Genomic DNA, 115,343 nt, shown 5'->3' with positions numbered 1-115,343 from the left:
TGGTGTTCACCTGTTGGGCGTCCCGATCCATGAGGTCGGCCTGCCGTTTGTTCTCCTCTATCACTTCGGAGACCCGCTCCACCGAATCGAGGAACTTCCCGATGAGGACCTGAAAGCTCTCCATGAGCGACGAGAGGCTCCCCATCTGCTCCTGTATCTCGCCGGAGAGTTCCTCCATGGAGGCTGCGGTGAGGCCCACCTGCTCCTGTATCTGGGCAACGATCTGCGCGATCCTTGAACTCTCCACCCCCGACTGCTGGGCGAGTTTTCTCACCTCTTCCGCCACCACGGCGAAGCCCTTCCCCGCTTCCCCCGCATGTGCGGCCTCGATGGCTGCATTGAGGGCGAGCAGGTTCGTACGCACCGCCACGTTCTCTATGGAAGCCACCACCTCTCCTATGGTCTGCGAGAACCCGCCCAGTTCCTCCATCCTCCCCACCACTTCGCTCATCTTCTCCCGCACGTGGGTGAGTCTGTCCACCTGGTGGCCGAGGGTGCGCACCGCATCCCGCAGGTCCCCGCGCAGGGCGCTGGAGGCATCCACCGCCTCCACCTGTCTGTCCACGCCCTCCCTCACACGCTGGATGGACCCCATGAGGTGCGAGACCGCCTCGGCACCCTTCTGCACCGTGGATTGCTGCGACTCCACGCTCTCGGCGACCTCGGTGATGGCGCTCTGGATCTCCCTCATGGCGAGATCCGACTCCTCCGTTCCCTGGGCGAGCACCGTGCTGAGACCGAAGAGATCCTGTGCGGTCTCGGAGATACCGTAGAGCAGTCCTCGAACCGTGAGGGGCTCGGTGTTGTACGTGGCGATGGGGAGCCCCTCATGCGCCAGGTGGTTGAGGAAGGGAAAGATCCTGCGGTCCTTCACGGTGACCGCGAGGGCGTCGGGAGAGGTCTCGGCGATCTTTTCCTTGATGTAGGGGATGAGTTCGTATGCGGAGAGCATCTTCCCTCCCCTCACCCGGTGGGCGGGAGGACACGCCCACTCCACCTCTGCGTTGTAACCGGAGAGGACCCCGGCCACCTGGGAGACCCCCTGTTTGATCTGCTCGAAGACCTCGTACCGCTCGTCTCCTATGAACAGGATTTTCACCGGTCTGTCCGACGGCCCCAGGGGCTCGGCCCTCCGTGCGAGACGTTCCTTTGAGATCCTCACCCCCTTGCCGGGTTCCCAGAAGTCTCTGAAGTTCTCCTTCGTCACCCGGTCCACCGTGGTGGGGATGTGCGAAGAGGCGGGCCTCCAGGAATGGACCACGTAGTTGAAGAGGTGCACCGCCGTATTGTAGCCCTGGAAGAAGAGATCCTGGTCCATGGCCACGTCGAGGGTCCCGTCTTCGAAATAGGGGATGAGGGCATCCCGGAGTTCGTGTACCACCAGATAGAGATCCTTCCTCCCCGACTCCTTCACGGCCCTGCACACACCCTCGGGCGACGTCTCGTCTGCGCAATAGACGGCCGCCACGTCGGGATGAGCGCGAAGCACCTCCCGAACCGACCTCACGGCATCCTCCACCGTACCTCCGGTGAAGAACGGACCGAGGATCTCGAGATCGGGGAACCTCAGGCCCGAGATGTTCCGGAACCCCTGGACCCTGAGCATGTTTCCCACATGGCGGGGAGAACGGGCGAAGAGGGCCACCTTGCCTCTCCCGCCGAGTCTGCCGCCGATGTCCTCTGCGCAGGTAATACCCTCCAGGAACAGATCGCTCCCCACATAGAAGACCCGGTGGAGCGGCTCTCCGGTGATCCTGTTGACCTCCCGGACCACCCTGAAGAGGCGGGTCTGGATCGGCCTGAGAGGCCCGGGCGTGGCCTTGAGATTTCCGTCCCTCGACAGTCGGATCGATGTCTCGAGGTTCCCCTGAGAGATCTCCTCCAGGGCATCCTCCACCACCGAGAGAAGACGCATCGTGTTCCCTACCCCTTTCCCCATCCTCCCCTTGAGCAGGAAGAAGGCCATCCCCCCTCCAACCACGATACCGGCAACGAGCAGCCCTACTTGCAGCATTCCCTTCTCCTTACTAAAGTCACAATTCTTATAGTAGCAGAAAGGGGGACAAGATGCAAACAAATCCTTCCCTGTTCCCGCTTAATGGCGAATTCCCCCTCTTCCTCGCCCCCATGGCGGAGCTCACCCATTCCGGATTCAGGACCCTCATCCATACATGGGGGGGCTGCAGTGTCTACGCCACGGAGATGATAAGCGCTCCCGGGCTCCTCTCGAAGGGACCCTACGAACGTTTCTATCTCGACTTCTCTCCGGACCCGTCGCGTACCATCGTCCAGCTCGTGGGGTACGACATGGACTCCCTCGTACAGGCGGCCGGGATCCTCGCGGAGCACCCGATCCTGGGGGTGGATATCAACATGGGATGCGCCGCCCCCGAGATACGCAAGCGGGGAGGCGGAGCGGGATGGCTCCTCAGAGGAGAAGAGGCCGTACGCCTCGTGGGGGAAGTCCGAAGGCTCCTCCCCCCTCACCTCTCCCTCTCCGTGAAGATCCGCATCCCGGAGTCCCTCCCTCTCGAGGAATTCATCCTCTTCCTTCAGAGGCTCGCGAAGCAGGGCCTTTCCTTCATCACCGTACACCCCAAGGGACTCAAGGAGAAACACGACCGACCCGCGCGCTGGGACCTCATCCCTCCTCTCCTCGAGGAGATCCCGATACCCGTGGTGGGAAACGGGAACATCACCTCCCTCGATGTGTACCGGAAGAAGAGGGAGGAGCTACCGAGGCTCGCAGGCATCATGATCGGACGGAAGGCCGTGGAGGCCCCGTGGTTCTTCGCCTACCTCAGGTCGCGGGAACGAGGAGGGGGAGGACCGTTCACCGTGAATCTCGAGGAGACCGCCCGTTCCTTCCTGGAGCTTCTCTCCCGCCACCAACCCCCCGAGTTCCACCTCTCCAGGGCGAGGAGATTCTTCAGGTACTACACGAGGAACCTCTTCTTCGGGCACACGCTCCTCTCCGAGCTCCTCAAGGCCGATTCCCTCACGGAGATGGAACGCCTGCTATCCGCGTACTTCGAACGGCATCCGGAAGAGATCGTCCACGAAGAGAAGTGACAGGCGGCACGTCACTCCCAGGAGATTTCGTACTCCCTCTCCTCCCCTGCGAGAAGGGGGAAAAAGGGAATCGTGAAGACCGCGGCATCCTGTCCCTCTCGAACGCCCCCCTTCACCGCTGCCACAGGGGCATCTGCACTCACCCTGAGCACGAGTGCGGCTCCGTCCAACATGAGATTCACCTCGTGCGGCGTGGCATACTCCTCGAAGACCCAGTGGAAGTAGGCCCGCATGTCCTCAGGCGAAAGCGCGGGAGGCGGGAGGAGCCGCTCGGCGGTCTCCTCGTCTCCCAGTACGAGCGAGAAGATCCAGACGAACAGATCCCTGTCCGCCTTGATCTTCAACCCCCTGTCCATGGCCGACCCCGCCACCTCATCCCTCTCCAGAGAGGCGAGGAACCTGCGCACCTCCTCCACTTCGAAGGAGAAGGAGAGCACCCCTTCCCCTTCGGGATCGAGCGAGACGAACCGAAACCCCGGATACCGTGCGGCCGTGGACTGCAGACGTGCGAGGTCGAAGAGGGGGGCCTCCTCCACCTGGAGGTCCTTCCAGTAGGCGAGGAGTATGGGATCCACCACCACCCTCCCCACCCCCCGCGCCCCCTGGCCCCCCAGCACCAGATCCACCTCCACCCTGCACCCTCCGAGGGCGAGCATCCCCCCGAGCATCACGAGACCCAGCACCTTCTTCACACCGCCACCTCCTTCCCCTGATCATAGCCCATCCTCTCGGTCCCGCTCAACCGTCCCTTCGAACTCCACCCAGAAGACCGCCCCACCCCCCTCCGCATCCTCCACCCCCACCCTCGCCCCGTGCAGCCGTGCCACCTCCCGCACCAGCGCGAGCCCGAGCCCCATTCCTCCCTCCCTCGAGAGCGACACGAACTCCTGGAATATCCGCTCCCTGTCGGTCTCCTTCACCCCCGGCCCCTCGTCGGCCACCGCGAATCGCACCCTGCCGTCCCGCTCCTCCAGCATCACCCGCACCAGGGTGTCGGGATACGTGTACTTCACCGCGTTGCCCACCAGGTTGTCCATGAGCTCCTCGAGGAGCAGGGGGTCGCCCCGCACCGTCCAGGGGCGCCCCCGGTCGAACCCATAGGCCACGCCCACCCCCTTCGCCCTCGCCCGATCCTTCCATCGCTGGACCACCTGGAGGAGGAGCACCGAAAGGTCCACCGGCGCTCCTCTCTCCAGATCCACGAGACGCCGCACCCGCGCATACCCCAGAAACCCCTTCACCAGACCCAGGATCCGACCCGCCGCCTCCTCTATCCCCGAGAGATACCGCTCCAGCCCCGCCGGAACCCCTTCCCTGAGCAGGGCTGCCGCCTGGAGGATGCTCGAGGCGGGAACCTTCACGTCGTGAGCCACCAGGTTGAAGAGCCGTTCCTTGAGTCTCAGGAGCTCCTGGAGTTCTTCGTTCTCCTCCACCGCCCGTTTGAGCCGGATGAGGTTCCGCACCCGGGCGAAGAGCTCGTCCTCCTGCGGCGGTTTCACGATGTAGTCGTTCCCGCCGGCCTCGAGGGCCCGTGCCACCTCGGACGGCTGAGCCAGGGCCGTGAGGAAGAGAACGGGTAACCTGAACATGGGATACCGCTCCCTGATGAGCTCGCACACCTCCACCCCGCTCAAGCCCGGCATCACGATATCGAGGAGCACGAGATCGAACTCCCCGAGTTCCTCCACCCGACGGACCGCCTCTCCCCCCGAAGGCACCCCTTCCACCTCGAACCCCCGCCGCTCGAAGAGCTTCACGAGGAACGAGAGCGTGAGGATATCGTCCTCCACCACCATTATGCGTCCCTCTGACACCGCAAGGCTCCTTGTCGAGACAGTATACTATCACCATTCTAGTACACCCCATGATCCCTTTCCAGTTTTCCATCCCCATTTCCCACACGCACTTGCGTCCCCCGGTCCAACCTGGTATAACCACATCATGAAAGGCGTCATCGTCGCGGCCGGCTACGGCACCCGTTTCCTTCCCGCCACCAAGACCGTGCCCAAGGAGCTCCTCCCTCTCGTCGACATCCCCTCCCTCCAGTTCATCATAGACGAGTTCACCGCATCCGGGGTCGACGAGATCCTCGTCATCTCCTCGCGCAGGAAAAAGGCCCTCGAAGACTACCTGGACAGGGAAATCGAGCTCGAGCTCGCTCTGGAACGGGCAGGGAAGCCGGGCCTCCTCGACCGCATCGCCCCACCCCGAGCCCACGTCTTCATCGTGCGCCAGCAGGAGATGAGGGGCACGGGTCACGCCCTGCTCTGTGCCAGACCCTTCATCGGTGACGAGCCCTTCGTGGTGGCCTACCCCGACGACCTCCACTTCGGGAACCCACCCCTCACCGCCCAGCTCATCAAGACCTACCGGGAGACGGGCTGCTGTGTCCTTGCGAGCATACACGACCCTCCCGACCTCTCCCGGTACGGCGTGCTCAAACTTGCATCAGACGGTCTTCACGTGGAAGACATGGTGGAGAAACCCGCACCCGGCACGGAACCGAGTCGCGAGATCTCCATCGGAAGGTACCTCTTCACGCCCGACGTGTTCCCCCTCCTCGAAGAGGGATGGAAGACGCACACCGGAGGTGAATACTACCACCTCTACGCCCTGCGGCGCCTCATGGCCCAGGGAAAGGTCGTTCACAAACGCGTGGAAGGGAAACGAATCGACACCGGGGAACCGTCCGGCTACCTCGAGGCGATCCTCGACTACGCCCTCACCCGGGACGACCTTCGGGAACCCTTGAGACGGTGGATCTCACGGCACGTCGGATTCCTCGACAAGACCTGACCAGGGATCCGGGGCCCTCTTCTCTCCCCTCCTGTAGGCCTCGACGCACGAGAGGAAACGCTCCGCCTCCTCCATCCTCCCCCGCTTGCGAGCCCCCCGGGCGTGCACCTCGCACTTCCGTAGGAGCTCCTCCCGGGCCACCCCCCTGTGTTCGGGGAGGAACACGTCCTCATCCACGAGGGGCTTGAGGGCCATGATCCTGAAGACCTCGATGTGCCCGTACTTCTCCGAAAGCTGTTCCCAGTCTCCCGCCCGCTTCACCACCACAGGCTCGTCGAGGTAGGCCACGGGATACCTGTCGGTGAGCCTGAGCCAGAACTCGTAGTCCTCGGCGATCTCCAGGTCTTCCCGGAAACCGCCCAGGTCCTCGAAGACGCGTCGTTCCATCAGGACCGTGGAAGGGCCGATGATGCACTTCCTCACGGCCCAGGGGAATACATCCCCCTCCCGTCTGTGCACCTGCCCGGCCTGGGAGACGATCCGTCCCTTCCTCATCCACACCTCGCGGGCATGGACGAGAGGGATACCCTCACCCGCGCGCCCTTCCCAGACCGCCATCTGACGTGAGAGCTTCTCGGGTTCCCACAGGTCGTCGGAGTCGAGAAAGGCGACGAGATCCCCCCTCGCATGTTCCACCCCCACGTTCCTCACCTTCCCCGGCCGGCCGCAGTGCGCCATCCTCACCACTCGGGCCCCCCGGCGCTCCCCCACCTCGGCGCTCCCGTCCTCGGACCCGTCGTCGACCACGATCACCTCCAGATCGCGCCAGGTCTGGCGTACCACGGAGGCGAGGGCCTCCTCCAGCAAGGAAGCCCTGTTATGGACCGGGATGACCACGCTCACCAGAGGCATCGTCCCCGCTCCCCTCGAGCACGTACTCGCCCAGCATGCCGGAGAGACGTTCCACGTACTCGGACGTACCCCGGGCAAGCCGTTCGATCTCCGAGGCGCCCTGGAGTATCTCGCGCGCCCCTCCTTCTATCTCGGTGAGCCCTCGAAGGACGTCCTCCGAGAGGCTGTACACCGATTGGATGGAGCCCCGCAGTACGTCGGCACCACGCGAGACGTCCTTCATCCGCTCGTCGATGAGGCGGGCGTCCCGGGACACCTCCTGGCTTCCCCCGAGGACCTGTGCACCCCCCTTCGCCATCTCCGTGACGTTCGCCACCACCTCGTTGAGGGCGAGCACGGACTCGTCGATCTCCTTCACCACCGAGTCGAAGACCTGCACGCTCTCACGACTCGTGCGAGTGGCGGTGTCCACCTTCTCGTGCATCTCTCTGAGGGTGGCGGTGATCCTCGAGGCGTGCCCCGCCGTGGCCTCGGCCAGTTTCCTGATCTCCTCCGCGACCACCGCGAAACCGCGCCCCGCGTCGCCTGCGTGGGCGCTCTCGATGGCGGCGTTGAGAGAGAGAAGGTTGGTCTGGGCTGCCACGGTGTTGATGATCCCGATGATCTCCATGACGTTGGAGATGGCCGTCCCTATCTCCTCGACCGCATCGTTCGCCGAGGAGAGGAAGGCCCCTCCGCGGTGCACCATCTCTCTCACCTGGTCGAAACGGGCCACCCGCTCCTCGAGGAGTCGGGTGACGCTCTGGATCGAGGCGTTCACTTCCTCGATGGAACTCGTGATGGTCTCCACGTTCTCACGCTGGTGGGAGACCACCTGCGAGAGGTCGGCGATGGCCCGGTGGATCTTCTCGACCTCCTCCACCGCCGGACCGGCCTGTTCGTCGAGCACGCGACGGAAGGCGGTGCTCAGGGAATCGAGGTTCCGATTGATCTCGGTCACCGCGGCCACGGTCTGGCTCGAGGTATGCGCAAAGGCGAGTCGGAGCTCGTTCAGATGGGCCACCGTCGCCCGAACCGAGGAGAAGAAACCCTGCAGGGCATCCAGCACGGTGTTGATGTAGGAGGCCATTTCGGCGAACTCGTCCCTTCCCCTGAGGTCGGCCCGGACCGTGAGGTCCCTGTTGTTCACCTGGTTGAGCACGTGCTCCACCCGGCGGATGCGGCGGGAGAGGACCACCAGGATCCGGGCGATGAGCAGACTCACGAGAAGAAGGACGAATCCTATGGACACGATCACCGAGATCTGGGTCTGTCGTACGAGGAGCGCCACCTTGTCCTGCACTTCTTTCGAGAGGTTCTGCAGCTCGGCCCCCAATTGGTTGTCGAGGGTCCTGAGGTTGTCCTGGAGTTCGGTGATGATGTCGTGGAGCTCGGCAACCCGGGCATCCTGCCCCTCTTCGAGGATGAGACGGGCGTAGAGCACGTAGAGCCCCCGCTTGTACTGGGCGGGGAGGGAGGGATCTTTCGAGAGCGTGCGCACCGTCTCCTTGGTGGGGCGCATCCGCTCCACGGTGTTCTTCCAGAGCCCGTACGAGCCCTCGACCTTGCTCCGTAGGGATTCGTCCATGAGGGCCTTTCCAGGATGACCGGTGAGGAGCGAAAGCTCCCGCTCGAACGAGTTCTCCGCGAGATCCCAGAGTGACATGAGTTGTACGAGCGTGGTGCTTCCCGCCTCCTGGCTCATCGTCATTCTCACGGCGTTGCTGTACTGGTAGAACTGGCCGACGGCCCGTTCCATCTGGATACCGAACCCGGAGGCGTCCTCGAGACGCCGCATCCCCGCCCGGAAGATGAAGATGGAAAGGATGCTCCCCGCGAGGAGCGCCCCGATGATGAAGAGGAGCGTGGTACGTAATCGCATCTTCCGTCACCTCACCAAGTGGTCGAATTCTCTCGTCATTGGATCAACCTCAATGGAAGCCTCCCTTGCGATCGGGTCATATCCTTCCGTCGAAGCGAACACATAAAGAATACTATATTCTACAGGAAAATTCACGCACTGCAGGAAACCCGCCCACATTCCTCACGGCGATCCGCGTTCCACCCTCATCCTCGCGAGCGCCACCTCCCCCTTTCTGATCTCCGCAGCTCCATCGCCGACCCATATTGCGCACGCATCCCCCTCGTGGGCCTCGCCCACGAAGTTCACGTGGAATTCTCTCCATGCTTCAGGCCGCTCCCCTTCACGCACCAACCCCGTCGTACACCAACCGATGTAGCGGGTGTTGTTCACGTGGCCGTTGGGGTCCACATCCACATATCCTGCGATCACCATCGCTGCTTCCTTGAGGCCTTCCTCTGCTCCCAGTTTGCGTGGCGCCTCCTCGACCGCAGCCTCTTCCAGAAGCCCCATTCTCACCAGCCGTTCAGGGCGGACCGGTCTACGGGAAGCGGCATCCAGGAGCAGCCAGCGGCTCGTGGCCCTCACACACACGCGACCCTCTCCATCCTCCACCAGGTAGTCCCTGCAGGCGAAGATCCCCTCAGAGGGGCGCGGCCAGGTCGTCACCACCACCTCTTCCCCCCACCGGGGGACTCGCTCGTAACGCACGAGGAGGCGCGAAAGAACCCACGCCCACCCGTGCTCCACCACGGCGCGGTAACCGAACCCGAGCTCTTCCGCACTCTTCCACGCGGTCTCCTGGAAGTAACCTGCGAGGGCGTCAGGTCTGAGGAACCCCTTTCCGCAGGATTCGTACGAACGCACCACGAACCGCTCCGCATACTTCATGGCTGTGCCTCGTCGGTTTGTTTTTTCAGGAAAAAACCGATATCCTTATATGAGGAGGATACCATGCTACGAGAGGGAGAGAAAGCCCCCGACTTCGCCCTTCCCGACGACAATGGGGAGGTGCGGCGTCTCTCCGATTTTACCGGCAAGAAGAAGGTGATCTACTTCTATCCCAAAGACAACACCCCGGGCTGCACCGAGGAGGCGTGCGGCTTCAGGGACACGTACGAGACCATTCTCGCCACAGGGGCCATCGTCATAGGGATAAGCCCCGATTCGGTACGCTCCCACGCCTCGTTCAAGACCAAGTACGACCTTCCTTTCTTCCTCCTGAGCGATCCGGAGAAAAAGGTGATCCGGGCCTACGAAGCCCTCACGACCCGAAAGGTGAAGGGCGAGGAGAAAGCACGAGTGCGACGGTGTACGTATATCATCGACGAGCACGACGTGATCAGGGCGGTGTTCCCCGACGTGCGGCCCGAGGAGCACGCGCGCGAGGTGTTGGAGATCCTCTCCCGGATGGAGTAGAATGAATAGGGTGAGACATGCTCCGGTGTCACAACTTTCCCTCCTGATGTGGGCAGCCCTGCTCGTGGGGCTGAGTTCCTGTTCGCTCCAGGACTACCTCGCTCCCTATGAGGGGGTCAACCTCTTGGAGAGTATCCCCTTCTCTGAGTGGGCCGCCGATGATGGCACAGGGACCTATATGCGGTGGGAGGAAGAGCCCACGGTCCAGTACGAAGGGGAGAACGCCTACAGGCTCCGCACCTGCAACCTCCTGTCCAACGGCGACTTCGAGGATGTTCCCTCGGGGGTCTCGCCGTGGTCGAACGGCGGCAGCGTCGGGCTCACGAGAGAGGACACCACCCCCCTCAACGGCACGGGGTCCCTCAAAGTGGACATATCGGATCCCTCGACCGACTATGCATACATCGATGCAACGGCTGTGCTTTCCGACGCCTTTGCAGAAGGAAGCTACCTCTTGCGTTTTCTCTATCAGGTTCCAGGCTCAAACTTCCCCGTGGAGTACAACGACACGGTGGACTCGCCCCGACGCTTCACGACCTTCGTGTCCTCCTCCGGGATCACGAACTCCTTCCCCGATGCCGGGGATCCCGACAACCAGGACAACCTCTTCCAGCGGGATCCTTCGTTCACCTCCCACCGTATACTCATAGGGAGCTTGTCCCAGAACTCGAACGCCGCCACCATCCTCATAGACGACTTCAAGATCCTCAGGTTCGACGATCCACCCATCCGGGCCCGCCTCTCCCTCAGGGCCTCGGGGGACACCCCGCTCGACCTCGTCTCCGGCACCTACCGCCTCTCGTTCATGGTCCGGCAGGACCCGGAGGCCGGCACCGACAACGTCTTCCCCGCCTCCAGGATCGCGGTGCGCATCAACACCCTCTACGACCCCCAGACCGGCACCTTCATCGACAACGGGTATATCCACGCCGTCCCCGCCGAGCCGAGCTGGGATACAGGCTGGGTCGAGGTCTCGGTGGAGGAGCACCTCACCATATCTCCCACAGACCCGGACGACCCGGTGCTCCAGATCTGCATCTCGGCCTCGGACCCCTCCTCCCCCCTCACCATGGACGCGGGCAGCATCCTCGTCGCCCGCCCACGACTCGAGCTGGTGCGGGACTAGGGAAGTCGCTCTCCCCGGGCGGCCCTCACTTCACCACCATCACCTTGCGGTACTCGTCGATGCCGGGCCCCACCACCCGGATGAAGTAGAGACCCCGTGCCACCACCCGGCCGCTCCCGTTTCGACCGTCCCACGCCACGGTATACGCACCCGGTCCCTGGACTCCCCGCTGCAGGGTTCGCACGAGCGACCCGTCCAGGGCGAAGACCTGGATGGTGACCATGCCGGCCCGCGAGAGCCGGTAGTTCACCACCGTCACCTCGCCCTGTGTGGGGTTGATCACGTTGTTGAGGATGGTCACCCCTGCCCGCTGTTCCTTGAGGCCTGAGAGGCCGAACGACCAGGGCGCGATGGTGCGAGGGTCGTCCTCGTCGGTGAGCCGGGCACAGTAGAGGTTGTCGATATAGAAGAGGAACTCGACCGTGCCTCCTTCCCTCATCTCGGGATCGGTTCCCGGGATGAGGAAAGTGCGGAGCGCCCCCTGGGAGGAGAAGGGCGAGACGGTCCTCGCCTCGGTGTTGGCGGTGTTCTTGAGCCCGGGAAGGCTCACCGGCCACCACATATCAGGGAACGTGGTACGGTTGTACTCGTCGGTGGTCATGTAGTACGAGGCATCGGGATCCACGTCGTAGACCAGGAGCATGGCATCCCCGGAGATCGACGGGGCGAGTATCCTGGCCTGCAGGGTGATATCCCTGGGGAGAAGAGCCCCCGACCCGTCGAAGCCCCTGAGGGACGAGCCCCCCACCTCGTCGGCGTGCACCCCGTCGGTGGCCCAGAGCGGCGATACCACACCCAAACCCACGTTCGTGATCCGGAAGATATCGGCCGGATCCATGGCATTGCCGGAGGGATCGTAGACCGCGTTGGCATTGGCCCGCACTGTACCCTGCACCACGTCGTCGGCGGTGAGCGGCTGAGCGAGGAGGAGGTACGCCTCCCATGCCCCGGTGGTGTTTGCCGGCCACCGCGTGAGGATCTGCAGACCTGTCACCGTGAGGACCCCAGTAGCACCCGTGACGGTGAAATCGGCCGCGTCTATCTCCACGGAGGCCGCGGTGTCTCCGAACACGGGCTCCGAGAACCTGAGGTACACCTTGTCGTCCCCGGCCCGCGCGAGCGAGAACACGATCCTGGGAGGCACCCTTTCTATGATCGGCACCTCTGGATCGATGTCCTCGAGGAGATTACCCGCGAGATCGGTGAGATAGGCCTTGGTGTGATCGTACCGTACCGAGATGTCGGTGAGAAGACCCCATGGCGCAGAGGAGGAGAGCGAGAGGGAGAAGTAGGGGTCGTCAGAAATGCTGATACTGCCGCCGAACAGGCTGTTGTCCACTCCCGTACCGTACGCCTGGTTGTACGTGGAGACGAAACTCCCCCCGCCGGTCTCGCCCACCATGAAGGCCTCCAGCTCGTTGAGGGAATCTCCCGGGTAGTTGAGGAGGATGTCCCGTATACCGCCCTGGCTGTCGGGGTGATCCGTAGAGGAGTCCCAGGGAGCCGAACCGTCGTCGAGGAAGTGGAAGTCTATCCTGTCGATCCGCCCGTTCCAGTCGGAATCTATGGTGACGCCCTCGTACCTCCCCGCTGCCAGGGTGTACGGCGCGAGTGCGGGCGGGTCCACGTCCCAGTCCAGGTCGAAAGAGCCGGTACTCGAGAGGACAAAGGTAGGGAGCACGCTCGTATCGAGGGGATTATTTGCGGGAGAATTATCCTCTATTTGTCCACCGAGATCGTAGACCTCATCGATCGTGCCGCCTGCGGGGTCGGGGACGTTGCGGTGCCAGCCGGGCCAGCCTGTGCCGTCGTGGTAGCCCGAGAGGAAGATCACCACCTCGTGGTCGGGGCTGGTGATGAGGCCCGGGAGGGTGCGGTAGAGGGCGTTCGAGCTGTTCCCACCCGGCGTACCCGGCCGCACCCCACGCTCCATGGAGACAGGGGCACCGAAATCGATACTGAAGTATCCCTCGACGACGAGATGCGTGCCACCGTCGTCCTCTATATCGCCGCCCTTGTTGGTGATGCTGTCTTCACTGCGCTCATTGGCCGCACCTGTCCCAAGAGTCCCTATCGTCACCTGCTCCGAGTAGTAGAGGTGGAAGAAGTTGTGGCCGTGGTAATCAGTATTTGCCGCGGCTGCAGGATCCGCCCTGCCGTACTCCACCTTGTAGAGCACGGGCGGGGCCTTGTCCACGGCCGAGGTGTCGGGGCCCCCCCCGTTTATGCCATAAGGACCTATGGGGTTCTTCCCGGCATCGAAGAGCGCCCCCTTCTCGATGTAGAGACGAGGAACGAGGGTGCGGTGGGTGCCACCCGTATCGGTGGAGTCGGCATCTCCGGGATCAGCTCCCGTGGCGTCGGTGTTCCAGGCCTCGTTCGGCCCTGTCGCCTTGAGGTAGAACTCATCCGTGTCACCTGGAGGAAGGGGGATGGTGCAGGCTGCATCCTGGTACACCTCGTCGAAGGTGTAGGTGCCGCTCCCGTCGTGGAAGCGTATGAGCCCGGCCTGCACCGCAGCGGTGATCTCGCCGTTGCTGTTCTCGAGATCCTCCGAGAAGGTCACGTGGAGCACGTTGTCACTCAATGTTTCCACCGTCGCTCCAATGGCAGGCGGGGTGAAGTCCCACCCCGAGTTGTTTCCCCCGTCGGTATTCCCGTTCCCCGTCGAGGCGGAGACCACACCGGGTCCGGCGTTGCTGTAAGCGACCGTGCAGTTGTAGGCCACCGCATACGTGCCCGATCCTGTGCCGTAGGCTCCGCCCGGCACCGGATAGGCGATCCTCTGCGAGGCGGAGTTGTCGGGTATGTCGAGGGTCCAGGCCGAGGAGGCGCTAAGATCCACCCCGTTCGCGTAGAAATTCTGTCCCACGTCGATGGTGCTTCCGCCCAGGGAGGCGGCGTCGAAGGTCCCGTCGTAGGAGCCCGGGTCGTAGACGGCCGCAAGGCCCGCCATGTCAGGATAGCGGAAGTTGGTGTCCACAGGGGTGGTCTCGGGGTCGTCCTCACCGTAGGCCGGGCCGAAGAGCACCACATCGCCCGTGGTGGTCTCTATGGTGTTCCCGTTGAGGAACACGGTCCCGTTGTAGAGCACGAAGTTCCCTGCCCGGACGTTCCCCGAGATGGTGATGTCCCCCGCAATGTCGAGGATGAGGTAGGCCGGCTCGTTCGTAGCCCCCACATCGCCCGAGAAGGTGAGATTCCCCCCTCCTACGAGGATGAGGTTGTGCGCACCCGATCCAGAGTCCTCCACAGTAGTCCCAAACGTGATGTTTCCCGTACCGGGTTCTATCCATACATCTGTTGCAGCCGAAGTAAGCCGTACAGGAGGAGCGATGGAGAGATCGGCATCACTGGTATAGACGGATCCGCCAAGATCGACCTGTGCTCCCGAGACAATGGTAAGCGCGCCTAATGGAGTGGTACCTCCTATGTCGCCGGAGAAGACAATATTCCCCGTACCCCCCTGCACCGTGAGGGCCCATGTGCCGTCCACCGTGGAGGAAAACACCACATCTCCACTCCCCCCACTCGTGTCCACCACCACATCCGCCCCCAGCACCACAGGCCCACCCATCACCACATCCCCCGTCGCCACCACATCCCCACCAACTGCTATGCTCCCTCCACTTGCATCCAATCCCGCAAGCGCCGTCACTCCCCCCACCGCCCCTCCAAAACTCACCGCACCACCTGCTCTCACCGTCAGCACATACCCCCCGTCCACCGTGGAGGAAAACACCACATCTCCACTCCCCCCACTCGTGTCCACCACCACATCCGCCCCCAACACCACAGGCCCACCCATCACCACATCACCCGTCGCCACCACATCCCCACCAACCACAATGCTCCCCCCACTTGCATCCAATCCCGCAAGCGCCGTCACTCCCCCCACCACCCCTCCAAAACTCACCGCACCACCCGCACTCACCGTCAGCACATACCCCCCGTCCACCGTCCCGCCCAGGGTCACCCCCCCCGTCCCGGCATCCACCGTGGTGTCGGCCGCGAGCGTGACCGGGGTGTCGGCGTCGCCCAGAGAGACGTCCCCCCCGGCTCCGGCCGTGGAGACCGTGCCCCCCAGCTGGACGGAGGAGCAGGCCGTGGCGGTGAGGATACCTGCCGCCTGGAACGAATCGGCCGCCGCATTCCCCAGGCCCAGGCTCCCCGTGTGGGGGAAGGTGATCCCCCCGGGGAAAGAGGTGGTCTGCCCCCCCGCACCCGCATTGAAGGCCAGGTCGTACCCGGCTGCTGCAAGAGAGGCGCTCGTATTCACCGTGAGGTCACCTTCAAAGGTGACACTTCCTGCACTCACCACCTGGAGGGTGTCCGTGGTCACCGCATCCGTGAACCGCACCACTCCACCCGTGTTCGCCACCCGAAGCGTGGCAGGCTGTGCCCCGCCCAGGGTCACGTCCTGAGATCCGGCACCGTCGAGTACGCATGTCGCACCGGTGAGGGTGAGCGTGCCGGTGACCGAGAGATCACCGCCCACGGTGAGCGTGATCCCCAAAGCATCGAACATCCCTCCCACCGTAACAGTGCCCGCCACATCCACATCGAACCCCGCCGCATCCAGCGTGGTGCCTGGGGGCACCGAAAGGCCCCCCGCGAGCGAGAGGGAAGAGCCCAGGCCCACCGAGGCGGTCCCCGAGAGGACGAGGTTCCCCAGAGCTTGCGAGGAGGTGAGGCTCGTCGACGGGCCCGACATGGTGAGGGTGCACCGGGCCGAAGGATCCGAGAAGGTCCCGCTTATCGAGACATCCCCGGAGGCGGTGATGGTGTTCACCCCCGTACTCGTGAAACTCCCCGTGCTCGTGAAGTCTCCTGTGGTGATGTCGCCCGCGCTCTGGATCGTGCCACCAGAGGAGACCGTGCCGGCACTGACCGATCCACCACCCTGCACCTCCAGGCTCCCCGTCACCGTGAGAAGGCCGCTCACCGTGAGCGTTCCTGAAACCGTCACCGCACCGTCGTCCTGGAGGCCCCCGTTCACCGCGAGGCTCGAGCCTGCATCCAGGGTGAGGCTCCCGCCAGTCGTCACCACCACCTGGGCCACGGTGTGACTCTCGCCCGAGACGAGCTGGGGGTAGTACGTGCACCCGGCCGGAAGGGTGATCTCAGCGGTTCCGTCATCAGGAGGGGCCACTCCTCCCTGCCAGTTGTTGCCGTCGGTCCAGGAGGTGCTCGTATCCCCGTCCCAGACATAGGAGCTCCCCTGGAGCACGATCACCTTGTCGTCCACACTCACCCAGGTCGTCCCCCCGTCCACCGAGAGCTCCAGGTACCCCGAAGAAGGCGAGAGGGTCGCGCTGTCCAGGGCGAGGCCCGAGATGGTCACAGACTCCCCTGCCGAAAAATCGACCAGCACAGGAATGAACACCACCGTGTTCCCGGACTCATAGGTAGGGGTCACCGGATTCGCCACCCTCCCGTTGGAGACCGCAGTCCCGCTCGTAGTAAGGCTTACCACCGCGGCATCGAACTGGGCCGAGAGCCCTCCCCCGAGCCGTATCCGTATCCCATTCGCTGCGGTCACCTGCCCCCCGCTCACATCGGTGACCGTCACATCGGCGAGGGCATAGGGGCCTGTACCGATGGGTATGGTGGTGTTCGCGGCACTCGAGATCACCGGCGGGAGCGAGGCCGCCACATCCACCGTCGCCGTGGCATACGATGAGGTGCCGAACGAATCCGAACCACCGGTACCGTCCCAGTAGACCGTCACCGTGACGGTCTCCGCACTCCCATCGGTCACGGTGAAGGTGGCGATCCCGTCGGATGAGGTGGTAAGGAGCTCGGTCTGGGGTGTACCGTTGTTGTCGGGTGAAATGGTCGCGCTCCCCGAGACCGTGACGTAGAGGTTCCGCACGTAGGGCACCGGGCTACCGGAGGCATCGACGATCTGGAGGGTGAGCGACGCCGTCTGCCCTGTCTGGACGGTCTGAGCGTCTGGCGAGATCACCACGTGGTCGGGGGCCGGGGGGGTATAAGGCGCCGAGTAGGCCCTCAAGGGCACGTCGGTGTCGTCGGCCGTGGTGTCGTTGAGGGTGAACCAGAAGAGCGAGGTGTTGATAGCGGGCTCCCCTCCATTCCCCTCCGTGATCTGGAGATGCCAGGTCCCGTTCGTCTCCGAGCCTATGGTGTACGAGGTGGTCGCCACATCATCGGGCCAGGTAGCGCCATCCCCGGAGGGAGTAGGCGCGGTGAGGGGATTCCCGCTCTTGTCCCACGCGGCCAGGGTATCGGCCCCCCCGTCCATGTCCCAGTTCTTGTAGTCGATGGTATCGGTGGGGCCTGCGCTGTCCGGCACAAAGGGGTAAAGGTCCCAGAGCCTACCCACGTTGTCGAGCAGGGCCAGGGTCCACACATAGGCAAAGGCCCTGATACTCGAATCCCCCGTGGGGGTGCCGGAATTGGAATACGACACATCACACCTGAAGCCGTTCTTGTTTCCATTCGGAGCTTTCGCCACGATCTTGAAGTAGTACCTGTTGCCGATGTGTTCCCCCTGGGAGGGGAGCACACCGTCGAAGTAGACCCATCCGGTCTCGTTCGTGGCCTGGATGGTGGAGAGCACGGTCCCGGCGAGCACCTCGGTATCGTTCGCGAAGTTGAGCATCCTCGACTGGGTGAGGGCCCCCGCCCCACCCACCAGGAAGAACTCCCACGTCCCCCCCGTCCCCTGGTCGGGCGCTGCACCGCTTAGGCCCGGATGCTCCACCGCGAAGTAGAGCGTGCTCGTGATGGTATCCGGCACCTCGTAGAAGAGCACCATGTAGGGGTCCTCATCCCCATTCTGGGGAGTACCCGTGACCTGCAAATAGTTCCCGCTCTGGGCCGGGATGGCGCTCTGGCCGAAGAGCGTCCCACTGCCGAACCCCATCAGCAGGAGGAGACAGAAAAGCCCTTTTCGGCGGAATCCATCGAGGAACGCACGTAGTACTCTCACCAGTACCAGTATAGCCCACCCTCCACCCCTATTTCCAATCCCCTTGCACGATCAAGCCAAATGAAGTACAACGTATATAAACCGGTTTCAGGAGGCAGTACTCCATGCCGTCTTCGCGTTCCCTACGATCCACCCTCAGACAGATCCGTAGCGAGCTGGCATCCCAGCTCTTCGACCACATTCTCCCCTTCTGGCTCGCCCAGCAGGACCCGCACCACGGCGGCTTCTACGGAAGCATCACCACCACACCCGACCCCGGCGCCCCCAAAGGCCTGGTCATGACCGCCCGTCACCTCTGGACCTTCTCACAGGCCTTCCTCTCCCGTCCGAATCCCGCCTACCTGGAGGCCGCGGGGAACGCCTATCGGTTCCTCACCCATGCCTTCTACGATGCCACACACCGGGGCTTCTTCTGGAGCGTGCACCCCGATGGAGCCCCCCTCTCCAGGGTGAAAAAACTCTACGGCAACGCCTTCGCGATATACGCCCTCTCTCTCTACTACGAGGCCACAGGAGACCAGGATGCCCTCAGGATTGCCCGGGAGACCTTCGACCTGGTAGAGACCCGCGGCCGCGACAGGACACACGGCGGCTACTACGAGGCCTTCACCGAGGACTGGTCCACCCCCCTCCCGGAGCCTCTCGGAGAGGGCGAGACCCCTGCGCCCAAGACCATGAACACCCACCTCCACATCCTCGAGGCGTACAGCGCCTTCTCACGTATCGATCGCGAGCCCACGGTAAGGGAGGCCATGGAGCACCTCATCCGGATCTTCCGCACCCACATCGCCTCCTCCGAGCACCTCGGCCTCTACTTCACCGAAGACTGGAGTCCCATGGGAGGGGGCATCTCCTTCGGCCACGACATAGAGGCCACGTGGCTCCTTGCCGAGGCGGTCGAACTCCTCTACGGCCATCCTCTCCCCGACTGGTTCCTCTCGTGGATACGCCCCATGGTGGAAGAGACCGCACAGGCCCTCGAGGCCCACGGGGGAAGCCTTCCCAACGAACAGCGGGAAGACGGTTCCTTCGACCGGGCGCGCGTCTGGTGGGTCCAGGCCGAGGCCTTCGTGGGATTCCTCAACGCCTACCAGGTCTTCGGTGAGGCACGCTACCTCGAACATGCGCTCACGGTGTGGCGGTTCATCATGGACCACCTGGTCGACAGAGAAGGGGGAGAGTGGTTCTGGGCCGTCACGCCCGAGGGAACCCCTCTGGCGGGGTACGAAAAAGGAGGCATGTGGAAGGCGAGCTATCACAACAGCAGGGCATGCCTCGAAGGCATGCGCCGCATCGATGCCATCCTCGAGGAGGAACGAACATGATCGAGCTTTCCTTTGCACAGCGGAAGGCCCTCGTGGAGGAGGAATACGAGAGGCTTGTCTCTCGTCGGAACGAACCGATCCTCCCCGGAAACGGGATCTTCGTACGCTACCGGTATCCTATCCTCACCGGGGACCACGTGCCCCCCACGTGGCGCTACGACTACAACCCTGAGACCAACCCTTATTTCATGGAAAGGCTGGGGATAAACGCGGTCTTCAACGCAGGGGCCATCAAGTTCGACGACACCTACTACCTCATGTGCCGGGTTGAAGGACACGATCGGAAGAGCTTCTTCGCCCTCGCCGAGAGCTCCGACGGCATACACTTCACCTTCACCACACCCGTGCTCATCCCCGACGTGCCGGGTGAGACCAACCTCTACGACATGCGGCTCACCCTTCACGAGGACGGCTGGATCTACGGCATCTTCTGCGCCGAACGGAAGGACCCCGATGCCCCACCCACCGACACCTCCTCGGCAGTAGCCAGGGCCGGCATCGCGAGGAGCAAGGACCTCGTCCACTGGGAACGTCTTCCCGATCTGGTAACCCCCTCACCGCAACAGCGCAACGTGGTGCTCCACCCCGAATTCGTGAATGGGAAGTACCTCCTCTACACCAGGCCTCAGGAGGGTTTCATCGACACAGGATCGGGCGCCGGTATCTGCTACGGCTTCTGCGATTCCATGGAACACCCGGTGGTGAACGAGGAGCATCTCCTCGATTCCAAGGTGTACCACACCATCAAGGAGGTGAAGAACGGCGCGGGGGCCCCACCGGTAAAGACTCCCGCAGGCTGGCTCCACGTGGCCCATGGGGTGCGAGGCACGGCCGCCGGGCTCCGTTACGTGCTCTACGCCTTCCTCACCGATCGTGAAGACCCCACCAAGGTGATCGCCCGTCCGGGAGGCTTTCTCATCGCCCCGGAAGGGGAAGAGCGGGTGGGCGACGTCTCCAACGTCGTCTTCTCGAACGGGATGATCGCGGACGAGGACGGCAGGCTCCTCATCTACTACGCCTCCTCCGACACGAGGCTCCACGTGGCCGAGACCACCATCGAACGCATGGTGGACTACTGTCTCCACACACCGGAGGACGGCCTTCGTACCCACGAGTGCACCACGCAGCGCCTCTCGCTCATCGCCCACAACCGTCGCCTTCTCCGGTCCTCCCACTGATCTTCTCTGCTGTTGTACTTTTCTCACCTTGCGATATACAATGATGGCATCGGGTATCCCCGATGCCGGTATGCACACACGTATCCCTCGAGGTGGAGGTTTCTGGTGAAGATCACCATAAACGAGATCGCACGTCTCGCCAACGTCTCCAAGTCCACGGTATCGAAGGTCCTCAACGATTATCCCGGCATCAACCAGAAGACCCGGGAGCGGGTCCTCAGGGTGGTGGAGGAGATGCAGTACGAACCCAACACCATTGCCCGGGCCCTCTCTTCCAAACGCACAGGAAACATCGGACTCCTCATCCCCCACACCCCCGAGTACTCGGTGAGCGGGGCCTACTGGTCCACGTTCATATCCTGCATCACCGTAGCACTCACCGAACACGACTATCACCTGTTGCTCCTCCTCCCCCACGAGGAAGGGAGGCTCGAGAGTATCTTCAAGGCCGTGATCAAGCGAGGCATCGTCGACGGACTCATCATCGGGTCCGAGTTCCTCGACAAGTACTGGCTCGGCGAGCTCCTCCACCACAGGATCCCATTCGTGATGCTCGGACGGAACCCGGAGTTCGTCCACTACGCGGTGGATATCGACAACAGAAAAGCCGCCTATGAGGCGACATCCCACCTCATCCGGCGGGAATACACGAGGATCGCCCTCGTGGCGGGTCCCGAATCCTACTTCTACAACCTCCAGCGGGCCGAGGGTTACCAGGAGGCCCTTCGCCGCCACGGGATGACGTACCACCGGACCCTCTACCTTCCCTATGAGAACTACCCCCTCGTCCACGAACGCCTCGCCGCCCTCTTTTCCGAATCCCCTCCCCCGGACGCCCTCATCGTGGCGGCGGGCGGCGACTTCATGCTCGAGGTGCTCCAGGCCCTCAAAGAGACGGGACATCACCCGCCTGAGGTTGGTTTTCTCACCTTTGACGACTACCGTTACCTCGATCATACCTCACCGCCCATCACCGCAGTGGCCCAGCCCATGGGCAAGATGAGCCGGAAGGCGGTGGAGATGCTCATGGCTCTCCTCAAAAAGAAAGAGCCCCCCGCAAAGGAGGAGCTCTTCCCCGCAACCCTGGTGGAACGGGAGTCCACCAGGGGACCACGGTAAGAGGTTGGAGCCTGAAGAGAACGAGTTCCTCAGGCTCCCATGCGTATGAAGAAGCTCTCCGTTTACCTCACACGTTCTCCATGGATCTCCATCTCCCAGAGGGAGAAGCCCCACTCCGTACCACGCTTTATCCCGTGCATGCGCACGTAGGAGACTTCCACTGGCTCGAATGAAAGCTCATCCACATCGCCGTCTCCTCCACGCACCTGAACGATGGGGAACCATGCATCCCCATCGAGAGAACCGAGTATGTCATAGTCCTTCCCGTAGGCCACCTCCCAGTGGAGCACGACTCTCTCGATCCTGAACCTCCCCTGGAGATCGATCTGGATGTACTCATCGTCATCGTAGAGGCTCGACCACCGGGTCTTGAGGGTACCGTCGTTCACGTACTCTGGAAGGTTGGGCTCCTCCACGCTGCTCGCCTCCACGGGCTTGAAGAGCGCGATATTCCCTCTGTCCGGATCCAGGGCGTGTACCGTGAAGTAGAGCCCCGACTCGTTCATACCCGAGTCTTTCGTCACAATGAGGATATCGGAGCTCGCAACCCTCGCCTCCTTGAGACGCACGAGGGCCTTCCCCTCCTTCGTGAGCGAGACCTCCACCAGGGCCGGATCGCCCACCTTCCTCACCTCATAGGAAAGGTCGTCGCCGTCCTCCTGGTCCTCGAAGACCTCTTTGAGATCGAGCTCCTTCGCCACCCCCACCTCATTGACCGAGAGGATGAGATGGGATATGGGATTCACCACTTTGGGACTCAGATCAAGCCCCTCTCTGTTGAGTCGCACGTACTCCGGATACCTCATGGCCACCGCCGAGATTCCCGGGGCGGCGTCGTAGATGTTCCCGAACCCGTCGTGTCCGGTCCAGGTCCACGAGAGGGCGCCCGCATACCCGTTCTCGACGAGCCAGAGGTACGCCTCCTCGGTGGTGAGGCTGGTCTTGGGCCGGAACCCGAACCCTATCTCCCTGATCCCCTTGGCCGGGAACTCCGCCACCACTATGGGCTTGTCCAGCTTCCAGTACGAGGCAGGGTGGTGGAACGGCGAGGCGCTCTCGTCCATGTGCTGGGGATAGAAGTGCACGCTGTAGAAGTCGAGGGTCCCCTCCGGATCGCCCCCTGCTGCGATGAGCCTGTCGTCCCGATAGTAATTGATCATCCCTCCCACGTCGGTCTGGTAGGCCATGCCGCTCCCGCAGGTGACGAGGGCATCCGGATCCTCCCGGTGGATGGCGCCGGCTGCCAGGTTGATGAACCGCTGAATGTACTGCATCTCGGTCCGCCTCGGCGTCCATCCCCCTCCGGGGAGCATACCCTCCGGCTCGTTGAAGACCTCCCAGGCGATCACTCCGGGATGTCGCTTCACCATCCGCACCATGGGGACGAGGGCGTTCTCGATGTAGGAACGCGTCACCGCTTCGTCTTCGATGAGCCTGAGGTTCCGCGCCTGATTCACCCCCGACTGCGGCTGGAGCATGTCGAAGGACCAGAGACAGAGGATGAGCCCCACCCCTCTCGAGAAGGAGATGTCGAGGGCCCGCTTGAGGTTGATGAGGGCCTCCTCCGGCATTCCCACCACCATGCCGTTCTCGTCGAAGAGGGGCGTCTTGCTCCCGTTCACATGGAGCCACCACCTGAGGACGTTCCCCCCTGCGCTCGCCACATCCTCGACGGCCTGGGTGAAACGGGCCTCGTCGAACTGTGTAAGATCGTTGGCGAAGTTCACCCATGCGAGGTTCATCCCGTTGAGGAAGATTTGCTTCCCGTTATGGGGTATGAGCGCGCGTGGATCGACCCCGCCCTCAGACACCCCGCTCCCCGTCACACACCCTGCGAGGAGGAGCAATGCACCAAGAAGCAGCAGATATATCCTTCTCATGGTTCCCTCCTGTAGAGGTGCGGGCGATCGAGGCCCGCACCCACTTCATTTCTTTTCCAGCCGCACGTTGTCCACCAGGACCGAGCTCTCGAGGCCCTCCGGCCCCCAGAACTTGAAGGCCACCCGGCGTACGCTCTGGATGTCGGCCACCTGTGCGGTGAACTGCCAGTTGGAGGCCGCACACTTCCAGTTCGAGCCGGTGAGATCGAAGTAGACGTCCCGGTTCTCACCCGGCGCGAGTACCACGGTCGCCGATTCGTGCCACACCCAGTCGGCACCCGTACAGAGCACGAGGGCCACCTCGAGATCCTTGTCGGACTTGTTCACGAAGTCCACCACGAGGTTCTTGTAGGGGCTGAAATCGTTCATCTCCGGCTCTTCGGTGTAGAAGGTGGCCCCGTTCTTCCCGTTCATCCGGAACACACCCTCGAGCGATGCCGTGCCGTGGGTGGCCTCCTGCCGGTTCCACCGCGTCTCGAGCGAGGAGTCGTCATCGTTCCAGGCATTCGCCACCGCGAACCAGAAGGGCTTGGTCTCGAAGTCCTCCCAGACCACCATGGACTGCTGGGCCTGGGCCATACCGGCATCCTGGGCCGGCTGAGGCGCACTCGTGCACCCCGCCACCAGGAGCACCAGAACGCCTGCGATCATCATTATGCGTTGCATACCGACCTCCTGATAAAGGTTATTTGAGCTCACCTATGTTGATCCCACGCTCGAAGTAGCGCTGTCCGACCCCGAAGATGAGGAGCGTGGGGATGAGCGCGATCACCACCGCCGCGAGCTGCACGGTGTACTGCACCTCGGTGGGACTCTCGAAGAACATGATCCCGAGGGGAAGGGTGTAGAGCTCCTTCTTGTTGAGGTAGATGAGCGGCCCCAGGAAATCCTTCCAGCTCCAGAGGAAGCAGTAGAGCCCGGCCACGAAGAGGGCCGGCTTCACCTGTGGGAGCAGGATCGACCGCCAGATCCTGAAGGTCCCGGCGCCGTCGATGAAGGCCGCTTCGTCCATCTCCCGGGGAATCCCCACCATGAGTTGCCTGATGAGGAAGATGCTCCAGGCCCCGCCGAAGAGGTTGGGAACGATGAGAGGGTTGTAGCTGTTGGTCCATCCGATGGCCCGGTAGAAGATGAAGAGCGGGATCATGGTGACCTCTGTGGGAAGGAGCATGGTGCTCAGGAGCACGATGAACAGCGGCCCGCGCAGCCTGAAGTCGAACCGGGCGAACCCATAGGCCACGAACGCCGAGGAGGTCACCTGGAGCACGGTCTGCACCGCCCCGAGCCAGAAGCTGTTGAAGATATACCTGAGGAGGGGGACATAGGTGAAGGCCTTCACGTAGTTCTCCCAGTGGAGAGGCGAGGGGAACCAGATGATCCTGAAGTCCGTGGAAAAGTACTGTCCCATGTCCTTGAGGGACGAAGCGAAGAGCCATGCAAAGGGAATGAGCACGAGCACGGCGAGGATGCCCAGGAAGAGGAACCCTCCCCACCTGAGGAGGATGCGCTCGTTCCGCAAGAATCCATACGAGGAGACCTGCATCACACACCTCCTTCCTGACTCGATCCTCTCATGTACCTGATGATCACCACGGTGAGGGCGAAACCCACCAGGAAGACCACCCATCCTATGGCCGCGGCCGACCCCATCTCCCAGTACCGGAAGGCCTTGGTGTAGAGGTAGAAGACGAGGAAGGCGAGGGAATTGTCCTTCCCCATCATCACCGACCGGGAGCCGCCTATGTTGGCAAGGGCGGCGGGGAGGTCGAAGATCCTCAGTCCGTAGATGAGCCCGCTTATGAGCTGGAAGAGGAGCACCGGAGAGAGGAGGGGCACCGTGATCCTGAAGAGCCGCGTCCACCACCCGGCCCCGTCTATGGCCGCCGCCTCATAGTAGGATCGGGGGAGGTTGGTGATCCCTGCCAGGAAGATGATCATGCTGGCTCCCACGGTCCAGAAGTTCACGATGACCACGGTCCAGATGGCGAGTCCGGGATCCCCCAGCCACTCGACCTGACCGAGCCCCAGCTTCTTGAGGACGAGGTTGATGAGCCCGTAGTTCTCAGTGCCGAAGATGGGTGCCATCATGAGCCCGAGGGCCACCGGCATCACGAGGGAAGGGAGGAAGAAGAGCACCCGGAAGAACCCCCGTCCGGGGACTGCAGGCTCGCTTATGAGGGCCGCCATGAACAGGGAGAGGAGAAGCCCTCCTCCCACGCCGAAGACCATGAAGAGGAGATTGTTCCTGAGGGCCAGGAAGAAGATCTCGTCCTCGAGGAGCCCCCTGAAGTTCTCCCAGCCCACGAAACTGGGGGTACCCAACAGGTCCCATTTCGTGAGACTTATGTAGAAAGAGTAGGCTATGGGGAACACCTGGAGGAAGAGGAACCCTATCACCCAGGGGAGGATGTAGAGGTAACCCATCCTGTTCCGCCTGGTGAGAAGCCTCGATACCGTATCTGTACGTCTCATGCAGTCCACTCCTTGAAGAGGCGGGGAGAGGGGCTCCTCTCCCCGCGAGATCTCCTTCAGCCGTAGATCTTCTTTATGATCTTGTTGCCCTCTTCCTCGATGATCCGCACCGCCTCCTCGGCGGAGATCCTGTCCTGGAAGAAGTCGGTCATCGTGGCCTCGAGGAGACTGCCAAACTCGTCCGTGGGCAGCATGGGCCCGGTGATCACGTAGGGCAGGTCGGAGAAGAAGGCCTTCATGTAGTCGGGAGCGGTCTTCTTGACGACCTCGAGGTACTTCGCGTTCGCCGGCAGGTCGCCGGTCTTGGCGAACTCGGGCTGGCCCTCACCGCACATCCACTTCACGAAGGTCCAGGCGGCATCGACCTTCTGGCTCCCCCGGTAGATGCTGAGGAAGTTCACATATCCCCTCGTGGCCCGCTGCTTGCCTGCGGGATAGGGGAGCGGTGCGGTCCCGAAGTCGATCCCCGCATCCCTGAGAGGCGGCAGTCCCCACCCGCCGGTGTGCATGAAGGCCACCTTGCCGGTCGCCACGGCCGAATCCGGGGTGCCCCACGGCCCCGCCCATTCGGTGCTGTAGGGAGGTTCGAGCTCTTCCTGGAAAGCCCGCTTCGCGAGCTTGAGGGCGGCGATCCCTTCCGGAGAGTTGAGCATCACCCGAGTGGGCCTGATGTCGTCATCGAGGATCTTGCCCCCCATCTGGGCCACGAGGGCCTGCCACATCTCCAGCCAGTGGAAGTGCACCGCGGCCTGCACGATCTCACCCTGGGCGTTCTTCTTGGTGAGCACCTTGTAGGTCCTGATGAACTCATCCCAGGTCATGGGCTTCTCGGGATCGGGATACGGCACACCCGCCTCATCGAGCAGCTTCTTGTTGTAGATGAGGGCCCGTACACCCACACCGATGGGCATCCCGTAGATCTTGCCCTGGTAGACCACCGCGGCCCTGGTGCCGGGCTGCATCTCGTCGAGCAACTCCTTGGCACCGGGAAGGTCGTCGAGCGCGAGGAAGGCCCCCTTGGTCACGTACGGCGACGAGCTCTGGTGCGACATGGAGAGCACGTCGGCCGCATCACCGCTCACCACGGTGGTGCGCACCTTCTCCCAGTACGCGCCCCAGGGGAGGAACTCGGTCTCCACCTTGATCTCCGGGTGGGCCTTCATGAAGGTGTCGACCAGGGCCTGGAAGTCCTTGGCCTCCTGGGTGCCCGCCCACCGGGTGTACCGGATGGTCACCTGGCCCCCTGCACCGCCTCCCTGCTCCTGCTGGGCCCCCGCCCAGAGGAAGGAAGCGGCCATGAGGAACAGCACGCTCAACAGCACACATCGTTTCATGGCTTCTCTCCTTTATGTATGGTGTGCCCGGGGCTACGCCCCGAGATCGGTCGCCTTGATGAACTCGATGAGCTCGTCCACATACGCGAAGGCGAGCGCCACCACGGTGTCCGCCCCGCCGTAGTAGACGGCGAGCCTCCCGGTCTCCCCGTCGCAGAGCACCGCGCAGGGGAAGACCACGTTCGGCACATCGCCCACACACTCGTAGTACGCACGAGGCGAGAGCAGGTAGTGTGCGCTCCGGTAGCGCACCTTCCAGGGTTCGTCAAGGTCGAGGAGGGCGGCCCCCATGCTGTAGACGAACCCGTTGCACGAGGTGAGCACCCCGTGGTAGAGGAGGAGCCAGCCCTCGCTCGTCTCGATGGGAGCGGGCCCCGCCCCTATCTTGGTGTGCTGCCAGAGGCTCTCCACCCCGCGGGGACCCATCACATGGCGGTGCCTCCCCCAGTACTTGAGATCAGGGGATTCGCTGTAGAAGATGTCGCCGAAGGCGGTGTGGCCTGCGTCGCTCGGCCTGTGGAGGAGGGCGTAGTTGTCGCCTATCTTCCGGGGGAAGAGCACGCCGTTGCGGTTGTAGGGCATGAAGGGGCTCTCCATCTGGACAAAGGTCTCAAAGTCGTCGGTGTAGCCCAGCCCTATCCCCGGACCGTGGTACCCGTTGCACCACGTGATGTAGTACCGGGAGCCCAGCCGTACCACGCGGGGGTCGTACTTGAACTCGCTTTGGGGGAGATCGCGGTGTTCGGGGGTGAAGCGAATGGGCTTGTCGTCGATCTCCCAGTGGATGCCGTCCTCGCTGAACCCGCGTCTGAGATCCATGCGGCGGGCCGTATCGTCCACCCTGAAGACGCCCGCGAACCCTTCCTTGAAGGGTACCACCGCGCTGTTGAAGATGCTGTTCGCCCCCTTCGCATGGTCCCTGGTGACGATGGGATTACCCGAATATCGCCAGACCACCTCCCGGGAGCCAGGGGGACGATCCTCCCAGGGGATGTGGGGGAGGGGATCTGCGACAACGGTGTATCTCGTACTCATCGCTGCTCCTTCTGAAACCGGTTTCTCATTCGAACAAAAAAATACTCGTATCTGGTCCCATGATAACATATTCTGATCTCCTGTCAAGCAAAAAAACGATACCTCTTATTCCCAGAGGCATCGCTACTCCTGATTCGGAAGATCGACACCATGTCTTTTTTTCTTATTTTACCTTGTATTATATTCAATGAGGACATTTCCCTCCGGGGCTCGGTAGAGGAGCATGGCGGAGGAGAGAAACCGGTATTCATCCCCCCTTCTCTCGAGCGGATACCGGACTCCTCCACCCGAAACCGGGCGGAGACCCCGAATCCCTCCTCGTCCATCACGTAGAGGGTATGCCACCCGGCAGGAGGGGCTATGGCGATCTGGTGGGGCGCCCGGGTGACGGCCACGAGTTCCCCGTCGAGGTGCCAGTACAGCACGGCCTGCTCCCTGGTGTGCACCGCCTCGCACACCATCGCCTCCCTCCTCTCGTCGAGATCGACAGGTATGTAGACGACAGCCCCGTCCGATGGATAGGCGAGGGTGAGTGCCGGCCGCGAACTGGAGAGCGGCGGAGGCGGCTCCCTGTAGACGTGACCCGATCGCTTGTAGTACCAGGCCTCGAGGGGAGGGAGCACGAACCACTCTTCGTGGCGCATCTTGCCCACAGGATAGGTGCTGCTGTCCACCTGGTGTTCGCCTTCTGCATCCAGGTGGAGGAGCCTGTGGTACGTACAGAGAGAGGCCCTTCGTGAGGCGTACGGGAGCATCTCCACACGCACCTCCGGGCAATGGGGACCTGCACGCATCCCTGAGGTGGCACAGACGGCGACCGGGACCATCCGATCCACGGGCCGTTCGAACCAGACGTCTGGAAGCGGCAGCTCTCTCAACACGTCGAAGAGGAGGGGCCCCGCCACCCTCGCTCCGAGGAGATGGGGATTGCCCCTGCCGTCGGCGTTGCCCACCCACACGGCCACCAGATACTCCGGGGTGATCCCCACGGCCCACGCATCCCGCTGCCCCCAACTCGTGCCGGTCTTCCAGGCCACCCGACGTCCTTCCACGAAGTGCTCCCACCCCGACTCGTTCTCCGGCCGTACCAGGTGGGTCATGGCCTCGATCACGTACCACACGGCCGCAGGATCCAGGATCTGGGTGGGAGAACGGGCCCTCAACGCTTCCTCCTCCCCAAGAAGGTACCGGTGCCTCACGAAGGCCCTGTCCCCTTCCCCCAGGGCGATCCTCCCGAGTCCACCGTAGAGCTCGGCGAGGTCCCAGAGGGAGAGGTCGATCCCTCCAAGGATGAGGGAGAGGCCGTAGTGCTCCGGAGGATGGGGAAACCGGAGGCCGAGACGTTCGAGCATCCCGTAGAAGATGCGGTACCCATACCGGGCGAGGAGGATGGTGAACGGCACGTTGAGCGACTCGATGAGGGCCTGATCCGCGGGCACCACTCCGTAGTACGTACGGTGGAAGTTGCGGGGCGAGAACCCGCCGTAGGACACCGGGACGTCGGAGACCAACTGGTGGGGAAGGAGCAGGCCCTCGGTCATCATGAGCCCGTAGAGGAAGGGTTTGAGGGTACTCCCGGGGCTCCGCAGGGCCGAGACGCAATCCACCTCCGGGCCGTACTCGGGATCGGGCTCAGGCGTGTTGCCCACATAGGCCCTCACCTCGCCGGAGGGAAGGTGCACCACGAGCACGGCCGCATTGTGGATCCCCCGGGGGGCAAGCCGGTGGTGGTGCAGGGTCACCACGCGTGCCGCCTTGCGCTGGAACGAGAGGTCCACCGTGGTGAGGAGGCTCTCTCCGGCATGTCCCTCGGAGAGGGCCCGGAGGAGGAGGTGCGGGGCCTCGGAGGGAAAGGGGTGGAGGCCCGACGGAAGGGGTTCGGCGAGGGAGACCTGGAGGAGGGGGGGAGGGATGTGCCCGGCCTCGGAGAGCCGCAGGAGGAGCTGATTCCGTCGCGTCCGCACCTCCTCGCGACCCTGGGGAGTGAAGGCGTCTGCGGGGTCGCGGGGAAGCACGGCGAGAAAGGCGGCCTCCGCCCATGAGAGGTCTCCAAGCTCGTGGCCGAAATACCGCCAGCACGCCGCCTCTATGCCCACGATGTTACCGCCGAAGGGCGCGTGCGCGGCATATAGCCTGAGGATCTCCGCCTTGGTATACCGCCACTCGAGACGGAGCGCGTACCAGATCTCTATCACCTTGTCCGGAAGCGTACGGGTATCGGGCTTCCGAATGAGGCGGGCGAGCTGCATGGTGATGGTACTCCCTCCGCTCACGACGCGACCTTCCCTCAGGTTGAGCCATGCGGCCCGCACGAGTGCCAGCGGGTCGACTCCACCGTGAAGGAAGAACCGCCTGTCCTCGTAGGCGAGCACCGCCTGGACATAGCTCTCGGGCAGACGATCCGGCGGGGGGAACCGCCACTGATGGTCGTCGGCGATACGCACGTGGAGGAGCCTCCCCTCCCTGTCCCTGAGGACCGTGCAGTAGGGATCGGAGAAGAGGGGCTCCGGGAGCGGGATGAGCACGAGGAGGAAGACGAGGAGCACCGCCCCTCCCAGGATGAGCCCCGTGCTTCGCCGCAGGGTCCGTTCATCCGCCGCAGGGAGCTCGGCGCGGAGCGCCTCCCCCCACCTCCTCACCCTATCGAGCGGCCTTGACCACATCCACGAACCGCGAGGCCGTCTCGGCCTGGATCTCCGCCTCATACATCAGCTCGCAATGCACCCCCGGCAGGAAGTAGCGGCCCTCGTAGGCGGCGTTCGCGAGAAAGACGAAGGTCTTCTCCGCCCCGGGACCGAGATCGAAGAAGGTGTGCACCCTGTCGTCCCTGTAGTCCTGGTAGTCGCCGGTGGAAGTCCCCTCGGCCACGGGGAGACCGAAGAGCCTCCTGTTGATGAGCTCCCACCCTGCCGGCATCGTGACCGTGAGCGCCACATCGCGATACACCCTGGAGGTGTCGGGGTTCTTCACCGTCACCTTGACGATCACATCGGTGCCCTGAGGGAGGCTTCCCACATCGAGGGGACGCCCCTCCGTGTCCAGGAAAGACGCACGCACCTCGAGATCCCGGAAGAACCCCTCCCTCTCCTCTGCAGGAGGATACCCCGAAGAGATCACCCGGACGTAGAGCGATCCCTCCTCCCCGTTCTTCACCTCCAGAGATCCATCCTCACCCTGCAAGGGAATCGATGCCACGACCTTCTCGCTCACCACATCCATACCCTCTCCGTTCCACAACACCTCCACCCGCGAGAGCTTCCCCGAGGCACCGAAGGACTCCACGTACCCCGCGATCGCCGCGAGCGAGTACGCGATCGTCTGGGTGCTGAGCCACCTTCCCGTTCCCATATCCTTTGCGATCTCCTCGAGCACCTTGAAGGCCTCCACCCCATCCCCCAAGAGCACGAGCGCCTCGAGGGCCATGGCCCGATCCCGCAGAGGGGTCCCGTACGTCTCCCAGTCATAGTACCGTCCCCGCACATCGAGGTAGCCGGAAGCCCGTTCCACCAGCGACCTGGCCATATCCATCTGTCTGAGGGTCGCGTATGCCGCGGCGAGACGCCACGCCGTTCGGTTGGAGAGCCTCTCCCGCTGGGCGAGCCTGTTCATCGCCCCGGTGTGCGGAGAGCCGGCCGCCGCGAGGGTGAAGAGCCTGTAGGCCTGGATGAACTCCCTGGTCTCACCCTCTTCGTTCCAGGCCCCTGCGGCCTTCTTCTGGTAGGAGAGCCAGTCCTGCCACATCTCCTCGGGCACGTGGTAGCCCTTCCTCCTTGCCTCGATGAGGAAGTGCCCCACGTAGGAAGAGATCCATGGGTGCGGATCCCCACCGGGCCAGAACGCAAATCCGCCCTCACTCGTCTGGAACGAGGCGAGACGCAAGATGGCCCCGTTCACGTTCTCCTGGATCTCGCGCTGCCGCTCCTCCGTGAGGTCCACGAGCTCCGGCAAGTGGAGCTGGGCAAAGGCCCGAGAGGTGGTCTGCTCGGCACACCCATAGGGATAGCGTATGAGATAGGAGACCCTCTGCTCCAGGTTGAGGGAGGGGAGACGGGAGAGCTCGAGTACATGAGAGGTCGTCCCCGGGATACCCACACGTTCAAGGGAGAACGAGTGGGCACCTCCCTTCTCGAGGAGGGCCTTCTGCACCACGGTACGAAGCGGTGAGGGCGGCACCACATCCATTTCCACCGTGCTCCTCATGGAGAAGCGCCCGGAGGTCACGACGGCATCCACCCGGCCGACCCCCAGGCGATCCGCCCTGAGAGGGTACGAGACGAGATACTCACCCGGCTCGGTCGCATCCACCACCTTCCGCCCCTCCCCTTCGAGCGCGAGGGTGCCTTCCGTCTCCACGCGAACCTCCACCTTCCCCACCGCCTCCTCGTCCACCATGATCTGGAGGGGCATGGAGAACCGATCGCCCATCTTCGCAACCCTCGGGAGGGTGGAGAGCACCATGAGCGGGGCCTTCACCGGCACCGCCTTCCCGGCCGCACCATACGCCCCTTCGTACGCCGAGACCACCATCACCCTCACCGACCCCACGTACTGGGGCATCCTGAGCGTGTGGCGGCGCGTGGCCCCTCCTTCCAGGAAGAACGGGCCTTCCACCATGACCACCGGAGGGAACCGGTTCGCCCGTTGCTTGGGCACCTCCTCCATCCCCTCTCCGCCACCGGGACGCAGAATCCTCCCCCGCTTGAGGAGCTCCGAGGCCACCACCTCCCCATACACGTCCCACAACCTCAGGAGAAGGGCCTCCTTCCCGTAGAAGTAGGAGTGGGGATCGGGAGTCTCGAAGTTCGTGAGATCGAGGAGCCCCTCATCCACGAGGGCGAGGGAGTAGACCATGGGCTTGCCCGACCGTTCGGAGATCACGATCGTGGCATCCTGCTCGGGAAGGAAGTAGTCGTCGCACGCGATCTGTGGTTCGAGCACGGTCTGGGGATCCACCACCGAGACGTACTGCACGCCGTAGAGCCTGAGCGGCCTGTCGTTCGATACCTGTCCGTAGGGCTGCACGAGGAAGACATGGATGTACACCGTGGGGGCCATCTCCTTGGTCACCGTGAACGACACCTCGGTCTTCTCCCCCGACCCTTTCAGTTCCATGGTCTTCAGCACCCTGCTCCCCGAGGAGAGAAAGACATAGAGGTGGGCCTCTGGTGAAGAGGGGATGCTGAAACGAACCTCTTCCCCCACCGTGTAGCTCTGCTCCTCGGGTTCGAAGAAGAGAAGGGCAGGACCCACCTCGGAGGGGACCTCCTCCCCCCAGCTCCACCACACGTACACGATCTTCCCCGCACGGTGTCCGGAGACGGGATCCTCCGCGAGGATGAGGTACCTCCCCCACCTGGGAAACGACATCTTCACGTAGCCCCTCCCGTCCTTCCCTGTGGAGACCTTCCAATCCTTGATCCTCTGTGCATGGTAGCGTGAGAGGAAGTTCCCCCTCTCGTCCGACGTCCGCTCCCACCACCACTGCCAGTCGAGGCGGTAGAGGAGCACGTGGATGCCGTCCCTCGAGACAGGAGTCCCATCCTCGCTCACCGAGGCCACCTGGAGGGCATACTCCTTGTTCGCCTCGTACTCCCTCCACTTGTTCTCCGTCTCCCCCTGCACGTCCACCCCCACGTACGATGTATACGGCGAGACCCTCACCGAGGTGGTGTTGATGCTGAAATCCCCTCCCTCCTCATAGGCCCGACTCACGAAGAGCGCCCGGAGCATGCCCGGCGCCTCGAGATCTCCCTTCAGCCCCATCTCGAAGGAAGCCTTTCCCTCGGCGTCCACCCGGCCGTCGAACACCGCCTCCTTCTGCGCGTGGAAATCGACGGTGGGATCATCGAAGCTGAAATTGGGAAACCCCTCGAACCTGGTGGTCACGGAGGAGAGGATCCGCTCCACCTGGAGTCTCAAGCCCTTCCCGGGGGCACCGTGGAGCCAAGAAACCTGGGCCGAGACTGGCACGACCCCCTTGCCAAGGGAGAGGGTCTGCGAGGGAAAGGTGAGGACCGTCCTGAGCCTGTTGGGCTTCACGGTCTCCACCCTGATGGACTTGTAGAACCTCCTCCCGCCCACCTCCACCTCCACCGACCATACCCCGGTGGGATCTTCGGGCCTCGTCGAGAGGTCGAACCGGTACATCCTCCCCTCGTGCTCCCTGACGACGAGACGCTTCCTCACCTTAGCCTCGGGATCCTTGAAGACACACACCACCGGATAGTCGTCGGGAAGGGTCTTCTCCCTGTCCTCGAGGATGAAGAAGAGCGGGATAACATCTCCAGGACGCCACACACCGCGTTCGGCATAGATGAATCCTTTGAGTCCCTCGGAAGAGGAGATCCCATCCACCTCGAAGGCGGAGACGTCCAACGCGGTATCACCCCTGAGGATCAGGTACCCCACCTCTTCCCCGATCCTTCCCACCAGGAGGTAGGGAGACGACGAGCAGGGGATCCGCACCACCCCCGTCTCGTCGGTCTTCCCCGTGCCGCACGGCTCACCCTGAAAGTCGTAGGCCTCCACCTCCACGTTCTGAAGCGGCAACCCTGTTCGAATATCGGTCACGAACGCAACGACTTCCTCCTTGGACCGCAAGGCCACGAAACCGATGTTCGAGACGAACACGAATGCGGATTTCTCCCTCCTTCGTCCGTAGTAAGCCCTCTGGTAGGGATCTTCCCTGCGGCGCCAGTCGTACTCCAGGTAATCGGGCATGCCTTCACGGTACTCCCCCTTGGTGGGACCCCCGTACTCAGGAACCATGAGGGGATCATCCATCTGGGCAACCTCTTCCTCGGTAAACCCCACGAAGTGGGAAGGTCTGAAATTGACCGCCACCCGATACACCGCCCCGGGTGTGAGCTCCACCAAGCGCGTGAGAGGAAGCCTGAAGGTGGCCCACTCGAAGGGATCGAACGAAGGATCATCGTCCAACCTCACCGTAGTACAGGCAACCACCTTGCCCACATAGGCGAGAGGATCTTCCCACCACTCTTCCTTGTCCCGGAACCCCGCATGCGTGTGGAAGAAGTGTACGATGTTGCCGGGATGCACCTCCACCACGGTCACGTCCACGGCCCTGAGGCCCCTCGCCTTGAAGGGGAAGTAGGCCTCCTCCACCCCTGGTACGATACCGCCCGGGGAGAGGAGTTCCACCTCGGGCGCGGGAACCTGAAAGACCACCTCTTGCACGTAGACCCTGCCCAGCGCGCTTCCCAGACTCGAACGGAGATCCTTCGAGATCCGTACGGTGTATTTTCCCGCCTGGACCTGAGGGAAGTAGATCGAGAGGATGTTGTCCTGACGGACGAGACGGAGAGGCTCAGCCCCTTCGATCCGGACGAACCCTTCGAGGGATTGATCCGGATCGAGGGGGAGGGAGAAGACCACATCCACCCTCCTCGCATTCCGATCCACCCTGGAGGAGAGGACCTTGAACTCGCTCTCGTTCGGTATCTCCACCACCTTCTCCACCGAGCCCTCTCCCCCCAGCACGGAGAGGTCCACCTTCAACCGTGCCCGTGCCCCCGTCTCCCCCCTGGGTATCCCCGTGATCCTGAAACGGTGCTCCTTACCCTCGTGCTCCCACTCGATCCTCCTGAACGAGACTCCCTGCACGGAAAAACTCTTCTCGAGGACATCATCGGCGACGACATCCGACGAGTCGAGCCTCCCGGTGATATCCACCTCTTTGATATCTCCTCCCGCCCTCAGCACCACCTCCTCGAATGATGCATCGAGGGGTACGATCGAAAACGAGAACTCGAACGCTTCCGGCACCTCCTCGTCCTTGGGGAAAAGCCGGGCGAAGTTCACCTTGCACCGGTAGGTCTCGCCCGATTCCCAGTCGCCCTCCGGTTCGAACCGGAGCGTGAACTCGTCCACCTTCCTGAGCGAGCCCTTAACCGCAGGGGAAATGGAGAGAATTCCATCCTTCACCACCGCGCCGTGTTCCACCCCCGGGAGGATCTCCTGAGAGAATTCCACGGTGATGGAACTCTTTCTGGAGATCTCCCCTGTGGTATAGGCGGAGATCCAACGGGATGCCGCCACCACGGCACGTTCCTTTTTCTCTCCTCCACAGGCAGCAAGTGCCGACAGCAAGACGAAGAGCCACATGCCAAGGATCCAGGGGATCGACCGCTTGTCTCTCACACCTTCCTCCTTTTTCGAAAAGAACTCCTCTTTTCAGTCTAGTGCCCCTCAGGAACGGCGTCAATTCCCTTTTTTCGGCCATTGACCGAATAACGACTCTCCTTTATCTTTGCTCACATATTCCCCGAAGGAGTACATGTGATGACGCAGCCTGCCATCCTCTCCACCGGATCCTACGCTCCCCCCCGGCGGCTCACGAACGAAGAACTCGCCACCATGGTGGACACCTCCGACGAGTGGATCCACTCCCACACCGGGATCAGGGCCAGACACATCGCCGCAGATCACGAGGCAGCCTCCGATCTCGGCACCATCGCTGCATCCCGGGCCCTTGAGAGCGCAGGCATCGCTCCCGAAGAGGTGGACATGGTCCTCGTGGCCACCTCCACCCCCGACTACCTGAGCTATCCGGCCACCGCCTGTATCATCCAGGACAACCTCTCCTGCACACGGGCCGCGGCCATGGACATCACCGCCGCGTGCACCGGCTTCGTCTACGGCCTTGAGACCGCTGCCTGCTACATCAAGGCCGGGCGGGCACGCTACGTCCTCGTGATAGGGACCGAGGTGAACAGCAGGATCCTCAACTGGAACGACCGCAACACCTGTGTCCTCTTCGGCGATGCCGCCGGGGCCGTACTCGTAGGTCCCTCTCCTGATGGAAAGAGTCGCGTGATTGACAGCGTGCTCCGCTCCCTCGGAAACGACGCCCTCGCCCTCCTGAGACCCAAGGGAGGATCCCGCCACCCCCTCACCTTCACCCCTGAGGAAGAAAAGGACTTCTATGTACAGATGAACGGCAAAAAGGTCTACCTGTTCGCAGTGAGCGCCATGGGCAAGATCATCGAGAAACTCTTACGACGGAACGGTCTCACGATCGACGACATCGCCTACATCGTCCCCCATCAGGCCAACGTCCGCATCATCCAGTCCTGCTCCCAGCGCCTGGGTATACCCATGGAAAAGTTCTACCTCAACCTGGAGGAGTACGCGAACACCTCCGCGGCCTCCATCCCCCTCGCCCTCGACGAGATGAACAGGAAAAGGCTCCTCTCACGGGGGGATCGCATCCTCACCGTGGGATTCGGTGCCGGGCTCACCTACGGAGGCAACCTCATCACCTGGTGATCCCAAGCCTCCCCCGCACCCATCCCGCCACCTCCTCCCACTCCCCCCCCATCCCCCACTCCCCCCGCCACACCCCACCCCCCGGCACCCCCAGCACACACTCCACCCGTCTCCCCGGCCATACCCTGCTCGCGATGAGCCCGTACAGGAAGAGCTGGGCCCGGTAGCGCTCCACATCCGGCTCCTCCTCGGTCTTCCACTCGTAGATCCGCACCACCCCATCCCCCACCCACACCGCATCCATCACCCCATGCACCACCCACCCCTCCCACTCCGCCGCACACTCCACCTCCCACCCCGCACCATTCCCCAGCACCTCCCTCCCCACCTCACTCCCCGCCCACCTCCGCACCAGCGCGGTCGCCTCCTCACACGCCCTGTCCACCTCTCCCCACTCACCATCCCCCCCCCACGCCAGCGCCTCCCCCCTCAACGCCTCCCTCACCCGCCCCTCGTCCCCCAACCGCGCCCACAACACCATCCCCCGGTGCACCAGGCTCCCGAACACCGCCCCCTTCCCCGTCGCCTCCCCCCTCCGCTCCGCCTCCCACTCCCCCGCGAGCACGCTCACACTCACCGCACCCGGCCTCACCCTCCCCACCCCCTCGTCCACCTCCTCATACCACCGCGCCGCCTCCTCCCATCGCCCCCCCCGACTCCCCGAACCGATCCGCTTCCGCAGATCCTCCTCGGTGATCCCCGGAATCCTCTCCGGATCGCGCCACTCCACCCCTTCGATTCCCTCCCGATCGGCCCGGAACCGCACCTCAGGCTCCTCCTCCGTCATCTCGAAGAGAAGCGACATGAACGAAAGGACCGTTTTCTTCGACCCGTCCTCCGACCCATTCCCCTTCTTCTTCCCCACCGCACCCCTCCACTCACCGGTGACGAGAAGATGACATTCGGCCCTCGTGAGAGCCACATAGAGGAGCCGAAGCATCTCCTCTCCTTCCCTCCTCTTCACCTCCTCTGCGGCCCGCCTGTAGAGGGGGTTCTCCTTCTTCCCCCCATCATCCCCCTCGAACCCGAAGACAGGCGCCCCCTCCACCATGAAGTACGGCATCTTCCCCTCCCCTTCCCGGCGGCTCTCGGCCCCACACGAGGCGAGCACCACCACGGGAAACTCGAGTCCCTTCGCGGCATGGATCGTCATGATCCGCACCGCATCTCCTCCCCCCCCCTCCTCCACATCCACGCGGCCGTAACGACCGAGCTGCTCTTTCACCTCGTCGAGACACCTCGCAAGCGGCCTCTCCTCCCACCTCCGCACGAACGCGACGAGCTCGTCGTAGAACCTGAGAAAGGGGTGGAGATGTTCTTGGCCGAGGAGGACCATACGATACCCGCAGTCGACCCACAGGTACCTGAGGAGACGCTCGTGCACCACCCTGTCCCTGTGCGAAGCCAACCAGTGGTATATCTCCCGCGCCCGCTCATACCGTTCGGCCTCATCCCCCAGCACACCTCTTGCCTCCTCCGGAGGAAGGGAAAAACACCCCTCCTCCCGCTCGATGAGCCTGAGGATACCGGCATCCGAGAGCCCCACGAGCGGTCCCCTCAACACCGCGGCATACGAGAGGAGATCGTGCGGGTACACCGCGATGAAGAGCCAGGAAAAAAGATCGTTCGCAGGCCCTTCGAGGAAGAGATTCCTGCTGTAGGAGGCCGTGTAGGGTATCCCGTGCGCCCTGAAGGCCCGCTCGAAGGCGAGCTGGTTGGTCCCCGTACGCATGAGCACCGCGACATCCCCGTACCGCACCGGCCGCACCCCCTCCCCATCCCTCACCATGAGGGCTCCTTCCTCCACCCACCTCCGGATCCGACCGGCCACCCACCACGCCTCCGCAGTCCCCGCATCCACGAGATCCCGTCCCTCCGCCCTCGCTTCCTCCTCCCCTTTCACGTACACGCCGGCCTCGATCCGGGGCGTGAAACCCGCACCTTCCCTCCCCGCCTCGGCAGGGAGAAACTCGATCCCCCCCCTCATCTCCTCCGGAAAGGCCCCTGCCATCCTGTTCACGGCCTCGAGGAGACCCGGCTCCGACCTGTAGTTGTGCGGAAGCCTTATCACCTCGCCATGGGAGGACTTGTTTGCCCTCTCTTTGAGATCGAGGAACACGCCCACATCCGCCCCCCTGAAGAGATAGATCGACTGCTTCTCGTCCCCCACCACGAAGAGCTTGCCCGGCTCGAGATCCTCGAACGAAGGAACCCCGTCGGCACACCGCCCCTTGCGTTCCGCGAGCAGGTAGAGGAGATCCCTCTGAAGGCCGTTGTTGTCCTGGAACTCGTCCACCAGGATGGCGTCGAACCGGCCCTTGTAGAACTCCCGCACCCCCTTCTCCTCCTTGAGCAGCGTGAGGACCAGGTGCATCACATCCCCGAAGGTGAGCAGGTTCCGCTCCTTCTTGAACCGCTCCACCTCCCTGTGCCACTCCGCGAGCACCCCAAAGAGCGAGGAGGTCTCCTCCCTCCGCTCCAGGAGCGCGACGAGATCCTTGGAGAGAGTGCCGAGCGAAGACGAAGGAGGTTTCTTCCCCACTCCAAGCTCTTGCTTGAGAGTGTCTATCGTATCGCCCAATTCTTTCACACTGACACGGTCTCCGACTTTGGAGACCACCTCATCCAGGGCACTACGCCATTCTCTCACCACCTCTGGAACCGGAGCCCGCCCGCCCCCCTCATCCCACCGGGACCTCACCCGGGCCCACGCCTCCTCCACATCCTCCCACATCGTGCCGGCATCTATGAGCTTCCCGATACTCTCACTCACCTTCCTCTTCTCGCGTTTCCTCTCCGCTTCGAGAATGGCGGCCTCACCTGCGCACTCCCGCACGAGATCCCCACACCTCTCCATCCCCTCATCCACCGAAGTGAAGACTTCCTCCAGCTTCTCCTGGTACCACTCCTCCCACTCCTCCGGATCCGGGGTAGCCCCTACTATGGCGTGGTTCCTCCCGTAGTGGCATAGGAAGTCGTTCACCACCCGATCGAGCCCCCAGGAGTGGATAAGCCGGCTCACCCCGGAAAGCCCCTTCTTCGAACCGAGGAACGAGAGGGCCCTGCTCTCGAGTCCCTCCAGATCCTCCGCCGCACACATCCCGAAATCCGGTCGTATCCCAAACCCAAGGGCATGGGGCCGCAAGACGAGGGCGCAGAAGCTGTCGAGCGTGGAGATGTGCGCGTTCTCGAAATCTTCCAACAGCCCGGGACTCGAACGGGCGAGCCCACGGATCCCCCGGGAAATCCGCTCGTGCATCTCCGCCGCAGCCTTTCGCGTGAAGGTGAGGGCGAGTATCCGGGAAGGCTGCATCCCGTTCTTCACCAGCCTGAGGTACCGCTCGGTGAGGACCCGGGTCTTCCCCGAGCCCGCTCCCGCGATCACCACCGCGGTCTTCTCCGTCTCCACTGCTCGTCTCTGATCCTCGTTCAGGTTCATTCCGCCTCCCTCACGGTATACCGAACCCTACATACCCGACGGAACGGGCATCCCCCTCCTCCTGTGGTACAGACATTGCGGTCCTCCGCATAGGAGATCTCTCCCCCCTCCATCCTTTGCCCGATTTCCACAAGCGTTCGCTCGAGGCGCTCGAAGAGGCCCTCAAGTCCCTCGTCATCCCGATACACTTGCGTATTTTTGTTTCCCCTGTTACCCAGCCGCTTCCTCAGGGAAAGCAAGTCGTCCTTTTCCACTGCCACATAGAGGGCATCCTCCACGAGCCTGTCCTCCTGCTTCTTGAGGAGCAGGGCGTAGAGGAGAAGCTGCATCTCGAACCGTCGCCCCGCTTCGAGTTTGTCCGAATGGGGGAAGGAGGGGACGTTCGTATACTTGAAATCGAAGAGCACCGGGTTGCCCGCACCGTCCTCCACGAGGAGGTCGAGCCTCCCCCTCAAGGCAAGCCCCTCCGCGATCGGCGATCGTTCCCACCCTTCGATCCGCCCCACCTTGGCGCCCGTACCTGGAAAGAGCCCCTTGAGCCGTTCGATCACGCCCTCGAGCCGTGCAGTGACCCGATCCGCGACGATCTCGATGAACTCCTCAACCACCGCCCCGTGGGCATCGAGGACCTCCTTCACTCTGGCCCGGAAGTCCCCGGGAAGCCTCACCTCGGAGAGGAGCCTCCCCACATAGGGAGAGAAGACCTCCTCCAGCAACGCGTGGTACACGATCCCGAGGCTTCGACGATCCACGAACCCGGGACGGAACGAAGCCTCCTCCAGGCCTCCCACCCGCTCATACCACGCCCTGAGCCCGCACTCGTAGAAACCCTGCACCACCGTAGGGGAGAGGAGGAGTTCATTCCCCCTCCGCATCCCGTGCCGCTCCAGAAGTTCCCTCGCCACCCCTCCGAGAGGCTCCGCCCCTTTCCCCCACCATCCCCGCACCTCAGCCGCCCGCCGGAATCCATCCACCATCGCCTGCACCGGCCGCACCTCCACCACCTCCCCTCTCCACACCCTCTGCTCCACCGCAAGGGGGTGGTCCTCGACCATCCCCCGCTCCTCCACGGTCCCCTCCAGGAGGAACACCGAAGGCACCTCGTGGGTCATATCCCCCTGCACCCGGTGCATGCTCATCCTCGCCCCGCTCCTCAGGTACGCGTACACGAACGACTCCGTGAAGCGACGGGTGGAGACCCCGAGCCGCCCCCGCTCGTCTTCGGGCAGGAACTCCACAGGGATCGAGGCCACCTCCACCCCCTCTGCCGAGGCCCCCAACACCCACCGCCGCCCGCCCACCGCCCCTGCACTCACGCGGTAGGGATACACCGGCACACCCTCACCTCCCCCGGGCACATACGGAACCGCCTTCAGGGCCTCGATCCACACCTCCCACGGCCTCTTCACCCTTACGCCGGTCCTGCCCTCGAGCAAGGACAGCTGGACGAGGAGCCCCCTCGCAAACCCCCACGCCCGTCGCTCCGCATCGTCCGCCCACTCTTCCAACCACCTCCGCACCCACGAGTCCAGGGCCTCCCGAAGCGCACCGAACGATTCCGTCTCCATCACACCTCGCGCGTCCCTGAGGAATTCACCCACCCTCCCCACCCGCTCCCACGCCTCACAGTTCCACACCTTCCCCTCCACCGCCTCCCTCACCGCCTCACCCCACCCCTCCCTCCAGGGCACGTCTCCGGCGAGGAACAGGTCCCGCACCGAGTCGAAGTCCCATCCCGCCCTCCGGGCCTCGTCCAGGAGGAAGAGTACGCGCACCCCCGACACCTCCCGCAAGGCCCTCCCCACCTCCGGCGAAAGGGGGATACCGAGGAGATCGGCCTCCTCCGAAAGGAGCCCCACGAGCCCCCTGTCCGCAACCACGAGATCCACCTCCTCCCCCTCCTTGAGCGCCTCCCTCACCTCCATGAGCGCAGCCCGCACCTCGCTCACCGCATCCGGATAGCAGACGAGGACCGGGGCATCCTCCGGAACACACGCACGCAGCGAGAGCCCCAGCCAGGAAGCCCCCAGGTCCTCCCAGGGGACCCCCACCGCGGTGTAGAGCTCGGGATACACCACCGCCACCCGCGCTTCGGGCGCCCTCCCCTCCCTCGCCGCCCGCTTCACCTCGTCCTCGGCCTCGTAGAGCCCTGCCTCCTCGAGCACCTTCCTGTATCCCTCCGCGAGCCAGGAGAGTGCCCGATCCCAAGGGGCATCGCCCCGCCCACCGAGATCCAGGAGGAGGACCTCCGGAAGCACGGAGGCGAGGAACCCCTCGAGCCCCCCCCGCTCCCACACCTCGCCGAAGACCGGCCCGAGATACGACGAAGCCTCTTCCCGGGAGAGGAGCACCCCTGCTGCCCACACCCTGTGGAGAGGACCTGCAGGGAGCCTCCCCTGACCGACGAACCGATCCCTCACGAAACGGTCCCACGTGTAGAGCCGTCCCGCATCGATCCCCCCCCAGCGGCGGGCGAACGTCACCAGGAACGAACGCCGCACCACCTCCGAGGGAAAGACCACGCACCACCCCTCATCGAGAAGACGACCCACCCGTTCGGACACCTCCTCGGGTCGGTCGCACACCTCTACCTTCATCGAAGACTCCTTTCGAGCACATCATGGTCCACGTCCTTCACGAGGCCCGTGTACGTAGACTCTACACGAAAGGATGTGCAGAATCTGCACATCCCGGCATGACCGTCCCCCTCTTCACTCCCCCGTGAGCCCCTCCACCAGCTCCGTCCCATGCTCCCTGAAAAAGACCCGTACATCCTCCACGAGGCCCCTCACCACATCCAGGGCGGCACGATCCTCGGTCGGCCCCTGACCATGCGTGCCCGCCTCCCTGTTCCGCTCCAGCACCTTCTCGTAGAGGAGGGCGCCATCTTCGATGCGCACGAGCCGGACATCCGCCCTCCCCTCGGCTACGTAGAGCTTGTAGGTTCTCCCCCCCAGCTCCAGAGGGAAGACCCCCGTCGACTCCACGAGCACCAGCAGGGCATAGGCGGTATCCTCCGTCTGCTTCACCTGCTCCAGGGCATCCCGCTCCCCCCGGAAGGCCTGAATGAAGAGCCCGGATGAGAGGTCACCCTCGTACAACTGCACCACATAGGGAATACCCGCGAGCGCCTCCTTCAGGACCTCGGCGATCGTTCCCTCCTCTTCCCCCGGCCGCACCAAGGGAAGGAGCACCACCTTCCGGGACGGCGCTCGATAGACGAAACGCACCACGAGCCGGTCGAAGGCCAGGCGGGAATCTCCTTCCTCGACCACCACCCGGGCCTCCACGATCTGTTCCTCCTTGGGATCGTCGAACGAGAGGATCACCGTCCCTGCCTGCCCGTATTCATTCGTGCGTACCACACGCTGTGAAACCCTCCCCCCGCCGCTCACGAAGGAGAACACGACCGGCACGTCCGGCACCACCACCTTGCCGCCCGAACCGGTGTAGGAGAGGATCACCTCGGGTTGGAGCTCGACCCTGAGCGTGGAAGCCGTCCGCTGCGTGAGCCCCTCCTCCAACCACGGGGTCGAGGGCTCGAGCACGAGCTGGTCTTCCAGCCTCTCGAGTCTCTCCCTCACACGGGCCGCAAGATCCCTCCTTCCCTCGGCCTCGGCCCGGGACAAGACCCTCGCCATGAGCGAAAGCCCCTCGGAGAACGCCCCCTCGTCGAGCAGGGAAGAAGCACGGCCCATCATCGCCTCGATCTCGTCCTCCGCAGAGACCGTAGGAGGAGCGGTCGACTCCGTCCTCTCTGCAGGTGGGGTCGTACAGCCCGTCACTACCAATAAGACCGCCACGCACACATGGTACCACCGTTTCATCGTCACCTCCTTGCCTTGAAGATCCGGCATTCACGAGCCTAGCCTTGACACCATATCCTCGTGTTGCTCCCGGATCCACTCGTCGATCCTGTAGGCCGGGAGCGTGAACAACACCTCCGAGGCCGCGGTCTCCCGGGGGAACAGGAGGGAGAGTTCCTCCCACGCCCGCACCGCAGGAGCACGCACCGCGCGGTAGAGGTGAATGGGTCCTACGATCGATAAGAACAATCCCCCGAAGGCACATCCCCACTCTGCGAATGTATGGTTGTTCGCCTTCCGTATGCGGTCCTCTATCTCGCGATGGAGACGGGCGGCCTCCTCGGGTGTATCCGCCGCAAGATAGTCGGGATAGCGTTCATAGGCTTCCGCGAGCAACTGCGCGCTGTCGTCGGTATAGAACAGGTAGACCGCAACGATGTCGAGCGAGACCCCCAACGCCGTCTCGAGTATCGGCAGCACGAGGTCTCGCCCTCTCACCCCTTCGCGGAGGTACCGCTCGTCCATCCTGCTCATGTGGAACCAGAGCCTCTCGTACCAGATCCTCCACGGATCCCTCACGAAGACCAGGAGAGGTCTGAGGGAAGAATACCGGGCCATCGCCTCCCCGAACCGGGACTCCCGGAAGAGTCGGAACACGTGGTACACCTGGGAGAGGAGGGCCTCCTCTGCACAGACTGCGAGCGCATCCTCCACCGCCGGATCGGACCTCACCTCCTCCGGAAGAGCCCCCTCGAGGGCCCTGATCCGCTGGAAAAAGAAGGGATCGGGGTCCAGCACCCGGCCTTCCACCTCCCTGCGAAGATCCCCCACTTGGACGAGAGACCTGAAGGCCTTCACCCTCTCCCTGTAGCCTGCCATCGAAGGGGCGAAGGAGACGTCGCCGAAGAGGGCCTCCCACTCGGCGAGGAGGGCCTCAAGCCGATCCCTCCGACCCTCGAGGGCGGCACCTTTTATCCGATCCTCGAGGCCCTGGATACGCCGTTCCTCCTCGGGGAGAAGACGCGGAATGCTCACGATGATCTTCCCCGTATCCGAGGCAGCCACGTCCACCGTGCCGCTCTGGATCTCCACGATCCGGCCGAAACGCCTCTGGCGCACCGTCCACGAGTGCGTGCCGGTGACCAGGGGAGCGAGGACCTTGAGACGGTCTCCGAGATCCACGCCGTCCACCTCAAGCTGGAAACGACCGGGCTCCCCCAGGTTCTGGACCACGAGCCGGCCCAGAGACACCTCCCGTCCCAGAAGGATCGTGAGCACCTGTCCCATGGGAGCGACGAGGGCCTCGAAGAGGGCCGCTCCTCGGGAGATCCTCACCGAAGGACCTCCGATGGCCGTACCTCCCTTCGTGTCGTACACGAGGATGCTCAGGCGGTAGCCATCGGCCCCCTCGCTGAACGAGAGTCTGAGGAGGCGCTCCAGCCTGTACTCACGCCCCACCTCCCGTACATCCCTCTCCGCATCGTCGACCTCCACTACTACCGGTTCGGTCTCCTCGAGTATCGCGAGATTACACACGAGGGCACGGAGAAAGGTCTCCTTCACTGCCCGGGCCTGCACTTCCCCTCCGGAGAGATCGTAGGGGACCACTCCTACCCTCACTGGCGCAGCGCAAAGGGTTGCCGCAACGAGGATCGAAAGAACGAGGGGAAACACCTTCCTCATGTATCACTCCCGTACAAAGAGCGTCCCCGGAGTCACTCCATCGGTATCGGCGTAGAACACGAGGTACTTCTCGCCCGTGGACACAGCCGCAGCCTCCACTCCCGTGGTGTAAGTGTACACCGGGTAGGGGCTTCCCACCTTGTCCGAGGTGAAGGAGAGGTCCTTGCGCGCCATCCTGAGCACGCCCGCCTCCTCGTAGAGGAGTCCCCATCCGTCCGGCTCACCCCACAGCCCATAGACACCGGTCGCAAAAGGGAGATCCCATCCCTTCGTCCATTCGGCTTGATCCTCTGTCACCGAGATCCCCTGGAGGTCGCTTCCGTCCGTGGACAGGAGGAGGTACGCCCCCGCCCCCTCACTGAACGCCACGGGAAGCGCCCCTATGCCGGACAACGTCGCACCGAAGCCCCCTCCGCTTCCTAACTCCAGCGTATCCTGGGAGAGGGAGAAGGAGATACCGTAGATCACCGTGGCAGTGACCCCATCGTCGTCCCACACCACGAGCAGCCCGCCGCCCGTGCCATCACCTGCCGCGGAGAGGCTCACCACAGTCCCGCTCCCGGGTCCCAGATCCAGGTCCTGCACCACCACCGCAGGATCGCTCGAGCTGTCCAGGAGGACCAGGTGGATATCCCCCGTCCCGTCCACGTACCCTACCACCCACCTCTCCTGGTCCACCCACACCGGCTCGCTCACCGCAGCCAGCCCGGCCACCCCCCATCCCGAAGACTGGAAGGCCGCGTCCACCTGGAGGTTTCCGTCCGAAACCTCCACCACCCCCACCCACACCTCCCCCCCGTCCTCCACCACCAACGCACACGAGCCGTCCCCACCCCCCATCCTCACACCCGCAGGCGACGTCCCTGCATAGATCGACGTCCCCCCTGCGAGAGACGTTCCCTCTCCGGAGACCGCACACGCACGCACCTCCGCAGCATCAACCCACGCCACCACGGCCTCCCCTCCGGTCCACGCAGCGGCGAGAGGTGTGGAGATGGAGACCCCAAGATCCTGAGGTATGCTGTCCTCGTTGAGCAACTCTATGGCGAAGGTGTCGGCGTTCTTTCCATAAGGGTCGAGAGGGTTGCTGAACTCGGGAAGGAGGAATCCACACGAAGAGAGCAACAGGAACGTCGGGAACACGCACCACGGTACACGCTTCACAGGAAAAACATACACCAAAAGGAGGGAGAGTTCAAACCCTTCTTTTCTTCGGCTCTTTCTGCTACTACTATAGCCACGCCGAACGTACAGGAGGTATCGTGCGCAGATTCGTCTCCGTCCTCTGGTTCATCCTCGTCGTCTTCCCCGCGTTCCCCCAAGAGGCCCCCCGCTACCGCCTCACCCCCACCACCCTCTTCACCTCACTCGACGGAGGCGCCGCCTGGCAGGAACACCCCCTCCCCGCCCACCTCTATCCCCTCACCACCCTCACCTGGGACCGCACCGACCCCCACACCCTCATCCTCGCCACCCAGCACGAGCTCCTCCTCACACGGGATGCAGGTCTCACCTGGAAGACCCTCGACCTCCGCGGCCCCCTCAACGCCTCCACCCACATCCGCGCCCTCGCGCTCACTGGGTCATCCACCCTCCTCGCAGGCACCTCCTTCGACGGCCTCTTCCGAAGCCGCGACGGCGGACTCACCTGGGAGGAAGTACCCCTCCCGGAGGAACTTCCCTTCTACCTGGGAGGCGGATTCCACGAGGAAGTGGCGGGCATCGCCCCCCTCGAGGACGGCATCGCCATCCTCCTCGGATTCGGGAAGGGAGCCTATCTCCTCCCCTCGGGCCCCCCGTCACCCCGCCCCATCCCCAATCCCGTCCCCATCGAACGGCGGTTCCCCGAGTGGGGTCTCGACCTCCAGAAGATCCTCATCCAGGGCGAGGTCCTCATCCTTCCCGATGAGACCCTCATCACCCCCGTCGTGCGGACCGAGGGAAAAGACCCGCAGCGCACACGACGCACGGAAAAGGCCTCGGGCAAGCACGCCATCTATCTCCGGTCCCCTCTCGCCACCCCCGAACACCTCCCCCGCTACATCGAGCTCCTCGAGAGACACGGCTTCAACGCCGTGGTCATAGACTTCAAGGACGAGAACGGCTCCCTTCGCTACGAGAGCTCCATCCCCCTCGCGCGTGCCATGGGTGCGGTGCGCCCCCTCTTCGACGCCCGCACGCTCATCGAGACCCTCCACGCCCACGGCATCTACGTGATCGCACGGCTCCCCGTGTTCAAGGACAAGGCCCTCGCCCTCTACGACGGCGGCACCTATGCCTTCCTCGACAGGAAGACAGGAAAACCCTGGGGCGTGTTCCGCACCTACACCGACGAGAAGACGGGCGAGACGAGAACCGAGCAGGTGGAGTTCTGGGTCGATCCATACAACGAGGAGGTACGCGCGTACAACGCCGCCATCGCCGAGGAGGTGGCCTCCCTCGGAGTGGACGAAATCCAGTTCGACTACATCAGGTTTCCCTCCGACGGGGACACCTCCACCCTCACCTCCCGCTACAAACGGCCGCAGGAGACACCCACCGACGCCTTGATCGCCTTTCTCTCCGAGGTGAGGGAAAGGATCTCCGTACCCATCAGCCTCGACGTCTTCGGATTCAACGCCACCAGCAGGATGAGCTACCTCGGACAGGACATCACCCGACTCTGGCCCTACATCGACGTGCTCTGCCCCATGTACTACCCCTCCCACTACAGCAGGGCCTTCCTCCCACACCTCTCCTACCTCGAAAGGGCGAGGTGGATCTACCGGGAGAGCACCCTCAGGGCCCGCGAGATGACCGAGGGCCAGATCCTCATCAGGCCCTACGTCCAGACATTCCTCATCGGAGGGGAGCGGAACTTCGAGGAGGAGACCTACTACACCTACTTCAGGCTCCAGATCCAGGGACTCATCGAGGCGCAGGCCGGCGGGTTCACCTGCTGGAACGCCTCGGGCAACTACTACATGATCCCCCCCGACTTCACCCTCCGGCCTCCTGAATCCGCATCGGCCGCCCGACTCGACTAGTCCACGAGGAAGACCCGGTTCTTCCCCTCCGCTTTCGCCCTGTACATGGCCTGGTCGGCCCGACGGACGAAGTCCTCTATCGCATCCCCCTCGCGGTACTCCACCACCCCCACACTCGCCGTCACCTTCACCTTCTCCTCCCCACGGAACGAGCACTCCTCTATGCGCCTCCTCACACGCTCGGCCGCGACCCTCCCCTCCTCGGCACCGGTCTCGGGAAGGATGATCACGAACTCCTCACCCCCGTACCTGTAGGCCGAGTCGTTCTCCCTGAGCGACTCCCTGAGCACCCGTGCCACCTTACGCAGCACCCTGTCTCCTGCGAGGTGTCCGTAGGTGTCGTTGAACCGCTTGAAATCGTCGAGATCGATGAACAGGAGTGAAAGCGGCCTCCCGTAGCGACGACTCCGCGCGATCTCCTCCTCCAGCCTCCGGTAGAAGTAGCGGGCGTTGTAGAGCCCGGTGAGGTCGTCGGTGATGGAAAGCTCGATCAGCCTCCGCTGTTTCTCGGAGAGCTCCGAGATCGTCATCCGATACATCCTGATGAGGAGCATCACACCGATGGTGACTCCCGTGAGAGCCACCACGTAGAAGCCATTGAGCACCGCGACGACCACGGGTCCTGTCCAGAAAACCGCGGCGAGGAGCTCCCCCCACACCGCCACCACGAGGGCCCAGATCCCCAGGAAGAGGGTGAGCATATACCGGAGCTGCACGAACTCCTTCCTGAGGAGTACGAACCACGTGAGGGCGATGACGAGCATCGCCACCCTGAAGAACATCCACACATCCCAGTACGGCACTTCAAACGGGAAACTCACCCAGAAGACCAGGGCCTCCGCAACCATGGTCGCCACGAGCACCACGACCGCATGGTATGTTCGCAGTCTCATCTCTCCTCCTCGTCGTATGGACACCCTCGCCCCTGGTCAGTATAGTGCACTCCATGCCTCTTTTCATGGTCACAGGACTCGCCGTGAGCCTCGCGATCGACGCGTGTGCGGCCGCAGCCTCCCTCGCCTGTTCTCATCCCGGCCTCAAGAAGCGGATCCTCCTTCTCATTTCCCTCTCGTTCGGGATCTTTCAGTCTGGCATGACCTTCCTGGGCATCTTCACCGCTTCCTCCTTCATGCACCTCATCCAGCAGTGGGACCACTGGATCGCCTTCCTCCTCCTCGCCGTCACGGGGAGCAAGATGATCCGCGAAGGACTCCTCTACCGGGAGGAAGGGGCGTGCAGGGACGCCGACCCTCCGAGTCCGTGGAAGGTGCTCTCGCTCTCGGTGGCCACCAGCCTCGACGCCCTCGCCGTGGGACTCACCCTGGGCTTCCTCTCCCGCGCCTTCCTCCTTCCCGTACTGCTCATCGGCCTCGTCACCCTCGGGCTGAGCTTCCTCTCCGGGCTCGCAGGCAAGTTCCTCGCCACCTTCATCGAACGCTATGCAGAGATGGCCGGCGGACTCGTCCTGTGGGCCGTAGGGATCCGTATCCTCCTCACCCACCTCCTCTAGCCGTACGCAGGGCCTCGTAGGCGACCGCGTTCCTCCCGAAGAGGAGGAACGAGATCCGGTAGGCTCCATAGGCGAAGAACGGAGCGGCATACACATCGATGGTGTAGTGCATGTGCATGAGCAGGACGCAGGCCGCCTCGAGGAACGCGGAGCCGAGGAATGCCCAGGAGAGGGGACGGGACGAGCGTCTCACAAGGAGGAATGAGAGAAACATGAACGCCGTGTGCCCCGAGAAGAACAGGTCGTTCTCTATGGGATCGAAGGTGTCGAAGATCGCATCGGCGGGTGCCGTGAGGGCGGTGGTGGGAAGCCCGGCGAACTTGAGAGCGTAGAGCAGGGAATAGACCTTGAGGTAGAAAGGCAGCCGTTCGGGACAGGTGAGCACCACGTGGAGTACGAGGAGCGTACCCATGAGCACGATGTACGTGGAGACGAAGAAATCGAGGTTGTAGGGGCCTACGAGCTCGAGGATCCTGTCGGGGATGGGGTTGGGAGGCAGGGCGGCGAGATACTCCCGGAGCCACTCCAGGTACACCACCCGTACGAGAAAGAAGAGCAGGCTCCCTGAGGCGAGGAGATCCCCCAGATACCTTTTCGAGGACAGGAGAGGGTGGACACGACTCCACCACCCGAGGAGGAATGAACGCCCATGATCCTGTACCGACATTCGGCCGCCCCCCTTTCCACGATCCACAGTCATCCGGCCCTTCCTCCCGTCGCGAGACTCCTCCCCCCTGTCATCACCCGGAGGATCCGCTCCGCCCCTTCCCGTATCTCCTCACCCGCGGGACTGTACTTGAAGGCGAAGAACACCCCCAGTCCGGCGTGCAGGGCATCGTGGAGCACGTTGCTCAGGAGCTTCACATAGGCGGCCTTGTGCGGCTCCCCTCCTGACACTCGGAACAGGAATCGCTGGAACCCCCATCGTTGGACGAGCCTCGAGATCTGCTCCATGAAGGGAGGAAAGAGTCTGCCCACGAGATCGACGTACTTCTCGTGGTAGAGGGCGTCCTTCGAGACGAGATACCTGATCTGAGCCGCCCTGTCCCGCCGGATACGCCCGCCCTCCTTCTTCACCGGGACGAAACCCCCGATCAGCCGGTCCACAGAGGGGTTGCCCGCCAACATGTGGAGCGCAAGGGAAGCCAGGAGCATCCCCCCCAGGTTTCTCAGGAACCCATCCTTCATCCCGTAGGGGAGGAGGAGGGTGAGCACATCCCTCACATGTTCGTAGAGTAGCCGATCCGGAACCTTCCGACCCTCCACCCGTGCATCGAGGAGCCCCCTCACCCGGCAGAGTGCCTTCCACAGCGACGTCCTTGCGAGCATCTCCGCGAACCGCACGAGCTCGGCTTTCCCCTCGACGAGCCGTTCCATCTCCTCCACCCCGAGAAGCCTCTCCATGCTCGAAAGGAAGGAGCGCGTCGCATCCCCGGCACCCAGATCGGGGTGTTCGTGAAGCCACTTCGTCCACAGCGACGTCACATGGGAGGGGAGGGAGAGACGCACAGCCCACAGATCCAGGAGTCTGCGGGAGAGCACCTCGAGGGTCTCCCCCAGACGAGCATCGAGCACCACATCGAGCGATGGTTCGGCCTTGAGGAGGTCGAGCGTGGCGTCGTACGGCACACGGGCCACGGTGAGGATACGCTCCCGCTCGGAGGGCGAGAGACGCATCTCCTCTGGAGCGAAGCGGTTGTAGGTCCCCACCACATCGTCCGGGAGGAAACCATCCCAGACCGACGGACTGTACCGGTTGAACCAGAGCATGGCCTTCGCAGAAGACTGCACATCGAAGAGCGCCCTCAGGTAGCCCCCGGTGGAGACATGGGAGGTAGGCTCCGAGGTGGTCACCACCAGGACGTGTGAGAGACAAGGGAGGAAGGTGAGGCTCTCCTCCTGCGAGATACCCGGCGGGAAATCCACGATCACCACGTCATAGCGGGCTTCGACCTCGTGCCACAACGAACGGAAGACCAGGTCGGCGAGCCTGTCCGGCGCAGGCCTGGAGGAGGAAGGCGGAAAGAGGAGATGAAACCTCGGAAGATACCGGTAGGACGCATCATCCAGTCCACTCCCGCCATTCGGATACCGTACCCCCGAGAGTTCGGTGAGGGGTATGTCCAGAACCACATGGAGATTGGCGAGAGGATCGAGATCGAGGAGGGCCACCCTGAGCCCCCTTCTCGCGTACCAGAGCCCCAGGTTCACGGCTGTGGTCGTCTTCCCCACCCCGCCCTTTCCCGAGGCCACACCCAGGACATACGTACCCATCGAGTGGAGTATACGAGACCTCCCCTCCCCGTGCAATAATCACCTGAAGATGAGACGCATACGCTCCTCCAACACCTTGAACCGGATCGGCTTGGCGATGTAGGCATCACAGCCCGTGCGCACGGCCGACTCCACCACATTCCTCTGCGTATCCCCGCTTATCACCAGTTTCTTCGAGAACCATCCCCCGCCGATCTCCTGCTCCCTCCGGATGAAAGACGCGAGAAGCGAGAGCCCATCCTCATCGGGCAGGTGCAGATCGACGCTGATGCAGTCGTAGGGAAGCCCCTCTTCGATGGCCCTCTCGAAGAGGACCCGCGCCTTCTGTCCAGACGGGGCACTGTCCACCGCGCCATAGCGAGAGAAGAAAGCGGAAAGTTTCTCCCGGGAGAGAAACTCGTCCTCAACCACCAGCACCCTCATAGTATCAAGTGTGGAACACCTCTCCCGGGAGCGCAAGTCTTTTTCCTACACCTCGAGGAGCTCCCCCGCCTTCTTCAGCCAGTCGATGATCTCGATCTGCTGGGGACATTTCGTCTCACACTCGCCGCACGCCACACAGTCCGAAGCTCGATGTCCCTCGGGGATCCATCGGTAGGCCCCACGCGCGTTCCCCACATTCCCGAAGATCTCCGCATCGTTGTAGATCTTGAAGATCCGAGGGATCTCCACATCGTGGGGACAGGGCTGGCAGTAGTTGCATGAGGTGCACGGGATCACCTTGGAGGACTCGAGCACCTCCCTCACTCGCACGATCACCTCCAGGTCTCCGGAGGAGAGATTCCCCGGCGCGCCCCCCTCGGTGGAGGCGATTCTCACGTTCTCCTCCACCTGCTCGAGGGTACTCATCCCGCTGAGTACGAGTGAGATCTTCGGATTATTCCAGAGCCACCTGAGGGCCCACTCCACAGGAGACCACGATCTCCCGCTCTGCGCCCACACCGGCTCCAGTCTGGGAATCCTCCCCGCGAGATATCCACCGAGGAGGGGCTCCATCACGACCACCCCCAGCCCCCGCTCGGCCGCATAGTTGAGACCCTCGGTGCCTGCCTGCTCGTGCTCATTCATGTAGTTGTACTGGATCTGACAGAAATCCCACCCTTCTCCCAAAGCGTCCACGTATCTCTTGAACTCGGAAATCTCGTCATGGAAGGAAAACCCGATAAAACGGATCGCCCCCTCCTCTTTCTTCCTCTGGAGCCACTCGAGGGCACCCGAAGCTTCCACCCTCTTCCAGTTCTCCTTGTTGAGGGAGTGAAGGAGATAGAAATCCACGTAGTCTGTCCTGAGCCTCCTCCGCTGTTCGTCGAAGATCCTGTCGAGATCGGCCCCTGTCTTCACCTCCCACATGGGCATCTTGGTGGCAAGGAAGACCCGATCCCTCAGCCCATGTCGCTCCAGAACATTCCCCACGAAAGGCTCACTCCTTCCTCCGTGATAGGGCCAGGCCGTATCGAGGTAGTTCACCCCGTGCTCGATCGCATAGAGGAGCATCCTCTCGGCCTGCGCCTCATCGATCCGGCTGCTGTCCCCTCCCTTCGTGGGGAAACGCATACAGCCGAACCCAAGCGCAGAGACCTCGACACCGGTGCGTCCCATCGTCCGATAATACATAAACCCTCCTCTATGTAGTAAAAATCAAATCCGCTTCGATAATGATAGCACGGGAACCTACTTCTCGACACCCCTGGTCCACCCCGTCTCGACGTCGAGCAGGAGTCCGTCCTCATAGGAGTGCCCCCGCTTCTTGAAGACCACCAACTCCCCGAGAAAGAAGTTGATCACGCCGGACACCGTGAGGGCACCCAGGTTACACCACACCACGTCCCAGTGAAAGAGGCGCTCGAGGAGGAGCAGGAGGACCATCTTCACCCCGAAACCGAAGAGCACGGAGAGGTTGTAAGGGAGGAGCCTGCGAAAGAAGTCCGCCGCCCCCCGGTGGCGTATCCGCTTCCGCCATATCCAGAAATAGGAGATCGTGTAGTTATGGAGCATCGCCACCTCGAACGAGAGGGCAGGGGCGACGAGGTACTTCCCTACATAGGAAGAGAAGAGAAAGGAACTCGCCAGCCACAGCACGAAGGTGTCCACCCCCGTTCCCACCAACCTGCTCGCGAAGAACTTGAGGAATCGCACGAACATGAAAAGACCTCCTATGAACGGGGAGGATCGATCTTCTCATACTCCCTGCGTGCCGTGAGGAAGAAAAAGAAATAGAGGAAGAAAAGGACGAGAGCCACCACCAGGGCGAAGAGATCGAAGTACTTCATGGTGACGCCCAGGATCCTCACCGATGGATTGTCGGTAGGGATAAAGTAGAAGAGACCATTGAGTAGGATGATAACCAACCTGAGTTCGGTAGGTCCGAATCCGCCGTAGGAAATCTTGAAGACCTCGCGGAGATAGGTGTTGATGTACGTGAAGATACTCAAGAGATAGTATCCGATGAGGATGAGGAGCACCACCGAGAGAGAAACGAAGGGAGAGATCCCCGCCCCGATACCGATCACCAGCGCGGTGAACGCATCCACATTGTGATCGATGAAGAACCCGTAGGTGGGTCGCTGGATCTTCCGCACCCTCGCGAGGGTACCGTCGAGGCTGTCCCCGAACCAGTTGATCACGAAGCCCAGAGAAGAAACCCAGAGGAAGCCCTTCCCCCAGTTGGTGAACACGTAGCCGGCTCCTGCCACAAGGGCCCCGAAAAAGCCGAACCACGTGAGGTGATCGGGAACCACCCACCGCGGGAGACGAGCCGCGATCCACTCCAGTACCTTTCGTTCCGGTCCGCTGAGAAAGGACTCTTGAATCCGTCTCGCATCCTTCCGTTCCATGAGAAGATACTACGCCATTCTCCCCGATTCGACAAGGAGAAGGGGGCTGGTCTTCACGTGAGTTCGGACAGTACGGTGTTCCACAGAGGGGCGCACCCCTCTTTTTTGTTGCATACCGCAATACTACAACCATTGCCCAATCGAACAAAAACCCGTACCATTTTCTGCTATGAAAGACTGGCGCGTCATCCTCGAACCCCTCGCCGCAGAGGCCCCCATCCCTCCCGACCCCTCCTCGCTCCCCTCCCGCCCCCTCACCCCCACAGAACGCGCCGCGCTCGAAGCCCAGGGCAACCGGGCCGAGGACTGGGAGGCGATACGCGTCCATCCCTCGTTCACGCCCCGCGGCATCTGGTACTCCACCTTCAGAGGATCCTGCTACCTGGGCCTCTTCGAGCCCTCTGACAACGACCTCTTCCCCGAGGGAATCTACCACTCGGTGATCCGACACACCGTGGTCTGCTCCCACGCGAGGATCCACCACTGCCCTCTCCTCTCAAACCTCTACATCGACGTGGGGGCCGAGGTGATCCACACCACCAGCCACACCCCAGGCCCCTTCCATGCCGGCGTACTTCCCACCATCTCCCCCGGCATAGAGACCGGCGGGCGCGAGATCACCCCATGCGACGTCCTCACCCCGGACCTCGCCATCGCCCTCACCACCCGCCCCCTCCCCGACAGCCTCGAAGAGGCCTACGCGAACTTCCTCACGCACTACCGGGGTACCACCCTCTTTCCCTTCTCCTACATAGGCCCCAAGGCCCACGTGGCCCACTGCAGTACCCTCTCCTCTGTGTACACAGGCCCCCATGCAGCCGTCACAGGGAGCAGCCTCACATACGTGACCATACACTCCTCCGAGGAGGCACCGAGCATCGTGGGCGACCACACCATACTCCAGGAGGCGATTCTCCAGGAGGGCGTCCACGTGACCACCGGCGCCCTGGTGCGCCGTAGCCTCCTCATGGAGGCTACGGGCGTCGAGGATCACGGTAAGGTCGAGACCAGTATCATCCTCCCCAACACCCACATCGCCAAAGGCGAGGTCACCGCGAGCCTGGTCGGTCCCTTCGTGGGCTTCCACCATCAGTCCCTCCTCATCGCCGCATGGTGGCCCGAGGGGAAGGGGAACATCGCCTACGGCGCCAACGTGGGATCCAACCACACCTCACGCCAACCCGACCAGGAAATCTGGCCCGGAGAGGGGATGTTCTTCGGCCTGGGTTGCAGCATCAAGTTCCCCGCCCACTTCAGGGACGCTCCCTACACCACCATCGCCACCGCGGTGATGACCATGCCCCAGCGCATGGAATACCCCTTCTCCCTCATCACCCAACCCATCTCCTACCCCAGCGAGGTGCCCACGGCCTACAACCAGCTCATGCCCGGCTGGATGCTCACCGGCAACGCCTACAGCCTCTTCCGGAGCGAGGAGAAGTTCCGCACCCGGAACAAGGCGAGACGCTACCGCCCCGAGTTCGAGATCTTCCGCCCACGGATCCTCTTCCTCATGGACAGGGCACTCGACCGACTCTCCTCCATAGGAAGCCCCCGACCGTTCTATCTCCCCGAGCACCTTCCCGGGATCGGCAAGAACTACGTCACCGAAGAAGACAGGCTCGGTGCCTTGGAGGGCTACCGCCTCTTCCTCGAGTACGGCATCCTCCGCATCCTCCTCGGTCTCTCCTCGTGTGATGACGCCACCTGGCACAACGACATCCAGCCCCTCGTAGAGAAGTACCAGCTTCCCGAACAACGAGAAGAGCAGATCCCCCGATACCTCGAACTCCTCGATGCGGTGTGGGAGCGCATCGAAGGATCGAGACACAAAGACTCCATACGCGGAAGACGCATCATCGACGACTACACACACACCCATCCTGAAGAGGATAAGGTACTCTCGCATATCAGGACGCGGTTCGACGAGGAACGGAATCGCCTCACTCACTAGGAAAAGGAGCGTGTCGTGGAACCTCGGGATGTCCTCGCCTCACTCGACCGGGCTGGCCACCGACCCCGACTCGCCGGGTATTCCGCCCTCGACCGCTACTTCAAGGTGAAGGGAACCCCCACCCACCTGTGGATCCAGAGCACCGCCGAACTCGTCGACCTCGCCCGCCTCTTCGAAGGACTCGAATACCCCGGCCTGGAGGGAGTGGAGGCGGCCCTCACCCTGGAAGACACCCGCATCTACTTCGTCACCCCCCACACCCCCCCTCCCCACCCCCTCCTCGCCCTCACCCACGACCCCTCGCGCGACGCCTTCCAGGCTCCCGACGCCCTCTACCCGCTCCTCCGCTCCCCCGCCCTCGCCCTCCCCACCCCCTTCACCCTCAGCCACGCCCTCACCTGCGCCGTGCTCCTCTCCCGCTACCCCTACACCCCACCCCCCACCCTCCCCACCCTCATCCCGTCCCCCCATCCCCCCACCGAAACCCAGGCCGCAACCCTCTCCCTCATCCTCACCGGCCGGACACCCTGGCACGGCCTGGCCCTCCTCTCCCGCACCGAAGCCCTGCCCCGACTCTGGCCCCCGCTCGCACGACTCCGCGACGTCCATCACGTCAAGGACTACCATCCAGAAGGAAGCGTGTGGGAGCACACCCTCGAGGCCCTCAAGCACCGCAAACGCCCCGATCTTCTCCTCTCCCTCGCCATCCTCCTCCACGACATAGGCAAACCAGACGCCGTACCACACGGCACCAACCGCTTCCACCTCCACGCCAACATCGGCGCCCGGATCGCCCGCACCTTCCTCCGGGACCTCGACTTCCCCTCCTCCCTCCAGGACGACGTGGCCTTCCTCGTGCGCTACCACATGCTCCCCGGCGCCCTCCCCCGCATCCCTCCCCGGAGCATCGCCGAGATCCTCTCCTCACCCCTCTTCCCCATGCTCCTCGAACTCTACCGGTGCGACCTCTCCTCCACCTTCCGCGGCCCCCAACCCTACTACCAGGCCTGCAGGGCCTACCGCTCCTTCCTCAAGGCACGACGCAACCCCTTCAGGGACCCCCGGCTGAGACGCCTCATCAAGCTGTACGTGGAATGACCTACCCCCACAGATCGAGGAGGAAGGCCTTGAGCGCCTCCAGGGTGTTGGGGATCTTCACGGCCCGCTTCTCCTTCGCGAGCACCTCCTCGAGCTGGGGAGGGAGGGGAGGCCTGATCCCCAGCGCGTCCTCGACCACCTCGAGGAACTTGCCCGGATGCGCCGTGGCGAGCGTCACCACCGGCGCCACCCCCCTCTCCCGTTCCAGGAGACGCTCCGATGCCTTCACCCCCACCGCCGTGTGAGGATCGAGGAAGACCTCACGCTCCCGCCAGTACCGGGCGATGGTATCGAGCGTCTCCTCGTCGGTCACCCGCTCACCCCGTATCACCGCGGCCATCCGGCGGTGATCCCCCTCGAAGAGGGCGAGGAGCCGCTCGAAATTGCTCGGATTGCCCACATCCATGGCATTCGAGAGCGTCCTCACCGACGACCGCGGCGTGAACACCCCGGTGGAAAGGTACTCCGGCACCACGTCGTTCACGTTGGTGGCCGCGAGAAACCCTCTCACCGGCATCCCCCACCACCACGCATACACCCCGGCGGTGAGATTGCCGAAGTTCCCGCTCGGGACACAGAAGAAAGGCCTATCCCCTCGCGCCTTCAGCTGAGCATAGGCCCACACGTAGTAGAACGACTGCGGAACGAGCCTCCCCAGGTTGATGGAATTGGCGCTCGTGAGAGGACACCGCTCCCTGAGCTCCCGATCGAGGAAGGCCTCCTTCACCATCCGCTGGCAATCGTCGAACGAGCCGGCCACCTCGAGGGCATGGACGTTCCCCCCCAGTGTGGTGAGCTGCTTCTCCTGAAGCGGACTCACCCTCCCCGAAGGGTAGAGGATCACCACATCGATGTGCCGCCGCCCGTGGAAGGCCTGTGCCACCGCACTCCCCGTATCCCCCGACGTGGCCGTGAGGATCACGGCCCGCCCCTCCCTCCGGGAGAGGAAGACCTCCATGCAGCTCGCGAGAAAGCTCGCGCCGAAGTCCTTGAAGGCGCACGAAGGCCCATGGAAGAGCTCGAGGAGGAGGATCGAACCGGTGAGCTCCCTCAGCACAGGAGAGAAGGGAAAGGCCCGTTCCACGAGCCGGCCCGCCTCCTCCTCTGAGAACTCATCGCCGAAGAGGAGGCGAACCATCTCGTACGAAACGTCGACGAAGCCCTTCTCGGGACCGAGACGCTCGTAGAGGGAGGCGAGGTCCAGACGCTCCACCGGATGGTAGAGCCCTCCGTCCGGAGCAAGCCCCCGGAACACCGCCTCTTCGAACGAGACCACGTCCTTGGGATTCCTCGTGCTCACGAAACGCATGGCCCCTCCTATCTCCCGAAGAAGGCCCTGTGGATCACCCGGACCGCCTCCTGTCCCCGCTCCTCGTCCACCACGAACGAGAGATTGCGCTCCGAAGACCCTTGGGCGATGGCGTGTACATTGATTCCCCTCTCACCCACGGCCTGGAAAAGGCGGCCGGCGAGCCCGGGCGTACCCCGCATATTCTCTCCCACGATGGCGATGATCTCAAGATCCCTGATGCACTCGAAGTCCGAGATGATCCTCGCCCTACGCTCCGGCTCGAGTGAGCGCTCCAAGGCATCGAGGGCCCTGTCCACCTCCTCCTTCCTGCAGACCACACAGATACTGTGCTCCGAGGAGGCCTGCGAGATCATGATGATGTTCACCTTGGCCTCGGCGAGGGCGGAGAACACGCGCGCCGCGATCCCGGGCACCCCCATCATCCCGCTGCCCTCTATGTTGATGAGGGCCACACCAGGAATCGAGGCGATGCCCGTGATGGGCCAAGGATGCGGTTTGGGATGCTTCACGATACGCGTACCCGGAAACCCGGGATTCATCGTGTTCTTTATCACGATGGGGATGTCCCGCTCCACCGCAGGGATCATGGTGTAGGGATGTATCACCTTGGCCCCGAAATAGGAGAGCTCCATCGCCTCCTGGAACGAAACCTCCTCGAGGACGAAGGCTTCAGGAACCACCCGGGGATCGGCACTCAGGACTCCGTCGACGTCGGTCCAGATCTCCACCTCCTCGGCACCCACTCCGGCCCCCACGATGGCCGCACTGTAGTCAGAGCCGTTCCTTCCCAGAGTGGTCGTCACCCCCTCTCTGGTTGCGCCGATGAATCCCGTCACCACATAGATCGCATCCCCGGCGAGCCTCTCACGGATCCTCCCATAGGTCTCCTCGAACTGCACCACCGCGCTCCCGAACGAGTCGTCCGTGAGCACCACCTCCCTCGCGTCCACGTACTCCGCCCTCTCACCCAGCGAGAGAAGGTAGCGGGTCACGAGGGTGCAGTTGAGACGTTCGCCGAAGCTCGCCACCAGGTCGAGACTCCGCCTGGAACACTCGCGCACGAGCTCGATGCCGTGAAGGATGCTCGAGAGATCCTCGAGCAGTGCGGAGACGGCATCCCACGCCGCCCCGGCCTGTGTCCCATCCCCCATGAGAGAGGAGAGTGTCTCCTTCTGCCTGGAGGTGAGCGAAGAGAGGTCCTCACGGTACGAGGGATCCCCCGATTCGGCCTTGCGGGCCATGGAGAGGAGGAGGTCGGTGACCCCCTTCATGGCCGAGAGCACGACCGCCACCGGCTCCCTCTCCCGAGCCTTCCTCACCAGCTCCACCACGTGGGCGATCTTCGGCCCATCGGCGACAGAGCTCCCTCCGAACTTCATCACCTTCATCTTTCCGGGTCCTCCATCCTGTGCTACAATGATCAGGCTCAATCATTGCAGAGATGAGGGGTTTTAGCAATACACAAACGGTATACTTATGCATTATCGCGGTAGAACGGCCCTGAAAACGAAAAAATATGCAATCCTCGCGTGTGCACTGCTCTGGGCCTCCTGTCGTACGCCGGCACCGTCCCCTCCCATCGCCCCCCCACCCTCCCCCGCCCTCCCCACTCCCGCGGAAAAACCCCTCCCCTCCCTCCCCCCCGATCTCTTCCCCGTACACGGCAAGGACGGCCGGCCGGTGGCGGCCTTCCGGTCCGACACCGGGGAGGCCCTCATCCTGTGCACTCCCGGCGCCCCATACCGCTGGGAAGAGCTCTCCGACATCAACCGTATCTACCAGACCGAAGATCTGCCCGACCTCGCGATCGCGTGGGTCACGGAACAGGGCCTGGAGCGCCTCCCCCTCGGCCGGTATCCCGTGCTCAAGGAGGCACGCTCCCTCACCCTCGCCTCCCCCCGCAGAGGGATAGCGCTCCTTCTCACCTGCCTCAAACCCCAGAAGATCGTGCATCTCCTCGTCTCCTCCGGCGGGAACGGCCTGCCGTCGATCGACACCTTCTTCACCAGGCCCTCCATGACCACCTCCTTCCAGGACCTCGACACAGACGGCACCATCGACGTGCTGGTCAGGGAGACCGTACGCGAGGAGGGCGTGGGCCGGGAGACCTATCTCTCCTGGTACACCTGGAACGGGATCCGATTCTCGCTCGAACGGTCGCTCGGCATCGTACGCAGCCTGAAGGCATTCTTCTCGAAGGCCGGAAGGCTCATCCGCAACGGACCCGAACCCTTCCTCTCCTACGCCTGCGTGGAGGAAGCGGAGACACTGGAGGACGTCTTCGTCATAGAAGAAGGGAACACCTTCAGGCTCCACGGGATCCGAGGGATCACCTTCCCCGAGATCTCGGAGAACCCCTTTCCGGACGGAGGAATGCCGGGGGAGAAGATCCTGGTCCCGGTCCGCATCGAGACCGGGGAAGGATCCTTCGTCGCCACCGCCTTTCTCGGACTCAAGGCCTTCCCCTTCCAGGACCCCCCCTTCGAGTTTCTCATTGACAGACCCCCCACCAATCCGTAGAGTGAGGCACCATGAGATACCGAATCGAAGGCGGCTTCCCGCTCAAAGGCACCATCCTCGCCAAGGGGAACAAGAACGCAGCACTCCCCTGTATCGCCGCCTGTCTCCTCACCGACGAAGAGGTGGTCCTCGAGAACGTGCCCGACATCCAGGACGTGAGGGTGATGCTCGACATCGTCCAGTACCTCGGCGTCCAGGTCACGCGCCTTCGTAAAGACTCCTACAGGCTCAAGACCACCGATATCGTCACCTCAGAAATCCCTCAAGAGAAGGCGAAGCTCATCCGGGCCTCCATCCTCTTCGCAGGCCCCCTCCTGGCCCGTACCGGGAAGGCAGTACTCTCACCCCCCGGCGGAGACGTGATCGGTCGAAGGAGGCTCGACACCCATTTCCTCGCCCTCTCCGCCCTGGGCGCCCGGGTGGAGATCGACGGCGTCTTCAGGCTCACGGCCCACAGACTGGTGGGGGACGAGATCTTCCTGGACGAGGCCTCGGTGACGGCCACCGAAAACGCCATCATGGCCGCCGTGCTCGCCGAAGGCACCACCGTGATACGGAACGCGGCGTCCGAGCCCCACGTACAGGACCTCTGCCACATGCTGAACCAGATGGGAGCGCAGATCTCGGGGATCGGTTCGAACGTCCTCACCATCGAAGGAGTGGAGCGCCTCTCGGGTACCACCTTCGCCATAGGGTCCGACTACATGGAAGTGGGTTCGTTCATCGGACTCGCGGCCGTCACCAGGGGCGATGTGGTCATAGAGAATGCAGACCCCCAGCACCTCAGGATGACCAAACTCGCCTTCGGGAAGCTCGGGATCTACTGGGAACAAGAGGGGCGCACCATCCACGTGCCGGCCGGGCAATCCCTCAAGGTGGTGCCCGATCTGGGAGGGGCCATTCCCAAGATAGACGATGCCCCGTGGCCCGGATTCCCGGCCGACCTCACGAGCATCATGACCGTGGTGGCCACCCAGGCCGAGGGAACCATCCTCATCCACGAGAAGATGTTCGAGTCACGCATGTTCTTCGTGGACAAACTCATCGAGATGGGCGCACGCATCATACTCTGCGACCCCCACCGCGCCGTGGTCTCAGGACCTTCACGGCTTCGGGGCTCCGAACTCACCTCGCCCGACGTACGGGCAGGGATGGCCATGGTGATCGCCGCCCTCTGTGCGGAAGGTGAGAGCCTCATCCACAACGTCTACCAGATAGAACGGGGATACGAGGATCTCGTGGAACGACTCCAGCATCTCGGGGCCCGCATCAGGAAAGAGTCGTAGTCACCGCTCGATTCCGTAGTACGAACAGTACCATGCCACGAACCGCCGGATCCCTTCCGAAAGCGGGGTGGAGGGATGGTAACCCACGGCCTCCTCGAGCGATTCCGTACTCGCATGGGTGGCCACCACGTCCCCGGGTTGCATCTCACGATAGACGATCCTGGCCTCCCGACCCAGCGCCTCCTCGATGGCTCTGATGAAGTCCATGAGGCCCACGGGCGAACCGTGGCCTATATTGTAGACCCAGAAGGGAGCCGACGATCTGTCGGGCCGGGGATCACTCGGATCCCAGTCCCGCCTCTCAGGGAGAGGATGCTCCGCCACCCGCGCGACTCCCTCCACCACGTCTTCCACATAGGTGAAGTCCCGCTCCATACGACCGTGGTTGAAGACCTCTATGGGCTCGCCTTTGAGGATGCGCTCGGTGAAAGAGAAGTAGGCCATGTCGGGACGTCCCCAGGGCCCGTAGACGGTGAAGAACCTGAGCCCTATGGTGGGAAGGCCGTAGATGTGGCTGTAGACGTGTGCAAAGAGCTCGTTCGAGCGCTTGGTGGCCGCGTACAAGCTCACCGGATGATCGACCCCATCCCGCTCGGAGAACGGGACCTTCTCGTTGAGCCCGTAGACGCTCGACGTACTGGCGTACACCAGTCTCTCCACTCCGCAGCGCCTCGAAGCCTCGAGCACGACCCAGAACCCTTCGATGTTGCTCTGCAGGTAGACCTCCGGATGGGTGAGGGAATACCGGACCCCTGCCTGGGCCGCGAGGTGGATGACACGTTCCACCCCGTGACGCCGGAGGAGGGTCTCCAGGAAGCCGCTGTCCCGAATGTCTCCGAAGTAGAAGGTGTAGCCATCGCGGATCCTCGAGGATATCCCTTCCCCCCGCTCGCCTACCACGATTCCGTGCTCCGCAAGACGCGCCTTCTTGAGCCCCACGTCATAATAGGGGGAGAGGTTGTCGATCCCCACCACCTCGTGTCCCTTCCGCAGGAGGAGATCCACGAGATGGAACCCCACGAAACCGGCACTCCCTGTCACCAGAAACCTCATATCGCTTCGTCCTCCCTCTGTCGGTACACCCTGTCACTGCATCGCCCTCACCAGGAGGAGGAGGCTGAGGCCCAGGAGCACGGCGCTCCCCACGACGAGGACGGCGACCGCCGCCCCGCTCCCACCCAGCGCCATGGCCGCCGCGATGAGACGGGCGCCTCCCTTCTCCATCATATCCGCAACCCACCACACCGCCGCAGCCACGAGAGATCCCCCCACCACGAGCAATCCCCACGATCGCCTCGCAGCCCTGTAGCGTCCCCTCCATGCAAGGGCGAGCACGAGAAACGATCCTATCAGAAAGAGCAGCGCCCTGTATATCCGTATATAGATGAGGGTCGTGATCTCCCCTCGGGGAAGGAGCACCCGATCGGGAAACCACACGAGCTGGAAGAGTTCGGAGAGGGTCCTCCCCTCCCACCCTGTGCCACCCAGGAGCAGGATCTGATCCACATCGAGCCCCACCGGCACGAGGAACACAGGGTCGTACGGGACCTCGCCCTCCTCCTCGGGAAGGAAGCGCACCGACCGATCGCTCCGCCCCACACAGTGGAGCACGAGGACACCCTGCTCGATCTTTGCGTAGGGCGCCCGGAGGCGGTAGAGCAGGGCACCCTCCCCTCCCACACCGGTCACCTCCACCCCGAAACCGTAGGTCCCCTCGGCCACCCGGATCACCCTCTCGAGATAGAAGAAGTCGATCCTGTCATCCCCCCTCCTCGCGAAGAAGACACGGGGAATCCCCCCCACGTCGGACAGATTCGCTATCTCCTCGTAATAGAAGGCGTAGGATTCCACCCTCTCCCTGGCCTCCTCGTAGTACCGCACCACATCGGCGTCACGGGGCCGTTCCTCCTTGAGGCGCATGAAGGCATAGTAGGCACCGAGATAGTCTCCTCCCATGAGACGCTCGTACGCCTGCCGCTTGGCGGCGAAGAAGTCCTTGTCCTTCCTGGAGGAGGCCGTCTCTTCCTCCCGCAGGATGGCCTCCCACGCCTTCGCCTGAAGCCTTCTCGCCTCCACCAGGGAGGGCTCGATCGTATGGGCGAGCCGCGCATAGTAGTAGGCCGTATACGCGTCCTCCTTCTGGAAGGCCTCTTCCGCCAGACGAAGGGCCTCCCCCGCCGAGAGGTTGCGTGGTACGGCGGGGAAACCCTCCTCCTCCCCCGCCTCCTCCACCATGGGCCGTCCCCGCTCGAGGGTACGAAGCTCCTCACGGTACGCCTCATCCGAGGGGATCAGCCTCGTGTAACTCCTGAGTGCCTGCAGCATCGTCGCCTCGTCCCCTCGTTCCTTCGCACCTTCGTAGAGGTCGAGAAACTCCTCGGCGAGCCGGGTCCTGTACTCCAGATGTCGTGCATTCCGTATCACGAGCGGCTTGACCCCCTCCTGGAGGAGGAGATAGACCCCCGCCTCCACCACCACGAAGATGAGGAGGCCCTGGAGGATCCTGAAGCGATCCTTCACATCCTGCTGGATGAGCAGGTATCGGGAAGAGAAAAAGCCCACGACCAGGACCACCGAGAGGAGATGAAAGAAGAGGAAATGTCTCAACCATCCGGCGACACCCTCATACAACCGCCACGGAACGGCGAGCAGGGGATGTACAGGAGCCTCACCCTTCCCCATGACATACACCCATCCCATCACGAGGACGAAAGAGATCAGATAGCAGACGAAGAGCCCCCTCACGATACGCCCTGCAGGACTCACCATGCCACCTCCTCCCGGAGGCGTGCATAGGGCAGGAGGAAGAGGAGGAAGAGGAGGGCGCATAGTCCGATGAAGGCGGGGATGCCGAGAACCACGTAGTCAAAGGACAGGGGAATCCGCGACACGACTTCGACGAAGAGCGGCTCTTCGGTGAAGCGCTTCACCCCCCACATGAAGAGCCCGGGGGTCATACCCATACCGACGGCGAGGATCGTGTTGAAGAAAGGCCAGCGGGTGAATCTCACCCAGGTCCACATACCGATCGAGAAGAGGAACCATGAGCCGAGGAAGAGAAGAGACCGTGGTGCCCCCATGGAAAAGGCCTGGTCCCACACCTCTTCCATGGTCAACGTCACCTCTTCCCACACGGAAGCCCAGCCGGGGATCGGAGCGAGGACCGAGGCGTCGTACCTTCGGGAAAGGTCGATCGATTCCGTCTCTCCCAGGACATACCGCCCGGTCTCCTCGTCGAACCACCCTTCCTGGAAGAGGCGGACGACCGGCTCGCGTTCGAACCACACATCCACCACCCCGGCATCGAACCTTCCCGAGGCATACACGAAGAGGTACCGATCCTCCGCCGTTCTCACGAGTGCCTGCGAAGAGACCGGCGAGGTGTAGCGCCACTCAAGGGCGGCCACCCCTTCCTTCAGGGGAGGAACGGCGAAGGCATACCAGAGGTAGAGATATCCCGTCATGAGCAGGGCGAGCTCCAGGATGGAGAGGAAGAGAACGCCCGGACGAACGAACACCCTCGAGAGGCTTATGATGAGCGCCAGTACTCCTGCCGAAGGCCCCAGGGCCCTCAGGGCCTTCAGGAAGAAAGGAAGCACTGTGGTCTTTCCATCCACCGTGACATACACGCCGTCGGCGAGACCCCAGGAGGCCATCCCCCAGGAAAGCACTCCCAGAAGGAGTATCACGAGGAGCCACACCACATAGTACACAGGGAGGAAAAGAGAATCCCTCATGCCTGATTCCTTCATCGATCCTCGTCGATCAGCATGTAGCCCTTTCTGATCACGGAAACGAGCACACCCTCCAGATCGAGTTCGGCCAGTTTCTTCCTCAACAGGGAGACGTGCATATCCACGGCCCGGGACGATCCGTTCCTCATGCCCACGGCATGGGAGAGCGCCTCCCTCCCGAGGGGTTTCCCCCTGTGCCGCACCAGGAGGGAGAAGAGATGCCCTTGAACGGGAGTGAGACGCACCTCCTTCCCCTCCCGTCTGAGGACTCCATTGTGGTACTCACAGACCTTTCCTCGCAACACCACCCGCTGGGGAAGAAAACGTCGGGCCCGTACCAGAAGCTCTCCGACGCTCCAGGGTTCCTTCAAGTAGTCTCCGCACCCGAGGGCGAACGCCTGGGCAACATAGTCGGCCGGACCATAGGGGATCCACACCGGTCCCCCTTCTCCGGTCTCGAGGGATATGGAAAGAAAATCCTTCCAGGGGAGGGAGACCACCTGGCAGCACTTCGCCTCTTCGACATCTTCCAGTATGACGATGTCCTCCTTCTGGGGATGGGGGAAGTCCTTGTAGTCCAGCCAGAAGTAGTACCTCACATCAGCGTCGGGGAGGAACACGCCAATGGGTATCTCACGACCCCGAGGAATCATGCGGAAGCCCCAGTCGTTTCTTGAGATCCTCGAGGAGGACGTCCGCCTTGTCCTCCGGTTTCTCGAGCTTCCTTATCTGTTCCTCAAGCGACAGGGTCGTATCTTCCACCTCGAGGGCCTCGGTGGCTTCGGCCTCGGCCTCCAGCTCCTCGACTCTCTTCTCGAGTTCCTCGAACGCGGCAAAGGCAGAGGTATCAGAGAGCCCCTTTATGGTCTCCTGCAGACGTTTCTGGGCCTGGACCCGTTTCGCTCGTGCGATGAGGATGTTCCTCTTCCTCCTCGCGTCCTCAATCCTGTCCTGGAGGTCTCGGAGCGAGGCCTTCAGCTTCTCCACCGTGGCGTGCTGCTCCTCATGGCTCTTTCGGTACTGCTCGAGCACCTCGAGAAGCTCAGCCTTCTTCACCAGAGCCTGCTTCGCCAGATCCTCCCTGCCGGCCTTGAGGGCGGTCACGGCCTTCTGCTCCCAGTCGTCGACCTGAGCTGCGTATTCGGACACCCTCTTCTCCAGCCTCTTCTCATCCGCGAGGGCCTGGGCAACCGAGCGCTTCGCCTCGAGGAGCTGCTTGTTCATGTCGAGGAGGAGTTGATCGAGAAGCTTCTCGGGATCCTCGATACGCTTGAGAAGGGCATTGAATTGAGCCTTCACGGCCCTCACGAGGCGCTGAAAGAAGCCCATACCCTTCCTCCCTATCCCAGGAAGACCTGGCCGTTGTTGTCTATGGCGAGGATCGTCTTACACTCCGAACAACGAAAGCGCCCAGGACGCGTGGCCTTCAACTTCTTCGAACAGATGGGACACTTGAAGATCTTGGGGAAGATCTCGGTTTGTACCTTCTGCCCCCCTTCGGAGAAGTGGGCGACCGCCTCTTCGAGATTGTCCTTTATGGTGAAGAACTGGGAGAATCCGAGGAGCTGGAAGACTTCGTACACCTTCGGCTGGATTTCGAGGAGCACGATGTCTCCCCCCCTGGGCTTCACGGCCTTGAGGAACGCGGTGAACGACCCTATACCGGTACTGGAGACATAGTTGAGCCCGCCGCAGTGGAAGATGAGACGGATGTATCCTTGTTCGATCGCCCTGGTGACCTTCTTCTGGAAAAAATTCGAATTATACGTATCTATGTAGCCCGTAAGAAACAGGATGAGACACCCAGGCACCGAGTCGACCTTCTGAAGACGTATCTTGAGGCTTTCATCCTTCTCCTCGTCGAATCCTGGGATGATGTCGTTATTTGCCATTCCCGAACCTCGCTTTTTGCTTCATGTGACTATACCTACATAATATAAGTCTATGTATGGTTTGTCAAATCCGCATCCCCTCCGAGGATCACAATCTAAGTCCCTTATCGGCAGAAATCACCGCCCCATTTACAAGAGGAGTAGGCATTTTCACCAGATAGCGGACGAGGTCCACCACCTCTTCCGACGAGGCGATACGCGCCTCTGGGACCTTTCGCCAGCGTTCCCGCTCCTCCCGAGAGGTGTACTCGGTGAACACGACACCGGGACAGATCACATTGCAGGCCACGTTCGAACTCCCGTAGACCACCGCCACCGACTTCGCGAGCACTCCGAGCCCTGCCTTCGCTGCCGCATACGGCGTGATGGAGGTATACCCCCTCAGTGCGTCGCTCCCTGGCCCCCCGAAAAGGACGATACGGCCATGTCCCCGCTCCGCCATCAGTCCCGCCACCATGCCCACCACGGCCCCGGGTAGTACGAGGTTTCCCCGGACCATCCGTTCCCACACCTCCAGGGATGCCTGCCCGAGGCCCACGTACTCCACCGGTCCGGCACACCACACCACGATGTCGAACGGGAGGCGGGATGCCACCTCCCTGAGGAATACCTCCCGCTGGTCAAAGGGACACAGGAATCCGTCCACCTGTTCGGCAGTGCGCGCACACAAGGCACGCGTCTCCTCGAGCCGTGCCTCGTCGTGTCCTCCATGGACGACGACGGACGCACCCTCCTCTGCGAGCATGAGACTCACCCCTCGCCCGATCCCTCCGGATCCTCCGACCACCAGAGCCCTCTTTCCGCCGAGGTCTTTCCGATCCTTCCGCACGCTTGACCTCCTCACGCCACTATCCTATCATGACATAGAGAGCGGGTGAACGACATGAAGCGACTGTTCCTCCTGTACATGATGCTCGGAACCTTCCTGTGGGCATACGACCCTGTCGGGGGTGTGCTCTTCGACCTCACCCTCGAAGAGCTCATCGAGACCCTTCCCGAGGGAAAAGAGGAGATATCAGGGTTCTACCTCGTCCTCGATGGTATCATAGGCTCCGTGAAGGTCCTACATCCCGAGGAAGGAGAGTCCTTCACCGCCCAGATGGAACTCGTCTCGGGCGCATGGCTCTCGGAGGAGGAGGTGGCCCTCTACCGCGCGGACGTCATCCTCAGGGGTGCGGAGTTCCGATCGAGGATACCCCTCTCGAGGAGGGATCCCATCCTCCCCGAGAGCCTCATCGAGAGGAGGAGGGTCATCGTCCTGTGCAGGCTCATCGACGTGGACTCCTCCCCGGACGGGACCCCTGTCCCGGTGCTCCTCGCGAAAGCGGTGAGGGTGATCAGATGACTACTCGAATCTCACCAGATCGGGGGTGATCATCTCGAGCCCCCTGAACCTCGCCTCGAGCACGGCCCGCGTGAGCACGTTTTTCAGTTCCCTCACGTTACCCGGCCAGTCGTACGAGAGAAGGCGGTCCATGGCCCCGGACGAGATCCTGGGCGAGCATCCGTACTGGTCCGCGAGCATCCGGGTGAAATACGAGGCGAGAAGGGGGATATCCTCCTTGCGATCGGTGAGGGGGGGAATCGAGATCTTCAGCACATTGATCCGGTAGAAGAGGTCCGCCCGGAACCGCCCCCGCTTCACCTCCCCCGCCAGATCCCTGTGGGTGGCGCACACCACACGCACATCCACCCGGATCGAGCGATGTCCGCCCACCCTCACGACTCGCCCCTCCTCCAGGACACGGAGGAACTTCACCTGCAGGTCCGCCGGAAGCTCTCCCACCTCGTCGAGGAAGAGCGTCCCGTTGTCAGCCTGCTCAAAAAGACCCGGCCGCCTCCGCGCATCGGTGTAGGCCCCCTCCTCGGTACCGAAGAGTTCTGCTTCGATGAGAGAGGGAGGAAGTGCACCACAATTGACCGCCACAAAAGGCATCTCCCTCCTGGGAGAGAGATCGTGGAGGATCCGGGCCACGAGTTCCTTGCCCGTCCCCGTCGCGCCCTGGATGAGCACGGTCTCCTTCACCCGGGCCACCAAGGGCACATATTCCCGGATCTTCACGATCGACTCGCTCTTGCCCACCAGACGCTCGAGCGGAGACCTGTCCCCCACGCCCGAAGAGGAGTAGCCTTTGCACCGAAGTGCCCGCTGAAGTGCACGATGAAGGGCTTCCCTTTCAGGAGGGAAAGGGAGATAGTCCACGGCACCCAGGTCCATCCCCCTCACCACCGTGTGGGGGGACGGGTCGGGAGAGCAGAGGACGAGGGGAATATGGGGGCAGACATCCACCAGTGTTCTCGCGATCCCCTGCCATTCATCTCCCGCACCATGGACAAGGATCACCGCATCCGGTCTCTCATCACCGAGCCGCACCTTCACTGCGGTCTCATCCAGCAGAACCATGGAGACATCTTCCGGAAGGAGGAGCCTGAAAAAGTCCTCGCTCCCTCCCTTCATATCTATAAGCGCTACTTTAATCATCTCGCGACTTGTTTAAACCGAACACCTTGTACACCATCACCAGAAAACCGAACCAAAGATAATAGAACACCTTCAGGATCCGGAGGGGGTTGAGGACGAATCCCTTCAGCGGGGGAATGCGCCCGTAGAACTCCTCAGGAGACACCCTCTTCCTTCTCCCCGCGAAGACCTGCATCGTCTCGGGATGTACGATCACCATGGCAGGGGGAAGTTCCGCCCTGTGTTGCGACACCCACTCATCCCCACCGCGAATACCGCTCCCTATCAGGATGAGGGCCGGCGTGGCCTTCTTCACCGCGGTGAGGATCGTGTCCTCCACATCCTTTGGGAAGTTGCCGTGGTAACGTCCCACCACACGAAGACCGGGGAACGTCTCCCGGATATTCCGCTCGATGGTGAGGATATCCTGTGGGCTCTCTCCAAGGAGGTACACCCGTTCTCCCTTCTCCTCCAGGAAACGCAGCAGCCGGACGATGAAGGAAAAAGGAAGGTACCTCACAGGGGCCTCCTGGTGGAGCCGTCGAGCCGCCCACACGAGCGAACGATCAAGAGGCAGGACGAGAGATGCTTCTTCCAGTATCCGTCGCTTCCGCTTCGAACAGCGGGCACGCATGCAATCCGAACGCCGTGCGAACACGATATGGTGGAGCCGCCCATCGAGGAGGAAGTGATGGAACACCCGCTCGAGATCCGCATCCTCCACACGATCCACGGGGATGCCCAGGATACGGATCCTCTTCTTCCAAGGTATGTTCGTCGCAGCTGTCATGATCCCCCCAATTCCCCCAAAGCATCAGCGACCGATGATCTGGACGAACACCTTCCGGGTGCGCGGCCCGTCGAACTCACAGAAATAGATTCCCTGCCAGGTACCCAGGGTGAGGGCTCCTCCTTCCACAGGGATCGTCACCGAAGGACCGACGAGCGACGTTTTGATATGAGCCGCGGAGTTTCCCTCGGCGTGAGCATAACCGTCCTGGAAAGGCACGATCCTGCCTGTCTCCATGAGGAAGTCCCGTATCACAGAAGGATCCGCCGCCTCGTTTATCGTTATTCCCGCCGTAGTGTGAGGCGAATAGACCACACAGATCCCCTCCTCGACACCCGAGCGGGCGACGATCTCCTGGACCTCCCGCGTGATGAGCACTACCTGAACCCTCTCTCCGGTACGCACTGAGATCCGTTCCATCAGGTCTCGCCTCCCATCAGCCCGAGGAGGATGCGCATCCCCTCCTGCATCACCCTGTCGTAGTCCGGATCATAGAGTGGAGGATGCGTCGAACGCCTCACCACCTCGGCATGGATGAGACGTCTCAGGATCTCGGGATCGTATTCCGGTCGTTCCGACGCCAGCCGGGAGATGAAACTCCGGATCGCCTCCTCGGAGGGGACCACGTCATGAGACACCACGAACTCCGTGATCCTCCCGGAAGAGAGGAGTTCTCCGTAGAGGGCCATCTGGTCCTCGGTGAAGGTCTCCTCCTCCACCGTCACATCCGGCTCGATCCCATGCTTGTCGATCACCACCCCACTGGGCGTATAGTAACGGGCAACCGTGAGACGGAAACCTCCTCTGGGAAGCAACTGCACCTGCTGAACGGACCCTTTTCCGTAGGTCGTCTCTCCGACCAGCGTTCCCCTCCCCCTGTCCTTGAGCACGCCGGAGAGGATTTCGGCCGCCGAGGCCGTCCCCCTGTTCACCAAGACCACCACAGGGATATCCTCGTCCACCAAAAGATCTCCGGTGGCATAATAGGTGCGTGTAGCCTCGGAAGTCCGCCCCTCCTCCCTGAGCATGATCCCTTCTCTGAAGAAGAAATCCGTGATCTCGAGGACCGAATCGAGGAGCCCTCCTGGATTGGAGCGTACATCGATGAGGAGTCCCCGATACCCCTGTTCCTTGAACGCGGAGATGGCCTCCTCAACCTTCTCCGGAGTGTGCGGAGTGAACTGGATGATCCTGAGGATACCCACCTTGTGCTCGGGAAGGAACTCGTAGCGCACCGTGGGCACCTGGATGATCGCACGGGTGAGGGTCACATCGAACACATAGTCGCCCCCCCTCTTGATGGTGATGGTCACCTGCGTGCCGGGCTCACCCCTCAGGCGGGAGAGGACCTCGTCGATGGAGAGATCCATCGTGGACTCCCCTTCTATCCCTATGATCTTGTCCCCGGCCAGGATGCCCGCGCGGTAGGCCGGAGTGCCTTCGATGGGAGCGACCACATCCACATAGCCCGCATCCCCGCCGTTCGAGGTCTCTTTGGCGATATAGAGGCCTATACCTCCGAACTCCCCTCGGGTGGTGTCGGAGAGATCGCGGAGCTCTTCCTCTGAAAGATACTCGGAGTATGGATCATCCAGGCTCTCGAAGAGCCCTTCCAGAGCTCCTTCCAGAAGAACCTCAGGATCAGGCTCTTCCACATAGTGATCCTGTACATAGGAAAAGACCGTCTCGAAGAGAGAGAGGAGTTGATCCGTCGAACGGTCGAGAGCAAAGAGCCCGTCCGCCCATACAAGGGACATCAGGAACCCGAAGAGGAGGAGGAATCCTCCCCACCATATCCCCCGCAGTCGGACATCCCCTTTTTTCATCATCACCACCTTGAGCGCCTGTGTGAAGTCTATTCTCAGAAATACCTCCCGTTTTGTCAACTCGAGGAATCCTCACTTGACCCACATACCACCCCCTTTTAGACTAGAAGGTGATGATGCGAAAAATTTTCTTTCTCTTTGCCGCGTTGTGGGAAATGATCCGTTTCGCCTTTCTCTTTCTGATCCTCCAAGCCCCGGTGCGCATCGAAGCGGGGAGGGCGTTGATCCTCCTCTGGCTCAGCGGCCCGGCCCTCCTCCTCGCCCTCCAGGCCTTCGCCTCCCTCTTCGAACGCCCCGCGCAGGGCGCGAGACGACTCCACCTCTCAGGGAAACTCCTGCAGGTCCTCATGGGCCTCGCCCTCTTCCTCTCCACTCTCCTCTCCAGCCCCGTGATCCCCCCGCTCTTCGTCATCGCCACCACCGGCATAGACGCTCTCATCTTTCTGGGGCTTCTCCTCGATCGGTCTTCCGTCCCTCCGCCTCACGGAACCACCCCCCTACAGGAAAAGGATGAGCCATGCACATCTTCCCCATAGCCAGTGGTAAAGGAGGTGTGGGAAAATCTCTCATCGCGACAAACCTCGCCATCGCCCTCGCCCAGGCGGGCAAAGAGGTGGTCCTGGTGGACCTCGATCTGGGAGGATCGAACCTGCACCTCATGCTGGGCATCCCCGCCCCCCGCGGCATCGGTAGCTTCCTCACCACGCCGGGCCTCTCCTTCCAGGACATCGTACGTCCCACCCAATACGAACGGCTGAGATTCGTTCCCGGGGATGCCGAGATCCCTGGCGTCGCGAACCTCACCGCCGGACAGAAGAAGAAGATCCTCTCACACCTCAGGAAGCTTCATGCGGACTACCTCATCATCGATCTGGGGGCGGGAACACACATCAACACCCTGGACTTCTTCCTGATGTCCAACAACGGCATCATCGTGACCACCCCCACGCCGACCGCCACGGTGAATGCCTATCTTTTCCTCAAAAACGTGATCTTCAGACTCCTCTATCTCTCCTGCAAGAGAGGAAGCGAAGGCTACCACTATCTCAAGAGGCTCGAGAAAGAGGGAAAGGCCTTCCAGGAACTCTACCTCCCGAAACTCGCCGAACTCATCAAGGAAGTGGATCCGGAAAGCTACGAACAATTCACCCGGTCCCTCTCCTCATTCCACCCACGACTCATCCTCAACATGCTCGAGCAACCCCAGGACACCGTGAGGGCCCAACGCCTCAGACGATCCTGCCAGCAATACCTGGGCATCGACATCGAACACCTTGGCATCATCTACAGAGACGACCTCCAGGACATCGCCCTCTCCTCCAAACTTCCCATACTCGTCTACAAACCGGATTCGGTCCTTTCCCAGGCCGTCTATCGCATCGCCGACAAACTCCTCCAGATAGGTGAAGAGGAGACATCGCTCCTCGACATCGAGGAGATAGACGAATCCTTCCAGGAAGCCGATGTGGAAGCCCAGATCGACTTCGAGAACAAGATGGAATACGTGGAAGAGCTTCTCCACACCGGAACCCTCACCATGGGAGACCTGGTGGAGACCGTGAAGATGCAGCAGCTGGAGATCAACAGACTGAGGAAGGAGAACCAATTCCTCAAAGCCCAGCTCGTAAAGGCGATGCAGAACGGATTCCTCCCTGAAACCCGAGGGGAATAGACCTGCGTATGACCACACAGAAGCTGACCGTCACAGGCAAGGCGCAGATCACGATAGACGAACAGAGACTCAGGGTCTCTCTCGTCTTCACCAAGGGGGAAGACGGGGATCCCCTCTGGAACGTCGCAACCCTCAAAGAAGTCCTCGAACAGCACGGACTCGAGGGAAAGGTACCCGAACAACGCCTCCGGGAGGCCCTCAGGAGAATCGCCCAGAGCAACGATCACATCGTCACACTCACCCTCCTGGAAGGCATCCCTCCGGAAAAACCCGTGCCCGAGACCGTCACCTGGGCGAAAGATCTTTCCGTCCCCTCCGAGATGGAGAAAGACATCGAAAAGGTCCTCGCCAAGGCACCCCCTCCCGAGATCTACAGGGAACTGCAGGAGACGGTAAAAGAAGAAAAGGAAGTCCTGAAAAAGGCGGCACTCCCCTTCCTGCCCCCCAAAAAGGAGAAGATCACCGTCACGCACAAGAAGACGAGGAGGGAAAAGGTCTATGTGGACCCCACCGTGCGCTCTACCTTCTACGTGGAAGAGGGGAAGAAACTGGGGGTCGTATCTCCCGCGGTCCCGGGCCTCCCGGGACAGGACATCTTCGGAGAGGAGATCCCGCCCACAGTACTCGCCGATCCCTCGTTCTATCCCGGTGAAGGCATCCGGAGGGAGAGGAACGAACTGATCGCCCTCACCACGGGGATACTCCGGGTGGGGAGGAACTGGGCGGACATCATCCCCTTCCGGCCCCACAGGTGGGAGGTGGAACTGTCTCCGGACAAGGCCTCCTGTTTCCTCTCCCTTTACCCCGGCACCGAAGACGCTCAGTTTCCCGATGTCTCACTCATCATCCAGAAAGCCGTGTCCCTGGGGTATCCCGAGGAGCGCCTCCTCTCCCCGGAGGAGATCCAGGAAATGATCCGCCTCGCGATCGTTCGCAGGTCGCCGCTGGAACGGGTCCCCATCTCCGAAGACCGGGATGCCTCCTTCTCCATAGACATATCGGAGGACAAGCTCCTCGCCACCCTCACCATACGGAAAGGTACGGGAAAGGGGAAACCTCTCAACCTCAAGGAGGTGGGGAAGGCCATCAAGGAGAGCGGACTCAAACCCCTCGATTACAAAAAGATAGGAGAAGATATCCTCGCCTTCTACCACAGCCCTGAGCTCGAGCTCAAGGACTACGTCCTGGTGAAGGGAACTCCCCCCCAGAAGGGGGCGGACCGCACCCTCGAACCCTCGGTGCACTACCTCCCCGATGAGGAAGCGAAGGCGATCAAGGAGAAGACCGCCGCCGTGGTCGAGGCATACAAGGGCATCCCTTCCATCGTGGAGTTCTCCCTCCAGGAGGTGGAAAAGCTGGCCTATGTGGAAAAGGACCAGCCCATCTTCCTCATCAGCCCCGCAACCCCGGGACAACCCGGAACCGACGTCTTCGGGAACCAGATACCGGGACTCCCGGGAGACACCCCTCCCCTCGTGATCCACGAGAACATCGAAGAAAAGGGCAACCTCCTCATCGCCACCATCCAGGGGATCATGGAACAGGGGGAAAAGGACGGAGTCCTCCACCTCAGGGTCCGCCCCCATCGCGACGCCCGCATCCTGGTGGAGACGAGCCCGGACGACATGGAGGCCTACCTCACCCTGGAAGAGGGAGTGGGCACGGGGCGAAAGCTCACCTTCGAGGACATCCTGAAGGCGATCCGTGAAGAAGGGGTGGTAAAGGGAGTGGACGAAGGTCTCGTGAAGGAGGCCCTGCAGCGCGCTCAGGAAGAGGGGGAGGTGAGAAGGGTGGTCGTCGCACGGGGGAAGGAACCGGTGGCAGGAGGACAGAGGAGGATAGAGTTCCTCGTCCCCCTCCCGTCGGGGAAGCCGTTCAAGGAAGGCCCCTCGGGGCAGGTCAACTTCAAGGAGCAGGACCGCTACACCGTGGTGGACGAGGGGCAGCCCATCGCGAGGATCTTTCCCCCGGCCCAGCTCCCGGAAGAGGGATGGGACCTGAGGGGGAGAGTCCGCAAGCCACTGCAAACCAGACCGTCCGAGATCACGACAGGGGAGGGAGTGAGGGAAGAACCCCAGGAAGACGGCACCACGCTCCTCCTCTCCACTCAACGCGGGGTGCTCTCGTATGTGGGGGGCAGGATCGACATCCTCTCGCGTCAGGTGATAAAAGGCGATGTCGACCTCTCCACCGGAAATCTGCGGCTCACCGGCGACATCACGGTCAAGGGATCCGTGAGGAGTGGGTTCTATGTGATCACCACCGGATCGATCCTGGTGGAAGAGGGCGTGGAAGCGGCCCTTCTCTCGGCAGGGAAAAGCGTGATCATCAAACAGGGCATAAAGGGGGGAGGCAAGGCGGTGGTGAGGGCCAAGGAGGACATAAGCGCCCGGTTCGCAGAACACACCCGTCTCCTCGCCGTAGGCGACATCCACCTCGGCACGGCCTGCTACAGGAGTCTGGTGAAATGCAACGGCAGACTCCTGGTGGGACCCGAGAAGGGAGTCCTCCTGGGAGGGAAGGTGAAGAGCAGGCTGGGGGTGGAGGTGGGAACCCTCGGCTCCGAGAAAGGCCTGCGTACAGAGGTTTCCTTCGGACAGGACTACCTCATCGAAGACCAGATCGAGATAGAGGAGCAGGAGATCACCAAGCTCAAGCAACAGATCGTACAGCTCGACAATGAGATACAACGACTCGCCCGAAACGGTAATCCGGGGAAACGCCAGGAACTCCACGCACGCAAATTCCGACTCCTCAAAGTCATGGAGAAACGTTCCTTCCGCCTTTTCACGCTCAGGGAACGGTTCGAGCAGCACTTCGACTCCTCCATCATCGTCCATGGCACCATTCACCCCGGCGTGGTGATAGAATCGCACGGAAGGATTCACGAAATCAGGAGTCCCCAGAAAGCCGTCCGTATCACCTTCGACCCTCAATCGGGCCGTATTGAAATCAAACCCCTTGCCTCTTCATAATCGAGGAAGGAAAGGAGATCCCATGGCTTACGTCTTCTATCCCTCCTGGCTGAGTCCCGAGATCATCCCCGGTCTGCCTTTCAGATGGTACAGCCTCATGTACCTCGTAGCCTTTGCCGTGGCCTATGTGCTCATGGCCTACCAGGTGCGAGAACGCAGACTACCGGTCACCACGGACGAGCTTCTCAATTTCTTCTTCTGGGGAATCGTGGGACTCCTCCTCGGCGCCCGAATATTCGCCGCACTGGTCTACGATCCCAGCGGCACGTACCTGAGGAATCCCCTCCTCATCTTCTGGCCGTTCGATGAACACGGTCGTTTCGTGGGTCTGAGAGGCATGAGTTACCACGGCGGGCTCATCGGGGGAACACTCGGAGTGCTCCTCTATTGCCTACGACACAAAAAAGACGTGCTCGAATGGGGGGACATGCTCACGGCCTCCATCCCCTTGGGTTACACCTTCGGAAGGCTCGGTAACTTCATCAACGGTGAGCTCTACGGCAGGGTGAGCGCCCTCCCGTGGGCCATGATCTTTCCCGAAGCAGAACGCTTCCCGGCGAAGGAATCATGGGTCCAGGAGTTCGCCCAGAGGACGGGCTTTCCCCTCCCTTCAAGCAACGTGCTCGTGAACCTCCCACGCCATCCTTCCCAGCTCTACGAGGCTCTCTTCGAAGGGATCGTGCTCTGGGCGCTCCTCTGGTTTCTCGTGCGTCCGCGGCGTCCGTTCAAGGGGGCCGTGCTCGCCTGGTACCTCATAGGATACGGCGGCTTCCGGTTCGTGCTGGAGTACTTCAGACAACCGGATGCCGGGATAGGATTCCCCATCATGCTCGAGCCCTCCAAGGCGAACCCACACCTTCTCCTCTCTCTTTTCAATTTCACCACCGGACAGATCCTTTCCTTCTTCATGATCCTCGCAGGGGTGATCCTCCTCCTCGTCCTTCCACGCATAACGGGTCGAACAAGCCGGAAGGGAACGGCGTCTCACACCGAGTAGAGGCGCTTCGCCTTTCTCAGACGCTTCCTGGAAGCCCGGATCTCATCACCGTAGAGCTCGAAGACCCTTTCGAGGCGCTTCCTCAAGGTGTGGAGACCGAATTCCGCCCGCGCCACCTGGAATGTCTCCTCCACCCGAACCTTCCTCTCCTCGGGATGCGTGAGCACGTGGTGGATCTCCTCCAATGTCTGATCAGGAATGATGAGCCTCCCGTCTTCATCATATCGATCACGAACCTCGATGAGGCGCATCCCCGGAAGCTTGATGTCGGTCTTGTAGACCAGATAGGTGGTGGTGACCACCGGCACCCGGGCCGCGACAGCCTCGAGGAGCGCGTTCCCGAAACCTTCCCAGAGAGGAAGGTAGGTGACGAGGTCGGCATTCACCAGCACGTCCCGGTTGGTATAGAGCTTTCTCCCCTCCGCATCACGCCCCCGCACCGCACTCACCCTCTCCGCGATGAGATGGAGGGGGATCCCCTCCCTCTCGGCGAGGGCTTTTATCTGATCCACGTAATCCACGTCGGGTTCATCCCCCTGATACAGAGAGATGATGTAGTGCACCCTCCCCCTCAGATCGGGATAGGCCCGGAGGAGTGCCGCGATGAGACGGATCGAATCCTCGATACGCTTCCTGCGAACGATGCGAGTGGGCTGTACGACGAGGACATCCCGCTCGGAGAATCCCAGCTCCTGTCTGAAATCACTGTTGTAGTCATCGAGGACCACCGGATGATCGAAGTCCTCGCAGTTGGGTACCACATGGGGGGAAACCCTCTTGATGGAGGTGAGGATGTGGGCCGCATAGGAGGAAATCACCACGTGCTCGAGCCCTATATCCGAAGGAGGCATGATCCTGTTGAGAAAGGTCTCTATCCGGTTGTTGCTGAACCTGCTGCGCTCCCACCAGAAGTCGTGATGGTGGAAGATCGTAGCCACCCGCTTTTCGGTGGCCACATGGTGGACCGCCACGCCTCCCAGGAGGGTCATGGGCATGGCGTTGGTGTTCTCAGCGATGAGCACATCCAGATCGAAGTCCTTCACCTTCTCGAAGAGGTGTTCACCCACCTCGAGCCCCTCCCTGATGCACTCCTCCACGTAACCCTTGAGCTTCTCCTCGGTCAGGTATACCGGCACCTTGTTGAGATACGGGAAAAAGATACGCTCGTAGTGCCGCTGAGAGGGAGAGTCGAACCTGATCTCGGGAAACACCACCTGGTGTTCTTCGGGGATGAGCGTGAGAGGGGCGCGATACTTTCCCGCGATCGTCACGACCTCATGTCCCATGTCTTGGAGCACATTGATCCACTTTTCCACCTCCAAGGATACCCCATCTACATCACCCAGTTTTCCGCTCACGAACCCTATCCGAAACGAGTCCATGCGACTCTCCTTTTCTGGAAAAAACGATCTTAGTTTTTTATACTAGAAAAAACCCCGTTGATGAAGTGAGGTCATGAGTACTCTCATCGTCTACTATTCGCACACGGGAACCACACACGAGATCGTGGAAATACTCAGGAGCAATCTCTCATGCGACATCGAGCGGATCTCGCTCCGGCATCCACTCCCCCCACGGGGATGGAGGCTCTACCTCCTCGGAGGGTATCAGTCCATCTTCAGGAGACGACCGCCACTCAACCCTCTCGGCAAGGATCCTTCCCTCTACGACACGGTGATACTGGGATTCCCGGTGTGGGCCGGGCATCTCCCTTCCCCCATGAGGAGTCTCCTCTCCTCCGGTACGATCCACCACAGGCGGTGCGCCATCTTCTGTTCGTACGCCGGGAACCCCGGCAAGGCGCTTGAGGAAGGGGTGCGTCTCCTCGAGCACCATGAGAACCGGGTGGTGAGCATCGCCGGCTTCAGAGAGGAGATGCCGTCGGAAGATCGGGAACAGGCCATCCTCTCCTGGGCGGAGACCTTCCGATGAGAGGCCTCCGTCTCACCTCCTCTTCGCTCAGGGCAAGCCTCATATTCCCTGTGCTCAAGACCCTCGGTCGAGGAATCGGATGGTTCTTCCATCTCTCCGGTGAGGGCCTCGAGAATCTCTCGGCACTCGATCCCCCGTTCCTCATCCTCGCGAACCATGCCTCCAATCTCGACCCCGTGTTCGTCAACCTCTTCGCTCCCTCCCTCATCCGCTTCGTGGCCTCCGACTCCCTCATCCGCACCCCACTCTCCCACATGCTCTTCGCCCTCATGGACATCATCCCCATCACCAAGCAGGTAGCCGACACGGGAACGCTGCGCGGCATCTTCCAGGCACGACGAGACCGTCGCATCATCTCCCTCTTCCCGGAGGGGCACGCCACCTGGGACGGGACGACCCTCCCCCTCACGCCCGGCACCGCCCGCCTCGTCCAGGCCCTCCGCGTCCCCGTGATCACGGCCACCATCCGAGGTGCGTTCCTCGCCGCGGGGAGGTGGCGCCGACGCGCCGTCCGGGGACCCGTCTCCGTGCAATTCCACACTCCCCTTTCCCCGGACGACCTCACCACCCTTTCTCCCCCTGCCGTGGAGGACCTCCTCGCCTCCCGCCTCGCCCACGACGAATGGGAGGCCCAGAAGCAGGAGCCCCTCCCCCTCTTGGGTCCACGGGCCGAGTACCTCGAGCGCACCCTCTTCCTCTGCCCCTCCTGCCTTTCGCACGGGACCCTCCGCTCCTCGCTCCACACCCTCTCGTGCACCGTCTGCGGTCTCGCAATCCAGGTCGATCCCTTCGGATTCCTCCACGGCCCCATCCCCTTCACCACCATGAAGGAATGGAACACATGGCAGCGAGGGACATACCCCTCCCTTCTCTCGTCCCTCCCGGAGCACTCCCCCATCCTCTCCGCACCCGCATCCCTTCTCACCGGCCCTCTCCGCACCCGCCCCCGCCTCCTCTCCTCCGGGACCCTCTCCCTCCACCGGACACACCTTCGACTCACCACCCCCTCGGGGAACCATACGTTTCCCCTCGATCGCATACGCGGGCTCAACATCCAGAAGCACGAACGCCTCGAATTCCTCCTGGGCCCGACCCTCCACCGCATAGCCTTCCATGACCCCCGCACTTCGGCGTACCTTTGGTACTTCTCACTACACCTTCTCAAGGAGCACCCATGAACATGGATTGGACCCTCCCCATGGACTTCGCAGTCCTCTCCCTCCTCCTCCTGACCGCCACCTTGCTCAAGCGAAAGGTCCCCCTCCTGAGGAAGCTCCTCTTCCCCAACGCCCTCATCGCCGGCTTCATCGGCCTCCTCCTGGGCAGGGACCTCCTCGCTCTCATCGAGATCCCGGAGGCACGCCTCGGGACCTACGTCTACCACCTCATGGCCATCGGATTCATCGCCCTCGCCCTCAAGGAACGCACACAGCGTGACATGCCCACCATCGTACGCACCGGCGCCTTCATCGTCTCCGGCTACCTCCTCCAGGGCATCATCGGCCTGGGCCTCACCCTCCTCCTCCTTCCCTTCATCCCCCACCTCTTTCCCGCGTTCGGCCTCCTCCTCCCCCTGGGATTCGGACAAGGTCCCGGCCAGGCCTACTCCATAGGCTCCCGCTGGGAAGCCCTTGGCTTCCCGCACGGCGGGAACATCGGCCTCTCCGTCGCCACCATCGGTTTCCTCTGGGCCTGTCTCGGCGGGATCGTGGTCCTCAACATCCTCTTCGGAAAGAAAGCCCGCAAGGCCGCACCCGACGACGAGGAAAGCCCCCACCTTCCGGGCGAGGTGGTCGAATACGACGCACCGGGCGACATCCCCCTCACCGAATCCATCGACCGCCTCAGCATACAGGGCGCCCTCATCGGCTTCGTCTATCTCGCCACCTACCTTACCCTCAAGGGCGTCGAACTCCTGCTCGAAGGCACAGGAACCTTCGGGCAGACCTTCTCCCAGCTCCTCTGGGGCTTCCACTTCATCGTCGGTTCCCTCTACGCCATAGGACTCCGCCTCCTCTTCAACCTCTTCAAACGGAAGGGCCTCATGCATCGCACCTACCCCAACACCTATCTCCTCTCCCGCATCTCCGCAGGGGCCTTCGACTACATGATCACCGCCTCCATCGTCGCCATCTCCCTCGACGTCTTCACCGCCAACCTCCTCCCCATCCTCCTCATCACCACCACAGGAGGACTCGCCACCGTGCTCTTCAGCCTGTTTGTGGGACGACGCATCTACCACCACCACTGGAAGGAGAACGCCACCGCGGTCTACGGCAACATCACCGGCACCATCTCGACCGGCCTCGCCCTCATCCGGGAAGTGGATCCCCTCTTCTCCTCCCACGCCGCCGAGAACCTCGTCTTCGGAAGCGGCGTGGGCCTCGTCATGGGCCTCCCCCTCCTCCTCGTCCTCAACCTTCCGGTCTACGGCTACCTCACGGGGACCCCCTCGCTCTACTGGATCACCATGGCCATACTCGTCCTCTATTTCGCAGGACTCCTCGCCTTCACCTTCCGGAACGCAGCCCGCACCCGTCGCACCCCTTGAGCAAGGCATCCCTTCCGACTCATAATCGAAGGAGGGAGGAATCATGAACCCCGAGCCGCAGCCCTCCACCGAGGAGAGAGGGCTCTCCCTCCTTCATCTCAAGGATCTCGACATGCTCCTCGAGACCATACTGCGGCACGCCCGGACCATCACCGGCGCCGACGCCGGGTCCATCTATCTGAGAGAAGGAAACGCCCTGAAGATCGCCTACTCCCAGAACGAAACCCTGGAAAAGAACCTCCCTCCCGGCCGCAAGCTCATCTACGAGATATTCGCCCTCCCCATCAGTGCGAAGAGCATCGCAGGATACGTGGCGCTCACCCGGGAACCCCTCATCATAGAGGACGTCTACCAGCTCTCTCCCGAGGCCCCCTACCGGTTCGAAGCCACCATGGACAAGGTGGCCGGCTACAGAACCGTCTCCACGCTCACCATCCCCCTCCTCACCCCGCAACGTGACCTCCTGGGCGTCCTCCAGCTCATCAACGCCAAGGACACCGCGGGCAGGATCCGAACCTTCACCCGGGTGGATCTCGAGGCGGTCTCAGAGCTCTGTCTCGCCGCCTCTTACTCACTCCAGCAGGCCCGCATGATGCGACAGATCATCCTCAGGATGATCCGCATGGCCCAGATGAGGGATCCGCACGAGACGGGTGCCCACGTCAACCGCGTGGCCGCCTATGCCGTCGAACTCTACGAAGCGTGGGCCATCTCTCACTCCTTCCCCCTCCAGGAAGTGATCCACACCCGTGACATTCTGAGGATGAGCGCCATGCTCCACGATGCAGGCAAGGTAGCGGTACCCGACAGCATCCTCAAGAAACCCGGTCCCCTCACATCCGAGGAACGGAGCGTGATGGAGACACACACGTGGAGAGGTGGAGAACTCTTCATCGATCGAGCCTCGGAGTTCGACCAGGCTGCTTTCGAGATCGCGCTCACGCACCATGAGCGCTGGGACGGGACCGGGTATCCAGGGGTCCTCGACCCCGCCACCGGAGAACTCAGACTCGAGACCCGGCGGGCACTCGCGGGAGAGGAGATCCCCCTCCTCGGGAGGATCGTGGCCATCGCCGACACCTACGACGCCCTCACCTGCCGGCGCTGCTACAAGGAGGCCTGGGAAGAGGAGAAGGCCCTCGAAGAAATCCAACGTCTCGCGGGCACAGCCTTCGACCCCTCGCTCGTGGAGACCTTCCTCTCCATCCATCCCAACATCCAACAGATCAGGAAGCGTTACCCCGACCCCGTGAGGGAGGCCTCATGAAACGTCCCGCGACCCGCACCTTCGGGATCCTCACGAGTGGGGGCGACTGCCCCGGACTCAACGCCGCCATTCGAGGCGTCACCAAGGCAGCCTACTGGCGGTACGGCATGAGCATCATCGGCATCTCCCACGGATACCGCGGACTCATAGAGGGGGACGCACGGCTCCTTCATCCTCGGGACTTCGACGGCATCCTCACGAGGGGCGGGACCATCCTCGGGACTTCCCGGGAGAAACCCTTCAAACCCGATCCTGGAGAGAAGGATTCCGAAGCGGGGAGCCGGAAAGTGGAAGCCATCATCGAGAACTACCACAAACTCCACCTCGACTGTCTGGTGGTCCTGGGAGGCAACGGCACGCACAAGACCGCCCACCTCCTCCAACAGGCGGGTCTCAACGTCATCGGACTTCCCAAGACCATCGACAACGACATCTGGGGCACCGACGTCACCTTCGGCTTCCACAGTGCCGTCGACATCGCCACCGAGGCCATCGATCGCCTTCACTCCACGGCCCACGCGCACAATCGGGTCATGGTGATCGAAGTCATGGGCCACAAGGCAGGATGGCTCGCCCTCTATGCAGGGATCGCAGGGGGCGGGGATATCATCCTCATCCCCGAGATCCCCTACGACCTGGCTCACATCGTCCACCACCTCCAGACCCGACAGCAACGAGGAAAGGAATTCTCCATCGTCGTGGTCGCGGAAGGGGCCCTCTCGCGCGAAGAGTCGCTCATGTCAAAAGAAGAGAGGAAAAAGAGGCGCAAGAAGAACCGCTTCCCCACCAAGGGCTACGAGGTGGCCCACCTCATCCAGGAAGCCACCGGTATGGAGACCCGCGTCACCGTGCTCGGCTATCTCCAGCGCGGAGGGACGCCTTCACCCTACGATCGGCTTCTCGCCACCAGGTTCGGGACCGCGGCCGCGGAACTCCTCTATCGAGGCGACTACGGGAAGATGGTGGCCCTGCGGGACGGAGAGGTGGTCGCCATCCCGCTCGGAGAGGTGGCGGAAAAACTGAAGACCGTCCCCCCCGACCATCCCCTCATCGACACGGCCCGTGCGGTGGGCACCTGTTTCGGCGACGGCGTGTAGTATTTTTTGAAGCCCTCCGTATACAAAAAGATACACAAGGGCCCCTCCGATCCATCCCTCTGCGCAACGACCCGACAATTACTTGTTTAAAAAAAAGATAACATCTCCAGCCTCTCTCCCTTCCATGGCACGATTATTGCAGATTCTTCCCCGAGGAGAGAAGATGATCAACCAGTACGTACTCGATCGGCCGGTACAACAGGAAGTATTGAGGAAGTCCCTTCACATGTCCATCGCCCTCTCTCCCGGAGTGGCGAACATCCTCGGTGCCCTTCCTACCATCATCCTCCTGGCCCTCGGGGTGACGGTCTACACCCTTGCGGAGGCCCTCCGCATCTCCGGAAGGAGAGTAGGTCTCATCTCCCTCATCACCGAGTGGGCCTCGCGGGAGAGGGACAGGGACCGCTTCGTCCTTGGTCCGGTGACCCTCGGACTCGGCGCCATGCTGGCCCTCCTCCTCTATCCTGCACCAGCGGCTACCATCGCCATCTATGCCCTGGCCTTCGGTGACGGATTCGCAAGCCTCATGGGACGGAGCCTCGGAGGTCCCAGGATCCCCGGCACCGGCGGCAAGACCATAACCGGAGCCTTCGCGTGCTTCCTCGCCGTGTATGCGGCAGCCTTTCCCCTCACCCGCCATCCCGGGGAAGCAGCGGCCATCGCGCTGAGCGCCACGCTCCTGGAACTCGTCCCGGTGGACGATCTCGACAACATACTCCTTCCCGTGGGAACCGGGCTCATCGCGAGCATCTTCTTCTCGTCCTAGAGACGAGGCGCGCCTGTCACCGTGACCCTGTAGTGCTCCCTCCCGTAGAGGACCATCCCCGTGATGAGAAAGAAGAGGCCGAGGAGCAGTCCTCCTTCCTCGAACCACCCGTAGAAGACCACCGTATACCCGGCCACCATGGAAAACGCCCCCGTCGTCCCCTGGAGGAGGGGCCGCGGGGCATGGACGAGATATGCGGTCAAAAAACCCGCGAGCGTGCCCATCGTGAGCATGCCGACGAGGAGACCGTACGACGGGAGGTCGAGAGGGGGGAAGAGGCCCGCGTACGCGAGAAAGTGTGTATTGGAGAGGGGAAGCGTCCAGGCGAGAAGGGCGCCGGCAAGTCCGATACCCAGGGAAAGCCGTCCCACCCTGGGATACGGAAACCCAAGGGCATAGAGGGATGCCGCGCCCAGGCTCGCAAGGGCGAAGAAGTAGCTCCAGTAGAGGATCCTCACCGCGAAGACCTGGAGGAAAAGGGGCCCTCCCGTCCGATGGGCATACCAGGCGAGCGCCTTCACTCCCCCCATCCCCACCGAGAAAAGGAACAGGAGGAAAAAATAGATCTCGGGGGAAACCGAACGTGCGAAGAGATACCGCACCACCTGCAGTCCGATGAATCCGCTCAACGAGAGCAGGAGCGCCGAGAGGAGGATCGGCAGGGCCTCATCCCCGCCGGGAACACCTTCGAGCCCCCGTACCCGTACGGCGATCGAAACAGAGACCAGGAACACCGCCGCGAGGGCGATCTGGGCTCCTGTGATCACGATATTCCTCTGCTGAAGCGTCATCGAAAAGATGATATACTTTTTGTCACGAAAACACTATAGTAACAGGAAGAGGGTTCGATACTCTAAAAAGGGAGGCCCATGACGATGAAACGCGCCCTTCTTGCGCTCGTGCTCTCACTCATCCCCCTCACGCTCTCGGCGGGGGACGCCGCCGCCTTCCTCAACCTGGGATTCTCACCCGACGGTCGGTACTTCCTCTTCGGCGTACACGGCGTGGAGGAAGAGACATCCCATCCCTACGCCGAACTCTATCTCGTGGACGTACCTCGGAACGAGTTCGTCCCGGCGGGAATCCAGCGGAAAACCTTCGCCGTCTCGCTCCTTCCGGGGCAGGAAAGCATCGGAGCCCTCCTCGCCCTGCTCTACGACGCCCTCCCCCTCGTGGGAAAACACCGGATCGATCACCTCCGTCAGGGGAGGCTCCTCTACATACTGCTCGACGGGGAGCGACCGAAGGAATACCTCGAGTTCAGGGACTTCTACACCTCCACCCTCTATCGGGTGACCCTCATTCAGACGGAGAGGGGGAGTAAGGAGACATCGGAAGCCGCGTTCCACCTCCAGGTCGTCATCACGGGAAGAGATGGGACACACAGAACCTATCTCGTAGGAAGGCCCAACTACTATCGCAAGGGGGTCCAGGAGTACAGGATCCGCCAGGTCATCCTCGCCCCCGACGATGCCTCCCTCGTCTTCGTGATTGAGAAGACGATCTACGCTCCCACCGGGCCCTCCATCCGGTACATGGTGGAAACCATTACACCATAATCCATTTCTTGACATAGACTTCATCCTCACAGTACAATCCTTCCGCACCGCACGTTCAGATTCCCTATCAGAGAAGAGAGGAACGATGGCTGAACAGATTACCCCGAGAGAGGTGAGCTATTCCGACTGGTTCGTCGACATTGTGCTCAAAGCCCAACTCGCGGACTACAGTCCGGTGAAAGGGTGTATGGTCATCCGACCGCGGGGATATGCGATCTGGGAGAAGATCCAGTCACACCTCGACCGCATGTTCAAGGAGACAGGACATCAGAACGCCTACTTTCCCCTCCTCATCCCCGAGAGTTTCCTCCACAAGGAAGCCGAGCATGTGGAAGGGTTCTCCCCTGAACTCGCAGTGGTCACCCATGGAGGCGGCGAGGCATTGGAAGAACCTCTGGTGGTTCGTCCTACTTCGGAGACCATCATATGGAGCATGTACAAGAAGTGGATACAGTCGTACCGGGACCTTCCGCTCCTCATCAACCAGTGGGCCAACGTGGTGAGATGGGAGAAACGGACGAGGCTCTTCCTCCGCACCACCGAATTCCTCTGGCAGGAGGGGCACACCGCCCACGCCACCAGGGAAGAGGCCGAGGAAGAGGCACTCAGGATGCTCCACGTCTACCGGAAATTCGCCGAGGAATACCTCGCCCTGCCGGTCTTCTACGGGAGGAAAACCGAATCCGAGAAGTTCGCAGGAGCGGTCACCACCTACTCCATCGAGGCCATGATGCAGGACAAGAAGGCCCTCCAGGCAGGCACGAGCCACTTTCTGGGCCAGAACTTCGCCAAGGCATTCGACGTGACATTCCAGACCCAAGCGGGCTCCCTCGACTATGTCTGGGCCACCTCCTGGGGGGTCTCCACCCGACTCATCGGGGCGGTGATCATGGCACACTCGGATAACAGGGGTCTCGTGCTTCCTCCCCGTATCGCCCCCACCCAGGCGGTCATCATCCCCATCTATACCAAGAAAACCGTGGATCAGGTGGCCGACTACGCAAAGCGGGTCTTCGCCCGGCTGACCGAGGCGGGGCTTTCGGTGGAGATGGATCTCGACGACCAGAACTCCCCGGGGTGGAAGTTCGCCGAATGGGAACTGAGAGGAGTCCCCATCAGGGTGGAGGTGGGCCCGCGAGACATGGAACAGGAGAAGGCCGTGCTCGTACGCAGGGATACCGGAGAGAAGAGGGCGGTCTCCGTCTCCCGGCTTCCCGAGGAGATCCCCGTGCTCCTCGAGGAAATCCAGAAGACCCTCTTCCGGCGGGCAAAGGACTTCAGGGACGAACACACCCACTATGTGGAAGATTACGACTCCTTCAAGCGGATCATCGAGGACGGCGGGTTCGTCTTCGCTCCTTGGTCAGGATCTCCCGAAGTCGAGGCCAGGATAAAGGAAGAGACAAAGGCCACCATCCGGGTCCTGGAATTCGGGAATGAAGAGAAGGCCTCGGGGAAGAATGATATCCTCACGGGAGAACCGGCGCGACACATCGCCCTTTTTGCAAAGAGCTACTGAACGTGTTATCATATATGTCATGAGGTCTACGAGGGGCATACTACTCGCCGTTGTACTCCTGGCAGGAGGGGGTCCCCTCTCCTCGCTCACCCTTCAATCCTTCGAGGTCACCGACACCATAGGCATCCGTTTTTCCTCGGTGGACGATGCCGCCCCCCCTCAGGTGACCCACCTCCTGAAGGGGGCGGTGCATCTCCCCCTTGGAGAAGACCTCTTCCTCATCCCGGGGATCTCCCTCTGGTTCGGAGAGTACCTCTTCACAGGAGAAACCGCAGCGCCCGCCGAAATGGAAGCACCCGACGCGAGCCTCCTCATGATACCGGGGCTCAGTCTCGAGCTCTCCTACGGCCTCCCGTTGACGAGAGAGCTCTCCGCAGGAATACGGGGCGGTATCCTTCTCCAGTTTCCGTTCGCCGTCAAAGGGTACGGGGAGGACCCGTCCGGGAGCATCATGGGATACTACTACGGCGGGATCCGCCTCCTCTACCTCAGAATCGCCCCTGAGCTCGTCTGGAGACTCTCCTCATTCGGGCTCATTGCAGGACCCGACATCGAACTCCCCCTCTTCCATGCCTGGGATGGAGAACCTCTCGTCCACCACCTCCTCGTGGGACTCCGACTGGGACTTCGCTTCTATATGTGACGCTCCGGCGGTATCGGCTCCCGCTCACCCATGAGACCTGCCACGGTCTCACCCAGAAAGCTCACGCAAAGGACATCCAGAAGGGTGCCCATGCTCACGAGGAGAGGAAAGACAGGCCGGAAGATCAGATAGGCCTCGTCCAATCCCCTGCCATACAGGCGAGAGAGCATCACGAGCCCAACCATCACCGCAGACCCGGGGAGTGCACCGAACAGAGGGAGGAAGAGGAGGCCCATCCCCGCGAGCCAGAGATAATCGAGGGGAGAAAGCCCCAGACTGGAATAGGACGAGAGGAGCACCGTGAACGAGATGAGCACCACCCCCGCACTTCCCGCCCTCGCGAACAGGATGCCCACCGGATAGGCAAGAGCTCCCACCTTCCGGGGAACCCCCCCGTTCTCCTTTCCGAGTCTGATGAGGAAACCCAGAGGAAAGTAGCCGTCACCGGGGAAAAGCCCCAGGAAAAGTGCAGGAAGGTGGTGGAGGGACCATCTTCCGGTACCTCGACGGATCCACACTACGCTCACCAGCACGAGCAAGAGAAACAGGATTCCCCCGAAGATCCCTATCATTCCCAGGAGATTGCCGTAGAGGCTGAGATCGGTCTCCCCCCTCAACGAATAGAGGAAGTGTGCGACCACGCCGACGAAACCGAAGGGAAGGATCTCCACCACGAAGGCATTCACGAGATAGAACACCCTGTTGGCGGCATCCACCACATCCACGAACGGATCCGTGAGATACGAGTCGAGGGGGATGATGCTCCCCAAGGAAAACCCCACCAGCACCACCGGGAGGAGGAAGGAGCCGGAGGAGAGAAAGATCTCAAAGAAGTTCATGGGAACGAGGGAAAGGAGGAGACTCCGTATATCGGGAATCTCCACCGGCTCCACTTCTTCAACGAGTATGGGGATCCGCTCCAGGGGGAGGAACCCCGAGGAAAGGAGGGCGAGGAACACGACCCCTATATCCACCGCACACACTACGAGGAAGAGGCGACCCAGGATCTCTCCGATACGCCCCTCCCGTTTCAGCTCATAGGTTCCGATGATCACCCCCGTGGCCACGAGGGGAAGGAGGAAGAGCCTCCCCAGTCCCACCACCACATCACGTACGAACGAGAGGATCTCCCCTGTCGTATCGTCGAGGGGAAGGAGCAGACCGAGCACGCCGCCGAGAAGGACGGCAAGCAGGATCTTGAGCCAGATCTTCATAGGTCCTCCTACTTGGAAAACCAGAGTCGGCGTCGTTCCCTGATCTCCCGCCACCGATAGAGGGATTTCCCATCCCCTTCCAGTATCGAATCGACGAGAGGATCCAGGGCCGCCTTCTCCCGTCTGAGTCCCCGTGCAGGTATCCCCATACGCCTACAAACTTCGAGAAGGGAAAGAAACCCTGCCTCGAGGAGGGGAGCGAGAGGAGAAGAACCTTCGCCGTCGGCATCGAGCACGAGGACCACTTCGCTCTTCCTCGTGAGTTCCGCCGCTTCCTTGAGGAGGAAGAGCCACCCCTTCAGACAGGTGTCCACCCTCTCCTCGATCTCAGAAAAGGAGAGCGGGCCTCCGCTCTCCGGATGCACACGATGAAGACACACGAGCCGCTCCAGCTCCCCCTTCTGGAGCACCTGGAGGAGGAGGGACTTCGAAGAAAAGGGCGATGAAGGCTTCCAGGGGAGACGGGGTTCGTCGACATTCTCTCCCGGCAACGCGAGGAACACATCGATCCCTCTCTCCCTCAGCCTCGCCTCGAGCCGTTCCGCCTCTCCGGAGAAGTGCGAGACGATAAGCAGGTTTCCCATGTCGGTATAGTACAGGGGTTCCGAAGCCGTGGTCAACATAAAAGGAATGTGCTACCCTCTGCGTGAGGGAGGAAACAATGAGGATCGGACTTGCCCAGATAAACCCGGTGATAGGCGATTTCTCCGGCAACGTGAAGAAGATATGCTCTTTCGCCATGGAGGCCTACCGACAAAAGGCGGATCTCGTGATCTTTCCGGAACTCGCCCTCTGTGGCTATCCCCCCATGGACCTCCTCGAGCATCCCTCCTTCGTCCAGGAGAATCTCAGGGCCCTCAGGACCCTTCAACACGAACTCCCCCCCGAGCTGGGGGTGGTGGTGGGCTATGTGGAAAAGAACAAGTCCGCCGCAGGGAAACCCCTCCACAACACAGCTGCGCTCATCCATCAGAGACGGATCCTCCTGCGCCAGCACAAGACCCTCCTCCCGACGTACGATGTGTTCGACGAGGCCCGCTACTTCGAACCAGCGTCCGAGCGAATCGTGGTCCCGTTCAAACGGCGGCGGCTGGGAATCGCGATCTGCGAGGACATGTGGGGCGAAACAGAACCGCAACCGGGCCTGAGATACCCGATCGACCCCATACAGGACCTCCTCGACCAGGGAGCCGAGATCATCCTCATACCCTCCGCCTCCCCATACTACATGGAAAAGGTCCTCCTACGAGCAAAGATCATGGAACTCATAGGAAAAGGATCAGGGGTCCCCCTCGTCTACGTCAATATGGTGGGAGCGAACGACAGCCTCATCTTCGACGGACAATCACTGGTGACCGACCGGGAGGGAAGGCTCGTCTTCAGGGCCCCGGCCTTCGAGGAGGGACTCTTCCTCATCGATACCGAGGCACTCCCCGCCCCCCTTCCTCCCCTCGAGGTCTCCCGCCTGGAGGAGGTGCGGGGAGCCCTCCACCTCGGCATCCGCGACTACCTCACAAAGACCGGATTCGATCGGGTACACCTGGGTCTTTCCGGAGGGATAGACTCCGCCCTCGTGGCCACCCTGGCGGTGGAGGCCCTCGGTCCGGAGCGCGTGTCTGCCTTTCTCATGCCCTCGCAATTCTCCTCGGAAGGCAGTGTCCACGATGCCATGGCCCTCGCCGGGAATCTCGGCATCCAGGCGCACACGCTCCCCATCCGGGCTGTCTTCGACACCTTCCTCTCCACCCTGGAACCCGTGTTCCAGGGGCTTCCCTGGGACATCACCGAGGAGAACATCCAGGCCCGCATAAGGGGAACCATCCTCATGGCCTATTCCAACAAGATGCGTTCCCTCGTCCTCACCACCGGAAACAAGTCGGAACTCGCCGTAGGATACTGCACCATCTATGGGGACACCGCGGGCGCCCTTGCGGTGATCGGAGACCTCTTCAAGACCCAGGTATACGCACTCGCCCGACATATCAGGGAGGACACCGGGGTCATCCCTGAAGAGATCCTCACCAAACCCCCCTCCGCCGAGCTCAGACCCAACCAGACCGATCAGGACAGCCTCCCCCCCTACGAGGTCCTCGATCAGATCCTCGAGCTCTACCTCCTCCGGAATCTCACGGCAGAAGATATCATCGCCAGAGGCTTCGATCCCGACCTCGTGCGACACGTACTCCTCATGGTCGTACGGGCAGAACACAAACGACGACAGACCCCCCCCGTGCTGAAGATCTCTCCCCGGGCTTTCGGAACGGGACGAAGGATCCCCATCGCCCGGGCCCCGTACGAGCCCTACTCGTAGGAGAGTTCCAGCACCACCGCCTGGTAGGGAGCAAGCGCGAGAGGAAGCCCCTCTCTCTCCACCACGTGCAGATCCCCGCCCCCACGCCGCCCGCTGATCCGGTCGTACCAGGACAGCCTGCGTCCCCCTCCCGAAGGAGGCCTCCATCCCCCCTCCTTCAGGACCACCCCATTCCTGGGAGAAGCAGAATTGTTGTAGCAGACGAGGTGTCGCCTCCCTCCTCTCTGCGAGAAAAAGGAGAAGACATCCTCGACGAAGCGTCCCTCCGTCGAGAACCGGCACACTTCCCATCGCTCAGGACGGGCGAAAAGCTCCCTCTCCTTCAGAAGAGGAGTTATCGTCTCATCGTGCCAGGCTTCGAGCTCCGCACCCTCCTCCCACCCCGGACTCTTCCCATCCATCTCATACTTCTCTCTGAAACCCTCCCACTGGCCATGTGTGAAGAGGATACTCCCCGGAAGGGTGGTCAGGAAGACGACCGCACCCTGATACTTCCTGAGGGGATCGTATCTCATGAGAGGAGGAAGGTCGTCAGGGCTGGAGAGATAGAAGAGCATCCTGCCCGCCCGTTCCGGCCGTCGGGCGAGATCCCTCAATCGATCCTGAAACCGGGAATTCTCCTCCTTGGCCACGTGCGTCGCAAACGAGGCGTCGTACACTGCATCGAAGAAGAACCGGGAGGCACACGCGTCCTGGAGTCCCCAGAAGACTTCGGCCACGGTGAAAAGATGGGGAAGATCGAGACACACCTCCTCCACCTCATCCCAGAACTCACGCGGGTAGAGGGCCGAGAACTCCTCATCCCCGAGTGAGAAGCGTTCCCTCGAGGGAACCATGGTGCCTTCACCCGGGGCGGGAAACCAGAGCCTCCGGTACTGGTCTCTCATGAGGAGCATCGCAGCGTCGAAACGTATCCCGTCGGCCGCCTCTCCCACCCTTCGAATGGTCCTGAGCATCTCCTCTCGAAGATCTCGCCTGGTGTAGTCGAGTTGCGCCGTATCGTTCCACGGCACCGACTGGTTGTCGTTCCCGTGATAGAGGTATCGCACCTCCCCCGTGCGGCTGTCACGTCTTTCGAAGACCACCGCCGCATCCTTTCGGGTGTAGTACCCATCCTCTACCCTGATCTCTATGTGAGGGTGGCTGGAGAGGTTCTCACCCGAAAATCGATACCAGGGGAAGGGCGATTCTCTCGTGGAGATGAACCAGTCGGGATGCGCGTACACCCAGTCACTATCGATGGCGGTGTGGTTGGGTACCACGTCCACCATGAGCCCGACCCCGTACCGATGGAGACGCCTCCTGAAAGAGAGGAGATCCCCCCGGGTGCCTGCCGAAGGATCCACACGGTACGCGGTGATCGCATAGGCCGATCCCAGCACATCCTTCTTCCCCATGAGCTCCTTGAGTCGCTTCGAAGCCTTGCTTCGCTCCCATACGCCTATGAGCCAGAGGAATGTGATCCCCCTCGACGAGATACGCTCCAGCTCCTCCTCGGGCACGTCCCGCAGGGATCGAACTGGTCTCTGGTACCCGACCGAGAGATGGAAGAACCACAGGGGAAGACGCTTCACCAGTACAACGCCATGTCGCCCATGATTCGCCTTCACACGTGCATCCCGAACCGCTTCACTGTGAATTCTTCAACTCCCTCAACCTGTCACGGATACGCGCAGCTTCCTCATACCGTTCGTTCTCTATGGCCTTCTTGAGCTCCTCCTCGAGACGCGACACCTCGAGCTGCCTGGGATCCGGTGCCTGTTCCTCCTCTTCCCCCACGATCTGGACCGAGATCGCCGTCTCCTGCACCACGAAATCCGCGACGTATACCGGGCAATGCACCCTCACCGCCAAAGCGAGGGCGTCGGAAGGCCGGGAATCGATGACAAGGGTTTTCCCTTCATGGGAGAGGACGAGACGCGCATAGAATGTCGCTTCCCTGAGGTCACAGATCTCCACCTTCAGAAGCTCCACTCCCAGCTCCCTGAAGAGGCTGAGTATGAGATCATGGGTGAGCGGACGGGGCATCGGCACGTTTCCGAGACCGATGAGGATGGACTGGGCCTCGAGCTGCCCGATGAAGATGGGGACCACCTTCTCCGAACCCTTGGGACGAACAAGGACCGCATTCCCCCCCTCTGTCCGCGCGACGGTCCAGACCTCCGCTTCGAGAAACTTCACTTCGTTCATCACTTCAATAATACTATCGTTGTCCCTGCTTTTCAAACCTCACACACAGACCCTGTTCCTTCCCTTCTCCTTTGCCATATAGAGGGCCTTGTCGGCACGCTCTATGAAATCCTCGGGAGTGGCGTCCCGTCGGGGATCGTACTGCGCCACGCCGAGCGAGATGGTGATATGCATGACGGCGCCACCATAAGGGATCTCGAGGTGTTCCACCGCGATCCGGATCCGGTCGGCGATGCCCACCGCCGCCTCGAGCGGCGTATGGGGAAGGAGCACCGCAAACTCCTCGCCTCCGTATCTGGCCGCGATGTCGTTTTTCCTCGTATGAAAATGGATCACACGGGCGATCTCCTGGAGTACCTTGTCCCCGGCGAGATGGCCGTACGTATCGTTGAGTCGCTTGAAGTGATCGAGGTCGGCCATGATGAGGGAGAGCGGAGTCTGTTCGCGTTCCACCACCAGCATGAGATCCGCGAGCATGGAATCGAAGTAGTTCCTCAGCTTGAGATGAGTGAGGAAATCGGTGACCGCCATTTCGTAAAGAAAGGCATTGTGAAGTGCGATACTCGCGATACCCGCCAGATCCATGAGGTATCGCTTCTCGTACTGGCTGATGGGTTCCCCGTCGATCCTGTCTCCCAGGATGAGGATCCCATAGAGCACCCCTTTGGCCACGAGGGGAACCACCAGATCGATAGAGAGGGAATAGAACGGCAACCGTTCCATCTCCTCCCTGGAGATCACCCTGCCCATCTCTTCAAGGGTGAGAGGCTGTGAGGTCTTCTCGAGAAGAGAGATGATCGGATGTTCTCCGGGAATCCGGTACTCCACGTCATGGACGAGATCGAAACCGAAGTAGTTCCTGTGAAGGACGAAGTCGTGCTCCCCCACTCCCCGCCTCACGAAGATGCCCACTTTCACCACCCTGAGCTGCCCCATACAGACATAGAGGATGCTGTCGATGAGCGTTTCCAGTTCGAGGTTGGTGTTGAGACCTTTGCTTATCTCGATGAGCTGTCTGAGATCAAACAGCTGCTTCTGATACAGCGCGAGCTGCTCTTTCGTGAGTTCGGAGTCTTCCATGGATGGTACGGGCTCCCCTCCCTCAAGGGACTACTCATTGTACTATTGTACAACCAGCCCCGGGATATTACAAGAGAAAATGCCCTTCCCTTTCTCCGGCTAGAAATCATCGAGTCCGGAGAAATCAAGCGTTGCGAAATAATCGTCGACCGTCTCGGCCCTCCGGATGCATACCGCCGATCCATCCTCTCTCAGGAGAATCTCGGCGGAGCGGAGTTTCCCGTTGTAATTGAAACCCATGGCATGGCCGTGGGCACCCGTATCATGGATGACGATGATGTCTCCAGGCTCGATCGGAGGGAGCGCTCTGTCGATGGCGAACTTGTCGATGTTCTCGCAGAGACTTCCCACCACGTCGTAGACGTCCGAAGGCGGAACGTCTTCCTTTCCGAGGACCGTGATGTGGTGGTAGGCACCGTACATCCCCGGTCTCATGAGGTTCGCCATGCACGCATCCACACCGATGAAGCGCTTGTAGGTATGCTTCCTGTGGATCGCCCGCGTGATCAGAAACCCGTGGGGGCCCGTCACCATCCTCCCGTTCTCCATCACGATTCGTGCAGGGTAGAGGCCTCTCCTCACGATCATCTCGTCATAGGCGGCCTTGATCCTCCGAGAAAGCTCGTAGAGATCCACCGCTTCCTGATCCGGCCTGTAGGGTATACCGATACCTCCCCCCATGTTGATGAACTCTATATCGACTCCCACCTCCTCCTTCACCTCCGCGACGAGGGAGAAGAGGAGCCGTGCGGTGTCCTCGAAATAGTCCACATTGAGCTCGTTCGACACCACCATGGTATGGAGGCCGAACCGTTTCGCCCCCTTCTCCTTGAGGAGACGATATCCCTCTATGATCTGCTCCCGCGTGAACCCGTACTTGGACTCCTCAGGATGCCCGATGATGGCATTCCCCTTCTTGAGTGGCCCCGGGTTGTAACGCATGCATATGAATTCGGGTATTCCCACATGTGCTTCGAGATAGGAGATGTGGGTGATATCGTCGAGATTGATACGGGCCCCCAGATCCCACGCCTTTTGGTATTCCCAATACGGCGTATTGTTCGAAGTGAACATGATCTCCTCACCCGAGAGCCCCACCTTCTCAGCGAGGACCAGTTCGGGCAGAGAACTGCAATCCGCACCCATCCCCTCCTCCTTGAGGATCTTGAGTATATAGGGGTTGGGAAGGGCTTTCACCGCAAAAAAGTTCTTGAATCCGCCGGGAACCCAATCGAAGGCCTCGTAGAGCCTTCGCGCCGTCTCCCTGATACCCCTTTCGTCGTAAAGATGAAAGGGAGTAGGGAATTCCTCTATCAGCCGTTCCATCTGGTCCTTCGAAAAAGGGAGCACTTTCTGCATGGCCTTCCTCCGATCCCTCAGTTGAAGAGCGAGACATCCTTTCCTGTATAGTAACGAAGGACGGTCTCGAAGGCTAGCCGTTGTCCCTCCAGGAAGGCCCGCTCCTCCTGGGACGAGGATCGTTCGTGCTCGAGGAGGAGGCGGATGATCTCCACCTCGAGAAAGGAGGAGAGGCTCTTCTTGCTTCCCAGGAGAGGTCTCGCCGGGACTCCTCCCGGCTCAGGATGTTCGTCGCCTCCCTCCTCCTGGAAGAAGACCAGACATCCAAGAGCCTCATCCCTGTCACTGTAAAAGGGAGCAATGTCGAGGATCACAGAGACCCTCCGTGCATCCTCTCGGAGCAGTACCGCACGAGTCCTATGGCGGGTCTTCGACTCAATGATCTCCTTGAAGGGGGGCTCATGGAGGATGTCCTCTGTCTCCTCGAACAGGGGGACCGCCTTGCTGAAAGGAAGACCCTGGATCCTTTTCGCCTGGCTGAGGAGGAAACCCTCCGCCCCTGAACTCACATATCGGATCCTTCGCTCCACGTCCACGACCACGAACGGCACGTGCAGATTCTGAAGGAGTGCCTTCATCCACACCCTCGTCTCAAAGAGCTCTCTGTCCTTCTTGTACTTCGAGAGAGCCATCCTCACCGCCACCTTCAACTGATGGGGATGAAAGGGTTTGAGTATATAGGCATAGGGAAAGGTCTCTTCCGCACGCATGAGGAGGCCCGGCTCGGAATACGCCGTCAGATAGATGACGGGGACGAACCGCTCCTCCTGGAGTCTCCGAGCCACTTCGATCCCGTCGATCCCTGCCCCAAGGTTGATATCCATGATCAGGATATCGGGAAGCACCTGTTTCGCGAGCCGGACCGCCTCCTCCCCCGAATAGGCGGTATGGACACCGGAGATACCGAGCCTCTCGAGCTCCTCTCTCACCTGAAGGGCGATGACCGCCTCGTCCTCCACCACGAGAATCGTCACACCTTCCATCAGATATGTACTATACCCGAAACTTCGACAGATCGCAACAAAACTCTTACCAGGAAAACCGCGTGCCGAACCAGAAATAGTGGTTCGCCGCCTCCCGACCCTCTTCCAAATCCACGTTCCAGATGTACTCATACGTGTAGCCGCCTTCCAGCTCCAGCACGCCGTGGAAGGCCGGAACCTTATAGGAAAGCTGCTGTGTGATCTGGAGGGTCTTCTCGATCACCTCCTGTGTGAGGAAGCGGGTGGGTTGTGCATCGAACGTGGGATATCCGTCCTCGGTGTACCCGTCATCGAAGATACTCCCATCCCCCGGCTCCACGTTCTCATAACCTTCGGAGGCGTTCCCATGGCGGATGAAACGCAGGGAAGGGATCCATCGAAGGGAAGACACAGGGGTAAGAACCGCCTTGACCTGGATTCGATCAGAATTGGGAGGGAGAGCGGGACCGAGGTTCACCCCATCGTGCGTGTAGTTGAGGTAATTCACATCGGAGGAATCCCTATGGGTGTACATATAGGGGGTTATGAGAAGATAGTCGAGCGAGATCCCTGCGAGGAAGGGGGTGAAGGCGCTCCACTGGAGACCGGCCCGTAGGGAGGCCTTGTAGAGGGTGTTGAAGTTGAATTCCACGAGATCGTAGAACTCCGCATCGTCCACGTACACCTCGAGGGTCGCCTTTATCCCGTGCGGCAGCCTGGCCGCCAGGGAAAGACCGAAGAGCGAATTGTCGGGAGCCCCGGCGTAGATCTGCTGATAGGTGAGCTGCGAGAGAGGAAGGAAGTAGTAGAGATCGAACTCAGGACCCCATATCACCGTCTCCCATATCCCGAACGAGAGCCACGGGAAGATCGGAATGGAGAGGCCTTGGAGACGAAGATGTTTCCCCCTGCAGCTCCCGGCCCCCTCGTTGTCGGTGGCGACGAGCTCCATATAGAGCCATGTATAGGTGAACCAGGGAGTCCTCCACACGAGATCGAAGCGTGGTGCGTGGGGAGCGTCCTGGGAGATCACGATCCCCTCCTCGTCCCACACCCCGTAGCTGCTCCTCATGAGCCCCGCCTGAAAGAAGAGATCGGACGAGCCCAAGGTGACCGCCGAATGGATACTCTGTTTCACGTAGTACGTCCTCTCCCCGATCTCGAAGTCCGAGGAGTCCGCCACCAGATCCATCTGCAGAGTCTCGTACGAGGAGAGTGCCATCCCTTCCATGAGGAGATCTCTCCTGGGGGGGCGGGCAAGAGCGAGCGAGGCTCCTTCCTGCTTGTCCACCAGATAGAGGCCCCAATCGGCGAGGATCTCGACCCCAGAGGCGGGGTACATCCGGGCATCGATTCCTCCTCCTCCGATCCCGAAGAATTCCCCGGATGCATTCATGCGGAGATCGACCCCACCGGAGCCCTCAATGGAGGTTTCCGTGCCGACCTGGTCGAGGTACTGGAGTGCCCGCTCCCTTACGAGCCCGGTACTCCGATCCACCACCTGGGAAAGCAGTTCGCGGAGCACGGTTTCGGGATAGGGTTTGAGGGGAGGAAGGTGATCCACATACCCCGCTCCCTCGCACAGGGCGAGAAACGTGTAGATCTCGTCAGCAGGATCGAGGCCCGGGGATGCCGAACCGAGGAATCCCACACCAACCAGGAGCCACACCACCGTCCAGAGTCGTCTCATGGAGAATCCTCCTCCCACAGCCTATACAAAAAGGGGGATAGATGAAAAGCCAGGGCCTTCACCCTCTCCTTCCAGAGGACTCCATACCACCGCACCGTATCGTCTGTCGGGGGCACTGAAGAAAGTTCGAGTCCGATCTCCACCTCCTTGCCCAGAACCCTCTCAAACACGAGGAGCGTCCTCCAGGCGTGATACCAGTCGGTCACGATGAGGATCTTTGAAAGACCTCTCTCCGAGAGGAAGGACTTGGTGATCCTCGCGTCCTCATAGGTAGAGGCAGAACCCTCCGCACCTATCACGATCGAGAAGGGAGGATTCGAGGCGGAGACATCCTCTAGATATTCGCGATTGTCTTCCAGAAGTACGCAGGGAATGAAGACCAGGGAAATCCCCTCTTTTTCGGCGATCTCGACCCCCTTCTTGAACCTCCGTATGATCTCTCCCTCGAGCGCCACCACCGCCTGAGGGGCTTCTACCCTGGCCGTCACCGCGAAATCTTCGAGACGGAGAGGCATCCTCAGAGCAAAGGGGATGAGCACGAACCCTACATACAGGAGCACACCCAGGAAGGGAACCACACACATCGACCTCCTTCCGCAGGAGGCCGATGTGCACGCCTCCATACTCACATTCCGACTGCGCGCCGTATCTCCTCCACCTTGTCCACCCGTTCCCAAGGGAACTCCTCTCTTCCAAAGTGTCCGTACACCGCCGTGGCCCTGTAGAGAGGGCGCCGGAGATCGAGAGCCCGGATGATCCCTTCGGGAGAGAGGTCGAAGACCTCGTCTATCGCCTCCTCGAGAGCCCTATCGGAGACCTTCCCGGTTCCGAAAGTATCCACCATGATGGAGACCGGACGGGGGACTCCTATGGCATAGGAGACCTGGATCTCGCATCGTTGCGCGAGTCCCGCCGCCACGATGTTCTTCGCTATATAGCGGGCCATATAGGCGGCCGAACGATCCACCTTGGTGGGATCCTTTCCTGAAAAGGCTCCCCCACCGTGGCGGGCCATCCCTCCGTACGTGTCCACCATGAGCTTCCTTCCGGTGAGGCCCGTGTCTCCGTGGGGACCTCCTATGACGAAACGCCCCGTGGGATTGATGTAGTAGACCGTCGCCTCATCGAGAAGTCCCGTGGGTTCGAGCACCGGCCTGATGACCTGATCGATGAGGACCGTTCTGATCTCTTCGTATTCCAATCCGTCGTCGTGCTGATGGGAGAGCACCACGGCGGTGATTCGCTTCGGGGTCCATCCCTCGTATTCCACCGTGACCTGGCTCTTGGCATCCGGCCGCAGCCATGGGATCACCCCCTCTTTACGCAGTCTCGCCGCATGCTGGAGGAGTCTGTGTGCGCACATGATGGGCATGGGCATGAGTTCCGGTGTCTCGTCGCAGGCGAATCCGAACATCATCCCCTGGTCCCCAGCCCCTCGTTCCTTGAACAGGCCGATCCCCTCCAGCACACCCTGAGCGATATCGGGACTCTGCTTCTGCAGCACATTCACCACACTCATACTCCTGTAGTCGAGCCCGTATTCCGCCCTGTCGTACCCTATCTCCTTCACCACTTCACGCACGAGCTCCTGCACGTCGATGCGCGCCTGGGAGGCGATCTCCCCACCCACGAGCACCATGCCGGTGGTGGTGAAGACCTCGCAGGCCACCCTGGATTCGGGATCCTGGGCGAGACATGCGTCGAGCACGGCATCACTCACCTGATCTGCGATCTTGTCCGGATGCCCTTCGCTCACCGATTCCGAACTGAAAAGATATCGCCTCAGACTCATGACCTCTCCCTTCCTGGTTTCGTCGCTAGTACCGGTAGTGCTCCGGCTTGTACGGCCCGTCCTCGGGTACTCCGATGTAGGCCGCCTGCTCCGGAGTGAGCCTGGTGAGTTTCACCCCCAGCTTCTCCAGATGGAGCCGAGCCACTTCTTCGTCCAGTTCCTTCGGAAGACGATACACCCTTCGCTCGTACCGCCGCCGGTTCCGCCAGAGATCCATCTGGGCGAGGACCTGGTTGGTAAACGAAGCGGACATCACGAAGGCCGGATGTCCGGTCGCACATCCGAGGTTCACCAGCCTCCCATCGGCGAGGACATAGATGGAATGGCCATCCGGGAAGGTATAGCGATCCACCTGAGGCTTCACCGCGGTTCTCACGATATCGGAAGCGGCCTTGAGGCCCGCCACATCGATCTCCGCATCGAAGTGTCCGATGTTGCACACGATCGCCTGATCCTTCATCCTCGCCATGTGATCCACCGTGATCACGTGCACGTTCCCGGTGGCGGTCACATAGATATCGGCGATACCGAGGGTCTCCTCCACCGTCGTCACCTGATATCCCTCCATCGCCGCTTGGAGGGCACAGATGGGATCCACCTCGGTCACGATCACCCTCGCGCCGAAGGCCTTGAGGCTCTGGGCGCACCCCTTCCCCACATCGCCATAACCACACACCACGGCCACCTTGCCTGCGATCATCACATCCGTGGCCCTCTTTATCCCGTCGATGAGGGATTCCCGGCATCCATAGATATTGTCGAATTTGCTCTTGGTGACCGAATCGTTCACATTGATGGCGGGGACCAACAGTCTGCCCTGTTCCTGCAACATGTAGAGTCTGTGAACACCGGTGGTCGTCTCCTCTGAGACACCCTTCCACCGCTCCACCACTTTATGCCAGTGGTGCGGATCCTCCTTATACACCCGCCTGAGGAGAGCCTTCAAGGCCCGTTCGTCTTCCGACTGCGAGGGCTCATCCACCCACCTCGACCCCTCCTCCAGTTCGTATCCCTTGTGGATCATGAGGGTCGCATCCCCCCCGTCATCCACCACGAGATCGGGTCCTCCCCCGTCCGGAAAGGTGAGCGCGTTGAGGGTGCACTCCCAATACTCCTCGAGGGTCTCTCCCTTCCATGCATACACAGGAATCCCTGCCTTCGCCACAGCAGCCGCTGCATGATCCTGCGTGGAGTAGATGTTGCAACTCGCCCAGCGTACTTCAGCCCCCAGGAGACGAAGCGTCTCGATGAGTACGGCGGTCTCCACGGTCATGTGGAGCGACCCGGAAATCCTTGCTCCCGCGAGAGGTTTGGCGTCCCCGTACTTCTCCCTGAGCGCCATGAGCCCAGGCATCTCCTTCTCCGCCATCTCTATGGCGGCCCTTCCCGCCTCCGCGAGTCCTATCTCCTTCACCCGGTAGGGATCATGGGTTCCTATCATTGTTTCCCCCTGAAAAGTATTCGTCCCACACCTTCATAGACGAAACCCGTCTTCCTGGCCCGTTCAGGATCGAGCACGTTCCTCGTGTCGAGGATCTTCCTCTCTCTCATGAGCTCCGCGACCCGCTCGAGGTCGAGATTGCGGTACTCATTCCACTCGGTACAGATGAGGACTAGATCGGCCCCACGTGCGGCCTCATACTCGTTCTCCGCGTACTCGATGGAAGGCACGAGGCGCCTGAAGTTCTCCATGGCGAGGGGATCGTGCGCACACACCACCGCCCCTTCCTCGAGCATGGCCCGGATGATAGGATACGCCGGTGTCTCACGTACATCATCGGTTTCTGCCTTGAAGGCGAGTCCCAGCACGGCTATGCGACGACCTTCGAGGGAGCCTCCCAGGAGTCGCTTCGCCTTCTCGACCATCCTCATTCTCTGGGCCTCGTTCGCTCGGATCACCTCCCTCACGAGCGAGAGATCCACCCCGTACCGCTCTCCGATCTTCACCAGGGCCTTCGTGTCCTTCGGGAAGCAGCTGCCTCCGAATCCCGGTCCCGGATGGAGGAATTTCGGACTGATCCTCCCGTCCATCCCCATCGCTTTGGCGATCACATGGACATCGGCTCCCACTTCCTCCGCGAGATTGGCTACCTGGTTGATAAACGAGATCTTGGTGGCGAGGAAGGCGTTCGCCGCATACTTGATGAGCTCCGCAGTCTCCCAGGAACACCACACGAAGGGCGTCTCTATGAGGTAGAGCGGGCGGTAGATCTCGTGCATGACCTCCTTCACCCGCTCGTTCTCGTACCCTATCACCACCCTGTTCGGATGGAAGAAGTCCTGAATGGCCTTTCCCTCCCTGAGGAACTCGGGATTCGAGACCACATCGAAGAGCCGGGGATCGACCATCCGTGAGAGCTCTTCATGGATCCATCGGTTCGTTCCCACGGGCACCGTGGACTTCGTCACCACCACCAGATAATGATCTATCAGGGGGGCCAGTTCCTCGAGGACCGCCTCTATCTGGGAGAGATCCGCTTCCCCGTTCTCCTTTTCAGGAGTTCCCACGGCAAGGAAGACCACTTCCGCATCCCGGAGGGCCTCCTTCATGCTGGTGGTGAACGAGAGCCGCCCCGCGGCGAGATTCTCCCTCAGGTAGTACTCGAGTCCCGCCTCATAGATCACCGGATCCCCTGCGGAAAGCCGGGCGACCTTCTCGCGATCGATGTCCACCCCCACTACGTGGTTGCCGAAATCGGCGAGCCCCACACACGTGGTGAGGCCCACATACCCGGTCCCCACCACCGCTATCTTCATAGGCATGAGCACTCCTTTCGATGAGAGGCGAGCGTGCGGAGCTCACTCCTCCTCTTCCACATACTTTCGATAGTCATCCGCGGAGAGGAGTTCATCCAGTTCAGCCGGATCGGTGGGCTGGACCTTCACGAGCCACCCCTCCTCGAAAGGCGACGTATTGAGGAGATCCGGCCTCTCCTTGAGGGTCTCGTTGATCTCCACGATCTTTCCCGAGACCGGCATGTGCACATCGCTCGTCGTCTTCACGGATTCCACCACCCCGAAGGCCTCACCCCTCTTTTTCACCACACCTACCTCGGGAAGTTGGACGAAAACCACATCCCCAAGGCTGTCCTGGGCATAGTCGGAGATACCGCACACCACCACATCACCTTCACGCCGGGCCCACTCATGGGTCCTCGCATATCGCACGTCGTCTCTGAATTCCATATCCGCCCTCCTTCAGCGTTTTTGGTCAGTATAGTACACTCTCACCTGTTTGATGAGCCCCTCTCCCTCACTCTTCGTCGCCACACCTGGAATGCCGCTTATGGTGGTGTGGATGAGCCTCCTCTCGAAGGGATTCATCGGCTCGAGCAACACGGATCGCTTCGTCCTCTTCACCTTGTACCCTACCCTCTTGGCGAGCTGGACGAGCTGTTCCTGGCGACGTTCCCTGTAGTTCTCGGCGTCCAACACCACCCTCACTGAACTCCCCCCGTCACGGGAGGCGATCACATTGGCCAGCACCTGGAGGGCATCAAGGTTCTTGCCCTTCTTTCCGATGAGAATGTGCGAATACTCCGATTCGAGTACCAGGACGAGCTTTTCTTCCGATCGCTCCTTCACCTTCACCCTCGAAGGGAAGCCCATCCGCTCGGTGATCCCTTCCAGGAAAGCCACCAAGTGTCGTTCGAGTCCGGCCTGCGGAGCCCCTCCACGCCCCCCCTTCAATTTCGCATCGCTTCCATCCGGCACGTGAACCCTGATCACCACCCTTCCAGGTCGGAAGAGCCTGGGCTTCTGCTCCTCCACAATCTCCACGTCGAACTCCTCCCTCACAAGCCCCAGGCTCTCTATCGCCCGTTGCAAGGCCTCCTGCTCGGTTCTGCCTTCAAATTCCTGTACCATATGAGATCTCCTTAGTCTGAGGTTTTTCGCTTCATCACTCTGTTGATGTAGAGCTGTTGGGCTATGGTAAAGATATTCATGGCCACCCAGTAGACGAGAAGCCCCGCGGGCGCATTGTACAGGATAAAGAGGAACACCACCGGGAGGACATACATGAAGAGTTGATTCTGTGACGATGAGGAGGCGCCTTGCGTGATCTTAGTGGAGATGATCTGGGTGACCACGAGGATGAGCGGAAGGAGCCGGATATCGGTCCATCCCAGGAGAGGAAGAGGGGTATCGAAGTGGAATACGCTCTCCGGTACCGAAAGGTCATCGATCCATCCCGGGATGAACGTCGCCCCCCGAAGGTCGAAATGGGAACTGAAGAGACCGTACATGGCGAAAAATATGGGTATCTGGAGGAGGAGAGGGAGACACCCCCCCAGGGGATTCACCCCTTCCTTCTGATAGAGGAGCGCGAGTTCCTGGTTCATCCGCTGGGGATCATCCTTGTAGCGATTCCTGACTTCCTCCATCTTCGGCGCGAGCTGCTGCATCTTACTCGCCGACTCATACGACTTGTGGGTGAGGGGAAAGAGGAGGATCTTCACAAAGAGCGTGAGAAGGATGATGGCCACCCCATAGTTCGGGATGAGCCGGAAGAAGATCTGCAGGAAGAACTTGAGGATCCCTTCGAGCCATCCCAGAAGAGAGGTATCGACCACCTTTTCGAGGTGGAGCTCCGAGAGACCGGCGCTGTTCTCGTTCTTCTTGTTGTATTTCGAGAGTTCCCCGCTGATCTTTGGCCCCACGTAGAAACGATACAGATCGGTGATCCGTGCGCTCCTCGCCGCCGGTCTGTAGAGGTAGACGGTCGATCCCAGTGGGAGATCACCCTCGGCTACGGTGGAAAAGGCCACATCATACTGCGGCAAGAGAGGAATCGCGATGAGGGTGAAGTACTTCCCCGAGATGGCGACCCATGTGGGATCACCCTCCTCGAGTTCGGAGATCTTCCCGGGATCGAGGCGAACCTCCTTCCTCTTGCCGTTGAGGAAATAGAAGAACTTCCTGTACTCGCCGTAACGATCGAGGGCTGCGAACGGAGGACCTATCTGGGGACCGGTGTCAAGCGTGTACATGACGCCCTCGAAGTTCAGAGGAAGGGAGCTGTTCTCGGAGTTGACGAGTTCCACCTCGAGGTCGAAGAGATACTCCCCGGGATAGAACCGATACCTCTTCGTCACCCTGAAAGGAGGGAGCCCGCCGAGCCGCACATCCTGAAAAAACTCGACCGTCCGTTCGTCCGGCCTCCTCACCTGGAACGGCACGTGGAGGAGGAGATCCCCTTTCCCTATCGAGAGGGAAAAGGCGTTCCGCCCCCCTTCGGGGCGATAGACCATCTCGACACTCTCTTCCCCATCCCTGTGGGTGAGGAGCTTGAGCGACCGCACCGTCCCCCCTCTGGAGGAAAACACCACCTCCATGAGCGGGGAGCGGTAGACCACCTCACGATCCTCCGCGGGGAGGAGCGCCTCCACGGAAAGGCCGGAAGGAAGTCCCTCCGAGAGGAGAGACGAGCCTTCCTGTGAGGAGGTCGCCTGAGGTGTGGGTGTCTCTGAAAGGACTTCCTCTTCCACAGGGGTGGGGACCTGAGGAACCTGCGACATGAAAAGCATCTGATTGATCACTGCGCTTGCAATGATCACCACGGCAGAAAGGATCACTGCGATCACCACATTTCGTTCCATACTCGATATACTCCTCTCTTAGGGCACTGGATCGTATCCACCAGGATGGAAAGGATGACACTTGCTTATACGCTTTATCCCCAGAGACAGTCCCTTCACCAGGCCGTACTTCTCGAGCGCCTGGATGGTATAGTGGGAACACGTGGGATAGAACCTGCAACGGGAAGGAAATGCAGGGGAGACAAACCGTTGGTAGAGTCTGATGACGAGGACGAGAAGCTTCCTAGGAAATGCGATCCATCTCACCCACCAGCTCTGCCGCTTTGAGAAGGGAGCGGAACTGCTCCATCCGTGCTTCATATAAATAGTCTCCGGGAAAGAGAATGAGCGCCAGATCATATCCGGGAGGTAGAAGGTCCTTCTGGAGGCGAACGCACTCCCTCGCCACACGCTTGAGACGATTACGTTCCACCTTACTTTTTATGCTCCTGGGGACCACAAACAGGATCCTACAGTAGTCACGTCCATTCTCGATGAACGTGAGACCCGCACCCTTTACTCTAACCTTCCGTCCCTCAAGAAACAGGCGCTGAATATCCTTAGGCCTTGCGAGGCGCTCTTTCTTAGTAAGGCTTCTTTTCATCTGAGACGGTGAGTTTCTTTCTTCCTTTCGCCCTTCTCCTCTTCAGGACGAGACGTCCACCCTTCGTCTTCATGCGGGCACGGAAACCGAACTTCCTCACTCTCTTCACCCTGCTGGGCTGATACGTCCTCTTCATAAAGGTATATCCTCCACTCCAAATGGAAATATCATTCGACCTGGTCGTTCAAGTATAAAAACACGAAGAGATCACGTCAAGGCGCGGCGGGAGAGGGTCTTTCTCAATCGCTCAAGGGCCTCCCTCAGATGAGGGTCCTTTATCCGCTCGGTCTCCGTCGCATGGATCTCCTCGACCTCCACCGGTTCCGTTCCCTCGGAGGACTGCGTACGAACCTGGTCCTGTGAGGACCGAGGGGTCATCGTGGGCTCCACCCGAAACTCGAGGCGGCGTATCCCCAGCGAGGGGAAGTCTCTCTGTAATCGAGAGAGTATATACCTTTCTTTGAAGTGTACTTCGGCGAGCCATGCCGGGTGATCGACGACGACTTTCACGACACCTTTCTCTACGTCCTGGATCCTGCAGTGGTACGCGAGACGTTCTCCGAGGATCCGTCTCCACATGTGAAAGAAACGAAGATACATTTCACCCTGCTCGGGGGCGATATGGGAGAGAAGAGCGCGCACGAGTTCACTGGCTCGTTTCATCCGGAAAGATCCGTCCTTCGACTACATGATACACCAGACTCCTTCCTCCTCCAAGTACCTGGAGGATGGGCTCTTCAGGAAGGAACGTGAAGAAACTCTGTCTCCCATGAGGAATCATTTCTACGACCCGTCTTCGCTTCAACGGATCGAGCTCGAGGAGCACATCATCGAAGAGAAGGATGGGGGTCTTGCCCGTACTCTCCCTCACATATGTGGTCTGCGCCACCCTGAGCAAAAGGGAGAGCAGACGTATCTCTCCTGTGGAAGCATAGTCGGGGACGGGATGTCCGTTCATGGTAAAAACGAGCCTGTCCCTGTGGGGACCGCGCCGCGTGAACCCCACCATCAGATCCTGCGTGCGCTCACTCCTGAGGATCCGCATCAACTCCTCTTTTCCGTCTCCCCTCAATGAAGGACGGTACGAGACATCGAACACGTTCCCTGAGAATCCGAACTCCTCGCACGTACTCCGAAGGATCGAAGAAAAGGCATCCATCATTCGCTCGCGTTTTACCGTGATCTGATGAGCGATGTCGGCAAGTTGGTCGTCGTACACTTCCAAAAGATCCTCCCGTGCTTCCTTGAGGGCCTCGTTCCGAGAGGTGAGTATCCTGTTGTACGTCCTGAGAGAGTCGAGAAAGAGAGGATCCACCAGGGTGAGGATCTGGTTCATGAACTGCCTATGGAGGAGCGGCGACCCTACCACGAACTGGATGTCGTCGTGCGCGAATACGATACATGGAGAAATGGAAAACAGTTCCTTCCTGTTCGCTATCTTCTTCTCGTTGAGGAATATCTCCTTGGAGGTGGGACCTATCTCCACGAGTATGGGGAGTATGTATCCTTCCTCGGTTCTGAATTCTCCATGGATCCTGCAGGAGCTCCGTCCCCTCGTTATCAGAACGGTATTCTGTCGTGTACGGAACGAAACACCATAGCAGAGAAGGTAGACGAGTTCGAGAATATTCGTCTTTCCCTGACCGTTCTCGCCGACAAACACGACCACAGGGGCTCCCACGTCGATCGTACCCGTGACGATATTGCGGAACCCCTCCGAACCGATGGTGAGGAACATATCCTCAATCGAGTTGCATAGGCATGACGATGTGGAAGAACTCCCTCTCCGGCACCGGCCGGACCGTGATGGCTCGACTCGGCTCGGTAAAGGCGATCTCGACCTGTTCCTCTGTCATGACCTTGAGCGGTTCGAGAAGGTAGAGGTAGTTGACGGCGATGGTCACCTCTTCGTCGGCGTACTGCGCGGGGATCTCTTCTTGTGCCACCCCGAGATCGGTCTCCTCGGACCTCACCACGAGCACCCCCTCTTTCACCGTGAGGAAAACCCTCCGTGACTTCTGTTCGACGAGGAGGGACACCCTTCTCAGAGCCTCGAGGAACTCCTCTCTCTGGAGTGTAAATGAATGCGCCTGCTGTTCAGGTATGACCCGCCTGTAGGCGGGGAAATTTCCCTCTATGAGGTTGCTCGAGAGGTAGACATCACCGTATCTGAGGAACACATGTTTCTCCCCGATCGCGAAATCGACCATACCCTCACCGGGGAGTAGTTTCCTCGCAAGATGGAGGATCTTCGGCGGGATGATAACTCCATTGAAATCCGGAACACCACCATCAACCTCTTTTTCGATATAAGCGAGTCTCCGTCCATCGGTGGCCACCATTGTGAGCCCTTTCTCTCCCTTCTCGACGAACACTCCGTTCATGAAGTACCGGGTCTCATCATCCGACACGGCGAAGACCGTATGGGATATCATTTCGAGTAGATCACTCTGAGGTATGGAGAAGTACGAATCTCCATGGAGAGGCATCTCGGGATACTTGTCGGGAGAGATGGTTTTCAATGTGAAATTGATTTTCTTGAAGACGGTTCTTATGTGGAGGGAGTCGTGCTCATCGAGCTCGAATTCGACCGCTCCAGAGGGGAGTGACCTTAGGATACCGAGTAGTTTGTCACAGAAGACCGTGGTGGCACCTTCCCTCGAGACCTCCACAGGGCTGCTCGTTTCGAATCCCACCTTGAGATCCGTGGCCCTGATGGTGAGCTTGGAGTCCTTCGCCACCAGGAGGACGTTCGCGAGTATCGACAGGGCATTTTTCGACGCGATGATGTCCTGCGCGAGTGAGATATCCTTTATGAGTTCATCTCGTTCACAGGTGAATTTCATGACACTCTCCTTTCTATAAGATATAAATTCTAGTAGTCGTAATAGTAGAGGGCGGAGAATTGTGGAAAATGGTGTATCCTTTTATATTGGAATAAAAAACAATTCTTTTTTTCATCTCCCTTTTTCCACCGTCTGTCCAGTTTTCCACCCGTCTCGAGATTATATACAGGAATTCCATAAAAATACCACCTCTTATTTCGTACCCTCCTGGACCTCTCTGATGAGCTGGGCGATGATGGTATCGAGGGTAGGATCCGTCCTCATCTTCGATTCTATCTTCTGTATGGCATACATTACGGTGGTGTGATCCCTGCCGCCGAAGTATTCCCCTATCTCCGTAGTCGAGTATTCAGTAAGTTCCCTTGCGATGTACATGGCGATCTGCCGAGGGAAGACCACCGTCCTGGTCCTCTTCTTGTTTCTAAGGTCGCTCTGCGTGATCCCGAAGTAGTCGGCCACCACCTTCTGTATGAGATCTATCGTGATGTTCGTCTGTTTCGTGGTCGTGAACATGTCCTTGAGCTGTGACTTTGCGATATCGATGGTGATATCCCTATGTACGAGCTCGGCGTATGCGATGAGTTTGGTGAGTGCGGCCTCGAGATCCCTTACATTTGTGGTGACGTGTTCGGCGATGAAGGTGATGACCTCGTCGGGTATATGAATGGGTTTCTGTTCTATCTTTTTTTTGAGAATGGCATACCTGGTCTCGAACGAAGGAGGTTGGAGATCGACATTGAGACCCCGCTCGAACCTGCTCCTGAGGCGATGACTGATGTTCTTCAGTTCGGAGACCGGGCGGTCACAGGTGAACACCATCTGTTTGTTGGCATCGTAGAGCGCATTGAAGGTGTGGAAGAGTTCTTCCTGGGTTTCGGTCTTGTTCATGAAGAAGTGGATGTCGTCGATGAGGAGTACGTCCACGTTTCGGTATTTTGTCTTGAACTTGTGGGTCTCTTTGTTCTGAATCGAGGCGATGAATTCGTTGGTGAATTCCTCCGCAGTGACGTACACCACTTTCAGATTTTGGAATTCCCCATACACCGAGTTGCCAATGGATTGGAGGAGGTGTGTCTTTCCCAGGCCGACGCCTCCATAGATGAGACACGGGTTGTAAGCCGTTCCGGGATTCTTTGCAATCGCGAGTGCTGCGTTCGCAGCGAACGCATTGTTCTCACCGATCACGAAGTTCTCAAAGGTATAGTCTCGACGGAGCTGGGGATGGGGTGGTCTCTCCTTTGGGATTTCCCTTTGGGGGGAGGAAGAGGAAACAGGTCGTTCCTGGGCGAGGGACCTCTTTTCCACCACGAAATCGAGCAGGAGTTTTCTTCCGAGGAGTTCGTAGAACTTGTCTTCTATGAGCCTCTGATACCGCTGCTTGATCTGATCCCGGACGAAAGAGGAAGGGACCCTGATCCTGAGGGTCTCCTCCGATCCGTCGTAGTAGTCCACCTCGAAAAACCAGAGGCGAAACTCCTGTTCGCTGAGGACGCCCCTCAGGAGATTGAGTGTTTCCTTCCATACGATGCTGTAATCCCAGGCGTGTTCCATCTCGTACTCCCTCGCATGTTATCCACAAATTTTCCACATCACATACAGGAA

At 61.4% G+C, this 115,343-nt stretch carries 93 protein-coding genes (1 of these 93 running past the window's edge); 29 read left to right on the top strand and 64 right to left on the bottom strand.

The window, feature by feature from the left end:
• Positions 1–2,014, bottom strand: partial view of a methyl-accepting chemotaxis protein gene (locus SPITH_RS00460; RefSeq protein ID WP_014623786.1) — the 5' portion only. It extends 176 nt beyond the left edge of the window; the window shows 2,014 of its 2,190 coding nt (coding positions 1–2,014); the start codon lies at positions 2,012–2,014; its stop codon lies beyond the left edge, outside the window.
• Positions 2,015–2,067: 53 nt separating this feature from the next.
• Here SPITH_RS00460 and SPITH_RS00455 point away from each other — a divergent pair, with 53 nt between their 5' ends.
• Positions 2,068–3,072 (top strand): tRNA dihydrouridine synthase, encoded by a 1,005-nt coding sequence (locus SPITH_RS00455; protein ID WP_014623785.1) that lies wholly within the window; start codon positions 2,068–2,070, stop codon positions 3,070–3,072.
• Between the two features lie 11 nt (positions 3,073–3,083).
• Here the strand turns inward: SPITH_RS00455 and SPITH_RS00450 are convergent, their stop codons facing one another.
• Both SPITH_RS00450 and SPITH_RS00445 read right to left on the bottom strand, forming a co-directional pair.
• Positions 3,084–3,764 carry a hypothetical protein gene (locus SPITH_RS00450; protein ID WP_014623784.1) on the bottom strand — a complete coding sequence of 227 codons (681 nt, stop codon included), beginning with the start codon at positions 3,762–3,764 and terminating at the stop codon, positions 3,084–3,086.
• Between the two features lie 21 nt (positions 3,765–3,785).
• Positions 3,786–4,886: an ATP-binding response regulator gene (locus SPITH_RS00445; RefSeq protein ID WP_014623783.1), complete on the bottom strand. Its 1,101-nt coding sequence runs from the start codon at positions 4,884–4,886 to the stop codon at positions 3,786–3,788.
• A 127-nt stretch (positions 4,887–5,013) separates the two neighbouring features.
• Between SPITH_RS00445 and SPITH_RS00440 the strand changes: the two genes are divergently transcribed.
• Positions 5,014–5,868: a UTP--glucose-1-phosphate uridylyltransferase gene (locus tag SPITH_RS00440; protein ID WP_014623782.1), complete on the top strand. Its 855-nt coding sequence runs from the start codon at positions 5,014–5,016 to the stop codon at positions 5,866–5,868.
• Here SPITH_RS00440 and SPITH_RS00435 read toward each other — a convergent pair.
• From SPITH_RS00435 to SPITH_RS00425, 3 genes are all read right to left on the bottom strand, one after another.
• Positions 5,836–6,720 carry a glycosyltransferase family 2 protein gene (locus SPITH_RS00435; protein ID WP_014623781.1) on the bottom strand — a complete coding sequence of 295 codons (885 nt, stop codon included), beginning with the start codon at positions 6,718–6,720 and terminating at the stop codon, positions 5,836–5,838. The genes SPITH_RS00440 and SPITH_RS00435 overlap by 33 nt on opposite strands.
• Positions 6,686–8,581, bottom strand: a complete 1,896-nt coding sequence (locus SPITH_RS00430; RefSeq protein ID WP_014623780.1) for a methyl-accepting chemotaxis protein — start codon at positions 8,579–8,581, stop codon at positions 6,686–6,688. The genes SPITH_RS00435 and SPITH_RS00430 overlap by 35 nt, the downstream gene beginning before the upstream one ends.
• A gap of 162 nt (positions 8,582–8,743) precedes the next feature.
• A complete protein-coding gene (locus SPITH_RS00425) occupies positions 8,744–9,451 on the bottom strand; it encodes an acyl-[acyl-carrier-protein] thioesterase (protein ID WP_014623779.1) in 708 nt (235 codons plus the stop codon).
• A gap of 63 nt (positions 9,452–9,514) precedes the next feature.
• On the opposite strand from SPITH_RS00425, the gene SPITH_RS00420 reads away from it, so the two are divergent.
• A complete protein-coding gene (locus SPITH_RS00420) occupies positions 9,515–9,979 on the top strand; it encodes a peroxiredoxin (RefSeq protein WP_014623778.1) in 465 nt (154 codons plus the stop codon).
• Position 9,980: 1 nt separating this feature from the next.
• The gene (locus tag SPITH_RS00415) at positions 9,981–11,105 is read left to right on the top strand and encodes a carbohydrate binding domain-containing protein (RefSeq protein WP_041623942.1); all 1,125 of its coding nucleotides are present in this window, start codon (positions 9,981–9,983) and stop codon (positions 11,103–11,105) included.
• A 25-nt stretch (positions 11,106–11,130) separates the two neighbouring features.
• Here SPITH_RS00415 and SPITH_RS00410 read toward each other — a convergent pair whose 3' ends face one another.
• Positions 11,131–18,060: a FlgD immunoglobulin-like domain containing protein gene (locus SPITH_RS00410; protein WP_041623941.1), complete on the bottom strand. Its 6,930-nt coding sequence runs from the start codon at positions 18,058–18,060 to the stop codon at positions 11,131–11,133.
• A 104-nt stretch (positions 18,061–18,164) separates the two neighbouring features.
• On the opposite strand from SPITH_RS00410, the gene SPITH_RS00405 reads away from it, so the two are divergent.
• The 3 genes from SPITH_RS00405 (at position 18,165) to SPITH_RS00395 (ending at position 21,682) form a co-directional block, all read left to right on the top strand.
• The gene (locus tag SPITH_RS00405) at positions 18,165–19,385 is read left to right on the top strand and encodes an AGE family epimerase/isomerase (RefSeq protein WP_014623775.1); all 1,221 of its coding nucleotides are present in this window, start codon (positions 18,165–18,167) and stop codon (positions 19,383–19,385) included.
• Entirely contained in the window at positions 19,382–20,563 is a 1,182-nt protein-coding gene (locus SPITH_RS00400; protein ID WP_014623774.1) for a glycoside hydrolase family 130 protein, read from the top strand. Before SPITH_RS00405 ends, SPITH_RS00400 begins: the two co-directional genes overlap by 4 nt.
• A gap of 105 nt (positions 20,564–20,668) precedes the next feature.
• Positions 20,669–21,682, top strand: a complete 1,014-nt coding sequence (locus SPITH_RS00395; protein WP_014623773.1) for a LacI family DNA-binding transcriptional regulator — start codon at positions 20,669–20,671, stop codon at positions 21,680–21,682.
• Positions 21,683–21,744: 62 nt separating this feature from the next.
• On the opposite strand, the gene SPITH_RS00390 is transcribed toward SPITH_RS00395, so the two are convergent.
• The 8 genes from SPITH_RS00390 to SPITH_RS00355 all read right to left on the bottom strand — a co-directional run bounded on the left by SPITH_RS00390 (position 21,745) and on the right by SPITH_RS00355 (position 36,563).
• Positions 21,745–23,562, bottom strand: coding sequence for a discoidin domain-containing protein (locus SPITH_RS00390; protein WP_014623772.1), 1,818 nt, complete (start codon positions 23,560–23,562; stop codon positions 21,745–21,747).
• Positions 23,563–23,607: 45 nt separating this feature from the next.
• A complete protein-coding gene (locus tag SPITH_RS00385; protein ID WP_014623771.1) occupies positions 23,608–24,228 on the bottom strand; it encodes a hypothetical protein in 621 nt (206 codons plus the stop codon).
• Between the two features lie 19 nt (positions 24,229–24,247).
• A complete protein-coding gene (locus SPITH_RS00380; RefSeq protein ID WP_014623770.1) occupies positions 24,248–25,105 on the bottom strand; it encodes a carbohydrate ABC transporter permease in 858 nt (285 codons plus the stop codon).
• Positions 25,105–26,034: a carbohydrate ABC transporter permease gene (locus SPITH_RS00375; protein WP_014623769.1), complete on the bottom strand. Its 930-nt coding sequence runs from the start codon at positions 26,032–26,034 to the stop codon at positions 25,105–25,107. Before SPITH_RS00375 ends, SPITH_RS00380 begins: the two co-directional genes overlap by 1 nt.
• A 56-nt stretch (positions 26,035–26,090) precedes the next feature.
• A complete protein-coding gene (locus tag SPITH_RS00370; RefSeq protein WP_014623768.1) occupies positions 26,091–27,368 on the bottom strand; it encodes an ABC transporter substrate-binding protein in 1,278 nt (425 codons plus the stop codon).
• A gap of 33 nt (positions 27,369–27,401) precedes the next feature.
• Positions 27,402–28,403 (bottom strand): glycoside hydrolase family 130 protein, encoded by a 1,002-nt coding sequence (locus SPITH_RS00365; protein WP_014623767.1) that lies wholly within the window; start codon positions 28,401–28,403, stop codon positions 27,402–27,404.
• Positions 28,404–28,486: 83 nt separating this feature from the next.
• Positions 28,487–31,108 (bottom strand): penicillin-binding protein 1C, encoded by a 2,622-nt coding sequence (gene pbpC / locus SPITH_RS00360; protein WP_245523410.1) that lies wholly within the window; start codon positions 31,106–31,108, stop codon positions 28,487–28,489.
• A complete protein-coding gene (locus SPITH_RS00355) occupies positions 31,044–36,563 on the bottom strand; it encodes an alpha-2-macroglobulin family protein (RefSeq protein WP_014623765.1) in 5,520 nt (1,839 codons plus the stop codon). Before SPITH_RS00355 ends, pbpC begins: the two co-directional genes overlap by 65 nt.
• Before the next feature lie 141 nt (positions 36,564–36,704).
• Between SPITH_RS00355 and SPITH_RS00350 the strand changes: the two genes are divergently transcribed.
• Positions 36,705–37,691: a beta-ketoacyl-ACP synthase III gene (locus SPITH_RS00350; RefSeq protein WP_014623764.1), complete on the top strand. Its 987-nt coding sequence runs from the start codon at positions 36,705–36,707 to the stop codon at positions 37,689–37,691.
• Here SPITH_RS00350 and SPITH_RS00345 read toward each other — a convergent pair.
• From SPITH_RS00345 to SPITH_RS00325, 5 genes are all read right to left on the bottom strand, one after another.
• Positions 37,681–41,130 (bottom strand): UvrD-helicase domain-containing protein, encoded by a 3,450-nt coding sequence (locus SPITH_RS00345; RefSeq protein ID WP_014623763.1) that lies wholly within the window; start codon positions 41,128–41,130, stop codon positions 37,681–37,683. The two genes, SPITH_RS00350 and SPITH_RS00345, sit on opposite strands and share 11 nt — an antisense overlap.
• Positions 41,127–43,727, bottom strand: a complete 2,601-nt coding sequence (locus SPITH_RS00340) for a PD-(D/E)XK nuclease family protein (protein ID WP_014623762.1) — start codon at positions 43,725–43,727, stop codon at positions 41,127–41,129. The genes SPITH_RS00345 and SPITH_RS00340 overlap by 4 nt, the downstream gene beginning before the upstream one ends.
• A gap of 114 nt (positions 43,728–43,841) precedes the next feature.
• Positions 43,842–44,957 (bottom strand): hypothetical protein, encoded by a 1,116-nt coding sequence (locus tag SPITH_RS00335; protein ID WP_014623761.1) that lies wholly within the window; start codon positions 44,955–44,957, stop codon positions 43,842–43,844.
• A 30-nt stretch (positions 44,958–44,987) separates the two neighbouring features.
• Positions 44,988–46,619: a hypothetical protein gene (locus SPITH_RS00330; protein WP_014623760.1), complete on the bottom strand. Its 1,632-nt coding sequence runs from the start codon at positions 46,617–46,619 to the stop codon at positions 44,988–44,990.
• A 3-nt stretch (positions 46,620–46,622) separates the two neighbouring features.
• Positions 46,623–47,783 carry a hypothetical protein gene (locus tag SPITH_RS00325; protein ID WP_245523409.1) on the bottom strand — a complete coding sequence of 387 codons (1,161 nt, stop codon included), beginning with the start codon at positions 47,781–47,783 and terminating at the stop codon, positions 46,623–46,625.
• A gap of 98 nt (positions 47,784–47,881) precedes the next feature.
• Here SPITH_RS00325 and SPITH_RS00320 point away from each other — a divergent pair, with 98 nt between their 5' ends.
• Entirely contained in the window at positions 47,882–49,645 is a 1,764-nt protein-coding gene (locus SPITH_RS00320; RefSeq protein WP_014623758.1) for a putative glycoside hydrolase, read from the top strand.
• On the opposite strand, the gene SPITH_RS00315 is transcribed toward SPITH_RS00320, so the two are convergent.
• On the bottom strand, positions 49,642–50,538 hold the full coding sequence (locus tag SPITH_RS00315) for a GGDEF domain-containing protein (RefSeq protein WP_014623757.1): 897 nt from the start codon (positions 50,536–50,538) through the stop codon (positions 49,642–49,644). The genes SPITH_RS00320 and SPITH_RS00315 overlap by 4 nt on opposite strands.
• Positions 50,539–50,591: 53 nt before the next feature.
• Here SPITH_RS00315 and SPITH_RS00310 point away from each other — a divergent pair, with 53 nt between their 5' ends.
• A complete protein-coding gene (locus SPITH_RS00310; protein WP_041623940.1) occupies positions 50,592–51,155 on the top strand; it encodes a manganese efflux pump MntP in 564 nt (187 codons plus the stop codon).
• On the opposite strand, the gene SPITH_RS00305 is transcribed toward SPITH_RS00310, so the two are convergent.
• Genes SPITH_RS00305 through SPITH_RS00280 form a run of 6 tightly spaced genes read right to left on the bottom strand, consistent with a single transcriptional unit; the run spans position 51,139 to position 56,263 of the window.
• Positions 51,139–51,822 carry a phosphatase PAP2-related protein gene (locus SPITH_RS00305; RefSeq protein WP_245523408.1) on the bottom strand — a complete coding sequence of 228 codons (684 nt, stop codon included), beginning with the start codon at positions 51,820–51,822 and terminating at the stop codon, positions 51,139–51,141. The genes SPITH_RS00310 and SPITH_RS00305 overlap by 17 nt on opposite strands.
• 29 nt (positions 51,823–51,851) lie before the next feature.
• On the bottom strand, positions 51,852–53,429 hold the full coding sequence (locus tag SPITH_RS00300) for a P-loop NTPase (RefSeq protein WP_014623754.1): 1,578 nt from the start codon (positions 53,427–53,429) through the stop codon (positions 51,852–51,854).
• Between the two features lie 39 nt (positions 53,430–53,468).
• Complete coding sequence (locus SPITH_RS00295; protein ID WP_014623753.1) at positions 53,469–53,852, bottom strand: response regulator; 384 nt, start codon at positions 53,850–53,852, stop codon at positions 53,469–53,471.
• A 45-nt stretch (positions 53,853–53,897) separates the two neighbouring features.
• The gene (locus tag SPITH_RS00290; RefSeq protein WP_014623752.1) at positions 53,898–55,043 is read right to left on the bottom strand and encodes an aldo/keto reductase; all 1,146 of its coding nucleotides are present in this window, start codon (positions 55,041–55,043) and stop codon (positions 53,898–53,900) included.
• Between the two features lie 57 nt (positions 55,044–55,100).
• Positions 55,101–55,571 (bottom strand): GtrA family protein, encoded by a 471-nt coding sequence (locus SPITH_RS00285; protein WP_014623751.1) that lies wholly within the window; start codon positions 55,569–55,571, stop codon positions 55,101–55,103.
• 11 nt (positions 55,572–55,582) lie between these two features.
• Positions 55,583–56,263: a CDP-alcohol phosphatidyltransferase family protein gene (locus SPITH_RS00280; RefSeq protein ID WP_014623750.1), complete on the bottom strand. Its 681-nt coding sequence runs from the start codon at positions 56,261–56,263 to the stop codon at positions 55,583–55,585.
• A 169-nt stretch (positions 56,264–56,432) separates the two neighbouring features.
• Here SPITH_RS00280 and SPITH_RS00275 point away from each other — a divergent pair, with 169 nt between their 5' ends.
• Positions 56,433–58,217 (top strand): DUF4954 family protein, encoded by a 1,785-nt coding sequence (locus SPITH_RS00275; protein ID WP_014623749.1) that lies wholly within the window; start codon positions 56,433–56,435, stop codon positions 58,215–58,217.
• Between the two features lie 15 nt (positions 58,218–58,232).
• A complete protein-coding gene (locus SPITH_RS00270; RefSeq protein WP_014623748.1) occupies positions 58,233–59,315 on the top strand; it encodes an HD domain-containing protein in 1,083 nt (360 codons plus the stop codon).
• A 1-nt stretch (position 59,316) separates the two neighbouring features.
• Here the strand turns inward: SPITH_RS00270 and thrC are convergent, their stop codons facing one another.
• Positions 59,317–60,624: a threonine synthase gene (gene thrC, locus SPITH_RS00265; RefSeq protein WP_014623747.1), complete on the bottom strand. Its 1,308-nt coding sequence runs from the start codon at positions 60,622–60,624 to the stop codon at positions 59,317–59,319.
• An 8-nt stretch (positions 60,625–60,632) separates the two neighbouring features.
• The gene (locus SPITH_RS00260) at positions 60,633–62,015 is read right to left on the bottom strand and encodes an aspartate kinase (protein ID WP_014623746.1); all 1,383 of its coding nucleotides are present in this window, start codon (positions 62,013–62,015) and stop codon (positions 60,633–60,635) included.
• Between the two features lie 88 nt (positions 62,016–62,103).
• On the opposite strand from SPITH_RS00260, the gene SPITH_RS00255 reads away from it, so the two are divergent.
• Positions 62,104–63,147 carry a hypothetical protein gene (locus tag SPITH_RS00255; RefSeq protein ID WP_014623745.1) on the top strand — a complete coding sequence of 348 codons (1,044 nt, stop codon included), beginning with the start codon at positions 62,104–62,106 and terminating at the stop codon, positions 63,145–63,147.
• Positions 63,148–63,158: 11 nt separating this feature from the next.
• Complete coding sequence (gene murA, locus SPITH_RS00250; RefSeq protein ID WP_014623744.1) at positions 63,159–64,433, top strand: UDP-N-acetylglucosamine 1-carboxyvinyltransferase; 1,275 nt, start codon at positions 63,159–63,161, stop codon at positions 64,431–64,433.
• Here murA and SPITH_RS00245 read toward each other — a convergent pair whose 3' ends face one another.
• The 7 genes from SPITH_RS00245 to SPITH_RS00215 all read right to left on the bottom strand — a co-directional run bounded on the left by SPITH_RS00245 (position 64,434) and on the right by SPITH_RS00215 (position 70,888).
• Complete coding sequence (locus SPITH_RS00245; protein ID WP_014623743.1) at positions 64,434–65,486, bottom strand: NAD-dependent epimerase/dehydratase family protein; 1,053 nt, start codon at positions 65,484–65,486, stop codon at positions 64,434–64,436.
• A 33-nt stretch (positions 65,487–65,519) separates the two neighbouring features.
• On the bottom strand, positions 65,520–67,202 hold the full coding sequence (locus SPITH_RS00240; RefSeq protein ID WP_014623742.1) for a hypothetical protein: 1,683 nt from the start codon (positions 67,200–67,202) through the stop codon (positions 65,520–65,522).
• Positions 67,196–68,170: a hypothetical protein gene (locus SPITH_RS00235; RefSeq protein ID WP_014623741.1), complete on the bottom strand. Its 975-nt coding sequence runs from the start codon at positions 68,168–68,170 to the stop codon at positions 67,196–67,198. Before SPITH_RS00235 ends, SPITH_RS00240 begins: the two co-directional genes overlap by 7 nt.
• A gap of 11 nt (positions 68,171–68,181) precedes the next feature.
• On the bottom strand, positions 68,182–68,820 hold the full coding sequence (locus SPITH_RS00230) for a response regulator transcription factor (RefSeq protein WP_014623740.1): 639 nt from the start codon (positions 68,818–68,820) through the stop codon (positions 68,182–68,184).
• The gene (locus tag SPITH_RS00225; protein WP_014623739.1) at positions 68,801–69,496 is read right to left on the bottom strand and encodes a PspA/IM30 family protein; all 696 of its coding nucleotides are present in this window, start codon (positions 69,494–69,496) and stop codon (positions 68,801–68,803) included. The genes SPITH_RS00230 and SPITH_RS00225 overlap by 20 nt, the downstream gene beginning before the upstream one ends.
• 11 nt (positions 69,497–69,507) lie before the next feature.
• On the bottom strand, positions 69,508–70,059 hold the full coding sequence (locus SPITH_RS00220; protein ID WP_013312862.1) for an STAS domain-containing protein: 552 nt from the start codon (positions 70,057–70,059) through the stop codon (positions 69,508–69,510).
• Between the two features lie 88 nt (positions 70,060–70,147).
• On the bottom strand, positions 70,148–70,888 hold the full coding sequence (locus tag SPITH_RS00215; RefSeq protein WP_014623738.1) for an SDR family NAD(P)-dependent oxidoreductase: 741 nt from the start codon (positions 70,886–70,888) through the stop codon (positions 70,148–70,150).
• Between the two features lie 54 nt (positions 70,889–70,942).
• On the opposite strand from SPITH_RS00215, the gene SPITH_RS00210 reads away from it, so the two are divergent.
• Positions 70,943–71,404, top strand: a complete 462-nt coding sequence (locus SPITH_RS00210; RefSeq protein ID WP_014623737.1) for a hypothetical protein — start codon at positions 70,943–70,945, stop codon at positions 71,402–71,404.
• Here the strand turns inward: SPITH_RS00210 and SPITH_RS00205 are convergent, their stop codons facing one another.
• The 4 genes from SPITH_RS00205 to SPITH_RS00190 are packed head-to-tail and all read right to left on the bottom strand — an operon-like array spanning position 71,405 to position 75,136.
• Entirely contained in the window at positions 71,405–72,517 is a 1,113-nt protein-coding gene (locus tag SPITH_RS00205; protein ID WP_245523406.1) for a sigma-54-dependent Fis family transcriptional regulator, read from the bottom strand.
• Between the two features lie 16 nt (positions 72,518–72,533).
• A complete protein-coding gene (locus SPITH_RS00200; RefSeq protein ID WP_014623735.1) occupies positions 72,534–73,310 on the bottom strand; it encodes a WecB/TagA/CpsF family glycosyltransferase in 777 nt (258 codons plus the stop codon).
• Positions 73,311–73,334: 24 nt separating this feature from the next.
• On the bottom strand, positions 73,335–73,730 hold the full coding sequence (locus SPITH_RS00195; RefSeq protein ID WP_014623734.1) for a secondary thiamine-phosphate synthase enzyme YjbQ: 396 nt from the start codon (positions 73,728–73,730) through the stop codon (positions 73,335–73,337).
• Positions 73,730–75,136: a S41 family peptidase gene (locus SPITH_RS00190; protein ID WP_041624106.1), complete on the bottom strand. Its 1,407-nt coding sequence runs from the start codon at positions 75,134–75,136 to the stop codon at positions 73,730–73,732. Before SPITH_RS00190 ends, SPITH_RS00195 begins: the two co-directional genes overlap by 1 nt.
• A 113-nt stretch (positions 75,137–75,249) precedes the next feature.
• On the opposite strand from SPITH_RS00190, the gene SPITH_RS00185 reads away from it, so the two are divergent.
• Genes SPITH_RS00185 through lgt form a run of 4 tightly spaced genes read left to right on the top strand, consistent with a single transcriptional unit; the run spans position 75,250 to position 80,780 of the window.
• The gene (locus SPITH_RS00185) at positions 75,250–75,672 is read left to right on the top strand and encodes a hypothetical protein (RefSeq protein ID WP_041623937.1); all 423 of its coding nucleotides are present in this window, start codon (positions 75,250–75,252) and stop codon (positions 75,670–75,672) included.
• Positions 75,654–76,808, top strand: coding sequence for a P-loop NTPase (locus SPITH_RS00180; RefSeq protein ID WP_014623731.1), 1,155 nt, complete (start codon positions 75,654–75,656; stop codon positions 76,806–76,808). The genes SPITH_RS00185 and SPITH_RS00180 overlap by 19 nt, the downstream gene beginning before the upstream one ends.
• Positions 76,809–76,816: 8 nt before the next feature.
• Positions 76,817–79,783 carry a flagellar assembly protein A gene (locus SPITH_RS00175; protein WP_014623730.1) on the top strand — a complete coding sequence of 989 codons (2,967 nt, stop codon included), beginning with the start codon at positions 76,817–76,819 and terminating at the stop codon, positions 79,781–79,783.
• A gap of 22 nt (positions 79,784–79,805) precedes the next feature.
• A complete protein-coding gene (lgt, locus tag SPITH_RS00170) occupies positions 79,806–80,780 on the top strand; it encodes a prolipoprotein diacylglyceryl transferase (RefSeq protein WP_014623729.1) in 975 nt (324 codons plus the stop codon).
• On the opposite strand, the gene SPITH_RS00165 is transcribed toward lgt, so the two are convergent.
• Positions 80,768–82,162: a glycosyltransferase family 4 protein gene (locus SPITH_RS00165; protein WP_014623728.1), complete on the bottom strand. Its 1,395-nt coding sequence runs from the start codon at positions 82,160–82,162 to the stop codon at positions 80,768–80,770. The two genes, lgt and SPITH_RS00165, sit on opposite strands and share 13 nt — an antisense overlap.
• A 73-nt stretch (positions 82,163–82,235) precedes the next feature.
• Between SPITH_RS00165 and SPITH_RS00160 the strand changes: the two genes are divergently transcribed.
• From SPITH_RS00160 to SPITH_RS00135, 6 genes are all read left to right on the top strand, one after another.
• Positions 82,236–82,712 carry a flavodoxin family protein gene (locus tag SPITH_RS00160; protein ID WP_014623727.1) on the top strand — a complete coding sequence of 159 codons (477 nt, stop codon included), beginning with the start codon at positions 82,236–82,238 and terminating at the stop codon, positions 82,710–82,712.
• Positions 82,709–83,890 carry a lysophospholipid acyltransferase family protein gene (locus SPITH_RS00155; RefSeq protein WP_014623726.1) on the top strand — a complete coding sequence of 394 codons (1,182 nt, stop codon included), beginning with the start codon at positions 82,709–82,711 and terminating at the stop codon, positions 83,888–83,890. The genes SPITH_RS00160 and SPITH_RS00155 overlap by 4 nt, the downstream gene beginning before the upstream one ends.
• Positions 83,887–85,263: a sodium/glutamate symporter family protein gene (locus tag SPITH_RS00150; protein WP_014623725.1), complete on the top strand. Its 1,377-nt coding sequence runs from the start codon at positions 83,887–83,889 to the stop codon at positions 85,261–85,263. The genes SPITH_RS00155 and SPITH_RS00150 overlap by 4 nt, the downstream gene beginning before the upstream one ends.
• A 43-nt stretch (positions 85,264–85,306) precedes the next feature.
• Entirely contained in the window at positions 85,307–86,530 is a 1,224-nt protein-coding gene (locus SPITH_RS00145) for an HD domain-containing phosphohydrolase (protein ID WP_014623724.1), read from the top strand.
• The gene (locus SPITH_RS00140) at positions 86,527–87,627 is read left to right on the top strand and encodes a 6-phosphofructokinase (protein WP_014623723.1); all 1,101 of its coding nucleotides are present in this window, start codon (positions 86,527–86,529) and stop codon (positions 87,625–87,627) included. Before SPITH_RS00145 ends, SPITH_RS00140 begins: the two co-directional genes overlap by 4 nt.
• Positions 87,628–87,790: 163 nt before the next feature.
• Entirely contained in the window at positions 87,791–88,393 is a 603-nt protein-coding gene (locus SPITH_RS00135) for a diacylglycerol/polyprenol kinase family protein (protein WP_014623722.1), read from the top strand.
• On the opposite strand, the gene SPITH_RS00130 is transcribed toward SPITH_RS00135, so the two are convergent.
• Complete coding sequence (locus SPITH_RS00130; protein ID WP_014623721.1) at positions 88,390–89,184, bottom strand: hypothetical protein; 795 nt, start codon at positions 89,182–89,184, stop codon at positions 88,390–88,392. The two genes, SPITH_RS00135 and SPITH_RS00130, sit on opposite strands and share 4 nt — an antisense overlap.
• An 84-nt stretch (positions 89,185–89,268) precedes the next feature.
• On the opposite strand from SPITH_RS00130, the gene SPITH_RS00125 reads away from it, so the two are divergent.
• The 3 genes from SPITH_RS00125 (at position 89,269) to SPITH_RS00115 (ending at position 92,114) form a co-directional block, all read left to right on the top strand.
• Positions 89,269–89,952 carry a DUF2259 domain-containing protein gene (locus SPITH_RS00125; RefSeq protein WP_014623720.1) on the top strand — a complete coding sequence of 228 codons (684 nt, stop codon included), beginning with the start codon at positions 89,269–89,271 and terminating at the stop codon, positions 89,950–89,952.
• An 85-nt stretch (positions 89,953–90,037) separates the two neighbouring features.
• Positions 90,038–91,471 carry a proline--tRNA ligase gene (proS, locus tag SPITH_RS00120; RefSeq protein ID WP_014623719.1) on the top strand — a complete coding sequence of 478 codons (1,434 nt, stop codon included), beginning with the start codon at positions 90,038–90,040 and terminating at the stop codon, positions 91,469–91,471.
• A gap of 19 nt (positions 91,472–91,490) precedes the next feature.
• Complete coding sequence (locus SPITH_RS00115) at positions 91,491–92,114, top strand: hypothetical protein (protein WP_014623718.1); 624 nt, start codon at positions 91,491–91,493, stop codon at positions 92,112–92,114.
• Here the strand turns inward: SPITH_RS00115 and SPITH_RS00110 are convergent.
• Both SPITH_RS00110 and SPITH_RS00105 read right to left on the bottom strand, forming a co-directional pair.
• A complete protein-coding gene (locus SPITH_RS00110) occupies positions 92,105–93,328 on the bottom strand; it encodes a cation:dicarboxylate symporter family transporter (protein WP_014623717.1) in 1,224 nt (407 codons plus the stop codon). The two genes, SPITH_RS00115 and SPITH_RS00110, sit on opposite strands and share 10 nt — an antisense overlap.
• A gap of 8 nt (positions 93,329–93,336) precedes the next feature.
• A complete protein-coding gene (locus SPITH_RS00105; RefSeq protein WP_245523405.1) occupies positions 93,337–93,912 on the bottom strand; it encodes a hypothetical protein in 576 nt (191 codons plus the stop codon).
• 77 nt (positions 93,913–93,989) lie between these two features.
• Here SPITH_RS00105 and SPITH_RS00100 point away from each other — a divergent pair, with 77 nt between their 5' ends.
• Positions 93,990–95,639 carry an NAD+ synthase gene (locus SPITH_RS00100; protein WP_013312838.1) on the top strand — a complete coding sequence of 550 codons (1,650 nt, stop codon included), beginning with the start codon at positions 93,990–93,992 and terminating at the stop codon, positions 95,637–95,639.
• Here SPITH_RS00100 and SPITH_RS00095 read toward each other — a convergent pair.
• From SPITH_RS00095 to dnaA, 20 genes are all read right to left on the bottom strand, one after another.
• Positions 95,630–97,213 (bottom strand): alpha-amylase family glycosyl hydrolase, encoded by a 1,584-nt coding sequence (locus tag SPITH_RS00095; RefSeq protein ID WP_245523404.1) that lies wholly within the window; start codon positions 97,211–97,213, stop codon positions 95,630–95,632. The two genes, SPITH_RS00100 and SPITH_RS00095, sit on opposite strands and share 10 nt — an antisense overlap.
• A 55-nt stretch (positions 97,214–97,268) precedes the next feature.
• Entirely contained in the window at positions 97,269–97,829 is a 561-nt protein-coding gene (locus SPITH_RS00090) for a bifunctional nuclease family protein (protein WP_014623714.1), read from the bottom strand.
• 39 nt (positions 97,830–97,868) lie between these two features.
• Positions 97,869–98,909, bottom strand: a complete 1,041-nt coding sequence (gene dgcA, locus SPITH_RS00085; RefSeq protein ID WP_013312835.1) for a diguanylate cyclase DgcA — start codon at positions 98,907–98,909, stop codon at positions 97,869–97,871.
• 99 nt (positions 98,910–99,008) lie between these two features.
• The gene (locus SPITH_RS00080) at positions 99,009–100,268 is read right to left on the bottom strand and encodes a diaminopimelate decarboxylase family protein (RefSeq protein ID WP_014623713.1); all 1,260 of its coding nucleotides are present in this window, start codon (positions 100,266–100,268) and stop codon (positions 99,009–99,011) included.
• A gap of 17 nt (positions 100,269–100,285) precedes the next feature.
• Complete coding sequence (locus SPITH_RS00075) at positions 100,286–101,251, bottom strand: ATP-binding response regulator (protein ID WP_014623712.1); 966 nt, start codon at positions 101,249–101,251, stop codon at positions 100,286–100,288.
• A gap of 46 nt (positions 101,252–101,297) precedes the next feature.
• Positions 101,298–102,920 (bottom strand): hypothetical protein, encoded by a 1,623-nt coding sequence (locus SPITH_RS12290; RefSeq protein ID WP_014623711.1) that lies wholly within the window; start codon positions 102,918–102,920, stop codon positions 101,298–101,300.
• Positions 102,917–103,504, bottom strand: coding sequence for a YdcF family protein (locus SPITH_RS00065; protein ID WP_014623710.1), 588 nt, complete (start codon positions 103,502–103,504; stop codon positions 102,917–102,919). Before SPITH_RS00065 ends, SPITH_RS12290 begins: the two co-directional genes overlap by 4 nt.
• A gap of 41 nt (positions 103,505–103,545) precedes the next feature.
• The gene (metK, locus tag SPITH_RS00060; RefSeq protein ID WP_014623709.1) at positions 103,546–104,712 is read right to left on the bottom strand and encodes a methionine adenosyltransferase; all 1,167 of its coding nucleotides are present in this window, start codon (positions 104,710–104,712) and stop codon (positions 103,546–103,548) included.
• A gap of 25 nt (positions 104,713–104,737) precedes the next feature.
• Positions 104,738–106,153 carry an adenosylhomocysteinase gene (gene ahcY, locus SPITH_RS00055; RefSeq protein WP_014623708.1) on the bottom strand — a complete coding sequence of 472 codons (1,416 nt, stop codon included), beginning with the start codon at positions 106,151–106,153 and terminating at the stop codon, positions 104,738–104,740.
• A complete protein-coding gene (locus SPITH_RS00050) occupies positions 106,150–107,475 on the bottom strand; it encodes a UDP-glucose dehydrogenase family protein (RefSeq protein WP_014623707.1) in 1,326 nt (441 codons plus the stop codon). Before SPITH_RS00050 ends, ahcY begins: the two co-directional genes overlap by 4 nt.
• A 36-nt stretch (positions 107,476–107,511) precedes the next feature.
• Positions 107,512–107,898, bottom strand: a complete 387-nt coding sequence (gene gcvH / locus SPITH_RS00045; RefSeq protein ID WP_014623706.1) for a glycine cleavage system protein GcvH — start codon at positions 107,896–107,898, stop codon at positions 107,512–107,514.
• Positions 107,899–107,910: 12 nt separating this feature from the next.
• Entirely contained in the window at positions 107,911–108,579 is a 669-nt protein-coding gene (gene jag / locus SPITH_RS00040) for an RNA-binding cell elongation regulator Jag/EloR (RefSeq protein WP_014623705.1), read from the bottom strand.
• A gap of 11 nt (positions 108,580–108,590) precedes the next feature.
• Positions 108,591–110,312, bottom strand: coding sequence for a membrane protein insertase YidC (yidC, locus tag SPITH_RS00035; RefSeq protein ID WP_014623704.1), 1,722 nt, complete (start codon positions 110,310–110,312; stop codon positions 108,591–108,593).
• An 18-nt stretch (positions 110,313–110,330) separates the two neighbouring features.
• Positions 110,331–110,558: a membrane protein insertion efficiency factor YidD gene (gene yidD / locus SPITH_RS11870; RefSeq protein ID WP_014623703.1), complete on the bottom strand. Its 228-nt coding sequence runs from the start codon at positions 110,556–110,558 to the stop codon at positions 110,331–110,333.
• Positions 110,536–110,895 carry a ribonuclease P protein component gene (gene rnpA / locus SPITH_RS00030; protein WP_014623702.1) on the bottom strand — a complete coding sequence of 120 codons (360 nt, stop codon included), beginning with the start codon at positions 110,893–110,895 and terminating at the stop codon, positions 110,536–110,538. The genes yidD and rnpA overlap by 23 nt, the downstream gene beginning before the upstream one ends.
• Positions 110,876–111,031 (bottom strand): 50S ribosomal protein L34, encoded by a 156-nt coding sequence (gene rpmH / locus SPITH_RS00025; RefSeq protein WP_013312823.1) that lies wholly within the window; start codon positions 111,029–111,031, stop codon positions 110,876–110,878. Before rpmH ends, rnpA begins: the two co-directional genes overlap by 20 nt.
• Positions 111,032–111,102: 71 nt before the next feature.
• Positions 111,103–111,558: a DciA family protein gene (locus tag SPITH_RS00020; RefSeq protein ID WP_014623701.1), complete on the bottom strand. Its 456-nt coding sequence runs from the start codon at positions 111,556–111,558 to the stop codon at positions 111,103–111,105.
• Positions 111,542–112,633: a DNA replication/repair protein RecF gene (gene recF, locus SPITH_RS00015; protein WP_014623700.1), complete on the bottom strand. Its 1,092-nt coding sequence runs from the start codon at positions 112,631–112,633 to the stop codon at positions 111,542–111,544. Before recF ends, SPITH_RS00020 begins: the two co-directional genes overlap by 17 nt.
• A 4-nt stretch (positions 112,634–112,637) precedes the next feature.
• Positions 112,638–113,741, bottom strand: a complete 1,104-nt coding sequence (gene dnaN / locus SPITH_RS00010) for a DNA polymerase III subunit beta (protein WP_014623699.1) — start codon at positions 113,739–113,741, stop codon at positions 112,638–112,640.
• 192 nt (positions 113,742–113,933) lie between these two features.
• A complete protein-coding gene (dnaA, locus tag SPITH_RS00005) occupies positions 113,934–115,292 on the bottom strand; it encodes a chromosomal replication initiator protein DnaA (protein ID WP_014623698.1) in 1,359 nt (452 codons plus the stop codon).
• Positions 115,293–115,343 lie beyond the last annotated feature (51 nt).

Origin of the sequence: Spirochaeta thermophila DSM 6578, assembly GCF_000184345.1 — a bacterium.
Lineage (GTDB): Bacteria > Spirochaetota > Spirochaetia > Winmispirales > Winmispiraceae > Winmispira > Winmispira thermophila.
The sequence above is the reverse complement of the archived record's forward strand: the minus strand, read 5'-3'. Positions and strand labels throughout refer to the sequence as shown.

Bases quoted from the DNA above. Each gene is read 5' to 3' on its own strand.
- SPITH_RS00455 (WP_014623785.1), top strand. From the start codon at position 2,068: ATGCAAACAAATCCTTCCCTGTTCCCGCTTAATGGCGAATTCCCCCTC.
- SPITH_RS00440 (WP_014623782.1), top strand. From the start codon at position 5,014: ATGAAAGGCGTCATCGTCGCGGCCGGCTACGGCACCCGTTTCCTTCCC.
- SPITH_RS00435 (WP_014623781.1), bottom strand. From the start codon at position 6,720: ATGCCTCTGGTGAGCGTGGTCATCCCGGTCCATAACAGGGCTTCCTTG.
- SPITH_RS00430 (WP_014623780.1), bottom strand. From the start codon at position 8,581: ATGCGATTACGTACCACGCTCCTCTTCATCATCGGGGCGCTCCTCGCG.
- SPITH_RS00425 (WP_014623779.1), bottom strand. From the start codon at position 9,451: ATGAAGTATGCGGAGCGGTTCGTGGTGCGTTCGTACGAATCCTGCGGA.
- SPITH_RS00420 (WP_014623778.1), top strand. From the start codon at position 9,515: ATGCTACGAGAGGGAGAGAAAGCCCCCGACTTCGCCCTTCCCGACGAC.
- SPITH_RS00415 (WP_041623942.1), top strand. From the start codon at position 9,981: ATGAATAGGGTGAGACATGCTCCGGTGTCACAACTTTCCCTCCTGATG.
- SPITH_RS00405 (WP_014623775.1), top strand. From the start codon at position 18,165: ATGCCGTCTTCGCGTTCCCTACGATCCACCCTCAGACAGATCCGTAGC.
- SPITH_RS00400 (WP_014623774.1), top strand. From the start codon at position 19,382: ATGATCGAGCTTTCCTTTGCACAGCGGAAGGCCCTCGTGGAGGAGGAA.
- SPITH_RS00390 (WP_014623772.1), bottom strand. From the start codon at position 23,562: ATGAGAAGGATATATCTGCTGCTTCTTGGTGCATTGCTCCTCCTCGCA.
- SPITH_RS00385 (WP_014623771.1), bottom strand. From the start codon at position 24,228: ATGCAACGCATAATGATGATCGCAGGCGTTCTGGTGCTCCTGGTGGCG.
- SPITH_RS00380 (WP_014623770.1), bottom strand. From the start codon at position 25,105: ATGCAGGTCTCCTCGTATGGATTCTTGCGGAACGAGCGCATCCTCCTC.
- SPITH_RS00375 (WP_014623769.1), bottom strand. From the start codon at position 26,034: ATGAGACGTACAGATACGGTATCGAGGCTTCTCACCAGGCGGAACAGG.
- SPITH_RS00370 (WP_014623768.1), bottom strand. From the start codon at position 27,368: ATGAAACGATGTGTGCTGTTGAGCGTGCTGTTCCTCATGGCCGCTTCC.
- SPITH_RS00365 (WP_014623767.1), bottom strand. From the start codon at position 28,403: ATGAGTACGAGATACACCGTTGTCGCAGATCCCCTCCCCCACATCCCC.
- pbpC (WP_245523410.1), bottom strand. From the start codon at position 31,108: ATGAGGCGGAGATCCAGGCCGAGACGGCCTCGCGGTTCGTGGATGTGG.
- SPITH_RS00350 (WP_014623764.1), top strand. From the start codon at position 36,705: ATGACGCAGCCTGCCATCCTCTCCACCGGATCCTACGCTCCCCCCCGG.
- SPITH_RS00345 (WP_014623763.1), bottom strand. From the start codon at position 41,130: ATGAACCTGAACGAGGATCAGAGACGAGCAGTGGAGACGGAGAAGACC.
- SPITH_RS00340 (WP_014623762.1), bottom strand. From the start codon at position 43,727: ATGAAGGTAGAGGTGTGCGACCGACCCGAGGAGGTGTCCGAACGGGTG.
- SPITH_RS00335 (WP_014623761.1), bottom strand. From the start codon at position 44,957: ATGAAACGGTGGTACCATGTGTGCGTGGCGGTCTTATTGGTAGTGACG.
- SPITH_RS00330 (WP_014623760.1), bottom strand. From the start codon at position 46,619: ATGAGGAAGGTGTTTCCCCTCGTTCTTTCGATCCTCGTTGCGGCAACC.
- SPITH_RS00315 (WP_014623757.1), bottom strand. From the start codon at position 50,538: ATGAGACTGCGAACATACCATGCGGTCGTGGTGCTCGTGGCGACCATG.
- SPITH_RS00310 (WP_041623940.1), top strand. From the start codon at position 50,592: ATGCCTCTTTTCATGGTCACAGGACTCGCCGTGAGCCTCGCGATCGAC.
- SPITH_RS00305 (WP_245523408.1), bottom strand. From the start codon at position 51,822: ATGTCGGTACAGGATCATGGGCGTTCATTCCTCCTCGGGTGGTGGAGT.
- SPITH_RS00300 (WP_014623754.1), bottom strand. From the start codon at position 53,429: ATGGGTACGTATGTCCTGGGTGTGGCCTCGGGAAAGGGCGGGGTGGGG.
- SPITH_RS00295 (WP_014623753.1), bottom strand. From the start codon at position 53,852: ATGAGGGTGCTGGTGGTTGAGGACGAGTTTCTCTCCCGGGAGAAACTT.
- SPITH_RS00290 (WP_014623752.1), bottom strand. From the start codon at position 55,043: ATGTATTATCGGACGATGGGACGCACCGGTGTCGAGGTCTCTGCGCTT.
- SPITH_RS00285 (WP_014623751.1), bottom strand. From the start codon at position 55,571: ATGTTCGTGCGATTCCTCAAGTTCTTCGCGAGCAGGTTGGTGGGAACG.
- SPITH_RS00280 (WP_014623750.1), bottom strand. From the start codon at position 56,263: ATGGAACGGAAGGATGCGAGACGGATTCAAGAGTCCTTTCTCAGCGGA.
- SPITH_RS00275 (WP_014623749.1), top strand. From the start codon at position 56,433: ATGAAAGACTGGCGCGTCATCCTCGAACCCCTCGCCGCAGAGGCCCCC.
- thrC (WP_014623747.1), bottom strand. From the start codon at position 60,624: ATGCGTTTCGTGAGCACGAGGAATCCCAAGGACGTGGTCTCGTTCGAA.
- SPITH_RS00260 (WP_014623746.1), bottom strand. From the start codon at position 62,015: ATGAAGGTGATGAAGTTCGGAGGGAGCTCTGTCGCCGATGGGCCGAAG.
- SPITH_RS00255 (WP_014623745.1), top strand. From the start codon at position 62,104: ATGCATTATCGCGGTAGAACGGCCCTGAAAACGAAAAAATATGCAATC.
- murA (WP_014623744.1), top strand. From the start codon at position 63,159: ATGAGATACCGAATCGAAGGCGGCTTCCCGCTCAAAGGCACCATCCTC.
- SPITH_RS00245 (WP_014623743.1), bottom strand. From the start codon at position 65,486: ATGAGGTTTCTGGTGACAGGGAGTGCCGGTTTCGTGGGGTTCCATCTC.
- SPITH_RS00240 (WP_014623742.1), bottom strand. From the start codon at position 67,202: ATGGTGAGTCCTGCAGGGCGTATCGTGAGGGGGCTCTTCGTCTGCTAT.
- SPITH_RS00235 (WP_014623741.1), bottom strand. From the start codon at position 68,170: ATGAGGGATTCTCTTTTCCTCCCTGTGTACTATGTGGTGTGGCTCCTC.
- SPITH_RS00230 (WP_014623740.1), bottom strand. From the start codon at position 68,820: ATGATTCCTCGGGGTCGTGAGATACCCATTGGCGTGTTCCTCCCCGAC.
- SPITH_RS00225 (WP_014623739.1), bottom strand. From the start codon at position 69,496: ATGGGCTTCTTTCAGCGCCTCGTGAGGGCCGTGAAGGCTCAATTCAAT.
- SPITH_RS00220 (WP_013312862.1), bottom strand. From the start codon at position 70,059: ATGGCAAATAACGACATCATCCCAGGATTCGACGAGGAGAAGGATGAA.
- SPITH_RS00210 (WP_014623737.1), top strand. From the start codon at position 70,943: ATGAAGCGACTGTTCCTCCTGTACATGATGCTCGGAACCTTCCTGTGG.
- SPITH_RS00205 (WP_245523406.1), bottom strand. From the start codon at position 72,517: ATGAAGGGAGGGAGCGAGGACTTTTTCAGGCTCCTCCTTCCGGAAGAT.
- SPITH_RS00200 (WP_014623735.1), bottom strand. From the start codon at position 73,310: ATGACAGCTGCGACGAACATACCTTGGAAGAAGAGGATCCGTATCCTG.
- SPITH_RS00195 (WP_014623734.1), bottom strand. From the start codon at position 73,730: ATGGAACGGATCTCAGTGCGTACCGGAGAGAGGGTTCAGGTAGTGCTC.
- SPITH_RS00190 (WP_041624106.1), bottom strand. From the start codon at position 75,136: ATGAAAAAAGGGGATGTCCGACTGCGGGGGATATGGTGGGGAGGATTC.
- SPITH_RS00185 (WP_041623937.1), top strand. From the start codon at position 75,250: ATGATGCGAAAAATTTTCTTTCTCTTTGCCGCGTTGTGGGAAATGATC.
- SPITH_RS00180 (WP_014623731.1), top strand. From the start codon at position 75,654: ATGCACATCTTCCCCATAGCCAGTGGTAAAGGAGGTGTGGGAAAATCT.
- SPITH_RS00175 (WP_014623730.1), top strand. From the start codon at position 76,817: ATGACCACACAGAAGCTGACCGTCACAGGCAAGGCGCAGATCACGATA.
- lgt (WP_014623729.1), top strand. From the start codon at position 79,806: ATGGCTTACGTCTTCTATCCCTCCTGGCTGAGTCCCGAGATCATCCCC.
- SPITH_RS00165 (WP_014623728.1), bottom strand. From the start codon at position 82,162: ATGGACTCGTTTCGGATAGGGTTCGTGAGCGGAAAACTGGGTGATGTA.
- SPITH_RS00160 (WP_014623727.1), top strand. From the start codon at position 82,236: ATGAGTACTCTCATCGTCTACTATTCGCACACGGGAACCACACACGAG.
- SPITH_RS00155 (WP_014623726.1), top strand. From the start codon at position 82,709: ATGAGAGGCCTCCGTCTCACCTCCTCTTCGCTCAGGGCAAGCCTCATA.
- SPITH_RS00150 (WP_014623725.1), top strand. From the start codon at position 83,887: ATGAACATGGATTGGACCCTCCCCATGGACTTCGCAGTCCTCTCCCTC.
- SPITH_RS00145 (WP_014623724.1), top strand. From the start codon at position 85,307: ATGAACCCCGAGCCGCAGCCCTCCACCGAGGAGAGAGGGCTCTCCCTC.
- SPITH_RS00140 (WP_014623723.1), top strand. From the start codon at position 86,527: ATGAAACGTCCCGCGACCCGCACCTTCGGGATCCTCACGAGTGGGGGC.
- SPITH_RS00135 (WP_014623722.1), top strand. From the start codon at position 87,791: ATGATCAACCAGTACGTACTCGATCGGCCGGTACAACAGGAAGTATTG.
- SPITH_RS00130 (WP_014623721.1), bottom strand. From the start codon at position 89,184: ATGACGCTTCAGCAGAGGAATATCGTGATCACAGGAGCCCAGATCGCC.
- SPITH_RS00125 (WP_014623720.1), top strand. From the start codon at position 89,269: ATGAAACGCGCCCTTCTTGCGCTCGTGCTCTCACTCATCCCCCTCACG.
- proS (WP_014623719.1), top strand. From the start codon at position 90,038: ATGGCTGAACAGATTACCCCGAGAGAGGTGAGCTATTCCGACTGGTTC.
- SPITH_RS00115 (WP_014623718.1), top strand. From the start codon at position 91,491: ATGAGGTCTACGAGGGGCATACTACTCGCCGTTGTACTCCTGGCAGGA.
- SPITH_RS00110 (WP_014623717.1), bottom strand. From the start codon at position 93,328: ATGAAGATCTGGCTCAAGATCCTGCTTGCCGTCCTTCTCGGCGGCGTG.
- SPITH_RS00105 (WP_245523405.1), bottom strand. From the start codon at position 93,912: ATGGGAAACCTGCTTATCGTCTCGCACTTCTCCGGAGAGGCGGAACGG.
- SPITH_RS00100 (WP_013312838.1), top strand. From the start codon at position 93,990: ATGAGGATCGGACTTGCCCAGATAAACCCGGTGATAGGCGATTTCTCC.
- SPITH_RS00090 (WP_014623714.1), bottom strand. From the start codon at position 97,829: ATGAACGAAGTGAAGTTTCTCGAAGCGGAGGTCTGGACCGTCGCGCGG.
- dgcA (WP_013312835.1), bottom strand. From the start codon at position 98,909: ATGGAAGACTCCGAACTCACGAAAGAGCAGCTCGCGCTGTATCAGAAG.
- SPITH_RS00080 (WP_014623713.1), bottom strand. From the start codon at position 100,268: ATGCAGAAAGTGCTCCCTTTTTCGAAGGACCAGATGGAACGGCTGATA.
- SPITH_RS00075 (WP_014623712.1), bottom strand. From the start codon at position 101,251: ATGGAAGGTGTGACGATTCTCGTGGTGGAGGACGAGGCGGTCATCGCC.
- SPITH_RS12290 (WP_014623711.1), bottom strand. From the start codon at position 102,920: ATGAGACGACTCTGGACGGTGGTGTGGCTCCTGGTTGGTGTGGGATTC.
- SPITH_RS00065 (WP_014623710.1), bottom strand. From the start codon at position 103,504: ATGTGTGTGGTTCCCTTCCTGGGTGTGCTCCTGTATGTAGGGTTCGTG.
- metK (WP_014623709.1), bottom strand. From the start codon at position 104,712: ATGAGTCTGAGGCGATATCTTTTCAGTTCGGAATCGGTGAGCGAAGGG.
- ahcY (WP_014623708.1), bottom strand. From the start codon at position 106,153: ATGATAGGAACCCATGATCCCTACCGGGTGAAGGAGATAGGACTCGCG.
- SPITH_RS00050 (WP_014623707.1), bottom strand. From the start codon at position 107,475: ATGCCTATGAAGATAGCGGTGGTGGGGACCGGGTATGTGGGCCTCACC.
- gcvH (WP_014623706.1), bottom strand. From the start codon at position 107,898: ATGGAATTCAGAGACGACGTGCGATATGCGAGGACCCATGAGTGGGCC.
- jag (WP_014623705.1), bottom strand. From the start codon at position 108,579: ATGGTACAGGAATTTGAAGGCAGAACCGAGCAGGAGGCCTTGCAACGG.
- yidC (WP_014623704.1), bottom strand. From the start codon at position 110,312: ATGGAACGAAATGTGGTGATCGCAGTGATCCTTTCTGCCGTGGTGATC.
- rnpA (WP_014623702.1), bottom strand. From the start codon at position 110,895: ATGAAAAGAAGCCTTACTAAGAAAGAGCGCCTCGCAAGGCCTAAGGAT.
- rpmH (WP_013312823.1), bottom strand. From the start codon at position 111,031: ATGAAGAGGACGTATCAGCCCAGCAGGGTGAAGAGAGTGAGGAAGTTC.
- SPITH_RS00020 (WP_014623701.1), bottom strand. From the start codon at position 111,558: ATGAAACGAGCCAGTGAACTCGTGCGCGCTCTTCTCTCCCATATCGCC.
- recF (WP_014623700.1), bottom strand. From the start codon at position 112,633: ATGTTCCTCACCATCGGTTCGGAGGGGTTCCGCAATATCGTCACGGGT.
- dnaN (WP_014623699.1), bottom strand. From the start codon at position 113,741: ATGAAATTCACCTGTGAACGAGATGAACTCATAAAGGATATCTCACTC.
- dnaA (WP_014623698.1), bottom strand. From the start codon at position 115,292: ATGGAACACGCCTGGGATTACAGCATCGTATGGAAGGAAACACTCAAT.